The following is a 113,395-nucleotide window of genomic DNA, read 5'->3' on the forward strand; positions in this document are numbered from 1 at the left end:
GGTTGTTTCAATTGCTTCTCTTGGTGACAGCGTGAGATCCGAGAAACTTTCCGTCACACGTCCAAACGTATCCATATATCGTTCTACTGCTTCTTTATACAGCGCTTCTTTGGATTCAAAGGCTGCATAGAAGCTGGCTGCTGAAATATCCCCCATGGCTGCTCGAAGCTGAAGTAGTGAAGTGGCCTCGAAACCTTGCTCCCAAAAGAGCATCATCGCTTGTAATAGGGCTTCATCCCGATCGAAAATTCGCGGACGTCCCGTTCTTGCCATAAGAGTTCCCCCCTCTTTTTTCTTAATTATATATTAATCGATCCAAAAGTCGTTGACAAGGTGAGACAGTCTGAATAATATAAGGAATGATCGATCCATAATTCCATTACTTGTTCTACACTATCTTAAAAGGAGCTGTACAAATGTCGGATATATCTTCTCATCGTTTTCCGTGGCTGGGGTTGCTGGCCCTGGCTATGGCGGGTTTCATAGCCATTATGACCGAAACACTTCCTGCGGGGTTGCTACCGCAAATTAAAGAAGGGCTGCAAATCTCTGAGGCAGGGGCGGGGCAGCTTGTCACCTTTTATGCTGTTGGGTCGCTGGTTGCTGCCATACCTGTGGCGGTGCTGACAAAGGGTTGGCGGCGGCGTCCGCTTTTACTTCTGTCTATTATGGGTTTTCTTGTCTTCAACACCATTACTGCCCTCTCATCAAACTATGTACTGACACTATTCGCCCGTTTCTTGGCCGGTGTTGCAGCAGGTGTCTCCTGGGGCCTAATTGGTGGTTATGCATTACGCATGGTACCTGATCATCTCAAGGGAAGAGGCATGGCTGTGGCTATGATTGGAACGCCGATTGCCTTATCGTTTGGTGTTCCGGCAGGTACACTGCTTGGTTCATTTATGGGCTGGCGCTCAGTGTTCTGGCTGATGTCGTTGCTGGCGTTTGTACTGATTTTCTGGGTGCTCTGGAAAGTACCCGACTATCCTGGGCAGTCAGCGGATAAGCGTATCTCTGTCAAGCAAGTACTGTTCACACCTGGTGTAATACCCATTTTAACTGTCGTTTTGGCCTGGATGTTGGCTCATAATATTTTATACACGTATATTGCTCCTTTTCTCGCCGATGTCGGTTTGGAATCCAAGGTTGGACTCATTTTACTTGTATTTGGTCTGATGGCATTGGTGGGCATCTGGATTACAGGTATTTTCATTGATCGGTGGTTGCGTATGCTGGTTCTCATGAGTCTTGCGGGCTTTGCTTTGATTTCCCTTGTATTAGGTCTTTGGAGTGAGCACGTTGTTGTCGTCTTTGGTTCTGTTGCGCTATGGGGTCTGACATTTGGCGGTGCGGCTACCCTGTTACAGACTGCACTTGCTCAAGCTACTGGGGAACAGGGTGTGGATCTCGTAATGCCGATTAATACAACCGTTTGGAATCTGGCTATTGCCCTTGGGGGAATGGCGGGAGGTGTTCTTCTGAATCAATGGGGAGCTGCATCATTTAACTGGGCCATCTTGGCTTTAACATTGGTGGCATTGATTGTTGCATGGCGTGCCAAAGGATATGGATTTCGCCCATCTAGGAGTCACTAAACTTCTGTCAGCATTAATGATTCGGTAAGCCCGGTCGCCATGTTAATGGCGGCCTCTTTTGTTAGAGGTTAGGCTGGCTTGTTACATGGCAATATATTACCCATTGCAATGACAATCCGAATTCTGGCGGTTATGTGGTATGATTAATTCTGAGGACAGTACATCCTGATCCTGCTGTTTATATGTAAGCGCTTATACAGATGACGGAAGGTGCAGACATGTTTAAAAGGCTGATACGAACCACTAATAATCTCAAATTAAAGCATAAATTGCTCATTTCCTATGTACTGGTTGTCATGATTCCGGTCCTGATTGTTGGTCTTGCTGTGACCAGTTATTTTCGCCAGCAAGCCCTGGACAATGCAATAGGACAGACGATCATCAATGTGGACAAGATCAAGAGCCAGACGGCAACCATGTTACGTGTACCAACCGATATATCCAATCTTTTAATGTTTAATGCGGATCTCAAGGAGATCGTGAATAAGCGGTACAAGAGCATTGTGGAGTTAACCTCAGCTTATCTTGCATACAAAGACTTTCAGGAGTACAGGCGTTTGTACCGTGAGATAGCAGGCATTCGTTTTTACTCAACTAACCCAACATTGATAAACAACCTCGAATTCATCCCGGTAGACAAGCAGACTGAAGAGAGTTATTGGTACCAACAGGCACTGAAAACAACCAGCATCGGGTGGTTCTATATTCCGGACAAGGAAGATAATCCTGTACACAAGCTCAGCCTGGTGCGCAAAGTACCTTTTGCCGAGTATCGGACAGAGGGCGTGTTGATGATTGTGATCAATCAGGATGAGCTGAATGGATTGTTGCGTCAGGAACAGTTTGAGACGATGATTACGGACGAGCAGGGTTATGTGATTGCAGCCAAGAATACCGAGCTCGTAGGTAAAACGCTGGATGAGCTTGATTTTGGTGTCGATCTGCAGAATCAGGCGAAAGGCACCATAGAGGGTGATTTCCGGGGGGAACCATCTAATATTGTTATTGATGAGTTGGGCCCTGGATCGAGTATGAACAGCCTGAAGGTGATTTCTGTTTTTGCCACCAAAAATATCGTCAAAGACGCCAACACCGTCAGCATGATCGGCATGATTTTCATTATCCTTGTGCTGGTTATCGCCCTATTATTTGTATATATCATCTCGTTCCTCACTTCGAACCGATTGCTCCGGCTGAGTAAACATCTCAACAAGCTAGCATTAGGTGACCTGAACGTGACTTCGCGGATTGATGGAAACGATGAGATTGGACAACTATCACGACAGTTCAACTATATGGTGAAAAGTATCAATGAACTCATGACGCAGGTGGTAGAAGCGACAGAACAGAACAATCAATTGGAAATCGCCCAAAAAGAGATTAAACTGAAAATGATGGCGAGCCAGATCAATCCACATTTCTTGTTTAATGCACTGGAGTCCATTCGGATGAAAGCGCATATTAAGGGAGAAGCAGAGATTGCCAACATCGTCAGACTACTGGGCAAGCTGATGCGCAAGAGTCTGGAGATTGGCAGTGGAAAAACAACCTTCCGGGCTGAACTTGAAATGGTACGTTCCTATTTGGAAATTCAAAAATTCCGTTACGGCGACCGCCTTGCATTCCAGATTCATATCGATCCCGAGGTGGAGAAGATGTACATTCCGCCTCTCATTATTCAACCCTTGGTTGAGAATGCGATTGTCCATGGTCTGGAGAACAAAGAGGGTACAGTCCGTGTTCATATAAGTATTCGTTTAGTAGAGAACATTGTGCAGATTCGTGTGGATGACAATGGTGCAGGCATAACGCCAGAACGACTGGCTGAGGTGATGCAGTTTATCTGTGGACCCGAGGAACAGGAGAAGAGCCGGATCGGTATGCGTAATGTACATCAACGCTTAACATTGACGTACGGGGAGCCATATGGATTACAGATTAAGAGTGTATATGGGGAAGGAACAGAGGTTTCTTTCACTTTGCCAGCAGGAGGGGACCAACATGTATAAAGTATTTTTGGTGGATGACGAACCGAGCATACGTGAGGGACTGACAACCATTATTGATTGGGAAAAATACGGATTCCAGGTCATCGCTACAGCTGCCAGCGGGCGTGAGGCTATCTCCCGGTTTGAGGATTTGGAGCCTGATCTGACGATTATTGATATTCGCATGCCTGGTATGACCGGGCTGGATGTTATTGAAGAAGTACGCCGGAATCATCCGGATTCGCACTTTTTGATATTGAGCGGTTATGCAGATTTTGATTATGCCAAGAAAGCCATCAGTTTTGGTGTGGATGGTTATCTGCTCAAACCGGTGGATGAAGATGAGATTATTAGTGAACTGGAGCGGATTGCTACGATCCTGACCCGTGAACGGGAGACAATGGCACGTCAAGCTGGTGAAGATACTGTCTATCTGGAGCACCAGATCGAGGCTTTACTCTTTGACAGTCTGGAGGGTGCAGGCAGTATGGAAGAAGACAGCCTGGGTCTGCACTGGCCTCACTATCAGATCGTGCTGCTTGAGATGCATGCGGCCCCCGATCTGCAACGGGGAAGTGTTATGAAACGCAAACTGATTGAAGCATTTGACCAGAAAGACCGAGGCATCGTATTCTCGTTCCATTCCGGTCTGGGGTTGTTAAGCAAGGAAACAATCACATCCGAGTCATCTGCACGCATTCTTTATGATGAGCTGGAAGGACTTCTGGGAGAATGGGAGGTCCACATGTATGGTGCTGCAGGTGAACCCGTACATTCCACTTCTGAAATTGCGCGGTCATACACGCAGGCGAATCGTACACTCGGTGAACGCTTCTTGTTCACTGAGAAACGCATCATTCTGTGGACTGAAGATAGCGAAGGCAAAGGCGTTGTTAAGCCGGGAGCTGAAGCTGTGGACGGAACACATGAACCAGTTGAGGACGAACTCGCGGACAAGCTGTATTATGCGTTAGACATCCGTAGCAGTGAGTCAGTTATGCGAGTACTGGGTGAGATGGAAGAGCGATTGGTTCCATATCACCGAACAGAGCAAGCGATCAAAACTGCCTTCTCACAGGTGTTCTCCCTAGCGTTCAACAAGCTTGCAGCCACGAATCAACATATGCACTCCATTATGCAGGAACATTCGGTTTTGATTAATGAAGTCTATCATCAATTTACGATGTCTGATCTCAAAGTCATAGCAGCAGAACATTTTAATAGGCTTATTCAACGTATGGGTGGGGGGAGCAAGGATACTGTATTGAAACAGATGATTGAATTTATCCAACGTAACCCTGGCGAAAATCTCAAGCTGGAGGTACTTGCTGAGGTATTTAACTATAACAGCAGTTACTTGGGTAAGTTGTTCAAGAATCATACTGGAGAATATTTCAATGCATTTCTGGACAAGGTTCGTATGGAAAAGGCCAAGGAATTGCTGGACGAAGGACTAAAGGTCCATCAGGTTGCGGCGAGAGTGGGGTATGCAAATGTGGACTACTTCCACGGTAAGTTCAAGAAATATGTAGGGGAATCCCCTTCCGCTTACAAACAGGCTAGAACCCAATCATCAATTAAAGGAACGGCTACGGATATAAACGAGGAATAAGTTGGAGTGCTGGGCCTTGCCCTTGCCTATTGTGTAAAACGTTTTCGGTATTCCTGAGAAATTTCCAGATTCATCATATTGTCCATGCACTTCCCATGATAAGCAATGGTCACGGAATGCTTTACATTTTAGACTGGATTTACAAGAATCCAGATGAAGGGATGGCTATACGATATGAAATTGTCTGATATAGGCGCTGTACGTCATACATTGAACTTAAATGGAACATGGCAGTTTTGTTTGGATCTGGAGTCCGATAAACTCGTTGAACAAGAGATATCACCGCCTTCACAGTGTGAAAATACATCATGGGAGACCATTCAGATTCCCGGTTCATGGGAAGAGCAAGGATACGGAGATGAGCCTGAATACGAAAGGCTCGATACCTGGACCAAGGTACGCGAATATGAAGGCTCAGCCTGGTATGCTCAGGATGTTCATGTTCCATCAGACGATCCCGGATGCCACTATGTATTCAGATTGGAAGGTGTCCGATGGACAACGAATCTCTGGATCAATGGACAGTATGCCGGGCAGCAGGATAGTCTGGTGAATCAACAGAAGTGGGATGTTACCTCTCTGGTGAAGCAGGGAGAAGTGAATCGTGTGGAGTTCCGCGTGGATAATACGATGAAACTTCCGCTGGCGGGTAGCCATATTCATTCATTGCATACGGCTACAGCCTGGGGTGGAATCACGGGTGGTGTTTATCTGGACAGTCTGCCCCCATGCCGATTACAGACGTTACGTATTCAACCAGATGCTGAAAACGGAACCATTCTGGTTGATTGTACTGTAAGCGCTCCCGCAAATGAATCAGTTAGATCGATGCAATTACATGTGGATATCCAGCATCCGGACGGCACATGGCTTGATCGATATAGTTGTAATGTAAATCTGAGTGTTCTAGCACATGTGGATATAAGCTCAGCAGGTTTAACTGAAAGCAACGCTTTAATAGAACAGTGGCGATTGGAACTTGGAACAGAGAAGTCTATTGCAAGATGGTCGGATGAATCCCCTGAATTATACAAGGCTGTGATCCGTCTGCATGACGGTGAACAGGAACTGGATCGGCTGGAGCAATCATTTGGTGTACGCTCCTTTGCAGCAAATGGGAAGCAGCTTGAGTTAAATGGAACACCGGTGTATCTGCGCGGGTACGTCGATTGCTGTATTTTTCCACTGACGGGTTATCCCGTATGGGACAAGGAGCACTATCTTCAGCAGTTTCGAGTCGCCAGATCGTATGGCTTCAATCATGTCCGACTGCATGGGTGGAGCGCGCCGGAGCCTTTCTGGGATGCTGCTGATGAAGCGGGCATGCTGGTACAGGCAGAACTTCCCCATTGGTCTCGTTTCTTTGAGCAATCGGATCAGTCTGCGCCAGCTGAAGTATTGTCCTATCTGACACAAGAACTGGATGGGTTGCTTCAGTCGCTGCATAGACATCCTTCATTCGTCATGTTCTCCATGGGGAATGAACTCATTGGTCCGAATGGCCATCCTGAACTTAATGCATGGGTATCGAGGGCAAGGGATATGGACCCTACCCGGTTATATACGGACAATACAGGTTTTGGACAGCTTCCGGCGCAAGGGAGGGAAGGTGATTATTATATTCAGTCGTTGAACTGGCATCCCCCGTTGGAATCCGCGTATTCTGCTGTGCCGGATACCACGCTGGACTATGGTGCAGTCACCCGGCTTGCGGAGCTTCCCGTCATTGGGCACGAACATGCACAGTATACCATGTATGTGCGGCCCCAAGAGCGAGCCAAGTATACTGGAGTATTGCGTCCTAGCTGGTTACGACCGATCGAAGAATCGTTAACAAACAAAGGCATGATGGAGGACCTGGAGCATTTTCAACAGGTCAGTGGTACCCATCTGGTACGTTCCTTAAAAGAAGCCATGGAGCGAATTCGGCGAACACCGGACGCTGCGGGCGTACAGCTTCTGGACATTCGTGATTTTCCAGGGCAGGGACATGCTACGACGGGCATTCTGGATGTATTTTGGGATGACAAAGGCATTACAACACCAGAAGAATTCATGCGTTTCAACGCAGATGTGGTGCTGTTGTTAAGCTGCAAGGAGCGTACATTTTACGCCGGAGAACCCATTCATGTCGATGTACGCATCTCTCACTACGGTAAGGAGCCGCTTGAGGACGCGGTCATTCAGTGGAGGTTAATAAGCGATGATGTGATACTTACTGAAGGGGCATGGAAGACCGGAGATATCCAATGTGGGTCTGTCATGTCACTGGGAAGCATCGTCGCTACCGCTCCTCATGAAGGGGCAGCAGCTTTTCGGATCGAAGCGGAGCTGATATCAGGCGATTTGGACAGAACTGTAGCGAATGTATGGCATGGCTGGTCGTTTCCTTTTTATCTGTCTCATCCGGGTTCGAATCGGTTCTGGAATACCGTGGCAGAGATGAAGCCATTCCTGGGTGAAGCGCATGATGATTGCGTAGATCGAATCGATGGATTTCAGTTGTTGAAAAATCGGGAGATTGACTTGGTTATCGTTCAGTCGTTAACACCAAATGTCGTTGATTATGTGGTCAACGGGGGGAGTGTTTGGCTACAGCCAACCGCAGAAGGGTTATATGATTCAGTGGAGACCAAGTATCTGCCTGTATTCTGGAATTACCTGATGTTTGCTACACAGCCTGGTGCAACGATGGGCATGTATTTGAGAAAACAGCTAGCACTACTAGGCTCCTTCCCGCATGATGGAGCTTCGGACTGGCATTGGTATCACTTGGTGAACGGTACACCAGCGATATGTTTGGATACGTTGCCCGGGGTGGAACCGCTGATCGAAGTGGTGGACCATTTCCATCGGGCCAAACGACTGGCTTATGCCTTTGAGGCAAAAGTAGGGAAGGGCAAGATTCTGATATCCTCACTTCCGTTTGCCAATCTGGCTTTAATGAAGCGTCCGGAAGCCGCCTACTTATTTCAGGAGATACTTGCGTATCTGAATGGAGATCAATTCCGTCCAGCAACCTCCATATCAGTAGCGCAATTACTCGGGATCGTTAAACTGCAAACCATTCAGTTTACATTGTAATCAGAGGGACCCGAAAGGGTCCTTTTTGTATGCCATGTAATTGAAGAAAACGATTACTATAAAACGTTTTCGATATTTACCACTTTAGATATTATTTACCTTTATATTGCTTTTAATGCATCTAAAGGTTGAATTTATCACTGATTTTAACGAATTAATGTCTGATTATATATGCCTATATCTAATTTTTATATGATTTTCTCTAAAATCCAGATGGTATTTTGAAAACGCTCTATCGAGTATGATTATTTTATAAAACAGAGGAGGGGGAACGGAGATGGAAACGCTAACAAAAAAATCCGCTTCCGCGAACAGAAGCAGTGACCCCAAACCGCCTTTAAAGAATCGGCGGAACGGAATTTGGGACAGAATGAAACAGCAGAAATATCTCTATCTCATGTCATTGCCATTCGTAGCTTGGGTTTTCGTATTTAACTATCTGCCACTATGGGGATGGACGATGGCTTTCCAAAATTATAAACCTGCCAGATCGTTTGGTGATCAAGAGTGGGTTGGTTTTAAACACTTTGTAGAGCTGTTCAGTGATGATCGTTTCTATCTGGTACTTCGTAATACGCTTGCAATGAGCTTGATGGGACTAGTTGTCGGTTTTATCGTACCGATATTCTTCGCTATTCTCCTGAATGAAATGAGAGGCATGTTCTTCAAACGTGCCGTGCAAACGGTATCATATCTGCCTCACTTTGTATCCTGGGTTGTTGTAGCCGGGATCATTACGAAGATGCTCTCCACCGATGGAGGGATTATCAATGATCTATTGGTAGGGCTGAACATTATCGACCAGCCGATCCAATTCATGGCCAAGGGGAACTTGTTCTGGTACATTGTAACCGCTTCAGATATGTGGAAGGAAACCGGTTGGAATGCCATCATCTATCTGGCGGCGATTACAGGTATCGACAATGAGCTGTATGAAGCTTCCCGTGTAGATGGAGCCAACCGCTGGAGACAGATGTGGCATATTACGCTGCCTGGCATACGGACCACGATTTCCGTACTTTTCATCATGTCAATTGGACATCTTATCAGTATCGGTTTCGAGAAGCAGTTCTTGCTTGGCAACAGTCTGGTCACAGACTACTCGGAAGTACTTGATCTATACGCGCTCAATTATGGTTTGAATATGGGACGATTCTCGTATGGTACAGCCATAGGTATATTCAACTCCGTTGTCAGTATCATCCTTCTGTTTACTGCGAACGGCTTGTTCAAAAAATTCACTAAAGAAAGCATCATGTAGGGAGGGGACGACATTATGGCGAACAAAGCATTCAATGCTACTCGGGGCGATAAACTGTTCGATATATTCAACATCCTCGCGATGACCATGGTGCTGGTTGTAACACTTTATCCATTCCTTAACGTACTAGCCATCTCACTCAATAACTCGACAGATACAGTACGTGGCGGAATTTACTTGTGGCCTCGCGAATTCACTTTACAGAACTACAAAACGATTTTCCAATATGATGGATTGTTACAAGGTTTGCAGATCTCCATTCTGCGTACACTTGTAGGTACCGTGCTCGGATTGATCAGTTCATCCATGATCGCCTTTACACTGAGCAGACCTGATTTTGGACTTAGAAAATTTGTTTCCACAACGCTCGCGCTCACGATGTATTTCTCCGGTGGTCTGATTCCGGTGTACATTCTGATGCGTGACTTGAATCTGATCGGTACATTCTGGGTATATGTATTGCCTGGCATGATCAGTGCATTTAACGTGTTCATCATCCGTTCATTCATTGATGGCCTGCCATACTCATTGCAGGAATCCGCGAAGCTGGACGGAGCGAATGACTTTACAATCTATTACAGAATCATCTTGCCACTGTGTAAACCAGTGCTTGCTACCATCGCATTGTTCCTGGCTGTAGGTCAATGGAATGCGTGGTTCGATACGTACCTGTATAATGGTTCAAAGGCACATTTGACCACGCTCCAATATGAGCTGATGAAAGTATTGCAAAGTACACAGCAGGGCTCAGGTGCTGGACGAAATGCCAATGATATGGCGCAGCAAATGACACAGATTTCACCGGAATCGATCAAAATGGCGATTACAATCGTTGTAACGGTTCCAATCCTCATTGTATATCCATTCCTTCAGAAGTACTTTGTTGGTGGTATGACACTGGGCGCAGTAAAAGGTTAAACAATTGGGTACAGGCTGCCAAATAGAGCGGCCGTACATCTACAAATGAAGCATCAGGATACCCGAAGCGCAGCCATTTGGTCTGCGCTTCACCGTATAGGGCTGCGGTGTGGTATTCATGAAGCTATAGACAGGGACAAAAAAGTCCCGGACAAACAGACATATGAAACAGGGAGGATTACCATTATGGCAAGTTCCAAAATGAAGATTGCACTGGCACCAGTGCTTGCAATGTCTTTACTCGCAGGTTGCGGTGGAGGAAGCGGCAGTGATACGTCGTTCAAGGATACAAGCGCAGAGACAACTCCACTTACTTTTGATTTCTTCAGCGTTGACCCCAGTCCGAACTGGAATGGCATGAAGGATGAAGTAGGTAAAGTCCTTACGGAAAAAACAGGGATAACCCTTAACGGTGAATTTGCCGTTAGTGGTGGTCAAGATAAAATATCCTTAATGGCGGCGAGTGGAGACTATCCGGATATCGTCTCCCCCAAAGGAGAACTCAGCAAACTGGTGGATGCCGGAGCAATGCTCGATCTGACAGATCTGATCGACCAATATGCTCCCAATCTGAAGAAGCTGTATGGTAATTACATGGACCGGTTGAAATACAGTAATGAGGATCAGGCTATTTATGTGCTGCCAACGTATTATGCGGTAGACCAAAAATACTTTGATGCAGGTGGTGGATTTGGCATTCAGCACCGTGTACTGAAAGAACTCGGATACCCGGAAGTGCGTACACTTGAGGATTACGAGAATGTATTGAAGGCGTACAAAGAGAAACACCCAACAATTGATGGTCAGCCAACGATCCCGTTAACACTGGACGCGGATGATTGGAGAATCATGATTACCGTAACGAACCCTGCCTTCCAGGCAACAGGAGCTCCGGATGACGGTGAATACTACATCGATCCAGAGACATATGAAGCAAGTCTGCATTACAAACGTCCAGAGGAAAAAGAGTACTTCCGCTGGTTGAACCATATGTACAATGAGGGACTGCTTGATCAGGACAGCTTCATCCAGAAAACAGACCAATACAAATCCAAAATTGCAAGTGGACGTGTTCTGGGTGTCATTGACCAGGATTGGGGTTATTCCGATGCAGAAAATGCACTGAAATCTGCGGGCAAGGATGAAGCAACGTATTCACACTTCCCGGTAACCCTGTCCAAGGATATCAAGGATCATGCCTACCAAGACCCTGGTTTTGTATCCGGTTGGGGTGTAGGGATTACAACATCGAATCCTGACCCGGTTCGTACGATCAAATTCTTCGATTATCTGGCTTCTGAAGAAGGGCAAGTGCTGATGAACTGGGGAATTGAGGGCAAACAGTATGAAGTGAAGGACGGCAAACGTGTCATTCCTGCCGACATTCTGGATCAGAAAACCAATAATGCAGCCGTATTCCAGAAAGAAACGGGTATTGGACTGTACACCAATATGTCCGGTCACTATGGAGACGGTGTGAAGGATTCAACGGATAACTACTACACTACGAATTTCCCTGAACAGATCGTGGCAGCATATTCCGATGCAGAGAAAGAAACACTTAAAGCTTACGGTGCTACGACGTGGAAAGATCTGTTCCCGAGTGAAGACGAGTTCCCAATCAAACCATGGGGAGCAGCATACAATCTGCCAACACCAGGTGACTCCAACTACAACGTCATCTTCAAGAAAACACAGGATATCATTCGGAAACGTATCCCGGAAGCCATTCTGAGTACTCCTGAACAGTTTGATGCGATCTATGACGGCATGATTGCAGAAGTGAACCAAGCAGGAGCAGAGGATATGGAGAAACAGTATACAGAACTCGTTCAAAACCGTGTTCAATTGTGGAGCGGTGAAGAGGCTAAATAAATGATTAGCAATTCAAATCTAAAACGAAAAAGAACCCAGAATATCTGGGTTCTTTTTTTATCTAAAACGTTTTCTAAAAAACGTTTTCAATTTTATAAATTCACTATTGACAAGGGATATAGGAGCGATTATTATTCAAGTATGAAAGCACTTACATTTGCTTGTGTATCACGTGACAGACACCTGATTCTCAAAGTAAATACTTGCGGGAATGAAGAGGAAAAAGGTAAGAGAAGAACATTTTTTATTTTTAAGAAAACGCTTCTAATGTTATAAAAACAAGAAAATTACATTTGTTTCATCTGGTCACGGTATGTGCAGGTCAGCCTGTTATACAAATATACAGCTTCATTAATATCCATAAGGGGGATTACACATGAAGGGCAAAACACCAAAAACATTCGCAATGCTTCTGTTAGCCAGTGCACTTGCAATTACAGCAGGATGCAGCGGCAGTGGAGGAGGAACTAACGCTTCAGAGAAACCGGTTGATTCCGGAGATACAACCAGTCCAGTGACCTTTACATTCTTTGGTGCAGACGCGAGTCCGAACTGGAATAACATGAAGGATGCTGTCGGTCAAGAGATTACTAAGGCAACGGGAGTTACAATTGAAGCTGAGTATGATGTGAATAATGGTGGTGACCAAAAGATTCCTTTGATGGCTGCCAGTGGTGATTACCCTGATATTATCTATCCTAAAGGCAACTTGTCTAAGCTTGTGGATGCAGGCGCGATGCTGGACCTGACCGATCTAATTGAGGAGCATGCTCCCAATTTGAAAAAAATCTATGGTGATCAGATGAACCGTCTGAAATACAGTTTGGAAGATCAAGCCATTTACACGATCCCGACTAATATGGGTGTAGATAACGTTGCGTTTGATGCTACGGGCGGATTCGAAATTCAACAAAGAGTATTGAAAGAGCTCGGCTACCCTGAAGTAAAAACGCTTGAGGACTACGAGAACGTACTGAGAACGTATTATGAAAAACATCCAACAATTGATGGGCAACCGACTATTCCGTTAACATTGAATGCAGATGACTGGAAAATTATGATTACGGTAACGAACCCTGCATTCCAAGCTACGGGTGGACCGGATGACGGTGAGTATTATATCAACCCAGAGACGTATGAAGCCGTTCTACACTACAAACGTCCTGAAGAAAAGGAATATTTCCGTTGGTTGAACAAAATGTACAATGAGGGTCTGCTTGATAAAGATACATTTGTTCAAAAGGATGACCAATACAAATCCAAAATTGCCAGTGGCCGTGTACTTGGTCTAATTGACCAGGAGTGGAACTATGGTGAGGCGGAGAATGCTTTGAAATCATCTAACGGTGGCGACAAAACATATGCCCACTTCTCCGTATCCCTGAACAAGGATATTGTGGATCATACGTTCCAACCGACAGGATTTGACGGTTATGGTATCGGAATCACAACTTCGGCCAAAGATCCGGTACGTATTATCAAATTCATGGATTGGCTTGCTTCCGATGAAGGTCAGGTCCTGAGAAACTGGGGTGTTGAAGGCCAACATTACCAAGTCGAGAATGGGAAACGCATCATTCCGGCTGACGTACAAGATCGCAAAACCAATGATAACTCTGCTTTTACCAAAGAATCAGGCGTAGGCATGTATAACGTATTTAGCGCCAGATACGGTGATGGTGTGAAAGATGCCACAGATAACTATTACACAACGAATTTCCCTGAACAGATTCAAGCAGGTTACACTGCAGCTGAGAAGGAAACGTTGAAAGCCTATGGTATTACAACTTGGAAAGATTTCTATCCTTCCGAAGATGATCTGAAGCTGAAAGATTGGGGCGCAGCATACAACATGCCTGTACCATCTGACACGGATTACAACGTAACGTTCCAGAAAACACAGGATATCGTACGTAAACGTATTCCAGAGGCGATCCTTGCCAAACCTGAGAACTTCGACAGCGTATATGATGGTCTTCTTGCTGAACTCGATAAAGCGGGTGCAGTAGAGATGGAGAAACAATACACGGTTTGGATCAAGGAACGTGTAGCTCTCTGGACTGGAAAAGATGTGAAATAAGCTTGAAAACCAAGCAAGAATGCTATTGATTTTCATAGCGAAAAAAGCCCTTGAGAAAGGGCTTTTTTTATTGTTGACGTAAGGTGTTGGATAGCCTATAATCTATCATGTAAGCACTTTCAGTAAGCGGTTTATTCCATTTCCGAAAACGTTTTACGTCTGTTAGAAGAAGAATCTTTCTTTTTGCAGAATCGAAACGTCAGCTTTAGTAAACACGTCGGAATGAACGGTACCGAACGCGCATTCAAAAAAAGTGGTATCCTCAGGCATAAAGCCTGTTATACAGATAAAACCTTCATAAATAATAGGGGGAACTAGACAATGAGAGGCAAAATGAAAGGCAATACACCCAAGACGTTTGCAATGTTGATGCTCGCAAGTGCAATGTTGGTTACAGCTGGCTGCGGAAATTCGGGAACCAAAGAGACTTCGGAGTCCAGCGGAACCGAACCGATCACAGTCACATTCTTCGGGGCGGATGCTAGTCCAACCTGGAATAAGATGCAAGATGCTGTTGGTAAAAAGATCACGGAGCAAACAGGCGTTACAATTGAAGCAGAGTATGATGTAAACGATGGTGGTAACCAGAAGATTGCGCTAATGGCTGCCAGTGGTGACTTTCCTGATATGATCTACCCTAAAGGTAACTTATCTAAGCTTGTGGATGCAGGCGCGATGCTGGATCTCACGGATCTGATTGAGGAGCATGCTCCCAATCTGAAAAAAATCTATGGAGAACAGATGAACCGTTTGAAATACAGTTTGGAAGATCAGGCGATATATACGATTCCTACCAATATGGGTGTCGATAATGTTACGTTTGACGCTACAGGTGGATTTGAAATTCAGCAAAGAGTATTGAAAGAGCTCGGATACCCTGAAGTGAAGACACTTGAGGATTACGAGAATGTACTCAGAGCCTATTATGAAAAACATCCAACCATTGATGGTCAACCAACTATTCCATTGACATTAAATGCAGATGATTGGAAGATCATGATCACGGTAACGAATCCAGCTTTCCAGGCAACAGGTGCACCGGATGATGGTGAATATTACATTGACCCTGAAACGTATGAAGCAAAACTGCACTACAAACGTCCAGAGGAAAGAGAATATTTCCGCTGGTTGAATAAAATGTACAATGAAGGCCTACTGGACAAAGATGCATTTGTTCAAAAGGATGACCAATACAAGTCCAAAATTGCCAGTGGCCGTGTCCTCGGTCTGATTGACCAAGAGTGGAACTATCAAGAAGCGGAGAACGCGCTAAAATCATCGGGTAAGGATGATGCCACATACGCTCACTTCTCTGTATCACTTAACGATGAGATTGTGGATCACACGTTCCAACCAGCCGGATTTGACGGTTATGGCATCGGGATTACAACTTCGGCCAAAGATCCAGTACGTATCATCAAATTCATGGATTGGCTTGCTTCCGATGAAGGACAAGTTCTGAGAAACTGGGGTATCGAAGGTGAACATTACAACGTAGAAGATGGTAAACGCGTGATTCCAGATGACGTTCAGGACCGCAAAACGAATGACAACTCTAATTTCAGTAAGGAAACAGGAATTGGGATGTACAACGTATTTAGTGCAAGATACGGTGATGGTGTAAAAGATTCAACGGATAACTACTACACAACCAACTTCCCTGAACAGATTGTAGCTGGTTACACGGCTGCAGAGAAAGAAACGCTGAAAGCTTACGGTATCACGACTTGGAAAGAGTTTTATCCGGCTGAAGAAGATCTGCCAGTTAAGGATTGGGGCGCAGCGTATAACATGTCCGTACCTTCCGGTACAGATTATGAAGTAACTTTCCAGAAAACGCAGGATATCATCCGTAAACGGATTCCGGAAGCTGTTCTGACTACACCAGCAAACTTTGATGCAACCTATGATGCTTTACTGGCTGATTTGGACAAAGCGGGTGCAGTTGAAATGGAGAAACAATTTACGGTTTGGGTTAAAGAACGTGTCTCTCTGTGGACAGGAAAAGATGTAAAATAATATGGATTGTCTGTGATCCATGGTTACTCAAGGAAAGGGCCCTATATGGGGCCTTTTTTTGTGGAATGATGTGATGATTTGCATTGACGCAAATTTTGAAATCACATATAATTTTATTATTGTAAGCACTTACCGAAAACGTTTTATGTCATAAGAAATATACAGCTGATTTAGGAACAGGAGCTAATCATGTCTCAACACAATAACCAAACTAAAATCAATCGTCTATGGTATCGACAACCGGCAAAACGCTGGGAAGAAGCATTGCCCATCGGAAACGGCCGTCTTGGAGGCATGGTGTACGGTGGCGCAGCAGATGAACGAATTCAGCTCAATGAAGATACATTATGGTCAGGGTTTCCACGGGATACGATTCAATACAGCAGTCAGCGGTATTTGAAACAAACGCGAGAGTTGATCATGTCTGGGCAGTATGGTGAAGCTGAGGATTTGTTGAACCGTGAAATGCTTGGTCGTGATGTAGAGGCCTACCAGCCGATGGGTCATTTTCTATTGCAACATGAGGGTTTGGATGATCTTTCATATGATGCATTTGAACGGGAGCTTGATCTGGAATCGGGTATTGCAACCACAACCTACTCATTGGAAGGAACTCAATACGTACGTGAAGTGTATTCCAGTGCTTCGGATGATCTAATGGTCTGCACATTGACTGCTGATCAGAAGGGCGCTGTGAGTGTAAGTGTTACGCTAGACAGTCCCCATCCTTATCGCGTTGAGACTTCGGGAGATGCTCTAACCATGTTCAGTCAGTGCCCAAGTCATGTGGAGTCCAATTACTTCAGGGATCACCCGGAATCCGTCCTCTATGAAGAGGATCGGGGGACGGCATATGCTGTCCGTGTAGCGTTTACGGCATCTGGCGATCAGGTGAAGGTCTCCAATCTGGAAGGCAAGTTACATATTCAGGGTGCTGATCAGGTTGTGTTTTATCTGGCAGCAGCTACGGCCTTTGAAAGTTATGATGTTTTGCCTGTGAAGGATCATCTTGTATTGGAAGAGGAATGCAAGGAGATGATCTCCAAAGCGACCACACATGGCGCAGAAGCGCTTCGTAAACGACATATTCAGGATCATAGCGCGTTGTTTAACAGAGTCTCTATTGATCTAGGGGTATCGGCTAACGCCGAATTACCTACAGATGAGCGGTTGCAGGCTTATCAGGCAGGGCAACAAGACCCTGGACTGGAGGCACTGTATTTTCAATATGGAAGATATCTGTTAATGGCTAGTTCACGTCCGGGCAGCCAGCCTGCCAATCTGCAGGGAATATGGAACCATCAGGTAGAGCCGCCATGGCATAGTGATTACACAATCAATATCAACACGGAAATGAATTACTGGCCAGCAGAAGTCTGCAATCTCAGTGAATGTCATGAGCCGCTGTTTGATATGCTGACCGATCTCAGTGATACAGGACGCAGAACGGCGCGGATTCTGTATGGAGCCCGTGGATGGACTGCCCATCATAACGTGGATATCTGGAGAACCTCTACACCGACAGGTGGAGATGCAAGCTGGGCTTTCTGGCCGATGGGCGGCATCTGGTTGACCTCGCATCTATGGGAGCATTACCAATTTACCAGTGATCAGCGTTTTCTTGAGGAACGTGCGTATCCCATCATGAAAGAGGCTGCCTTGTTCTGTCTCGATTGGCTGGTGGAAGGGCCCGATGGTTATCTGGTTACGATTCCATCCACTTCACCAGAGAACAAGTTTCTCACAGATGCTGGGGAGGCACGCAGTATATCCATGGCTTCAACGATGGATATGACGTTAATTCGTGAACTGTTCAGCCGCTGTATTGAGGCCGCGAAGCAATTGAATCTAGATGAGTCATTGGCGAGCGAGTGGGGTGAGGCTCTGGAGAAACTCTATCCATTCCGAATTGGAAGCGAAGGACAATTGCTGGAGTGGTTTAAAGATTTTGCTGAATCTGAACCAGGGCATCGTCACGTCTCCCATCTGTATGGGCTGTATCCAGGGGAGCAGATCAATCGAGTGCACACACCGGAATTGGTAGAAGCAGCACGGGTATCGCTTGAACGTCGTATCTCACAAGGTGGCGGGCATACAGGATGGAGCTGTGCATGGTTGATCAATCTGTATGCACGACTGCTGGATAGCAGCCAGGCACATCAGTTTGTGCGCACGTTGCTGGCCCGGTCCACACATCCGAATCTGTTTGATGACCATCCACCTTTCCAGATCGATGGTAATTTTGGAGGCACGGCTGGAATCGCAGAGATGTTATTGCAGAGCCACTTGAACGAGTTACATTTACTGCCTGCACTGCCTGAACTCTGGACTCAAGGTCGTATTGAAGGGCTTCGTGCAAGAGGTGGTTACACGGTAGCAATAACGTGGACGGACAACAAGCTTGTGTCAGCGGTTATTAAGGCAGATCGAAATGAGTCGCTGACCCTTCGCAGTGCTTATCCGCTGCATTTGGAAGGAAACGAACAAGTCAAGGCAGAGCTTACGCCTCAGGGCGATTATGTAATTATTTTAACCATGACCGCAGGACAGACGATCCGCGTGTCATCATGAGACGGAGGAGCCAACCATGACCATTTTTAAATTTCCGCAAGATTTTCGCTGGGGTACAGCAACAGCTTCCTATCAAATAGAAGGAGCGGCACAGGAAGGTGGACGCGGGGTATCCATCTGGGATACGTTTGCGCGCACACCTGGCAAAGTATATAACGGAGATAATGGAGATGTCGCGTGTGATAGTTACCATCGGTATGAGGAAGACATCGAACTGATGAAGAAACTCGGGATTAATACATACCGGTTCTCCATTGCCTGGCCGCGTATTATTCCTGACGGAGATGGGGAGATCAATCGGGAAGGTCTGGACTTTTACCACCGCTTCGTGGATGCATTGATCGAGGCTGGAATTGAACCGTTCCTCACACTGTATCACTGGGATCTTCCGCAAACGCTGGAGGATGACGGAGGCTGGGGCAACCACAGAACTGTGGATGCTTTTGTGAAATATGCCGAAGTGATTTTCAAAGAATTCTCTGGCAAAATCAACTTCTGGCTGACATTCAACGAACCATGGTGCATCGCGTTCCTGTCAAACCTTCTCGGGATTCATGCGCCAGGAAACAAAGACCTGCAGACATCAATCAATGTTGCTCATGGATTGCTGGTCGCTCACGGTAAAGCCGTTCAATCCTTCCGTCGTTTGGGTACAACTGGGCAGATCGGTATTGCTCCGAACGTATGCTGGGCTGAGCCGTACAGCAAATCTCCTGAGGACCAAGCTGCGTGTGACCGATCGATTGCGCTTAATACCGATTGGTTCCTTGATCCAATCTACAAAGGTTCATATCCGCAGTTTATGGTGGATTGGTTTGCAGAAGCGGGGGCTACCGTACCAATTCAGGAAGGCGATATGGAGATTATCTCGCAACCAATCGATCTGCTCGGCATTAACTATTACACGATGGGGATTAATCGCTTCAATCCGGAGGCAGGTGCTCTGCAATCGGAAGAAGTTGATATGGGCCTCACCAAAACCGATATTGGCTGGCCCGTGGAATCACGTGGTTTGTATGAATTTATGCATTACTTGCAAAAATACGGCAATGTGGATGTATATATCACAGAGAATGGTGCTTGCATCAACGATGACCTGGAGAACGGAAAAATTAACGATGATCGCCGGATTTCATATTATGAGCAGCATTTGGCTCAAATTCACCGCATCATTAATGACGGCATTAACCTGAAAGGGTACATGGCATGGTCACTGATGGATAATTTCGAGTGGGCAGAAGGCTACCGTATGCGTTTTGGTCTTGTTCATGTGGACTATCGTTCACTCGTGAGAACACCGAAGGAGAGTTATTACTGGTATCAGAACGTCATCAAGAATAATTGGTTGGAGACACGGAACGAACATAATCCCCAATAGTTTAGGTGGCAGTTTTAAGGGAAAAGCCATTATATATGGTTCCCTTATTGAAGATGAAAAAGACGGTAACATTGGAGTATTCCAATGCGCCGTCTTTTTTTGTATTTTTACCGTTGGAAATGAGTAGTTCATAAAGGTTTCATAAGGTCAAGTGCAGTTCCTGTTATGAAGAGACGTTTTTTGGGTTATAAGAAGTAAGGAAGAAATGAATAATGTTTTGTCAACAGTTGAAATTAAAATAAAGTGTCCAAATTGCGAATAAAATTTGAACATTTGTTGACTAAAAATCATACTGATGTGGTATATTGGTATAAGGAAAGCACTTACAAAAAGGGAAAAGGAAGTGTTTACTATGGCATCGAAGACAGCAATGGTCAGCCAATTGGAGCGCAAAGACAAAAATATGCGGCGCGCCGTCTTGACGATGACAGTTCTGGCATGGATCGCACTCATTACGGGAGTGGTCATGTGTCTGATCAATCTGAACGACTTTAATGATCGTAATCTTGGCTTGATGGTTGGTATTGGATTCCTTGTAGGTAGTGTGTTTATTTACGTTATTGCCAAAGCGATTGGCCTTGTTCATACACGCCGGGAAGACGAAGGTGCCGATTGATTATAATCCTGCGTTAATTCGTTCATAATAAGACTGGATGAGTACCCGGAATCCAGTCAATAAAGCCCTTTGCGGATTCGTTGACACTGTTCAACGGGACTGCAAAGGGTTTTATTTTGTGACTTGATGTGTAAAGATTACTATGTGCAAATATCAACCATGCAAGCGATTTGTGAGAAAAAATTCACACATTTAAGGTGTAAAATCGACAAATTTGTTAACAAGAACAAAAAAGTTGTTCATTTCTGATATCTTTAGTAGGAAGAGAGTAGTATACTGATTTTTCAGTATGAGCGAATTTAAGGAGAGGGGATCAAAATGAACAAGAAACCTAGGTCGCTAATCCGGATTATCATTCCGGTTGTCCTGACGTTGGTTACAATTGCATTGATTGTCTGGCCAATGCTGGCAGGCGGACAGTACGTTGTTCTGGATCCGAAGGGGCCAATTGGCGCTTCGCAGAGAGATTTGATTGTCATCTCGACAATTTTGTGTGCTGTCATTATTGTGCCAGTACTCATTTTGTCTGCCGTAATCGTATGGCGTTACCGCGACAAGCCGGATAACAAAGCTGCTTATGAGCCTAACTGGTCTCATAGTACGAAGGCGGAGGCAATCTGGTGGACGGTTCCAATTATTATTATTGGACTGCTTGCCATTGTTACTATTCGTTACACGTATGATCTGGAGCCTTCGAAGCCGTTGGCTCACGAGAAAGCACCAATTACCATCCAAGTGTCTTCACTGGATTGGAAATGGTTGTTTATGTATCCTGAGCAAGGGATTGCAACGGTCAACACGCTGAATATTCCGGCAGACCGGCCCGTGAAATTTGAACTCACTGCGGATTCACCGATGAACTCATTCTGGATTCCGCAACTTGGAGGACAGATTTATACGATGTCGGGTATGGCGATGACCTTGTATCTGCAAGCAGATCATGAAGGCAAGTACTGGGGTTCAGGCGCTAACTTCACAGGTGAGCATTTTGGAGAAATGCGTTTTGATGTGAATGCTACATCGGACGAAGATTTTGACAAATGGGTAACTGAAGTGAAACAAAGTTCCCAGGAATTGACTGCAGAAGGTTACAAGGCACTGGCTAAACCAGGAACAAGCAATGTTGCTTATTATTCTGCCTTCCCAGAAGGATTGTTCCAAAATATTGTGACCAAGTATGTTGTAGATGGTCAAAGTGCTCACAGTAAGCATGGAAGTTCAAGTGAAGCTTCTGGAGCCATTCAGAATTCAAACGATGTGTCCAAACAAGATGAGGACAAGAGTGCTAACTAAAGATTCGAAAGGAGGCCCCCAATGTTAGAGAGACTTAAAGAGTTTGCATCGGAGTTTTTCGTAACCGGCGACCCGCTGATCTATGGAGCAGACGTGGCCATCGGTATTACGATGATAACTATCGTAACGGTGCTGACTTATTTCAAAAAATGGGGCTGGCTCTGGCGTAACTGGTTAACTACCGTCGATCATAAAAAGATCGGTATTATGTATATCATTGCTTCCATTATCATGTTGTTCCGTGGTGGTGTGGATGCATTGATGATGCGTCTGCAGCTGGCTATGCCTAACATGGATTTCTTACATCCTGAACATTATAATCAGGTCTTTACAACTCACGGCACGATCATGATCCTGTTCATGGCGATGCCATTTATGTTTGGTTTATTTAACGTTATCGTGCCATTACAGATCGGAGCAAGGGACGTTGCCTTCCCGTTTCTGAATGCATTGAGCTTCTGGTTATTCTTCCTGGGAGCAATGCTGTTTAACCTGTCCTTCGTTATCGGTGGTTCACCGGATGCGGGATGGCTGAGTTATCCACCTCTATCGGAGCTGTCACACAGTCCGGGGGTCGGACAGAACTTCTATATATGGGGTATACAGATATCGGGTATCGGTTCCCTGGCTACCGGTATCAACTTCCTGGTTACCATCATTAAAATGCGTGCGCCAGGCATGAGATGGATGAAAATGCCGATGTTCACATGGTCGGTATTCTCCACTTGTATCATTATCTTGTTTGCTTTCCCGATCTTGACCGTGACACTTGCATTGTTATTCCTCGACAGGTTTGCCGGGGCGCATTTCTTCACACTTGATCTGGGCGGTAACCCAATGATGTATATCAACTTGATCTGGATGTGGGGTCACCCTGAGGTATACATTGTCGTCTTGCCGGCATTCGGTGTGTTCTCCGAGATTGTAAGTACCTTCTCTCGGAAAAAACTGTTTGGTTACAAGTCAATGGTATTTGCAATGTTAATTATCAGCTTCCTGTCCTTCTTCACATGGGCGCATCACTTCTTCACGATGGGTTCAGGAGCGGACGTGAATGCATTCTTCGCCGTAACTACGATGTTGATTGCCATTCCAACAGGGGTTAAGATATTTAACTGGCTGTTTACCATGTATCGAGGAAGGATTCGCATGGCGACTCCGATGATGTGGACACTTGCCTTTATCCCGTGCTTTATTGTCGGGGGTATGACAGGCGTTCTGTTATCCGTTGCTCCTGCTGACTTCCAGTTCCACAACAGTTACTTCCTGATTGCCCACTTCCACCAAGTATTGATCGGTGGCGTTGTCTTCGGATACTTCGCTGGTCTGTATTACTGGTGGCCTAAAATGTTCGGTTTCCAACTCGAAGAGAAACTGGGCAAATGGGCATTCTGGACTTGGAATATTGGTTTCTATGTCTGCTTCATGCCGCAGTACGCTGTCGGTCTGATGGGTATGACACGTCGTCTGAGCACATACGGCTGGGATACTGGCTGGTGGGAACTGAACTTCGTATCCACAATCGGGGCATTCCTGATGGGTGTCGGATTCTTGTTCCAAGTTGCACAAATTGCAGACGGTATTCGCAAATACAAAACACTTAAAGCTTCCGGCGATCCATGGGATGGTCGTACGCTCGAGTGGTCGATTCCTTCACCAGCTCCTGAATATAACTTCGCTGTTACACCGCGCGGAGATGATATCGATGAGTGGTGGGAAGAGAAAGAACGTCGTGCGAAAGGCATTCATCCGCCTGAGCCTGTATATGAGCCAATTCATATGCCGAAGAATTCTTCGATTCCGTTCATCATGTCTGTCTTCTGGTTTGTAGCCGGCTTTGGGTTCGTATTCGGTTGGCTGTGGATGGCGATTCTCGGACTTGCTGGCGTAGGCATCTGTATGATCGCCCGTTCATTCTCTTACGATACGGATTATTACATTCCGGTCGACGAAATTAAGCGTACCGAAGCGTCGTTAAGGGGGTCGGTATAGATGGCTCAAGCAGCCGCTAAACACGGTGAGAATCATGCGCATGGTCATGACCATGGCCACCATGATCCACAGGAAATGAAAATTCTCGGATTCTGGTTCTTCCTGATTTCCGACGTTATCTTGTTCTCCGTATTGTTCGCAACCTTCATTGTGTTGCGTGACAATTCGGCGGGCGGACCGATTTTGTCCGAACTGATCAAAATGCCTGGCGTTATCGCCGAGACATTTATCTTGCTCACGAGTTCATTTACGAGCGGACTTGCCGTTCTGGCAATGAACCAGGGTAAAGTGAAACAATTGATTAACTGGCTGATTGTTACAGCTGTTCTGGGTGCGAGCTTTATCGCCCTGGAGGTTTACGAGTTTGTTGAGATGGTTCACGAAGGTTTTAGTTACACGACGAGTGCAGCTTCTGGTGCATTCTTCACCCTCGTGGGTACTCACGGACTTCACGTATCGCTTGGTCTGATCTGGATGATCGGACTCATGTTCCAACTGAAAAGACGTGGGATTACCGACGTTACTCGCGGTAAGATCAACGTCATCAGCTTGTACTGGCACTTCTTGGACGTCGTATGGATCTTCCTCCTGTCGATCGTCTATCTCATGGGGGTGATGTAGATGGCAGAGCACAACTCACATGATGCCCACGGCCATGAACAACATGGCTCACTGAAGTCTTATGTCATCGGCTTCATTCTGTCCGTCGTACTGACAATCATTCCACTTGTGGTGGTTTTGAATGACATGATGGGCAAAACAGGAACACTCATTGTGATTCTTGGTACAGCAGCACTTCAGTTTGTGGTTCAACTCTTCTTCTTCATGCATATCCGTGAAACAGAGAAACCACGCTGGAATGTGATGGCCCTTATTTTCGGATTGCTGATTATGATGACCATCGTAATTGGTTCGATCTGGATCATGCTTAACAATGCTGTTGCACATTAATTGATATGATGAAAGAGCTTCACGACCTTGGAATTCAAGGTTGTGGGGCTCTTTTTTTTTAGTAGAAGTTATCGCATATTTTTATGAAAAAAAAGTTGTAAATATCATAATAAGTCGTTGATGAAATAATTTACCATTGATACTATTGTCAATATATTCAATATTTTAGCTAGAGCTATTTTAGCAAAATTATTTTAGGAGATGTACCAATGAAAGCTAGGGTAATCCGTTATTATCATTTTGGCGAACCAAGTGAAGTGTTATGTATGGAAGAAAAAGATGTGATACCCCCAGGCCCCGGTGAATTAGCAGTGAGGATGTATGCTCGGCCTATTAATCCCTCCGATATTATTCCTGTTCGAGGAGCTTACCCGCATCGTACCCGATTACCAGCTGTTCCCGGGTTTGAGGGTGTGGGGATAGTAGAAGCAGTAGGGCCGGGAGTATCCAATCAAATGTTGGGGCGCCGCGTCTTGCCGCTAAAAGGTGAGAATACTTGGCAGGACGTCGTGAAGACCATGGAGCGACATACGATTATTGTGCCAAATGATATCGATGATCAATCAGCCAGTCAGCTCTATATTAATCCGGTTACGGCTTGGTTGATCTGTACAGAGGTGCTTAAGCTTACGTATGGTGATACCCTGATTGTGAATGCAGGGGGATCTGCAATCGGGCGAATCTTTGCACAGATCTCAAAAATCTATGGATTTAAATTGTTTGCGCTTACGAGAGATGATCGTCATACTGCTGAACTGTATCGTCTTGGAGCAGTTTCTGTTATCAATACAACGAAAGAGTTGCTACAGGATAGAATCGCAGAATTAACAGAGGGGTGCGGTGCTGATGCAGCCGTGGATTGTATTGGAAGGACAGACGGGGAACAGTTGGTCAGTTGCCTTAAGCCAAATGGTACGGTCATCAGCGTAGGATTGCTTTCGGGGATCACACCGTTATGGCATGAAGTAACCCAGGGAACACAAGTTCATGTGAAACTTTTCTGGTTAAAGCATTGGGTGGAACGCTGTTCGCAAGAACGCTGGGAACAGGTATTTCATGAGGTGATGGAGCTGGTCAGAGCAGGGAAGCTTGTCATGGCAAACATTGGGGCGACGTATGAACTAACGAATGTACAACAGGCTATTGCAGCGGCTGAATCTGGTATCGAGGGGAAGGTTCTCTTATTACAGTAGTACATAAGACTTGGAAAAAGTCTTAATCTCATTATCACATAAATCACTTTTTCGAAAATAAAGGTACACAAAAGATACATAATGAACTAAAATGAACTTATATGAACATTATCAAACTCAATCCCAACTAATTTAAATGACGAAAGGAATGGATTAATAATGGAAAATCGTTATGCTGCACATCCCAATGAAGTGAAAACGTATGATACATCTCGCCTGCGTGAGGAATTTTTGATGGAGCAACTGTTTGCAACCGATGAATTGGTAACGGTATATTCTCATGTGGATCGTTATATTGTGGGAACGGCTGTACCTGAGAGCAAGGACATTACCCTTGAAGTGAACCTGAAGGATATCGGAACGAACTTTTTCCTGGAGCGTCGTGAAATCGGTATCATTAATGTAGGTGGACACGGAACAGTGACAGCGGACGGACAAGGTTATGAGATTGGAGCAAAGGAATGTCTCTACATCGGTAGAGGTGTGAAGGAAGTTGTGTTCACGAGCAGTGACAAGGCTCAACCTGCCCAATTCTATTTTGTATCCACACCGGCTCACCACACCTATCCAACAGTAAAAGCAACACAAGAACAAGCTCAGCCGAATCATCTGGGCAGCATCGAAACTTCCAATGAGCGTACGATCTATCGTTACATTCACCAAGGAGAAGGTGGAATTCAAAGTTGTCAGTTGGTGATGGGTATTACCGAACTCGACAAGGGTAACATGTGGAACACGATGCCTGCACATACCCATAACCGCCGTTCCGAAGTATACTTGTACTGGAACTTGCCTGAAGACGGTGTAGTATTCCATATGATGGGTGAGCCAAACGAAACACGCCATCTGGTTGTACGTGATCGCCAGGCGATCATTTCCCCAAGCTGGTCCATTCACAGTGGTGTGGGTACAAGCAATTATACGTTCTGTTGGGCGATGGCTGGTGAGAATCAGACGTTCGAAGATATGGACGGCGTAGCCATGAAAGACCTGAAATAATAAATTACAGATGTCTGAGTTAAATTGACAGGGTAGACGCTAAAACTCATTCATTTGACTCAGATGGTATAGGAAGTTGATTGTGATGAATCCATTGAAAAGACATGAAAAAATTATGGAGGCTCTGCTGGAGCGCCAGGAAGTAACCGTCAGTGATCTGAGTGAGTTGCTGCAGGTGACTGGGAAAACAGTGCGAGAGGATCTCGACAAGTTGGAGAGTATGGGACTGCTCGTACGTGTCCATGGTGGTGCTATGCTGGCTCAGAATGACCAGTATGGCATCTTGAATAGCCGCGGAGTTACCGAGAAACATCATCCGGAGAAGACGGAGATTGCTGAACGTGCCCTTGCTTACATTCGACCTGGAGATATCGTTGCCCTCGATGGTGGCAGCACCACGCTGGAGATGGCCAAACGTCTCGATAATCAACCGCTGACGGTGGTGACCAATGACCTGTTCATTATTGCGGAGTTGACCAAAAAGGAGCAAGTGCGACTGGTTGTGCCTGGCGGGGCTCGTGTACGGAATATGTTGGTTGGGGATGATACGGCTGCATTTATATCCAGTCTTAACATTCATAAAGCCTTTATATCCACGACAGCCCTTCATCCTGAATTTGGATTATCCATATACACGGGAGATCTGGTTCCTTTGAAAAAAGCAATGATATCTGCCTCGCAGCAAGTATATGGCGTTGTGGATCATTATAAATTCGGACAATTTGCACTGCGAACTTTTGCCCAGTGTTCGGAACTGGACTACATTATCAGCGATAATCGTTTGGATGAAGAGACGGCTGCCTTATACGAGCAGAGTGGTGTCACAGTGGATTATCAAAGTTAACTTCATTCATTATTCATGGGATTAAAGAACGGACGGCTCTAAGAATTGCATATCAAAACCATGCGGAGGAATCATTCATGAACCCATTTGATTTAAGCGGACAAGTTGCACTGGTGACAGGTACCTCGGGAGGACTTGGACAAGGGATGGCCATTGGTTTGGCAGAAGCAGGTGCTGATGTGGTGCTGGTCTCGTATTCCAAGCCTGCGGAAACGGCAAGTGCCATTGAAGCACTCGGACGTAAAGCTTATGTGATTGAAGCGGATTTGAGTCGTGAAGATGAGTTGTCAGCTGTGTTCGAACAGGCGCTTGGATTCCAGGGGAGAATTGACATTCTTGTCAACAATGCCGGAATCATTCGTCGCACTCCTGCGGCTGATCATGCAGGGCAGGACTGGCATGATGTCATTGGTCTGAATCTGAACACTGTATTTTTCCTAAGCCAATTGGCAGGCAGACATATGATTGAACGCGGAAGTGGCAAAATCATTAATATTGCATCCATGTTGTCCTATCAAGGTGGGATCAATGTGCCAGGATATACAGCCAGTAAACATGGCGTTGCCGGTTTAACCAAAGCACTCGCCAATGAATGGGCAGGGAAGGGAATCCAGATTAACGGTATCGCACCTGGTTATATGGAAACCGATAATACTACCCAGATCCGTGCGGACGAGAATCGGTACCGGGATATTACAGCCCGTATTCCTGCTGGGCGTTGGGGAACACCTGAAGATCTGAAAGGGCCGGTTGTCTTTCTGGCATCTGCCGCTTCGGATTATCTGAATGGTCATGTGCTGAATGTCGATGGCGGCTGGATGGCACGTTAATCGTTTGATAATCGGATTAGCATAAGGAGGCAGTGAGATGAAACTTGGTATTCTGGCGCATACATTTGGCAAACAGCCTACAGCACAGCTTGCGCAGACGATTGCGGATAACGGATTTAATTCCGTACAGCTGGCGCTGGCCAAAGCATTATCAGATGTGGACTCATCGAATGGCAAGCTCAGCCCTGGACTGGCAAATGAGATCGGAGATCAATTTGCACAGCGCGGGGTGAAGATTGCGGTATTGGGCTGTTATATTAATCCGATTGACCCTGATCTGGTAAGACGACGTGCGGACATTGATCGATTCAAGGAGCATCTTCGTTATGCCCGGGATTTTGGTTGCAGCATGGTAGCAACGGAGACCGGCGGCTTGGATACCTATCAGGATACGCATCCGGATGGATATGAAGAGAAGGCGTGGAGTGTGCTGAAAGAAACGGTTGAGGAGTTGGCTGAGGAAGCGGAGAAATGGGGCGTGCATGCGGCGATTGAACCTGTGTCGACACATACTCTTCATACCCATGAACATATGACACGTTTGTTTGAAGAGATTCCTTCATCGAATCTGGGGATGCTGTTCGACCCGTGTAATCTGATCAAGCAACCACATGCTGCAGATCAAGGGGCTTTCTTGCGCAAGGTGATGGAATCGCTGTATCAGCGCATGATTGTGATCCATGCCAAAGATGTAGCCTTTGATGCACAGGGAGAGAAGTTTAATCCGGTACCTGGGGCAGGGATACTGGATTACCCATTATTTTTTGAATTGCTAAAAACGTATAAGCCACATATCGATATTTCACTTGAAGGCGTAACTGCGGAGGAAGCTGTACCTGCGGCCAAACATTTGCGTGAAGTATGGAGTGCAGTTCGGGTCTAACAAAACCCTGGCTTCGGTATTGCATACCTAAGCCAAAGTAGCTGAAAAACCTTTGCGAGGGCAAAGGTTTTTTTAGTACAGAAATAAATAGTGTACATATTTAATTTTTCTTATCGGAACAATCGGAAATAAGTCTTTTCAAATGCGACATCTTGTGAGAGAATATGGAAAACATACGCCACCATGCGAAGACACCATGAACTTAAAGAACGTATATATCGAGGGAGGATTCAGATTTATGTCAAACGAACGTGAGCTTTCATTTGAAACATTGGCAATTCATGCAGGCCAGGAGATTGATCCAACCACCAACGCACGAGCTGTACCCTTGTATCAGACAACATCCTATGGATTCAAGGACACCGAGCATGCAGCTAACTTGTTTGGTTTGAAAGAGTTTGGCAACATCTATACCCGTCTGATGAATCCAACAACCGACGTGTTTGAGCAACGGATTGCGGCGTTGGAAGGCGGAGCTGGAGCGTTGGCTACAGCTTCTGGTCAGGCAGCCATTACGTTTTCACTTCTGAATATTGCTGGTGCAGGCGATGAGATCGTGTCTTCGGCGAGTTTGTATGGAGGTACATACAATCTGTTCTCGACAACTTTGCCGAAACTGGGTCTGGACGTGAAATTTGTGGATTCCAGTGATCCTGAGAATTTCCGGGCAGCGATTACGGAGAAAACGAAAGCATTGTATGCCGAAACGATCGGTAATCCAAAGGGGAATGTACTGGATATTGAAGCGGTGGCAGCCATCGCTCATGAACATGGGATTCCTTTGATCGTGGATAATACGTTCCCAAGTCCGTACCTGCTTCGTCCAATCGAACATGGCGCAGATATTGTCGTTCACTCTGCAACGAAATTTATTGGGGGTCATGGTACATCCATTGGTGGCGTTATCGTGGATAGCGGAAAATTTGACTGGAAAGCAAGTGGCAAGTTCCCTGGATTGACGGAGCCGGACTCCAGTTATAACGGTGTTGTATATACGGAAGCGGTTGGACCTATTGCTTATATTATTAAAGCTCGTGTACAACTTCTACGTGACTTGGGTGCAACGATCTCTCCATTTAACTCATGGTTGTTGCTGCAGGGACTGGAGACATTGCATCTGCGCGTAGAGCGTCATAGTAGCAACGCCCTTGCGGTTGCGGAATTCCTTGAGAAACATGAGGATGTGTCTTGGGTAAGTTATGCAGGTCTGCCGAGCCACGGTTCTTACGAGCTTGCACAGAAGTATCTGCCAAGAGGGCAGGGCGCCATTCTGACCTTTGGAATCAAAGGTGGTGCGGACGCCGGTCGTAAATTGATTGAAAATGTTAAACTGTTCTCTCACCTTGCAAACGTGGGCGATTCCAAGTCACTGATCATTCACCCGGCAAGTACGACTCACGCGCAATTGACCGAAGATGAACAAACTGCAGCAGGGGTCAACCCGGAGTTGATTCGTCTGTCTGTTGGCACCGAGAACATTCAAGACATTATCTATGATCTGGAGCAAGCCATCAAAGCAAGTCAGGGAGCAAGTGTAGGCGCATAGATGGCATTGGGTGGATGTGTAAACAATCTCTTAAGCGATATGTCATAAACAGGTCATATGAATATCAATAGATGGTTAAAGCCGTTGTCCTCCGGGACAGCGGCTTTTGTCTTTTTGAACACGCATTTATGAGTAACCATTGAAAAAAGGCCATTTACAAATGAGGATCACAGGCATATACTGATTAAAAGTTGTATTGGGTAAAAATAATTGTATAAGCACAAAAATGATTATCATTCTCATTCGAGATTATTGTAAAATCATTCACAAAACCATGCTGCTGCGGGATTCCCGCAGCAGCATGTGTCATTTTTAGGGCATTAACAATGGCTCTCATTCTCAATACAACTTCATTTCTGGGAGCGGAAAGGGGCAGCCTCTCATCCGCAAATCTAACATTCGAAAGGATCGTGATTCATATGCAAGTGATACATCAACCTCTACACAGACAGAAACAAGCAGAACAACGCTCGTCCCAAACACCTGGCCCCAATCGGGGCAAGAAGCCTGATTTTCGAGCCATGGTGCAGAATAAAGAGATGCAATCAGCATTGGGCAGCGGGCTGTTGATGCTGATTGCCTGGGGAACTGCACCGTATTTTGGTACCTTATCCATCATGCTCTACATTGTGGCCTATGCCGTTGGAGGCTGGACCAAAGCGAAGGAAGGCATCGGGACACTGGTCAAGGACCGTGATCTGGATGTAAACCTGCTGATGATTGCCGCATCCCTTGGGGCAGCAGCCATCGGTTACTGGAATGAAGGCGCGATGCTGATCTTTATTTTTGCACTCAGTGGTGCGTTGGAAAGTTATGCGACAGAGCGCAGTCATAAGGATATATCATCGCTGCTCGCGCTGAAGCCGGAGACAGCACTGCGTATTGAGGATGGACAGATGAACCTTGTGGCTATTGATGATCTCCAGCAGGGTGATCTGCTGTTGGTGAAACCGGGAGAACTCATCCCAGCAGATGGTGTCGTGTACCGGGGGAGTTCTTTTATCAATCAGTCGTCCATCACCGGAGAATCCCTGCCTGTGGACAAAGTTGCGGGGGATGAAGTCTATGCAGGTACGGTAAACGGGGAGGGTGCCTTATACGTAGAGGTTACAAAATCGGCTGAAGGGTCACTGTTTGGCAAAATCATTAAAATGGTGGAAGAAGCGCAGGCAGAAGTGCCGGATTCCCAGCGTTTTATGGAGCGGTTTGAAGGGATTTACGCGCGCATTGTTGTAGGGGTGACCTTACTTGTGATTGCAGGAACTCCACTGCTGCTTGGCTGGACATGGAATGAGGCATTTTATAAAGCGATGGTATTTCTGGTTGTTGCTTCACCCTGTGCGTTGGTGTCTTCCATCATGCCTGTTATGTTGTCCGCGATGTCCAGCAGTGCGCGCCGTGGCATTCTCTTCAAGGGTGGTGCCCATATGGAGAATATGGCTCGCACGCGGGTTGTGGCTTTTGACAAAACAGGTACATTAACCATGGGCACCCCACAAGTCACCGATATTATTACATCTGAAAATGTAGATCGCGCCCAGCTCTTAGCTGCGGTAGCGGCAATTGAGAACCTCTCCATGCATCCTTTGGCTCGTGCCATCGTAGATCAGGCGAACATGGAGAACATTACACTTCAGGAAGCGGAGCACGTCCAGGCTCTAACAGGCTGGGGTATCGAAGGAACTATAAATGGTGTGGTCTGGAGCATTGGCAAAACAGATGTACTGGGATCAATGCAGTCAGAGGAGATGAAGGACGGTAACAATGATGGTTCAGATAAACAGGGTGTTAACCCTGTAAAGGTATCTTTGGAGTGGAACGATATATGCTCCCGACTTGAGGGGGAGGGGAAAACCGTATCCGTTGTTATGACTGATGGTGAATTAGTTGGGCTGATCGCCATGCGGGACACCGTACGGCCACAGGCAGCAGCTGCAGTGAAAAAGCTGGAAGCCATGGGTGTAAAAGTTGCGATGTTAACAGGAGATCGGGCCAGATCAGCTTCTGTGATTGCGCATGAAACTGGGGTAAGCATGGTCTATGCAGACTTGCTGCCAGAAGATAAAGTGAAGAAGATCCAAGTGCTCCGCAAACAGTATGGTCCTGTGCTGATGGTAGGGGATGGCGTAAATGATGCACCAGCACTTGCAGCAGCTACTGTGGGTATGGGGATGGGATTGTCCGGCAGCGGAACTGCACTGGAGGTCGCTGATGCGGTACTGATGAACGATAACATTGAAGAGATCGCTTGGGTCATTGGGCAGGCTCGTCGAGCTCAGCGTACGGTGAAACAGAATATGTTTTTTGCCATCACCGTTATTCTGGCCTTAATTGCAGGTAACTTTCTCCAAGACGTCGCATTGCCTTTGGGTGTGGTAGGTCATGAAGGCAGTACAATTCTGGTTATTCTGAATGGGCTCAGGCTGCTACGGTAATCAGATTTGGAGAGGAAGATGGTTAATTGGTTTCGCTGGTAGTATGCTGCTGGTTGAACGGCTGGCCTGTTAATTATAAAATGTTTGAATATCAGTTGAATGTACTGCCGAACCATGGCATTCGTGCCATTGCGATAGATTTTAGAGGATATGGCTTATCGGATAAGCCTTCCACAGGATATGATTATGATCGCATGGCAGATGATGTTCGTGCCGTTATTGATGATCTGGACCTGAAAGACGCCGTACTCGCAGGATTCTCCATGGGTGGAGCGATCGCAGTACATTACATGGCTCGCCATAAGGGACATGGTGTCTCCAAGCTGGCCTTGTTATCTGCGGCAGCACCTGTATTCACACAGCGTGAAGGTTATCCGTATGGATTGACTCCAGAGCAGCTGAACGAGCAGATCATTGAGCCGATCTTTGCAGATCGTCCGAAGTTGCTGGAGACGTTTGGCGGCATGTTCTTCGCGAAGAAACACAGCCAGCCATTCATGGATTGGTTCCACGCTCTCGGCATGGAAGCTTCATCTTATGGTACCTTTCGCAGTGCAATTGCGTTGCGGGATGAGGACTTGCGAGGTGACCTGAGTTCGATTCAGGTGCCAACAGCCATTTTGCACGGGAAAAAAGATGAGATCTGTCCGTTTGAGTTCGCCGAGCAGATGCACCAAGGCATCGCTTCGTCTCAACTGATTGCTTTTGAAGAGAGCGGTCATGGTGCATTCTATGATGAATTGGAAAAATTCAATTCGGAACTGATTCGTTTCATCCAATCCTGATCAGGAGAGGGCATAATGCCTCTGACAGACGGTCCCAGTAATTTCATGGAATCTTCATTTGTGGCAAAACAAAGAACCCGGTCGACAGTCTTGGACTGTTCGCTCGGGTTCTTTAGTCTTCAATTAAAACAATTCGGTCAGACCGATCATCGTGATGAGCCCGAGCAAAAAGGACATCGTCGCCACACGTGCATTGCCATCGCCGTGACTCTCGGGAATAAGTTCCTTATAAACAATGAACATCATCGCACCAGCTGCAAAGGCCAGACCATAAGGCACAAGACCAGCTACGAGACTGCTCAAGGTGTAACCAATCATAGCTGTAATAATCTCTACCGCTCCGGTCAATGTAGCAATACCCAGCGCTTTGAAGCGGCCAATGTTCTGGTTCACGAGAAAGAGGGCCACCAAGAAGCCTTCCGGTGCATTCTGCAATCCGATGGAAAAGGCAATGAGATTGCCCAGGTTCTCATCCGAGCTTGCATAGCTAACTCCTACGGATAACCCTTCTGGCAGGTTATGCATGGTGATGGCTGCAATAATCATGAAGGCTTTGGTTTCAATTTTAAAAGGCATTTTCTCGGGATTCTCCAGATCGACGTGTGGAATCTTCATCTCCAGCACCAGTAGAACCAGGCTACCAAGCATAATACCAAATGCAAGTACAAAGAGATTCGATTGGCCAAGCGCTTCCGGAATGAGATTATACACCGAGGCCGAGGTCATAATGCCTGCGGCGTATGCCAGCAAGATATCACGAAGACGGTGCGATATTTTGCGCATAAATAGAATCGGTACGGCCCCTAGGCCGGTAGACATGGCTGATATAAAACTGCCAATGAGTGCATCGTTCATGCTTCCATTTTCCCTCCTGATGAAGACTTCTTCATAATCGCTGCCGAGCATTGACACCGTACATAAAAGAGATCATAATGAACAACAGATTAGAATGATTATAAATTAGAATTCCGTTTCTGCATAGGGCCATTGTCATTTCACAGGCAGGTCTTGTGGACATGATGTGGGCTTTTCGTTCTAGTGTATGCAAAAGCCTAAGCTTTTGATGCCGGAGGGTCTAACCTTTTTGCAGAACCCGGGGGAGGAACTATACATGTATAAATCAATTATTATTGGAACAGGCCCTGCAGGGCTGACAGCAGCAATCTATCTGGCACGTGCCAACTTGAACCCACTTGTTATTGAAGGACCACAACCTGGTGGCCAACTAACAACAACGACTGAAGTGGAGAACTTCCCAGGTTTCCCTGATGGTATTATGGGTCCTGAACTAATGGACAACATGCGTAAACAAGCTGAGCGCTTCGGTGCTGAATTCCGCACAGGCTGGGTGAACAACATCGATATGAGCGAGCGTCCATTCAAGATTCAAGTTGAAGGTATGGGTGAACTCGTATCTGAAACATTGATCCTGTCTACAGGTGCATCTGCTAAATACCTCGGTATTCCTGGCGAAGAAACAAATGTAGGCCGCGGTGTCAGCACATGTGCAACATGTGATGGATTCTTCTTCCGTAACAAAGAAATCATTGTCATCGGCGGTGGCGACTCTGCTCTTGAGGAAGCAAGCTTCCTGTCCCGTTTCGGTTCCAAAGTAACGCTGGTACACCGTCGTGAAGAACTGCGTGGCTCTAAAATCATGCAGGATCGTGCACGCAGCAACGAAAAAGTAGAGATGGCTTTGAACCGTACACCACTCGAAGTACTTGCTGGCGACAACGGCGTAACCGGACTGAAAGTGTTGAACAACGAAACAGGTGAAGAAGAAGTGATTCCGGCAAGCGGCGTATTCGTAGCGATCGGTCATACACCAAACACTGGTTTCCTTGGTGGACAGATCACTACGGACGAACATGGATATATCCTGACTACACCAGGTACATCCGAGACAAACATCCCAGGCGTATTTGCATGTGGTGACGTTCAGGATACACGTTACAAACAAGCGATTACAGCTGCAGGTAGCGGATGTATGGCTGCCATGGACACAGAGAAATACATTGAAAGTTTGGAGCACAGCGCAGTTGTTCTGTAATAGAATGAGCTGATTCCAAACAAACTATAGATTAATATAAAACCATATGAGGTGAATTAAACATGGAAAACGTAATTGTATATACATCAACGAACTGCCCTAACTGCAAATCCGTAAAAACGTTCCTGGCTGACAAAGGTATTTCTTATGAAGAGCGCAACATCGAAACTAGCGATGAATTTGCACAACAAGTATGGGACATGGGCGTACGTGCCGTGCCATTGACTGTAATTGGGGAACACCGCATTCTGGGTATGAACAAAACTCAATTTGCTAAAGCATTGGACGCTTAAATCAGGCTTATTATCTGAATTATTATGTGTTGAAGAACGTTTCGATTCATATGCAATTCCGGTTTTCGCGAGCCGTTAGGATATAGAAAGAACCGTACCCGGAAGGGGACGGTTTTTTGTGCAAATGCAGATATGATCTAGAAAAAAATACTCATGAAAGTCTGAAATACAACATACACCAGCACTCCTGACAGCATGTACATGAAACCAGCCTTCTTTTTGCTCTGGAACAATCGGAGTATGCCAAGGCTGAACAGGGGCGCAAGCACAATCAGGAACAGGAGTACGGTGACAAACATTTGCGCCGAGATATCTGAAGTATCCACGTAGGTCACGCTTTTTTTCACTCCGTTTCATTATCGGAATTAACACAGCTTGATTAACACAGCCATGATAAAAATCACATAACCCCATTATACATCTGGATTTCTTTAACAAAAAGGGAGGAAATGGGGCGAAATGATGTCAATTTTCATCTGTTATTAGACAGACACCCTGATTTTTCCTAAAAACTGGGATATCGCAGAGTAAGCGGCACCAACGCGGGTGGAACGGCTGCCCAGAGCTGCCCATTCAATCTGCAAACTTCGGCGGTGATAAGGTAATGTACGTTCCTCGACAACTTGTTTTAACGCTGTTTCAATCCAGGGACCTGCTTCAGAGAGCGGACCACCAATGATAATACGTTCCGGGTTGAAACTGTTAACGATATTGGTAATGCCAATCCCCAGTTTGCGTCCAATCGTATTGTATAATTCTTGAACAGCATCGTGGCCTTGCTCCGCATGATGAATAAGCTCGCGTGTGGTATGAGCAGGTAATTTTAGCTGATGATCCGGGTGCTCGTAGGCTTTTTCCGATGCGTATAACTCCCAGCAACCACGATTACCACAGGAACAGGGAAGACCTTCTGCTTCAATGGACATATGGCCTGTTTCCCCTGCGTAACCCCACGCACCTTTGTATAATTCACCATCCACCATGATGCCTGAACCAATCCCCACGCCTGCACTGATGTAGATCATGTGACGGACACCGATACCTGCCCCAAAATTCAGCTCTCCATGGGCACCAGCATTGGCTTCATTATCGATCGTTACAGGCAGTTCAAATTCTTCTTCAAGCATCGAGCGCAGAGCTACTTTCTCCCACCCCAAGTTGGGTGCAAACAGGACCGTTCCTGCCTCATCCACCATGCCCGGCACCCCGATGCCAATACCAATTACACCATGAGGGGAAGCAGGAGCTGCTTCAATGAGCTGTTTTGCTGCCAATTTCAATTGCTCCAGTACAGAGGAGACGTCATGATGTTCCAAGGTCACTGCGTACTCTGTAATGATGTGTCCTTCGAGATCTGTAAGCACGCCTTTCAAATGGGTCACACTGAGTTCCAGACCGACTGCATAGCCTGACGTCCCTCGAAACAGCAGCATGAGTGGTTTACGTCCGCCGCTGGATTCACCAGGGCCAATCTCCTGTACCAGGTCATCACTGATCAGATCAGCAACTAGGTTGGATACCGTTGCTTTGTTCAGCCCCGTAACCTCGGACACTCGTGCGCGAGAAAGAGGGGCATGGCGCCGGATCGTATCCAGAACGATCGACTTGTTTATTTTTTTGACCAGCATCTGGTCTCCGGTAATTTTCATATGGTTAAGGCACTCCTATTCTTCTGATAAAAGGGTTCTGACCCACATCCGAAACAAGTTATTCGACTATTATAGCGTAAACAAACCTGTAAAAAACAATTTTATTTTACTTTGTTTAACCAATAGACAAAGTAAATTCGATGTGATAGGATAACGGTGTAAACGATTTCTTAAAACTATTGAGGAGGCATTTTACACATGGCCTATTTTGAATCCGTTAATAAAATTGCATTTGAAGGTAAAGATTCCAAGAATCCTTTTGCTTTTAAACATTATAATCCGGAAGAAGTGGTAGCCGGCAAATCGATGGAAGAACATTTCCGTTTCGGTATGGCTTACTGGCATACATTAACTGCAGGCGGCAGTGATCCGTTCGGTGCGGAGACAGCTGTTCGTTCGTGGGATAAATACTCGGGTCTGGACCTCGCGAAAGTACGCGTGGAAGCGGCATTTGAATTTTTGGAAAAAATGAATCTCCCGTTCTTCTGTTTCCACGATGTGGACATTGCACCAGAAGGCAACAACCTGCGCGAGTTTTACAGCAACATTGATACCGTTGTTGATCTGATTGAAGATCATATGAAATCCAGCGGCAAAAAACTGCTCTGGAACACAGCAAACATGTTCTCGAACCCACGCTTCATGTTTGGTGCAGCATCCACTTGCAACGCAGACGTGTATGCTCACGCTGCAGCACAGATCAAAAAAGGTCTGGAAGTTGGTAAACGTCTAGGAGCTGAAAACTATGTCTTCTGGGGCGGTCGTGAAGGTTACGACACATTGCTGAACACAGACATGCAACTGGAGCAAGACAACATTGCTCGTATGTTCCACATGGCTGTAGACTACGCGAAGGAAATTGGTTTTGATGCACAATTCCTGATCGAGCCTAAACCAAAAGAGCCAACAAAACACCAATATGATTATGATGCAGCAACTTCCATTGCTTTCTTGCAAAAATACGGTTTGGACAAACACTTCAAACTTAACCTGGAAGCAAACCATGCTACACTGGCTGGTCATACATTTGATCACGAAATCCGTGTTGCTCGTACAAACGGCATGCTCGGTTCCCTCGATGCGAACCAAGGCGATATGTTGATCGGTTGGGATACGGATGAGTTCCCGGTTGATATGTACGATGCTACGTTGACCATGTATGAAGTATTGAAAAACGGCGGTATCGGCCGTGGCGGTGTGAACTTTGACGCGAAAGTACGTCGTGGTTCCTTCGAAGCTGACGATCTGTTCCTGGCACACATCGCAGGTATGGACACGTATGCAAAAGGTCTGAAAGTAGCAGCGAAGTTGATTGAAGATCGCGTGTTCGATGACTTCATCGAAAAACGTTACAGCAGCTTCAGCGAAGGTATTGGCGCAGATGTGGTTGCAGGTAAAGCAACACTTGCTTCCCTTGCTGAGTACGCACTGAACAACGAAAGCCCACGCAAAAACCAATCCGGACGTCAGGAATTGCTGAGAGCACAACTCAACCAGTATATCTTGGCTGACTAATAGCGCATTAGGCAGGGTTGGTGCACGTCGACCACCGATGGTTACTCAACTCATATGTGTTGGATATTAGTGTCCAAACTAGCCTATGCACAAGATTAGCTTGTACCATGGAACGCCTGAACAAGCATGACATTCGGACCGTCCCCGACTTTCCCTTGGGAAGACGGGGGCGGTTTTTTGATTAAACAAACAACGCGGTTTTTAAATTTTTGATATAAATGAATAATTGCATGCTAAACGAAGAGATCAGAAAGGACCCGAGGAAGCAAAGCGGTCGCATTTATCCCCGGATTTCACCCTTGCTAAAGGGTATAAAGGAAATCCGGGGGTAACGGCGATCCAAGGGTTTTCTGATCAAGGAGTGACTACATGAGCATCAAGGTTTCATTTATACAATCCTGTTACAAACGAGAGGAGTTAACCTATGAGTTACGTAATTGGTGTCGATCTGGGAACCAGCGCGGTCAAAACCGTGTTGGTCAATCGTGAAGGAAAAGTGGCATTTGAAGCATCCGAGGCATACCCGTTGTACCAGCCCAAGGCCGGATACAGCGAACAAAATCCCGAAGATTGGGTAGAGCAGACGATCGTTTCCTTGCGCAAGTTGCTGGAAGTGTCTGGCGTGCAGCCTTCGGAAATCGAGGGATTGAGCTTCTCCGGTCAGATGCACGGACTGGTCTTGGTGGATGCAGAAGGTAAACCGCTGCGTAACGCAATCCTGTGGAACGATACACGTACAACGGCTCAGTGTCGCCGGATCGAAAAAGTGCTGGACAGCAAGCTGTTAAGTATTGCCCGGAACCGTGCACTGGAAGGCTTTACCTTGCCGAAAATTCTGTGGGTTCAGGAGAACGAGCCTGAATTGTTGCAGCAAGCATCCTTATTCCTGTTGCCAAAAGACTATGTGCGTTATCGCCTGACCGGGGATTACGCTATGGATTATTCCGATGCAGCGGGAACTTTGCTGCTGGACGTTGCAGGCAAGCAGTGGAGCAACGAGATTGCAGAAGCATTCGAGCTGCCGATCTCCCTTTGTCCACGTCTTGTGGAATCGTTTGAGGAAGTGGGCACGTTGCTGCCTGAGATTGCGGATCAAACGGGTCTGGCGGCTGCGACGAAAGTATATGCAGGTGGTGCGGATAATGCGTGTGGTGCCATTGGCGCAGGCATTCTGAGTGAAGGACAGACGATGTGCAGCATCGGAACGTCCGGGGTTGTGCTTTCCTACGAAGAGCGTAAAGATCTCGACTTCGAAGGAAAAGTACACTTTTTCAATCACGGGGAGAAAGATGCCTTCTATATTATGGGGGTAACGCTTGCCGCAGGATATAGCTTGTCCTGGTTCAAGGATACGTTTGCAGCGGACAAATCGTTTGATGTGCTCTTGCAGGGCATCGATCAGGTTCCGGCGGGCAGCAACGGATTGTTGTTCACACCATATATCGTTGGGGAGCGTACACCTCATCCGGATGCGAATATCCGTGGCAGCTTCATCGGTATGGATGCAGGACACAAGCTGGAGCACTTTGGACGTGCGGTGATGGAGGGCATTACCTTCTCGCTGCGCGAGTCCATTGATATTCTGCGTGGTGCAGGCAAAACAGTCAATGAAGTCATCTCCATTGGTGGCGGTGCCAAGAACGAAGCTTGGTTGCAAATGCAGGCGGATGTCTTTAACGCCACGATTGTGAAGCTGGAGAGCGAACAGGGTCCTGCGATGGGGGCAGCGATGCTGGCTGCCTATGGCTGTGGCTGGTTCCCATCACTGCAGGAATGTGCAACAGCGTTTATTCGTCCAGCGAAGTCCTATGAGCCGAACCCGGAAACGGTTGCCGTCTATGATGGACTGTTTGCACTGTACCAGGAAGTCTATGGACAGACACGTAGTCTCAATGATCGTTTGGCTGAATACCGTTAATTCATTTATTTCACTACATTAATCTTGTGATTACATTTAAAAGCATCCGCGAAGGCGGGTGCTTTTTTGTCGTTCATCAAGATTAACCCCATGAAAGGTTTACTTGGCCTGCATATCCGCATTCCGGCTCTGCATAGATTGGGAATAGAGGATTGTGATTCGTCCAGGCATCGTGTGTCCGACATTTTAATAGGTAGAAGCTTGAGCATGGGGGTGAAGCTTTGGATGGACATGAGGAACATGGAAGACCACATATTACCTTATCGATGATCGTTCGTAATGAAGAGAATCGTTATCTCAGGCAGGCACTGGAGAGACATCGTCCTTGGATTGATCGCGCAGTAATCATTGATGACGGAAGTACAGATGGAACGGTCGCGCTGTGCAGGGAACTTCTGGACGGTATTCCACTCGTATTAGTGGAGAACGCTGCTTCACGTTTTGCAGACGAGGTAAGCCTGAGAAAACAACAATGGAAAGAGACCGTGGCGACCGATCCGGAGTGGATCTTGAATCTGGATGCGGATGAGATTCTAACCAATGACTTTGGGTTGGTACGGGATCTGCTGCTCAGTGGCAATGAAGATGCGATCTATTTCAGATTGTTTGATATGTGGAGTGAGACGCATTACCGGGAAGATGAGTTCTGGCAGGCGCATGCCTATTATCGGCCATTTCTGATTCGTTATCACCCGGGGATGAGCTATGAATGGAAGGAGACACCCCAGCATTGTGGTCGTTTTCCGTTAACGATCCAGCATTGGTCCTATGGATGTCATGCTCCCCGGGTGAAGCACTATGGTTGGGCGCGGGAAGAAGACCGCATCCGCAAATATGAGCGCTATCAAGCACTGGACCCTGAAGCAAGATACGGTTGGAAAGAACAGTACGAATCGATATTGGATCAAGAGCCACGACTGTTGGCATGGTTCGAATAAGGAGAGGGGGTGAGCACGTTGAAGAAAGACCCGTTACGCAAATCGCAAGAAGAATCCCAACCTCAAATAGAGCTGAATTCACATGAGAAAGAGAATCAAAAAGAGGAAAGAATACTGATCGCCAGCCCGGTTCGCCAGACAACTCCGGTGCTCCGTGAATTTCTGGATTCTTTGCATGCACTGGAACGAACAACGGTGAAGACGGATTATCTGTTTGTTGACGATAACGTGGAAGAAGCCGCATCGAATATATTGGGTGAATTTGTGCTTCAGCATGAAGGGAAGGTTATTCAAGCAGATGAACGTGGCAGCGGTAGTTCTGACAACAAAGGGGTGTACACCAAGGATGAGGGAGGACACTATTGGCAGGATGAGCAGATTTGGCGTGTAGCTGGTTTGAAAAATCGCATATTGCAATATGCACGCGACAATCACTACGATGCGGTTTTCCTGATTGATTCTGACTTGGTGCTGCATCCGCGGACGCTGGAGCAACTTGTATCGAGTGGCAAAGACATTGTATCCAATATCTTTTGGACCCGCTGGCAGCCGGATGCCAGGGAAATGCCACAGGTATGGCTGCAAGATGAGTATGCCTTGTATCGCCGCGGTGGCAAAACAGTAGACGGAACCGAGGCGGAGGACGAGGGCACACAAACGATTGCTTTTCTGAATCAGCTACGGATTCCGGGTTGTTATGAAGTTGGAGGGCTAGGGGCGTGTACCCTTATTCGCAAAAATGTTCTGGCAGCAGGAGTTTCATATGACCAGATTCCGAATGTATCCTTCTGGGGCGAAGACCGTCATTTCTGCATCCGTGCTCAAGCACTGGGTTTTCGTTTGTTCGTCGATACTCATCTCCCCGCGTACCACATTTATCGATTGTCCGAACTGCCGGGGGTATCCGCCTTTAACCGCAGGGCTAGACGAGGCGAAGAGACAATCAGTATTACCCTGTGTATGATTGTGAAAAATGAAGAAGCTTCGCTCGCCAGATGTCTGGACTCGGTCAACGGCATTGCCGATGAGATTGTAATCGTGGATACCGGTTCAACGGATCGTACCCGTCAGATTGCTTCCAGATATACGGATCGTATCGTTGATTTTGAATGGGTGGATGACTTTGCAGCAGCACGCAACTTTGCCTTCGATCAGGCGAAGAACGAATATATTCTGTGGCTGGATGCCGACGATGTATTTGAAGCGGAAGATCGGGCGAAGCTTATTGCCCTGAAACGTTCGCTGGACCCGGATGTTGATAGTGTCACGATGGATTACAATCTGTCATTCACAGCAGATGGCAAGGTAGCCTACAGCCTGCGCCGGAATCGTCTGGTGCGTCGGGATCGGCAATTTCGCTGGATTGGCGCGGTGCATGAATATCTGGCTGTAGCGGGCAATCTGCTGCATAGTGATATAGCGGTTACCCATAAGAAAGATAAGGAGTATACCGATCGGAATCTGCGGATCTATCGCAAAAGGGAACAGGCCGGAGAGGAATTCGGGCCGCGTGACTTGTACTATTTCGGTAATGAGCTGAAGGACCATGGACAGCATGAGGATGCGGTGAAGTACTATGAGAAGTTTCTGGATACCGGGCTGGGCTGGGTGGAAGATCAGATTGCTGCTTGCCAGAAAATTGCGGATTGTGAAGCTGCACTTGAACGTCCGGAACAGGAAGTCACGGCGTTGTTCCGATCATTTGCCTATGATTTGCCAAGAGCCGAGATTTGCTGTCGATTGGGTGGTTATTTTGCCGACCGTGAAGATTATCGCAAGGCCCTGTTCTGGTATGAACAGGCGACTCGTGCTGTACGTCCTGATGATCCTATGGTAGTGCTGAATGAAGCAGCCTGGACCTGGATGCCGCATCTGCAACTATGTGTGTGTTATGACCGGATGGGTAACCGTGCTAAGGCCCGGGAACATAATGATATCGCACTCGCCTATCATCCAACACATCCGAGCATGTTATATAACGATCGTTACTTTAAAGATTTGGAGAAGGATAACGTGTTGGAAAATGCTTAGTATTTTCAGTCGAAATACTACCTCTTTCGTGGAATTAAGTGGGTGAATCAGCCCTTTCCATGGAGAGGTTTTTTGCATTGTGATAAAAGTACATCATAGAGTTGGTGACAGACGCATTCACTTCGGAAATGGATTAATGTATTTCATCCAGGGGAGGATATGCTTTACAATAATAGTAACGGAAAAGCGGTGACCATGATTGCCTGTCTTCGGCTGCCGAATTGATGAAGCAAGGGGAACTGGATATGAATTTGACGGAAGTTCTATTGGAGTCGAGGCTGGTCGCAATTGTGCGTGGTATAAGCCGCGAAGCGGCAGTAACAGCTGGACAAGGTATGACAGGTGGTGGCATCCGACTGATGGAAGTCACACTGAACACACCTGGAGCACATGATATTATTGCAGACTGGCGTGAGCGACATGAAGGAAAGGCTTATATTGGAGCGGGTACGGTACTGAATGTGCAGATGGCGAAGGAAGCGGTCGCTGCAGGAGCACAGTTTCTGGTGTCCCCCAATGTCGATCTGTCTGTCATTGAATATGCTGTAGAACATGGTGTCGAGATCTGGCCTGGAGCCATGACACCTACGGAGATTGTCGCAGCCCATGAAGCAGGAGCACGTGTTGTGAAGCTGTTTCCGATGGCGAGCCTGGGCATACCGTATCTGCGGGAGATTAAAGCTCCGCTGAACCATATCCCGTTGTTGGCAACAGGCGGCGCCACACTGGAGAATATTGCTGACTACTATGCAGCAGGTGCTGCTGCCGTAGGTCTGGGAAGTGCACTTTTACCACGAGAAGCCCTTGTAGCAGGAGACCATGAGCAGATTGCAGCATGTGCACGGAGATTTATGGAAGCAGCCGAAGCCTAAGATTCCAGCGTCAGATGAGGGATATGTATATTTGGGTATATATATGATGGTTCCTTTAAATTAGTTGTTGGATCAATCGTTATCATAAAAACCCATGTCGTTTAACGTGCCGTTCACTCTATTGTTTTATGATGGATGTATGCCAGAATTCGGAGAGGAGAGGTGCCCTGTGAAAGCTAAAACAATGATAGGCGGCATGCTCGCCGTGGCCGCAGTAACGGCAGGTGGATTATGGAAGGCAGCGGTGAAGAGCCAGACGCCCAAAAAGATTCCAATCACACTCACACCCCCAATGCCATTTGAGGATGTGACCTTTGACAGTGGGGGAGGTCGGGTGCATGGCTGGTTCATCCCGGCCAGAGCCGACATTCCGAAGCCATGGCCGCTCGTTATTATTGCACATGGCTGGGGCTCCAATCGCTCCCGTGTTCTTCGTTACGCACGTCCGATCTGGGAAGCTGGATATGCCTTATTTATGTATGATGTGCGTAGTCATGGGGCCAGTGATCCGGTTCGTGCTGCATCTGCCTACCTGTTCCGGGATGATCTGCTCGCGGCGTTGCAGTATACGACTGCACGACCAGAGATTGATGCGGATGCCATCGGAGTACTTGGACATTCTTTGGGGGGACTGGGTACGATTCTTGCAGTGACGGAGGGGATTCCTGTATCAGCAGTGATTACGGACTCGATGCCTTCGCAATTTGAGGTAATCGTCAGTTCAGAGCTGAGACGCCGGCGTCTGCCCTTGTTTCCACTGGCCCAGTTAATTCCGAGAATCTGGTTCTGGCGACTGGGTGAATCTCTGAAATCCTATCGTCAGCGTGATCCGGTGATGATGCTGAATGAACGGCGCAGGGGGATGCAACTGCCGATGCTGATGGTGCACTCCAAGGGAGATAATTTCATTCCCCCGAGTGAGCTTGAATATTTTATGTCCAAAGCCGATCCGCCTGTTGAACACCTATGGGTCAACAGCGGAGGACACAGTTGTTCCGAGGAAGATCCCGCCTTCTGGGATACCGTTATTCCCTTTTTGAAAACCCATGTTCAAGGTCAGGCGAAGCCGAACGATTCGTCTATAGCGAGTAGTTAAAAAGGTAGAATCAGCCTACATAAGAGTGCAGGCTAACAGAGAAAACGCCAACGTGGTTGGCGTTTTTTTTGCTGTTATTAGCAATATGCAGAAATTCACATTTGTTAAATTGCCCGGAAAACGACGATTAAAAAGGAAGCTTATGGTATCATAGAATAGACTGGCAATATTCATGCGAGGTTATTTGTTATGCTTCTTTGTATGAAATTGAAGGGAGAGGTCGAGATTTGAGTTTGAATTGGAAGTTTAATTTACGTTTGAAAATGTTCGCAACCAAAGCAACAACCGCAGCGATGGCAACACTGCTGCTTGCTTCGCAAACACCAGGTTTTGCAGGCAGTGCATCAGCCGCGCAAGCAGAACAGTTGACCGAAGCGACAACGGGGGAAAATGAACAACTAGACGCAACGAGCAATGACGTGCCTGAGGGAGCAAAAATCTCATCCAGGCAAGCCAGTGAAAATATACTGAAATTATTTCCATTATTAAAAAAAGCAACGATCTCATCTGCACGATTCGATTCACCTAATTCCTATCCACCGCCAGACTACAAGGCGTGGGAGATCGGATTTCAGATTACACAAGGCAATCATACGTCGGGATTCAGTGGAACTGTACATGCAGGCACAGGGGAAGTGTTAAGTGTACATTTGCCGTCGGATATCCTGGACAAACATGTCTCGGAATCGGATGTGAAGCTAACCAAAGCTGAAGCTGAAGAAAAGGCCGTGGCACTGTTGTACCAAGCGATTCCAGGTCTTAAGGACAATGAATATGCTCCGCTTGGAGATCTGTATTCTTCCATCGAACAAGAGTCATTGTTTGGCAGAACAGAGTATCGATACGGGTACCAGTTAAAACATGATGGATTGTTATCTGACGCAGAGACAGTCTACATTAATGTGGATGAAAGTGGTTTGGTGACAGGTTACTCACGAGGTACTATCGAAGCCAAGTATCCCTCATCGAAACCGGCAGCTTCAGAAGAGAAGGCCAGACAGCAGTTTGAAGAACAGTTCGATGTGGAACTGGCTTATATCGCCAAAGATCGTTTATCTTCCAAACAGGGTCAGCAGTATTACCTTGCATATACACCGAAAAATATCAGTATCGTTCCGATTGAAGCCAATACGTTGGAACGGATTAATACATTAACAGGTAAAGCTGTGGATGAAGATTCTTTGCAGCAGGATACGAAGTTGAAAGGTGATGTAACTCCTTTTGTGCCGGCCAATGGTACGAGGTTAAATGTTCAGCAGGCCGCCAATCGGGTCGCAACGAACTTTGACATTCCCAAGGGTTATAAGCTGGAACATAGCCAGTTAGGCAAGGGATATTACTCAAGTCCGAACAGTCAGGTATGGAGTCTGAGCTGGAGCGATCGAAGTGCGAATATGTCCTATATGTTCATGCGGGATATCTCAGCACAGGTAGATGCAGTTACCGGGCAGATCTACAGTTATACGATGATGCAACGAATGGGACCGGAGATAGAACAGGAGAAGCCAGCTGAGGTGGAGGCAGGCAAATTGTTAACCCGGAAGCAGGCTGAGAAACTGGCGATGGACACGGTAATTGCGCTAGTTCCAGACGCAACGGAGCAGTTCCGACTGGCTAATGTGATTGAGGTGGATGATGCTCGCACATTTTTGTTCCAGCGTTATCTGAACGGAATTCCGGTTAAGGAAGATACGGCACAAGTACAGGTGTTGAACAACGGGACGATTAACGAGTTCTATACGCGTATTGCGGCAACGCTTGAACAACTGCCGGCAGATGTTAAGCCAGCCATCAGTTATGAAGAGGCTAAGGCACTCTATCTGGAGGAGTTCAAGCTGATCCTAGCATATTCCCGTTATGGCGGATATGGTACGAACGGTGGTCAAGTCATCCCAGCGGGGGTGAACCTTGCTTATATGCCTACACGTGATGAGAATTCGATCTATGGCAACTATGAAGCGCTGGATGCGAACACAGGAGAGTGGAAGCTTTTATACGGGGACACAAGCTCTGCAACCAAGGCTGAACCTACGGACATCTTGGGTCATGTGGCCGAAGCAGCTCTACGCAATATGACACAGCATAGCGTATTGCTTGCTGATGAGCAGGGACGCGTATTCCCGGATCGTGTGATCACCCGAGGAGATTGGTTTAACTATCTGGCAAGAGCGATTAATCCAAATATGGATCTGTACTACAGTGGGGACGGAGATGACAAGTTATACGCTGATGTGACACCTGACAGCCCGTATTATAAGGCAGTTCGGGCATTAATCGATCAGCGCTGGCTTGCCGGAGCGGACCCAGAACAGAATCTGAACCCGCAAGAAGAGATGACCCGTGAAGAATTGGCAGTGCTGCTCGTACGTATTTTACGTTATGAGAAGCTGGCCGGATTCTATACGTTGCCATCGGATCTTCCCAACATTGCGGATGCCAGTGCCATTACAAGTAAGGGAGCGGTTTCCCTGAGTCTGAAGCTGGGATTGCTTCCTTCGATTGAAGGACGGTTCATGCCTGCACGCAAAGTGACGGTAGCTGAAGCGTCACAGGTATTGGAACGGCTGGCGAAGCTTCAAGGTAAGACAGATACGTTTATGAGTGGTAATCGCCTGTATTAGACGAGGAATCACTCATATCATGCCCAAGCGAATCATAGGATGAAGATAACGGGTAATCGTGATTGATTGAACTGAAGATCAAAGGGACCTTCCATAGAAGGTCTCTTTTGATTTGATTTTTACAAAAATTATATAATTTCAACTAACATTTACACAGCGATCGGAAAGTTGTTCTGACATCGGAGTGTTAGTGTAAATATTCTTTAGTTGAAATGATATAGAAGAATGACGACAGAGCCTTTTGTGATACAATAGGGCGTGAGAACTTTGCAAAGAAGGGTGGGTTCCTTTCATGGGTAAGAACGGGAAACGAATTATCACCATACTGCTGGCAGGCTGTCTGATTGCTGTAGCGTTACCACGTACGGTTGATCTGGATCAACTATACGCTGCATCAGGGACATCAGATATATCCACGGCAACAGATTTGCGCCAGACCTTGCTTACCGCAATGTCACAGCGAACGGAGGAACTTGTTTTTACATACAAAGGCAATGTGAAAGGCCTCAAAAAACAATTACAAACCTCCATCGATGAGGCAATGAAGAGTGACCCCTATATCCAATATACCGTTAAAAGTTATGCATTTAATTATAAAGGCTCCAATGTGTCCGCCGAAGTACACGTGACTCTCTCCTATCGGGAGACCAAGGAACAGACCGATTATGTGAATCGTAAAGTCACAAACGTGTTGAAAGAAATCATCAAACCAGGCATGACGGATCATGAGAAGGTCAAGGTCATCCATGACTGGATTGTGCTTAACCTTTCCTACGATACTTCGCTCAAGAAATATACGGCCTACGACGGGCTTGTTACAGGCAGTACCGTATGTCAGGGATATTCACTGTTGGCCTATCGGATGCTGGAGCGAGTAGGTATCGATAACCGGATTGTGGAAGGTACAGCGGGCGGGCAGCTTCATGCCTGGAATATCGTGAACCTGGACGGCAAGTGGTATCACATGGACACCACCTGGGATGATCCTACCCCTGACCGCAAAGGTAAGGTTAGCCACAGCTATTATTTGCTGAGTGATGATGAGATGGCACGTGACCATATCTGGACAGGCAAAAGCAAGTACCCCGCTGCGCCAGCCCCATATCGAGAAGCTTTATTAAAGCTGGTGAAGGCCGGAGATAGCAAAAAAGCCGCATATCAGAAGCTGTACCACGCTCTGGACTATTCCCTGTATGATGAACAGGATGCCGTCAAAGGCCATGCTGCGCTGAAGACCAAGGTTCAAAGTACACTGAAGGAAGGCGGAACCTCGCTCACGTTCAGGTACAAGGGTACGGAGGCTGGACTGATTGAAGATTTGCAGGATTTGTACCAGCTTGGCATGAAATCGATATCTTATTATGTGTCCAAAATGGAAGGTACTACGGATCTGCGCGTCAAAATTAACTGGACACTATAACAACCGTTTGAACAGGATGCTCCGCTTGAGGAGTATCCTTTTTTGCGTTCAATTATGTGTTCAAAAACGAGGATTTTAGTGTTGTCTATTTTTTGTATATGTCGCTTTGCTATTCTAATCTTCGGCGTATGCCAACACTACGTACGAGGAGGATATGCAAAAAATGAGGAAAAAGGTGAGCATAGTGATCATTGCTCTGTTACTGGTCACGCAAATGATGCAGGGTTGGATATTTACACCAACAATGCATGCTCAGGATGAATTAACTAATTTGCCAGCCAGTGCAATCAGCGATACAGCGTCAGAAGAAGGTTTGGCAAGTTCGGAAGAGGTGAACAACATTGACGTTGCTGCCACTCCGGAAGAAGAGGGGGAGGGAAACCTCAACCAGAGCAGTTTAGCAATGGCAGTTGCAGGTCCGGTAATTACAGATCAATTGATTACCAGTGTGCAGATGTACAATCAGGCACCAGAAGACAACGGGAATGGCACGATTGAAGTCAAAGGAGATAAAATCGGGGATATTCGACCACGCATTCAGGATGAGGTGGCTGTAGTCTTTACATGGGGACTTGCAGATGATAAGCACAACTACAGCGATGGCTCTACCTTCACCTTTAACTTGCCCGATAAATTCATCATCGGATCGCAACTTAAGGGTAATCTGGATGGTGGTGTTGGGGAGTATGTGGTGAATCCAGATGGGACAATCATCTTTACCTTTAATGAACTGATCGAGCATGCGAAGCTGGAAGGTAACTTCTACGTGTGGATTAAGTTCGATGAGAGCAAGATGGAAGATGGTTTGAAACAACAGATAGACTTTAGTTCCGTAGGGCAGGGCATCATTGATGTGCATTTTGCCAACACAGCCATAGATAAGTTGAAGAAATCGGGAAGTGCGAACAAAAATAACTTCAACTCGGATGAAATTATATGGACCGTAGATTTTAACCAAGGCGAGAAGGCTATGAAAAATGCAGTTCTTGCAGACACGTTCCCAGCAGAGCTGGAGCTCAAGGGCGATATCGAAATTCGCGAATTGGAAGTGCAATTGAATGGATCTGTAAAAGAAGGCCCAGTAATCAAAACGGAACCACAGTTTCCAATTCAATTGGGAGATACAGATAAGGCCTATCGTGTGACTTACACGACGAGTGTTAAAGCACCAACCACTGCTCCGTTCACCAACGTAGAGTATCAAAACGAGGTTGCGCTTACAACGGATCAGAGTGAGCACAACGAAACCGATATTGGCCGAGTTCGTGTGAGTTTTAATGAGCCTTTGAACAAGTCAGGGCAAGATAGTGCGTATGATCCGGTGACACAGACGATCACATGGAAAGTGCAATATAACTACAATCAGCAAGAAATCATGCAAACGAATGCATGGATTGAAGACCGCTTTGATACGGCAAAACAGCAACTGATCAACAATTCCGTCAAAGTGTATCAAGTGGACATTAATGCAAGTGGAGCGGCTTCGAACAGAACACTGATCAATCCGAATGAATACACACTCGAAGCGATGGGTACAGGGTTCGATGATGGCTTCAGATTACATTTTAAGAACGATATTACAAAGGCCTATGAGATCGAATATGATACACAATCCATTCATCGTGTTTATACAAACGACACCATTACGAACACAGTGAACATGTATGATGGTACTTCCAAAACAGGCCGAAGAGACATTCAGGAAGTCATTTTTGCCAAGAGTGTAAAAAGTGAAAACTTCAACACAAAAGAAATCGAATGGCAGATTGTTTTGAACCGTGATTTGCAGGACATGACGGATATCGTCATCACCGACAATTACGAAGGCAGACATATGAAACTGATTCCGGGTAGTCTTCAAGTGAGTGGTGTTAACAAAGGCGACTTTGAACTGACTCCAGACCCGGCTGATCCAACGCATGAAAAAGGATTCTCACTTCGCTTGAAGGACGGCGTAACGCTCAGTACGGAGCATGTTATTACTTATAAGACAAGCTTCGATCCCACAGTGGGTATGCCAACGAATGATGAATATCGCAACTCAGCCAAGATCGATTGGGAAGAGTCTGATGTAAAACAGACTGCGATTACAAAATCTGCTGCGGTCAAACCGCAAGACTACACGATTCAAAATGGTAACAAAAAGGGTGAATATAGCGCCAAAGATAAAAAGATCACCTGGACAATCGATGTAAACTACAATTTGTTTGATATTCAGGATGCAATCCTTAAGGATGCTTACACTGGAGACCAATCTTTTGTAGACGGCTCATTGAAGGTTCATGAGTTAGAGTTACAGGGAGCCAATAATGTTACTGCTGTAGGTAGCGAGGTTCCGCTCACACCTGGTCAATTCCAGCTGAACCTGGACGGTAAAGGTTTTGTGTTGGATCTGGGTAACATGGGCAAAATGGCTTATCGCATTCAGTACCAAACAAGTCTGGATGGACCATATTCTGTCGTAGGCGCTTATGCCAACCAGGCTGTTCTGACGGATGGTGAGGGTGGTGCAATACGATTTAATAGATCAGCCAGCGTTACACCTGCCAACGGTGGTGTATACGTCCGCAAAACAGGGAAGCAAGAAGGTACAACGGATAAAGCATCATGGACGGTAAATATCAATCCAAGTCAATCTTATATTCCTGCAGGTAATCAATTAACAGATACCTTGTCAGAGAACCAGATTTTATTGGCTGATTCATTGAAATTATATGCAACCAATTTACCTGTCAACAATTCAGGCAATGTATCCACCAAAGCTGGACTTGTTGATCCAGCTGATTATGAATTGGAGGTGGAGGGCAATACATTTACCTTAACCTTCAAGAAAGATATCCATACCGCATTCATTTTGGAATATCAGTCTTATATTAATGCCGATCATGGCGCCCGAATTGAGAATAAGGTTGAATTTGCAGGCCAATCTTCCTCGGTAATCGGAGAAGGTAATCAGTCGGGAATCAAAGTTTCCTTGGCTGGAGCAGGTGGAGGAGCCTCTACAGGTCTGGGCAAAATCAGAATTCATAAAGTCAGTGATACAGGAGTTCCGCTGGAGGGTGCAATATTTGCAATCTATAATGCGTCTGGAACTACGCTTCTTGAAACATTGAAACCAACGGACGAGAATGGTGTGGTTGAAAGCTCCAGAAACTATCGATTAAACAATCTAACCAACGGTATACCTTATAAGTTAAAAGAATTATCTGCACCGGCAGGATACTTGGTTGATCCTGAATATGGCTCTGCCTCAGGTAAAACGATTGAATTTAAGGATGCGGATATTGCTTTTGAAATTGAAAATAAAAAGATTCGTCAAGGCTTTGAATTAACCAAGGTAGATGCGGTTGACTCCTCCAAGACACTTAAGGGTGCAACTTTCGAATTGTACTCCAAGGACGGCGCAACGCGAGAGAAAATCGATGAGTTAACGACAGGGGAAGATGGGAAGATCGCCAAAGGTGGACTGTTGCCAGGGGATTATGAGCTGGTAGAAGTCGTGGCACCTGAGTTTTATCAATTGGATGCTACACCAATTCCGTTTACGATTGTAGAGAATCAGACTCAGATTATTACACTGACGAAGTCGAATGCAATGGGTGCAGGCGGTAAACTTGTCGTTACCAAAGTAAATGCCAAGGATAAGTCCGTATTAAGCGGAATTGAATTCGAATTACGTGATCGTTCCAACAGTGTCATCGATACAAAAGTAACCGACCTAAATGGGATCATAGAATTCGATGGTTTGGACTATGGTTCATATACATTGGTAGAGACCAAGGCAGAAGGCTTTGTTATTGAACAGCCGGAGACCCTTGTATCTATTATCAAACCGGAAACTCAATTGACCATTGAAAATAAAAAAAATGATCGTTCTGTGAAATTGATTAAAACCAATGCGGGTCGAACTCAGCACCTTCAAGGAGCTGTGTTTGAATTACGGGCCCAAACTGCATTGATGGATGCAAATGGGAATTGGGAGTTCCACAAGGTAACAGGTCTAGATGAAGCTTCACTGACAACCAATCAACAAGGTGAAATTGTACTTGAAGGCTTGGATATCAATAAATATCAGTTGGTTGAAATAAAAGCACCTAACGGATACATGTTGGAAACAACACCAGTTCCATTTGAAATTACGAACATACAAACCGAAGCCGTAGTTGTGGAAAAAACGAATCAGGCTATCCCGGTATCGGGTGGTGGGTCTAGTGGACCTTATAATCCGGGAACACCTACTACGGGTGTAACACCAGATCCGGAGAAACCAGTAACACCAGGTCCGGAAACACCAGGAACGTCTATCCCAGGCACAGTGGTTACTGGACCTACTGAACCTGAAGACGGAACCGAAATTCCAACAGATGAAGATAACGGAGTAACTCCTCCTTCGCCTGGCGATTCCAACGGTGACGACACTGCAGCTCCAGTTGGGGATACAGATACAACGGATGGGGATAGCGCACTGGCACCTTCTGCGGGAACGGATACAGATGGATCGCAGGGGACTGGGAATTCTGCATCACAGCAGACCGGAAACTCTGCATCACAGGGAATGCTGCCGAAGACAGGCGAAGAGAGCACATGGACTTTCACTGTGGCAGGCATGATGCTGATGGCACTAGGTAGTGTGGGATACGTTTACTTCCGACGTAGACAACTTCTTCAGCGTTAGATTGCACGAGCACGTAATGCAGGAACAGATCATATTCAGATAAAAACACCCTCTAGCTTCACAAGTGACCCAGAGTCACCGTGTGAATATACTAGAGGGTGTTTTATTTTGTTTCAGCAGAACCTTAGGGAAGATCAGTATCCGGCATCGTCCGGATTTACTACTTCAATAGCTCTTACAATTAGGCGATGTGTTGGATTGACGAGTGGATCACAGGTAATCAAGGTAAGGACCTGTCCAAGCCCGGGATCTTCCAGCACAGATAAGTCAGTTGGCTCCACAACGGATATCTGATCTACCTTGTATTGGATAATCGTTCGATCTGCCAGAGTGACTTCCATTGAATCACCAATCTGGAGTTCTCCCAGACGATTGAACAGCCGTCCTTTTTTGTGGGCGCGATGAGCGGCTATGGCAGCATTACCTTTGTTCCCGATACGGGTGGTTTCGACAAGATGGGTTGCAGCTACCTTCATATTGTCCTCCGTTGCACCCTCCAGAATCGGTAAGCGGACATCAATCTTGCCAATCGATAGTACCCCCAACGTATCCGAGGAGGCCTCTTGTACTGAACCTGTATTGTCAGTAGTCGGCTCGGCAGAAGCTGCATCCTGTATGCCTTGTTCGAAGGAGTGATTAAGCTTAGACAAGCCGTTTTGCAATTGCTCCAGATCGTTCATGACACGGGTTTGCTGCCAGTCATAATACGTTTCCCGCAGGAAAGGAAAGCTGATGATCAGGATGCCCAATAGAACGAGCAGAATAGAGAATTTTTTCATTATACATCAACTCCGTTGTCCAAGAAAAATAGTATACCTTTCTCTATTCTACTTACGGATCTATACAAAATATGGACAGGGATGAGAGGAGGTACAGGAATTGATCAGGGGGGAAGCCGACCCAAAACAAAACCTCCCCGTTTCACTACAGTAGGAAGACTGCAACGCCACGGGGAGGTTTTATTATATGGAGTAAATTGTATCAGCTGTATAAGTTAAACTAACCATTTACATGAGCACGTAGAGGACAGAAATAGCGTGAAGAAGCGAAGCGTTCGCCTTTATCCCCAGATTTTCACCTTTGTAAAAGTGAGTCAAAAAATCTGGGGATAACAGCGATCGGAAGGTTATTCTGTCATCGAAGTGTCAAGTGTAAAAATTACCTCGTTAGTGCTTATCACTTGGTGAATCGGTAGGTGTGAAATCACATTCCTGCAGCGGCACCACTTTGGTCTTTTTGATCCATTTGTAACCAAGCCACAATACCAGGAACAGGGGAACGCTCAAGTAGGCAACGATGGCTCCACTCCAGTCGATCTGATCACCCGTGAATGCCTGGTAGTTCTGTCCGATGATCACGATGATACACAGGACAAAAGCAAAGATCGGCCCAAACGGGAACCAGCGTGCACGGTAAGGCAGATCGCTCAGATCCCTGCCTTGTGCAACGTATGCACGACGGAAGCGATAATGACTGATAGCGATACCCAGCCAAGTGATAAAACCACACATACCGGATGCATTCAACAACCAGGTGTACACAATCCCATCGCCGAACAGGGAGGCAAGGAATGCCAACATACCAACGGCTGTTGTAAGCAAAAGTGCATTCATTGGAATGCCCTTTTTATTCAGCTTGCCCAGGAAACGAGGGGCTTTACCATCACGGGCAAGGGCATAGAGAACCCGGCTCGAAGCGTACATGCCTGAGTTACCGGCTGAGAGTACAGAGGTTAAAATAACGGCATTCATCACGGAAGCTGCAATGGCGAGGCCAGCTTTCTCAAACACCAGTGTAAACGGGCTGACACCGATATTCTCCAGGTCACCTTTGAGCAGGTTCGGATGCGTATACGGGATGATCAGACTGATTACGGTAATCGCCAAAATGTAAAAAATCAGAATGCGCCAAAATACCTGACGAATTGCACGAGGTACATTTTCGCGCGGGTTTTCACTTTCACCGGCGGCTACTCCGATAAGCTCGGTACCTTGGAATGAAAATCCCGCAGCCATGAATACGCCTAACACGGCGAAGAATCCGCCATGGATGGGCGCATCACCGATGGTGAAGTTACTGAAACCAACCGCTTCTCCGCCCATAATACCAAAGATCATGAGCACACCAACGGCCAAGAAGATGATAACAGTAGCGACTTTGATAATGGCGAACCAGTACTCGGACTCTCCATAGCCTTTAACAGACAACACGTTCAAGGAAAAGATCAGCACGAGAAACAATAAGCTCCATAACATGGACGAACTGTCGGGGAACCAATATTTAATGAGTACTGTAGCGGCAGCAAGCTCTGCTGCAATGGTTACCGCCCAGTTGTACCAGAAGTTCCAGCCCATGGCGAACCCGAGAGCAGGATCAACAAAACGTGCGGCATACGTATTAAATGAACCGGAGTCCGGCATAAAAGTAGCAAGCTCACCAAGGCTGGTCATTAGGAAATAAACCATGATGCCAACGGCCACATAGGCAATTAATGCTCCACCAGGGCCTGCGGTTGAGATGGCGGTACCACTTGCGAGAAACAGCCCGGTACCAATCGAGCCACCGAGGGCGATCATCGTCATATGGCGTGCGCGTAATCCTTTTTTCAGGGAAGGTCCGGTTGTTGTTTGGTTACTGCGGTCTTGCATGGAAACACTCCTTCATTCGATATACTGATGTTTGCGATCTTGAACTCATAAAAACAAAAAGACCACAGGCATCAGCCTGCGGTCTTTAATATTTCAATGTCCGCACCATGTCCCAGATGATTAAGATAGCTCAACACAGAAGAATTCATACCTTTATATAAAGGAAATGTACTTCCGTGACAGTTCTGCGCCTTTCGACAGCAGCCCCAGCTCACCGGACCGTATAAGGAACGTCCAGCGAGCTTCGGCGGGTACACCTTTCGGCTGATCTCATAAGCGGCTCCTTAGCGCCTCCATCAGCGTACTGATCGCACCCGCGACCTCTACCTCACCATCAATGGATGAGGTGTATCTATTGTCTATGAAATTATGAACAACACAACTTAACACCGTGTGTCCTGTTTAGTAAACAGACAATCAGTATAACGCGCATGGTTTTACAGTGCAATAACAATTGTTGGAATGTGAGGTCTGAGAGACGACTATTCCTCTTTTTTGTTACGGCCAGCCATCTGCTGCCATACCGTTCCAGCAGCCTGTTCCCCCGATTCGATCCGCTCCAGAGCCATCTTGGCCTGCAGGCTGACTTCAAATTCGGGATCATCGGCTGCAACTCGCAACGCTTGTTCTGCTTCTTCAGTTCCGACCTCATAGAGAAAACGTGCTGCACGCCAGCGTACAAGTTTACTTTTATCGGATAATGTTGCTGTCATGGCTGGAGTAGCGGCAGGATCGCCGATATCCGACAAGGTATCCCCGGCAGTCCGGCGTACCGCAGGAGAACTGTCCTGGAGGGCTTCATACAGCAATTCCATCGCTTCCGGTGTACGAATGTCACCCAGGTATACGACAGCCAAGCGGCGAATCTGCATTTTGTTGTCATGCAAGGCATGGGCTACGAGAGGCAGTCTTTCTGCCGTAGGCTCCATGCCGTCAAATGCCGCATAGCGAACGTTCCAGTCCTCGTTTCGCAGAGCCTCTTCAAGTTCGGCTCCATCCAATTCACGGCGGCGCTCGACGAACTCTTCTGATTTGGTACCATGTTCAATGGCCTGTTTGATGACCTGCTCCAGCCGTTCCGGGGGGTAAGCGGCTTCCAATTCCTGCTCAACTTCACGTGCAATATCAGGCAATTCACCATATCGAACACCGTAATCACTCAGTTTGCGTTCTTTGATCATTGTTGCACTGGCGACTTCTGTCACGGCTTTGACAAAGCGATCGGACAACGAGATTCGTTCTTCCTTGACCCCGGCCTTGACCCTAATTTGCATCGGTACGCCTCGGAAGAATTGGACAAATACCTGTGCTTCTCCGAAGTGCTCGCCTGAACCATCTTCGGATTCAATCCAGTCCAGATCAATGCCTTGCTGTCCAAGGCGATTTTGGACTTCACCCAAGATAACGGACCAGTCGGCATTCCCTTTACGATCAAGTGCCACAAAGTCTGTTGTGTGGAACACACTCTTTACACCGGGAATATGAAGCATCTGGCGAATGAACGCCGGAGCAGATCGTTCGTTGTCCAGTGTATATGTTTTGCGAATTCCGTCCTCCAGACGTTCATCGAGATGTAGCATCATCGTATTTGGACTCGGTGTTGGTTCAATGTAAACAATATTCATCAATGTAACCTCCTATAGTACCAGATTCATCTTTAACTTCCCGTAAATTAAATCACAACGGGTATTTCTCTATTTTACATCAATGTGTGGAATCTGCGAAATCATCCAGAAGTGAAGTGGACGTTTCTAACACTTAATGTGAAGAAGTACGAAATTTGTTAACACTTCTTTCATGTTCACGCACAAACATTTTTAAACGAAAATTGGCACAATAAAGATAAGAATCAACTGGAGGTTATACCTATGGAACCCATTACCGTGCTCTCGGATGGAAAACGTCGTATTGCATATGAGAATATTATTCAATTGTTCAGGAACTGGATTGAGGACTCAGCATTTGGTTCTGCGATAGAAACACATCGGGGAAGTTGGGAAAATGCCCGTTATTGTATTGTTGATTATCAGGTTGCTGAAGAAGCGGTGTCAGCAGCAAATGCCATTCGGGCTTTTATGCCACAACTTCCGTTACTGGTCATTACGGATTTCAAATCCCTTATTCGGAAGCGTCACCTGCAACAGATTACAGGTACAGGTGAGATGAAGATGATTCTTTGGAATGAGCAAGACCCGAATCAACTAATCAAGGATATGGAAAATTGGTTTCATTCTTCGTCTGTCCATAAATCAGAAATAGCCATACCACCCATCTTATCCATGAGATAAAAGAGAGATATGGCCAAAGATGTTTAACTTTTTAATCGTTACGATCGTATTAGATCACATATTTATAGCCTGTTCCCCAAACCGTCTTAATATAACGTGGGTTCTTGGGGTCAGGCTCAATTTTTTTACGCAGACTTGAGATATGAACATCAATGGTACGATCCAGATAGGCGCGTTCGGAGCCTTTGATGCGATCCATCAGTTCATTGCGTGTGAACACTTTACCCGGATTGCGGTACAATTCCTTCATAATCTCAAACTCAATATGAGTGACCTCGATTTCAACACCATCCACAAAGAGAGTTCTTCTGTACTCATTCACATTCACATGTCCAGTAACCTCTGCCTGCTTATCTTCTTTTACCGGTTTATCCTTATAGGAAATGATTGATCTTCGCAGCAGTGCTTTAATCCGGGCATCCAACTCTTTCAAACTAAATGGTTTGCACAGAAAGTCATCCGCACCATTATGCAATGCACGAAGTCGATCATTCAGCATGGTGCTTGCCGAGATCATCAGAATGGGCACAGTGGAGTGCTGGCGAAAGGCTTCTACGAGATCATTTCCATCCATTTCAGGAAGCATGAGATCCGTTACAACAATATCCGGCTGGAATTGTGGAAACAGTTGAAGTGCCTCGCGGGCATGATGAACCCGTTCAGTGATGTATCCTTCCTCCTCAAGAAAGAAAGCAATCATGTCGGCCAGATTTTTCTCATCTTCTATAAGAAGTACTTTGATAGTCATAGGGTCACACTCCTGGTGAAAATAATATGTTAAGAAAATGCTAAAAAAACAAGGTGAATTGCGAATAAATGCCGCAAATTTTTTAATGTTTCTATCCCAAAATATAGGATGTATATGTAGAGAAAGAATACGCTTTTTGAATGAACTTCAATATTCTAGCATGAATGCAGTTTGGTTGCCGATCAATCAGAATTTCCCAAAGCTACACCAAGTATTAATTACAGTATAATGGATCAGAACGAGTTAAGGGGAAAAAAAGTAATATTGTATCCGCTTAAGTTTATAGGGGGAACCAACGTTGTTGTTGAAAACAGAAGAAAAAATGATCCATGAGGGCAATTGCTTATGGATCGTATAAAGGCAAGACATATGCTAGATTGGGTCGTGTTGAAGCTGAGAATACCCTGGATTGGGACCAGCATTCTGATCATTCTGGGCTCACTAAGCACTATTTTTCCGTTTACTTTATTCTATGGTGTACAGTTTATGATTGGTAGCGCGGCAGCACTCGTTGCTCTTCGTTTGCATGGGGCCATCTATGGATTTGTCACCCTTACAGTCATCTATCTGCTGAATACTGTCTTTGTCGGCTTTGTGCCGCACAATCTAACTGTAATGCTTGCCCACTTCTTGGAATTGATCTGGATGCTCGTTTGGCAGATCCGTTGGAAGAATGGCAGCCTAATCAAGGCTAATGCTGTCTTTTGGGTAGTGATGTTACTTCCTGTTATCTATGCCGGGCATTTTATGTTGGGTTTAGATATAGACGATTTGAAGTATGAGTATATGTATATTGCTGTGATTGGTATGGTGAATGCGCTGATTGCGGGAATTGTAGTTGATTTTTGGATCACCACGGGTGAACACAAATCAAAGCGGACGGGAACCATTCCACTAACAAGAATTGCGTTTAAATACGTAGTCGCCTTTGTGGTATTTGTTTCTCTCGTACTGTTATCCGCAGATAGCCGCAGACAATTGGGTCAAATGAATGATGCCATATTACGTGATATGAAATATGCAGCAACTGCGGTTGTTCAGGATATTGATGAAGAGTATGTTACCTCCGAGAATATGGATCAGAATATGGCGCGTTATCATCATCTACTGGGTGTGAATGTGATTCTGCTGGATCGGAATGATACGGTCGTCGCTTCTGGATTGAATACACTTCAGGCGGGCGATTACCTGGACATGGACAGATTCCGCCTTCTGAAATCAAGGGATAATCTCTTTCTGTTAAGTTCGGCAAATATCCATTACAGCGATGTATTGAATCACTGGAAACAAGCCTCTTTTATCTATGAAGCAGAAATGACAAGGTTAACACCTTATCGGGTATTCATTGTGACCGACTCGTCCGAGTATTACCCCCGAATCGAATCCATTTATCTGACCACGCTGCAATCCCTGTTCATCATCATTGTGGCTTCCATGATTGTAGCGGCTCCTCTCAGCAGTAAGGTTGTTAGCCCGCTGTTAAGACTGACCAGGATGACAGGCTCTCTTCCGAGACTTCTGTTTCGAAATGGGAAGATGGAGTGGCCAACCAGCCATGTAACCGAAGTACAGATCCTGATTGGTAATTTGCGCAAAATGGCCGATGTGCTGCTGGAACAATTCGAACAGATTCGTCACGACAAGTTAACGCTTGAGGACAGGGTTATTGAGCGTACCAAGGAACTCAAGAATAGTGAAGAGGTCAAACGTGCCATTATTGAATCTTCTATTGATGCGATTATCGCTGTGGACTCCAATGGGCTAATCGTTGAGTTTAATCCGGAGGCTGAAAGAATGTTTGGATTGCGTCGGGAAGAAGTGATCCTGCACAAGGAAGCACCATCTCTTTTTCAAGGGGCCAGCTGCAAGGAGATCAAGAATTTGCTGGAGCGATTTGAATATGTTGAAGGTAAAAGATACACCATCGTTGAAGAAATTTCAGGTATCCGACGGGATGGTTCCGTATTTCCGATCGAGTACAAAATTGTTGAGATCCAGTTGGGCAAAAATGAGACATTATATAACCTGTTTATTAAGGATATTACAGAGCGGACCAGAGCAGAAGAAGATCGTGTACGTCATGCCCTTGCGCTGGAGAAGCTGAACTCAGAGTTGTTCAATGAGAAGATTGCCATTCAGGAACAGCGAGATATCAGTGAGCAATTTATTGAATCTGTACGAGAAGGGCTCGTGATGTCTGATCGATCAGGGACCATAACCATCGTCAACCGAAGGATAGAAGAGATGTTTGGTTTGGGTGATTTTATGGGCAGATCCATTGAAGATTTGGCGCAGGCGATTGATACGATGGTATTAACGGACAACTTCAATCTGATGGAACAGACGAGAGCATTCCTGAATGGAGAAACGGCGTTTATCGAGACCGAATTTATATTCAATAATGTGGATAAAAGTGTATTTTCCTTGTACATGAAGCAGATGGATGTCCCGGGTAAAAACCATGGGTTTCTGCTGGTGTTCCGTGACCGGACAGGAGAAGAACGGCTGGATCGGATGAAAAATGAGCTGATCAGTGTGGTATCTCATGAACTTCGAACGCCTGTAGCCACCATTATGGGATATGTGGAATTAATGATGATGTATGACCTTCCGGCAGCTCAACAGCGGGAATTCATGCAGACCATCTCTTCGGAGGGCAAGCGGCTGAGCAGTTTGCTCGATGATGTACTTGATATTCAGCGGCTCGACAACGAAGGTATGACTTACCACATGACATATGTACCGCTGGTTGAGTTGGTAGAAGGGGTTGCCGAACAGTGGAATATGAAGTCTGCCCAACGTATCTACGTGCATACGTTTAATGGAGACTTTTTTGCTTATGCTGACCAGAACAGGATGGTTCAGGTTCTGCATAATCTGGTGGGCAATGCAGTTAAGTATTCGCCGGGAGCCGATCGTATTGATGTTACGTTATGGGAAGAAGAGGAATGGTTATGTCTTGATGTGCGTGATTACGGAATAGGTATTGCGGAGCAAGAGAAGGACATGTTGTTCAACAAATTCTATCGGGTCGATAATTCGGATCATCGGCAGATTGGTGGAACAGGAATTGGGTTGTACATTTCCCGTAAAATTGTAGAGGATCACAAGGGTACGCTGACCTTTATATCTGCACCGGACAAAGGAAGTACGTTCAAGGTTCGACTGCCCAAGCAGGACGTATTGGTGTGAGCTTAATGAAGAATGAAGAAATGTATTTCACTTTTTCATGAATAATGTTTATGTACGAGACCTACGGATAAAGCCTTTGCCCTTCAGCGCGTGAGCATGATAAGGAGAAAGGCTTTTTTTGTTTTTCAATTTTCCCGGATAAAAAAACAACTTCTTTTGCAAACTGTCTATAGAGCCATAATTTGCATCCCATGCAAAAGGAGGACGGCAGGTATATGTTCCGTAAACAAGAGAAAACACTCATCATCGTCTGTCTGGTTGCAGCTGTGGTTGTGCTGTATGCCGTTGTGAAAAGCATCATCCGAATTATGAGTTATTGAGATACACGTTCAAGAAGAGTAACTGCTGTCGTACATAACGATTATGTGAAAGAGGAGTGTAACCATGTCATCCCTGGACCCTGTTTTGCTCAGCCGGATACTAACCGGCCTTACCTTGTTTGTGCACATTATTTTTGCCTCTATCGGTGTAGGTGTTCCACTTATGATTGCCTTGGCCGAGTGGCGAGGACTCCGAACCAATGATATGCATTACACCTTGCTGGCACGCCGGTGGGCGCGAGGTTTTGTGATCACCGTTGCCGTAGGCGTCGTTACAGGCACCTCGATCGGATTACAGCTCAGTCTGCTGTGGCCGATGTTTATGCGGGTAGCGGGTCAGGCTATCGCCCTGCCGCTGTTCATGGAGACGTTTGCCTTTTTTATCGAGGCGATCTTTCTTGGAATTTACCTCTATACGTGGGATCGTTTCAAAAAGAAATATACGCATATGCTGCTGTTGATTCCGGTAGCTCTCGGCTCATCCGCATCTGCGATTTTTATTACAACAGTGAACTCCTTCATGAACCAGCCTCAGGGATTCACCCTGATTAATGGCATCATGAAGGACATTCATCCGATTGCTGCCATGTTGAATCCGGCAACGCCAACCAAAGTGTCCCATGTACTCGCTTCATCCTACACCTTGAGTGCAGGTATTCTGGCGGGGATAGCCGCCTTCAGTTTGCTTCGGGGACGGGATCATGTGTATTACAAAAAAGCACTGAAACTCACGACGGTATCTGCACTCGTATTTGCGATTAGCACCGTCATGATCGGAGATTCCTCCGGTAAATTTCTCGCGAAATATCAGCCGGAGAAGCTGGCTGCCGCAGAATGGCATTTCAAGACGATGAAAGAGGCACCACTCGTCTATGGGGGGATTTTGGATGAGAACAATGAGGTGAAATATGCGATTGAGATTCCATATGCCCTTAGCATTTTGGCGGGAAATCGTCCAGATACGGAAGTGAAAGGTCTCGAAGAGTATCCTGCGGATCTGAGGCCACCATTGTCTATTCACTATATGTTTGACCTGAAGGTCACAACCGGAGTGATCATCCTGATGATTCCTGTGTTATATGTACTGCGGCGGTGGTTACCAGGGCACAAGCCATATCCCAAATGGCTGTTACTCGGCATTGTTTTGCTGGGGCCTCTGGCCATGATTGCCATCGAGCTGGGGTGGATGTTCGCTGAAGTTGGCAGGCAGCCTTGGATCTTACGCGGGTATATGAAGGTGGCGGAAGCGGCTACGACGTCAACTTCGGTAGGATGGATGCTGGTGTTGTTCATCTTGCTATATCTGATCCTGTGCTTCTCGTGTATTCGGGTACTCAGCAAGCTGTTCCGCAACAAGGAAGCAGAGAAGGAACTGGAGTCTCTGGGGCTTGAAGGAGGGATCGTGCATTGAGTTTCGAAATTGCAGGCATCGCAATATTGTGGACGTTTTTGTTCGGTTACCTGATCGTCGCTTCGATTGATTTTGGCGCCGGGTTCTTCAGCTTTTACAGCATTTTGACCGGGCACGAGAACAAAATTCATAACATCATTCAGCGCTACCTGTCTCCCGTGTGGGAAGTAACGAATGTGTTCCTGATCTTTTTTGTGGTCGGACTAGTTGGATTTTATCCGGACAGCGCCTTTTATTACGGGACAGCTTTGTTGGTGCCGGGTTCCCTTGCCATTGTACTGCTTGCGATCCGGGGCGTGTATTACGCCTACAATACCTATGGCAACCATGGGCAGAACAGCCGGATCTATATGGCATTGTACGGGGCGACGGGATTGCTGATTCCAGCTGTATTCTCCACCATTTTGGCGATATCCGAAGGCGGGATCATTGAGCAGGTGGGTGATCAGGTGTTTTTTCGCTGGCGTGAATTTTTGACGAATCCCTATACCTGGTCGGTTGTTTTGCTTGCATTGGTTAGTGTGCTCTACATCTCGGCGATGTTTCTATCTTATTATGCAAAAAGGGCGGGGGATGAGCCGGCTTATGAGGTGCTTCGAGAGTACGCGCTGCTCTGGAGTTTGCCTACCATTTTTGCGAGCTTTCTGGCTTTTCTGCAGATTAACAAACAGAATCCCGCACACTTTGAGCAGATGGTGAATATTTCGTGGATGTTCATTGCCTCGTTTATTTGTTTTGTCATTGCCGTGTCGCTGGTGTGGAAAAGTAAATATCTAGGTTGGTGTTTTGTCGCTGTCATGCTTCAGTTTGCCTTTGCCTGGTATGGTTATGGGCGATCCCACCTTCCGTACATTCTGTATCCTTACATTAATATTTACGACAGCTTTACGAATCGTACGATGGGGATTGCGCTCATTACAGCGTTTAGTCTGGGGCTACTCGTGCTCATTCCTTCGCTTGTGCTGATTATGAAGCTGTTCCTGTTTGATGCCAATTATGTGCGCGGTAATTCTGGTAAAAAGAAAGGATGAGTCTGTTCATGCACCCAAACATGTTCTTACTCATGACTTCCTTGCTGGATCCACTATCTACTGAGGGAGTCACGGGGATACCCGGTATAACCGGATTGAGCTTTTTTGAGACATTTACCATTATGTACGCCCCTCCACTGATCATTGCGGCTGCTATTGTCTTTCTGTTTGTATATCTGGCCGTATGTAAGAACCCAAAGGATTGATTGGTTGGTACGTCCATTCCCGTTTGGGGTAATCTCTTGTTAAGAAATGAGGAAGGGAGGAGGGCCCTTTCATGCCGAAAATCCGTTATAACAATATCGATAATGTAAGTACGGACAAAACGCTGAAGGAATTCAAGCAATGGAGGGAGCAACGGCGCAATAAAGTGAAGGACTACTCCTACACCGTGCCCAAACACCCGCCTGAACTGGATTATCTGCATGCCAACCGGGATGACACAAGTATTACCTGGATTGGTCACTCCACGTTTTTCATTCAATATTATGGATTGAACATCGTGACTGACCCGGTGTGGGCCGAAAAAATGGGATTTCAACGAAGGCTCGGTGCCCCCGGCATTCCGATTCAGGATATTCCACCGTTGGATGTCATTCTGATATCCCATTCCCACTATGATCATCTGCATCTGGCTTCCTTGCGTAAGCTGATTACAGCCAAGACGTTGCTGATCGTACCCGATGGTCTCAAGCGCAAGATGATTCGCAAAGGATTCCATCGATGCCAGGAGATGAAATGGTGGGATCATATGACACTTGGCGGAGTCAAAATAACTTTTGTGCCTGCACAGCACTGGACGCGCCGAACGCTGTTTGATACCAATACGTCCCACTGGGGCGGTTATGTGTTGGAACAGAACCATGCGGCGACGACTTCAGCAGCGGAAAGTGCTGCAACAACGAACAATCAGGATGAATCATCCACGGAATCAGGGAAGAGCGAAACAGCCAAAGCATCTGGTGGCCCGCCTGTGTTGTATTTTGTGGGTGATACAGGTTACTTCCAGGGTTTCAAAACGATTGGAGAGCGCTTTGACATTGGTGTTACCCTGATGCCCATCGGTGCCTACGATCCGGAGTGGTTCATGACTTCTCAGCATGTGACACCTGAAGAAGCGCTGCAGGGGTTTGTTGAATCCGGTTCACAGCTCATGGTGCCAATGCATTACGGCACATTCAAGCTGGCGGATGATACGCCCAAGGAAGCACTGGATCGGCTGGAAGTTGAACGTGAACGCCTAGGCATTGGTAAAGAGCGGATTCGGGTGCTTGGTCATGGCGAGACGCTCCGCATTCACCACGAGGAAGGTAAACGGGACTAACAAAAGTGAGCCAAATATGTTAATGTAGGGGTATGCCTGCATGAACAGTATTTTTACCAAATCTTTAATAAGTAAAAAGCGGCCAATTTTCGAATTTGCCGCTTTTTTGTGTTATAATATGGTGCCAGAATAGGCATCGGGATATTGAATCCATGATTTACGCAACTTGCTATTCATGCAGTATGCAGATTAACCAATAAAGGATGGTATGCTTAATGATCAGTACAAGCGGCATCACGCTCCGCTACGGAAAACGTGCACTTTTTGAAGATGTAAATATCAAATTCACACCAGGAAACTGTTACGGCCTCATCGGCGCCAATGGAGCCGGTAAATCAACATTCTTGAAAATTTTGTCCGGTGAAATTGAATCAAACTCGGGAGAGGTGCACATCACCCCGGGCGAACGTATGGCCGTTTTGAAGCAAAACCACTTTGAATATGATGAGTATCCGGTTCTAGAAACGGTAATTATGGGTCATAGTCGTCTCTATGCCATTATGAAAGAAAAAGATACGCTGTATGCCAAAGCGGACTTCACAGAAGAAGACGGCCTGCGTGCAGGTGAGCTTGAAGGTGAATTTGCCGAGTTGAATGGCTGGGATGCTGAGCCGGATGCAGCGGCACTCCTGATCGGTCTGGGTATTGACCGTGACATGCACGATAAGAAAATGAATGAACTAAGTGGTAACGAAAAAGTTCGTGTCTTGCTTGCACAAGCATTGTTTGGTCGTCCAAACAACCTGTTGCTCGATGAGCCTACCAACCACTTGGATCTCGAATCCATTCAATGGCTTGAGAACTTCTTGATGGACTATGAAGGTACTGTTATTGTGGTATCCCATGACCGTCACTTCCTGAACAAAGTATGTACGCACATTGCGGATATCGACTTTGGTAAAATCCAGTTGTACGTAGGTAACTATGACTTCTGGTATGAATCCAGCCAATTGGCACTTGCGTTGCAACGTGATGCCAACAAGAAAAAAGAAGAGAAGATTAAAGAGCTTCAAGCCTTTATTCAACGTTTCTCTGCGAACGCCTCGAAATCGAAACAGGCAACTTCCCGGAAGAAACAACTCGACAAAATCACGCTGGATGACCTTCGTCCATCGAACCGTAAATATCCGTTTATCAACTTCAAACCTGAGCGTGAAGCCGGTAAACAATTGTTGACCGTAGATCGTATCAGCAAATCCATTGATGGTGTAAAAATGCTGAATGATATCAGCTTTGTCGTGAACAAAGGGGATAAAATTGCATTTGTTGGCCCGAACGGAAATGCAAAGTCACTCTTGTTTGATATTCTTATGGGTGAAACGGAATTGGATAGCGGCGAATATACTTGGGGTGTAACTACAACTCAAGCTTATTTCCCGAAAGACAACTCCAAATATTTTGACGGTGTAGACATGACTCTTGTGGATTGGCTCCGTCAATATTCCAAAGATCAGGATGAAACGTATCTGCGTGGATTCTTGGGACGTATGTTGTTCTCAGGTGAGGAATCCTTGAAAAAGGCAAGTGTACTCTCCGGGGGCGAGAAAGTTCGCTGTATGCTGGCGAAAATGATGCAGACTGGTGCTAACGCATTGATTCTGGATGAGCCTACGAACCACTTGGATCTCGAATCCATTACAGCGCTGAACAATGGTATGATTGATTTTGACGGCACCATGCTGTTCACATCCCATGACCATCAGTTCATTCAAACCATTGCTAACCGGATTATCGAAATTACGCCGAATGGCATCATTGATCGCCAAATGAGCTATGACGAATATCTGGAAAGTGATGAAATCAAAGAACTGCGCAATAAAATGTATCCGGTAGAAGCTTAAACCAAGCATCATCTGCGGCACATTATTATAGGAACACCAAAGAACCGCAAGCCTCTGTGAAGAGGGCTTGCGGTTCTTTTTGTAATTCAATGGGTTTCTCTGCGGCTTTAAGACCTAAGATCCACCAGTACGGCGACGCTGGTTGTTAGGCTTCTTGTTGTTTTGACTCTTCATCGCTTTAGGTCCGCCTTCAAAGTAGGCGCTGGATTGGTTACCGGAATTTGCTTGTTCTTTCTTTTGCGCCAGCTTTTGGCGTATAGCATCCTGCAAACTGACCTTTTTCGGTTCGTTATTTTCGCTCATCGTTATTTCCCTCCCGGTCTTACAGTGAGCCGTCCAGATTGGACGGGATGTACCTATTTTATACGTTTTACAAAAGCCCTACAAGGGCAACCTGATAAAATGCTCAAAACCTTTGGTTTTACCCAGGCCAACATTTTTTCTCATTAACTACAGCCCTGCCGTCTGGCAACTTTGTTTCGGCTTGCCTACAGCAATGCAGCCTGGCAACACTGTTTCTGTAGACCCACACGCTCCGCATTTGTTAACATGGAAAAACCGTAATACGAAACGTTAAAGGGGTGTCGCCCGGTTTGAACGCTTATGAAGAAATTCGAAAAGGGGAGCGAGGGGCTTGGGTTAGTATCGCAGCCTATCTCGTCTTATCCGCCTTTAAGCTGATCTGTGGATATTTATTTGCTTCCAGCGCCTTGCTGGCCGATGGTTTTAATAACCTTACGGATATTGTGGCATCCGTTGCTGTATTGATCGGGCTTCGAATCTCCCAGAAACCACCTGATTCGGATCATGCTTATGGTCATTTTAGAGCGGAGACGGTTGCTGCCTTGGTGGCTTCATTTATTATGGCTATGGTTGGGCTGCAAGTATTGGTTGAAGCCGTTCGCTCCTGGTATGAAGGAGCCTTTGTTGCTCCAAACCTGTGGGCGGCAGGGGTGGCTGTAGTCTGTGCTGTGGTGATGTTAGGCGTGTATCGTTACAATCACCGTCTGGCTAAACAAATTAATAGTCAGGCTCTGATGGCTGCGGCGAAAGATAATCGTTCGGATGCCTGGGTCAGCATAGGCGCTGCAATTGGAATTATAGGTGCGCAGTTTGGACTTCCATGGCTGGATAAAGTAGCTGCCATTGCTGTAGGTCTGTTGATCTGCAAAACGGCTTGGGAGATTTTCCGGGATTCTACACATCGTCTTACCGATGGATTTGACCAGAAGGAACTGACGGATCTCAGATCCTCAGTAGCACGCGTTCCCGGTGTTGAGATGATCAAGGATGTGAAGGCACGTGTGCATGGCAGTCATGTACTTGTGGATGTAGTCATTGAAGTGGACGGAGGCCTAAGCCTGATTGAAGGCCATCAGATCTGTGACCGTGTTGAAGAGCGGTTGAAGCGATCGCATAACATCATGCATGTACATGTACATGTTGAACCAAAGACGGAAGAAGTCACAAGGAACCCTTGAACAGGGAGTGAACATCTTGGAAAATCAAAAGAGGACAGCCGCGATTGTGCGTGCTGTCCTCTTTACTTATCATTAGAACGATTATACGATGTTACTTAATGGCAACGTGGATCCACGCTTTGCCTTTCCAAGTGTACACTTGCACCCACTCGCCGCCGTCGAATCCGTCAACCACTTCACCTGTTGTATCGATGACTTGGGAGCTCAATGCACCGATTGGTTTACCGTTAGGTGCATCATAGAACCAAGTGCGCTCCAGAAGGTTCAGCAACATTGTAGGTACCAGTACTTCATCGCCTGGTTTTACGAGTGGCTCTTCAAACATTTTGTCATCAGTGCCGTAGGTTGCCCCGGTTACCGTCTCAGCTTTACCTTCTACTGTATTCACAGCAGGTTTGTTCACTTCAATAGCCGGAGCAGTTGTAGTTGTTGCGTTAGTTCCCGTTTCTGGAGTGACCGTTCCAGTAACCGCTTCCTCAGCACCCGCAGCGGCAGCCATCGAACCCATCAAAGTTAAAGCAGCGGCAAAACTTACGATTTTTTTCATTTTGTTTTTCCTCCTCGGTAGGTATGTAAAATGTTGTCCTGATTACAAGTAACCAAGCAAGCACCCTTATGAATCACAAATTATAACAATATTTTCTTGCATTCTCCAGTGTCAACTGGCTCATATGTGGGTATACAGCAAGTCTGTAAATATCATACTTCAGTGGGATAAAACCGGGTTGGCTATCTCAAAAAGGTCCTGTTTTTTTGGGATTCATACGAGAGCGGATTGGAATAAAGCAGAAGGGAGTGCAATACATAGTATAGAAAAGTTGAACTATGCCTGAACGCACAAAAGCCAATCGGCTTGGTAGCACGATCGGCTTTTGTATGTATTCGTTTAGTAACACTCAGTCATATCAGAGCCTGAGGTTATCGCATTCGGCTGCGTCCCGTAATCAGGGAGATTACGAACAGTACAACAAAGATGAAGAAGAGTACTTTCGCGATTGAAGCAGCTGCTTCAACAATACCGAAGAATCCAAAAATACCTGCTACCAGTGCAATAATTAGAAATAATACAGACCATTTCAACATAAGTATTCATCCTTTCGTATAATTGATTGTGCAGTGAGTTGTGTTCACCTCACCGCCTTGTGTAGTCTAACTTTAACCGAGTGCTAACCGCTTGAAACATTGGTTTTTTTTCCAAGCGAAGGCATATATGAAGGGATATATAATATTGTTTCGTCCGGGAAATCGCCGGGTAACTATAGCAATAACAAACTGATGCACATATGGAAAGAGAGGTTCTTCTATGATTTATCAAATTAGCGTGGCCCTGATTGCAGTGGCATTTGCAGTACTGGTTTTCTTTTTAATTCGTACCTTGAAATCCGCTCAGGGTTCTTTGGACAATGTCTCACAGACATTGCAGGAGGTACAGAAAACCATTGATGAACTTAGTTATGAAGTGAAGCAGACGGTAAGACATGCCAATGATATTACGGTGGATGTACAGCACAAAATGAAAAAAATTGATCCTGTTATGGAATCTGTTGAGAATCTGGGTGAAGTGTTGAATGAAGTGACGGCAGCAGCCAAACAAGTCTCCACAACGCTGATGGCGAAATTTCAGACCAAACGTAACAACGCTGAACAGACCAAGCATACTGAATCGGTTCATGTAACTGCACCGCCTGCTACATCAACGGATCGTACCCTGCAATCCTATGAAGCTACATATAATGGTGAAGCTAAGGGCGGGAAAAACTGGATGAAGTATATTGATGTTGCAGCGAATGTATGGCAACGGATGCGCAAGTAACATGACCGCTTTGTAACCATGAAGAAGCCTTCAGAGCGGTGATGAACCTGATGAAAGGGTGAGAATCATGATGAAACTACTGCTTGTGATGTTTAGCGTAATTTCTCCCTTTTCCGTTCAACCGGCAGCGGTACCCGCTGCTCACGATATGCAATGGACGGCAATGGAAGAGAAGGCGTCAGAGGTAACTCTGGCTGTTGATCGATCCGAGACTTTCCAGCATTTTCGGACTCTGAATGGCATTTCTCTGGATGACACCATGGATGATTTGTTGGCCAAGAAGGGCCAGCCGGGGCATAAGCAGGAAGATCCTTATCTGGGGTGTCCTGAATATCACTTTCATGATGTAAAGGTTGGTTTGTGTGAAGATACGGATGTCATTCAATATGTGCATATCGATGCATCTGAGAATCACATCATGTTAAACGGAAAGAGAATTGAGATGAATATTGAAGCGATCCACCATGCTCTAGGGAAACCTTATTATGTGGCAGAGGACGGAGAAGTGTTTCTCCGTGGAGACCAGGCTCTGAAGGTATATATGAAGTCAGGTTATCAGCAGATTGAAGGCATTGATCTTTTTGATGACACAGTTTCCTAGGATTGGTTATTACCGAATCGTTTCAACCCCATATAGTATGGTTATATGTTAAGTAGCTGGATAAAGAAGATTAAATCAGAGGAGAGTGGAAACGATGAATTCAACCAATGAGCAAGCTTATGCAAAAGTGGTAGAAAACGGAGTCCAGGCGGTAGAAGCGGTGAAAGAATTGCAGATTACCGGATACCTTGCTGATCAAATCTTTGTTCTCGCCCATGAGAAGGATCGTACAGATCGAATTGCCGATACAGCAGATGCCAAAGAAATTGGCATAAAAGAAGAAGGCGTATTTGATTCCTTGGCGAATCTGTTCCGCTCACGTGGTGATGAACTCCGGGCCAAAATTGTTTCGATGGGTTTTACCGAAGCCGAAGCGGACTTCTACGAGAGTGAACTCGACAAAGGTAAAGTGCTCGTTATTGCCAAAAAGAAAGATTAACCCGATATACTTGCAAGTTGAAGTTTGCTGAACATGGACAAGCTTCTGAATCATTTTATGTAAAATGCTTAATCAAAAACATAGATAAGGAATGGGGCTTTCCCCATTCCTTATCTATGTTTTTGCAAGTTTGGAAGCGGGATCAGGACGCTGCAAAAACAGGGTAACAAGCGGGCTATTTCTCCTGCGATGGTGCCATTTACTGATAGAATTTTTTTGTTTTTACGATTATAGTTATACTAGGAATTATTATGTCTACTGCCGTTTTGTATGCAAAATTTGTATAATCAACGTTCGTTTTTACCTAATAAGAATCGACAAACCCGGACGCCACAGATAAGGAGATATCAATGAGAATACTTATTGTTGACGACAATCCGACGAATGTCATTATCATTCGAGAAATTCTGAAAAAAGAAAACTATCGTGACATTGTAACGGCGAGTTCCGCCATGGAAATGTTTGAAGTGTTGGGAATTGGGGAGGAAAGCAACGAACTTCGTCCAAGACTGTCGGATATTGACCTGATTTTGCTAGATATGATGATGCCCGAGATGGACGGTATCGAAGCCTGCAGTATTGTGCAGAAATTTGAGAATCTGAAGGATATACCGATTATTATGGTGACTGCCATCGGAGATTCCAAGAAACTTGCCGAAGCATTGGATGCAGGTGCATCTGACTATGTGACCAAACCGATTAATAAAGTCGAACTGATGGCCAGAATTCGACTTGCACTTCGTTTGAAACAAGAGAAGGATTGGCATAAAGAGCGTGATCAACGTATTCAGGATGAGCTCAAGTTGGCAGCGATGGTCCAAAATGCTGTTTTAAGTCCGGCAATTAGGGACCCGCTGTTCCAAGTGCATGCCATCTATAAACCATCCTTTGAGCTTGCGGGTGATCTCTATTCTTGGTACCCCCTTGGGGAAGGCCGTTACGGAGTACTGCTGCTCGACATGATGGGACACGGGATATCTTCATCCCTGTTTACCATGTTTATCGCTTCTGTGTTGAAAGATACGGTTACCACTTATGTGGATCCAGAGAAGGTCATTCAGGAGTTGAACCGTCGTTTTAACCAGCTCCATCTGGAAAAACAATTGGTGCAGTATTATTTCACGGCAATTTATCTGGTCGTTGATACACGGATGAAGCGCATTGATTATGTTAATGCAGGGCATCCACCTGCTTTATTTTTCCGAAACGATGGCAGTGTCACCACATTTGACAGCGTCTGCTGTCCTGTTGGTTTATTTGACAAGATGGATATTGAACCACAAACGATCCATTACGAGGGTGACGGGCATATTGCACTTTATACGGATGGATTATTGGAAGCTGTTCAGGGCGGGCAGGAGGAACAACATGAATTCTTGATCGAAAAACTGACAGGCTCACATCAGTGGAATGAAGCTGCCATGCAGGCGATGTTTTTTGACGACGAAATTCCCCAGGAGCGGGATGATGATAAATGTCTGGTCTGGATTACTTTGGATAAAGGGGCGGGGGATGAATGAAGATCAGGAATAAACTGCTGATTGGTTTTACCGCTCTGATGGCTATTTTAATCGTACTCACATTTGTGAGTTATGAACGCCTGAACAGTAGCAATAAGCAGATTGATCAGATGTATCAAGAACGTTATCTCAAAGTAAGGTTCACCTCAGCTGCCCGCGGAGAGGTCAATGACATTGCCAAAGTGCTGGCTAACTTGTTATTAAACCCAACCAACTCCATTGGGGCAGCAGATGGGGATTTGAAAGCGATGAAAGAGCGTGGCGATCGTAACCTCGAGGAAGTGAGAAAAAGGGCAGACAGTGCACCTGAACATCAGCTGGTGGATCGTGTCAACACGGCATGGGAGGCTTATAACAACTATGCCACTAGGCAGGTTAGCCTGATGTCCCAAAACCGGGTAGAAGATGCGAATAACTACCGCAATTCAACAGGACTCGCGGTGCAAAAAGAAGCTGTGGATAGTTTGAATGCTCTTTCCCGTTATCAGGACCAAGAGATTGATGCCGAGATCAAGAACGCTAATGCAGCGTATACGAGAGCCGTACAGATCACGATAAGTATCATGATTGCGGGGTTGTTGCTTGCATTGGGTGTCATTATGTGGGTGCTGCCGAGTATTACGCGGGGGCTGAACACGGTATCTATGATGATTACCAGCTTTGGTAAAGGGCGTTACCGAACCATTCGGCGCATACAGGTCAAATCAACCGATGAGATTGGTCAGATTGCCAGTGTGTTCAAAGATGTATCCAGTGATCTGGAAGAAAAACTGGAAATCGAGAGGGCTTATGTACAGGCCCAGCAGGATCAAAACTGGATGAGTTCGAACATCGCAAGAGTTCCGGAGCTGCTTCGGGGGATTGGCTCCATTCGCCAAATTTCACAGATGTTTATCAGTGAGTTCACACCTGTGCTTGGCGCTCAGTTGGGTGTTGTCTATCTGATCGATGAGGAGAAACATCCCGACGAACTGAGACGTTACGGTGCATACGCATTTGAAGAGAACGAAGACGTTGGTAAAGAAATGTATCGCATCGGTGAAGGCCTGATTGGTCAAGCCGCGCTGGATATGACACCGATTATTCTGGAAAATACGCCTGAAGATTATGTGCATATTGGTTCAGCATCAGGCTCAACACGTGCTGCGGGTATCATGATCTATCCTGTCGTGTTTGAAGATGAATTGATTGGTGTAGTTGAAGTGGCTTCCTTTGAAGGTTTCAATGAACTTCACAAGCAGTTGTTCACACAACTGATTATGAACCTGGGCGTTATTTTGAACAACGTTCGACGTCGTTTGCGTGTGGAGGAGCTGCTGCGCGAATCCCAGGCACTGACTGAGGAACTGCAGGTTCAATCGGAAGAATTGCAGACACAGCAAGAAGAACTTCGCCGTTCCAATGAGAATCTGGAGGAGCAGACAGAGGCGCTTAAACGATCTGAGGAATTGCTGCAGCGTCAGCAGGAAGAACTGGAACATTTTAATACGGAGCTCATTGCCAAGACGCGGGCGCTTGAAGAGCAGGTGCGTGAAGTTGAAGAGAAAAATGACGAAATTGAGAAAACGAAGACACAGTTGGAACAGCAAGCTACACAGCTGTCGATGACGAGCAAGTACAAGTCCGAATTTTTAGCGAATATGTCACATGAACTCCGTACACCATTGAACAGTCTGCTCATTTTGTCCCAGTTATTGTCGGAGAACAAAGGTGGAAATCTGACTGACAAACAGCAGGAATATGCGCAAACCATCTACATGTCAGGCGCGGATCTGCTGAAGATGATTGATGAGATTCTGGATCTGTCCAAGGTGGACGCAGGTAAGATGGATATCAATTATGAGACAGTTCGAATGGAAGAGCTGACCAGCTTTGTTCAGCAGAACTTTGGACCGATGGCGAATAAAAAGGAACTGAACTTGAATATCGATTTCGACAGCGATCTACCGGAATGGGTATACACCGACAGTCATCGCGTCAAACAAATTTTACGGAATTTGTTGTCGAACGCATTTAAGTTTACCAATCGAGGTTCGGTTAGTCTGATTGGACGTCGGATGAAACCGGAAGAGCTGCCGGGTTATATGAACACCAATCAGGAATATCTCGGATTCAGTGTGAAAGATACTGGCATTGGCATTCCATCGGACAAAACGGATCTGATCTTTGAAGCGTTCCAGCAAGTAGACGGGACCACAAGTCGGAAATACGGCGGAACTGGTCTGGGATTGTCCATTAGCAGGGAATTGGCACGTTTGCTTGGTGGCGCAATACAGGTGGAATCATCCGAAGGGGAAGGTAGCTGCTTTACCTTATACCTGCCGGATAATCATGAAGAGGAAGCCTTGGCAGAGGAAGGTGCTTCAAGAGAAGCGGCTGTATCCTCAGAGGATCTTTATGAACAGTCCATCGAAGCACGGACCATGCTTTCAAGTCATCAGTCCATTCTCTCTCCTGATCCGGAGCGTAGCGTGGGTACAGATCTGTCTCCTTCCCATACTCCAGATGTCACGCAGATCGAAGATGATCGGGAGAATATCATGGAAGGTGACAAAATCCTCCTCATCATCGAGGATGACGTGAACTTTGCACATATTTTGATGGATATGGCGAGGGGAAGAGGATTCAAAGCACTTGTTGCCCTTCAAGGTGATAAAGGACTTGAAATGGCACGTCAATATCTGCCGGATGCCATTATCCTGGATATTCAATTGCCTGTGATGGATGGTTGGACCATTCTTGGTGAGCTGAAGAGCAGTTCGGCAACACGCCACATTCCGGTTCATGTGATTTCAGTCATTGATGATATGAAGCAAGGTCTGATGATGGGCGCCATTGCGTATCTGAAAAAACCTTCGAGCAAGGATTCACTGGATAAAGCATTCTCGCATATCAAATCATATACTGAGAATCAATTAAAACGACTGTTGATCGTTGAAGATGATGAAATTCAGCGTAAAGCCATTATTGAATTGATTGGTCATGATGATGTTGCAATCACCGCTGTATCGACAGGTAGTGAGGCTTTGAATGAATTACACAGCCAGCGTTATGACTGCATGGTACTGGATCTGATGTTAACGGATATGACCGGGTTCGAGTTGCTCGACCAGATTCGCGATGATGAATATCTGAACGATCTGCCGATTATAATTTATACAGGCAAAGAACTGGATTCCAAGGAAGAAATGAAGCTGCGCAAATATGCGGAATCCATCATTATCAAAGATGTGAAGTCACCGGAACGTCTATTGGATGAGACCACTTTGTTCCTGCATCGGGTAGAAGCCAATTTGCCGGAAGACAAGCGTCGGATTTTACAGAAACTACACAACAAAGAAACGTTGTTTGAAGGCAAGAAAATATTGCTTGTAGATGACGATATTCGTAATGTATTTGCCCTTTCAAGTGTCCTTGAAGGTTATCGTATGGATGTAACGTTTGCGGAGAACGGCCGAGAGGCTTTGGAGATTTTGGACAAAAATCCGGAAATTGATTTGGTACTGATGGATATGATGATGCCAGAGATGGACGGTTATGAAGCAATGACACGAATCAGACAGATCCCACAGTTTGAAAAGTTGCCGATTATTGCGCTCACGGCCAAAGCGATGAAAGAGGATCGCGGCAAATGTATTGAGGCCGGAGCATCTGATTATGTGAAAAAACCAATTCAGACAGATCAATTGTTATCCTTAATGCGCGTATGGCTGTATTCGTAAGTTCATTATTCGTATGTTCATTGTTTGGGTAATGAAAGACAATACGACGAATACGCAAGTAACAAATGAAGAAGTGGAGAGAACTTATGACACCGTGGGAACCTACCGAGACGGGGGCAGATTTGGTCCGTATGCCGCAAGATGAAGAACGCGAGCTGATCGAGATTGAGTTGCTGTTGGAAGGCATGCACCGTTTATATGGATATGATTTTAGAAACTATGCACTGCCATCCCTAAAACGAAGAATCTGGCATCATGCACATGCTGAAGGTGTTAAGAGCATATCCGGCTTGCAGGAGCGTGTTCTTCATGACCGTTCCGCGTTTGACCGTTTTGTACAGAACTTATCCATCCCTGTAACGGAAATGTTTCGAGATCCTTCGCTTTTCCGAATGTTTCGGGAAAAGATTATTCCTATCCTGAGAACTTACCCGTATATCCGAATATGGCATGCGGGATGTTCCACGGGAGAGGAAGTTTATTCCATGGCCATCATGTTGTATGAGGAAGGACTGTATGACAAGGCAAGGATCTACGCAACGGATATGAATGATCGCTCTTTGCAACAGGCCAAAGAAGGCGTATATGGTATTGAGAAAATGAAACTATTTACTACAAATTATTTGGAGGCAGGGGGTACCAGAGCCTTCTCCGAGTACTATACAGCGAAATATAATTCGGTGATATTTCATCCTTTTCTAAGGAAGAACATCATTTTCGCCGAGCACAACCTGGCAACAGATCGGTCATTTAACGAATTTAATGTTATCTTTTGCCGTAATGTCATGATTTATTTTAATGATGAACTGCGGAACCATGTGCATGGGCTGTTTCATGAGAGCTTGAGCCACTTTGGTATTCTGGTTCTGGGGTCGAAAGAATCGATACATTTTACAGAGTTCAGTGATACCTATGAGCCGTTAGACCGGACCGAAAAAATATACCGGAAGATCAAATAGGGGGTTAGGGTTAGCCATGGGGCTCAATGAACCAATCCACATATTATTGGTAGATGACCGCCCTGAGAACTTGCTTGCTCTTGAAGCAGTTCTGGAATCGGAACAATATAAACTCGTTAAGGCAACTTCCGGAGAAGAGGCACTCCGTTGTCTGCTAAAAGACGAATTTGCGGTTATCGTTCTCGATGTGCAGATGCCTGGAATGGACGGAATTGAGACAGCAAAGTTAATTAAGGCACGGGACAAGTCCAAGGATGTGCCGATTATATTCATCTCTGCGAACAGTAGAGAAGCGGAGCACTTGTTTGCCGGATATTCAGCCGGGGCCATTGATTACATGGTTAAACCATTTATTCCTCAGATTTTGAAATCCAAAATCGAGGGCTTTGTGGAGATGTTTATCACCAACAAACGACTGAAAACACAGACGATGCTGCTTCACCAGAAGACACAGGAACTGGAGAAGATGAACCAACAACTCATTCAGGCCAAGGAAGAAGCAGAAATTGCAGCCAATGCAAAGACCGAGTTTCTGGCGATGATGAGTCATGAGATTCGTACACCGATGAATGGAGTTATCGGCATGGTGGATCTGCTAATGGAGACGGAACTGAAGGAAGATCAGAAGGAATATGCAGACATCGTTCGTCGCAGCGCGGATGCACTTGTCACGGTCATCAACGACATTCTTGACTTCACCAAGATGGAATCAGGCAAAATGGAACTTGAAGAGCATCCTTTTGAGATTGTGTCCTGTATTCGGGAAGTGTTGGGATTGTTTGCTGCAGAAGCGGGGAAAAAGAACCTGGAACTGGATTATTTCCTGGAAGATTCTGTCCCTGATTTAATTTATGGAGATATGGCAAGGTTACGTCAGGTTCTCTTGAATCTTATTGCAAATGCGATCAAATTTACCGATCAAGGTGGAGTATATCTGATCGTGTCAGTTAAGGAAGAACAGGACGGACAAATGGCATTGGAGTTTGCTGTTAAAGACACCGGGATAGGTATCGCTTCAGACAAAGTTGATCGCCTGTTTCAGCCGTTTTCCCAGCTGGATACATCAATGACACGTAAATACGGTGGAACTGGCTTAGGACTGGCAATATGCAAGACTCTGGTTGAAATGATGGGTGGACAGATCTACCTGGATACAACAGAGCAACGGGGAGCGACGTTTGTATTTACAATTCAGGCAAAACGTTATGTAGAAACTGAACTGGTCCAGATGAATGGGGAAGAGAAGCTGACAGATGTGAAGAATGAGAATAAACACCCGACAGTATTAATTGTGGATGATCATCCGATTAACCAGAAGTTGATGGCGATTATGCTCGGTAAACTTGGGTTGCTCTCAGATATTGCTGAGGATGGGCAGAGCGCACTCGATATGGTAAATAATAGCCGTTATCCCTATGACTATGTGTTCATGGATCTGCAGATGCCTGTGATGGACGGTTTGGAATGTACACGGCGGATTCGGGAGAGCCTGTCCCAGTCCGATCAGCCGGTCATTATAGCTATGACTGCTAACGTGATGGAAGGTATTCAGCAACGCTGTACTGCTGCAGGCATGGATGATTATATTAGTAAACCGGTGAAAATGGGCAATGTGAAACAGAAAATAGCCCAGTTTCAAAAACAAAGACAAATGTTAGACCCAGGCCCTTCAGCCATGAATCAGGCCAATTGAAACATTTTCCAAACTTCTTTCTGTTTCACTCGTGCTGAAGTTGGGTTATTAGGTAAGGAAACCATTGATCAGGAGAGAGATGTCTAATGAATACAAACAAAAACGAAAAATTCAATGCAAGAACTGAAACACAGGACGGTGTATGCACGGTGTATCTGACTGGCGAACTGGATTTGTCGGTTGCTCCTGACTTCCGCTTGGTGATGGAGCCGCTCGTGGATAACAAGGAACAGGATCTTGTGATCAACATGAAAGAATTGAAGTATATCGATAGTACAGGGATTGGTATCCTGTTATCTGTTCTGAAGGCAAGACATGGAATGGAAGCTCGCTTTGAAGTACAGGAAGTTCCTGCGCAGATTCAGAAACTTTTTGACATGACGGGCATCGCCAAATTCTTTGTCACACAGAAGAATTCCCAATAGGAAAGGATCGAAAAAGGAATGAATGCAGAAGTTCAAAGAGTCACCCTTAATTTACCTGCGACAGCTGATTACGTTGATATTGTAAGACTCAATCTCTATGGAGTAGCATCCAAAATGGGGTTTTCTTATGAAGACATTGAGGATATGAAAGTTGCTGTATCCGAGGCCTGTAACAACTCTGTATTGTATGCCTACTCACACGAAGGCGGCATGGTTGAAGTTGTATTCGAAGTGGATGGCGAAACATTGTCCATTATTGTCAAGGACGAAGGTGCCAGCTTCGAGAACATGAACCCTGCTGTGTCACGTGCCGGTCTACACGACAAAGAACTGACAGAAGCACAGGTTGGCGGACTTGGGTTCTACCTGATGCAAGCCTTGATGGACGATGTCAGTGTGGAAAGTGAGACGGGCAAAGGTACGAAAGTAGTACTCGTAAAACGTCTTGCAAGAAGTGAGGAGAAAGTATGAATGAAAAAGTGACTCCCCCAGAGTCCATGTCTGAAGCTATAGGTTTGATCTGGGAATACCAGCAGACCCAAGATAATGAAATTGCAACAGTTCTCATCCGTAAGTATGAACCAATGGTCAAGATGGCAGCAGGTAAAATCGCTCGGAATCGCCCCGATCTATACGAAGACTTGTATCAGACCGGGCAGATGGCTTTGATTCGTTTGCTTAAGCAATACGATATCAACCTAGGTATTCCGTTTGAACCTTATGCCATGAAGAGCATGATCGGTCATATGAAGAACTACTTGCGCGACAAATCCTGGTATATTCAGGTGCCCCGGAGGATTAAGGAAAAGGGAGCCCTTGTGCAACATGCCATTGATGAGTTAACCGTTAAGCTGGAGCGCTCACCCGGTGTGAACGAAATTGCTGAATACCTTGATTTGACTGCAGAAGAGACGATTGAAGTTCTGGCTGGTCGGGAATGTTACCACTATGTATCACTGGATTCTCCTTTATCTCAGGATGACAGTGCAGCAACATTGGGTGAACTGATCAGTGCAGATGTTAATGACTATGATTCGGTCGAAAAACGGATGGACTTGCAACAGGCATTGGGACAATTGAAGGAACAAGAGCAGCAGGTACTTATTCTAGCATTCCAGGATGGCCAATCTCAGCGGGCAATTGCCCAGAAGCTTGGTGTTTCACAGATGAGTGTATCTCGTATTCAGAAGCGAGCTACAGAGAAATTGAAACAGATCATGTCTAATGCTTCAATGTTATGAAAAATGGAACTCTAATGTTGCTGAGTACGGCATAAAGAAGGACACGTCATTGCGCTGAAATGCATACGTGTCCTTTTTGGGATCAAAAAGATGGGTATGTAATGAAGAACATGAGTGCAGGAGTGGATAAAGTGATTGTGAACCAAATCAAATTGGAAGCTCGCCGTGACAAGTTATCTTGCTCGGACCATTGGCAATGGTGGGATTGGGTTGCACCTGACACCGATAGCATGAACGATGCTTTGGAGGAGCTGACAGAGGCGTTTCCGGATATGCGGTATTGGCTTTATAAAATTCCGGAAGTAGAATCGAATTATTTGTCCGTCCGTTTCGTGAATGGTAAAGAACCAGTCATATTTGGTTCATTGTTATATGCGATCAAGAATGAGAGAGATGACAAAAGAAAAGATAATCAGATGTTCTTTTACGTCGATCGTAATAACCTGGTTACCTTAAATATGGATGACAATACACGAGGTATTATGAAGACGGATGAACGTGCCCATATGTTACAGCAATGTAGTGAGGCCAGGGACGGGATGTTTGTACTCTTTCGAGCTATACTGCATTACTACCATGTGGGAATGGATCATTTTGAGAAGGACCTGCGTGATCTGGAACGGAAGATGGAATCTCGCAATGCACGCACCTTGATGGACCAGATTCTCGCCGCTCGATTTGAATTATTGTATTGGAGTAATCTGTTCATCCCTTACTCGGAACTGATGGCTGCTTCACATGAGGCTTACCTTGATGAAATAAATGAAAATCGATATTTCCAGCAGCTCCAACATCGAGTAGAGCGAATGGAACGTTTGTTTAGTCACTACGAGAAAGAGATCGATACGTTAATCTCCATTGATAATGCGATCTCCGGTGTACGTGGCAATGAGATCATGAAGACGTTGACCATTGTCACTGCTGTGTTCATACCTGCCACGGCAGCTGGTGCGATATGGGGGATGAACTTTGAGAACCTGCCCTTTATCGACAAATCATGGGGAGTTGTACTGGTACTTGTTGTCATTATCTTAAGCATGATCAGCATGTATGTATGGCTGATGATGAAAGGCTGGACAGGAGATCTGCTCAAAGTGAAATCCACACAGCCTTCAGCTGAAGAGACAGAGAAAAAAGGAGCTACGGAAAAAGGTAAGGGATAGCCTACTATTGGTTAGTCCTCTTAGTTTTTGTAATCTTCAATATAACCGAGCAAGTCAGCGATATACTGGCCCACAATCGGCATATTCACAAATTGGCTGAGAATGAATGCCAGCAAACCGAGAACAACAAAGGTACCCACAGTCAGACCGAGGCCTCGTGCCATGCCCGCTGTAAAATTGGTAATAATCCGCTTTTTGGGACTGCTGTAATTCTCAATAATATCCTTGATCTGTGCTCTCTCCAGACTGTCCGCAATCTGGTCCAAACGGGTGTTCAATCGCTTTACCTCATGACGCAATTCAAAAGGATGCTCGCTTGTATCATACTGCTGTGCCGGTGTTGCTCCCGTAATTGGAGTATTACCGTTGATTGTAAATTTACTCATATTATTCGTCCTCCTCAACTCGCATTGGATAAAAAATAGCCAGCTGGAGTGCAGCTGGCTATTGGTCACTCGATCTGTATCGCCTTACAGGCTAGTCGAGTTAAGTTCTTTACGTGCATCTTCCTTCGCTTCAACGGAAGCGGCAGCCACTTCATCAGATGCACGGGATGCTTCATTAGCTACATCAGCGGATGCTTTTCTCACAGAATCCATTACATCATTGCGGCCTTGGTTTACCGTTTTTGCAATGTCGGAAGTTTTGGAAGAGACCGTTTTAGCCAGTTCAGTGGCTTTGTCACTTACAACAGATGCCACTTCTTTGGTGCGGTCAGTAACGATGCCCACTTTTTCGGAAAGGTCACCACGCAATTCACGTCCCGGTTTAGGCGCAAAGAGTAGTGCTGCTGCAGCTCCCAGCAAACCCCCGATGAAAATACCTTTTGCGAAAGTTGAACCCGTCTGTACAGGATATTGCTCTTCTGCTTTATTCATGTCTAATCACTCCTTCTTCAATTTAAGAAACAAATACGAAACAACGAACACCTTGTTGCCCGAATCAGGCAGCCTGTCTTAGCAGTCTGGACACAAGCCCCAGCAAGAAAACAAAGAGCGCTGTACCAATGATGGCAGGGATGATGGCAAAGTTGCCGATAACTGGTCCCCAGTTACCAAGCAAAAGTGCTCCCAGCCAGGCTCCGGCAAATCCGGCAATCATTGCACCGATTATGCCTCCAGGCATGTTGTGACCGGCAAGTGCATCTCCGATCAAACCGATGATGACAGCCATCACAATGCTGATAATGATGCCCCACATAACAACCGCCTCCTTTAAACTTGATGTAGGATGTTGTCTGTTCGCGTTTGCTTACTTCGTATATAAACCCCGTGCAACCCTGTGAAACAATAAAGATGAGGATGAATGAACTGGAAATCAGAGGAATTCATTCTTTAGCGGCTTTGTTTAATGCCCTTAACCATGCAGAAGATCCATGCCAATCCAGCAGTAAATCCAGTAAATACATCCGAAGGATAATGGACGCCCAACATGATTCGGCTGAGGCCAATCAAGAAAATAAAACTGATACCACATAGAACAGGAAGCCACACACCGGAAGAGTTATGTCGCTGTCGTTCAATGGCCCAGATTACAAAGAGCATGCCGTAGAAGCCCATGGAGATCATGGCATGTCCGCTGGGAAAGCTGTACCCGTGAACGACCAACAGATGATCCAGTTCAGGTCTGCTTCGTCTGAAAAATTCCTTCAATAACGTGTTCAGAATCCACATCATGGCAAAACTTCCGGTGAGCGCATATCCATATATAACAAACCTTGGACTGCGTTGAATGAAGAAAAGAAGAGCAAAACCTCCTGCAGCCACAGCAGAGATTTTGAAAGAACCCAGTGCGGTTATGAATGCAGTGTAAGGGAATAGATGAAGACGTGAATCTGAATTCAGATAAAATAATTGCTGAATTTGATCATCCAGACGAATAATAACATCAGCACCCAACCAGGCACCCAGACCTGCCAGGATGAATACAACCGATGCGCTGAGGGCCAGACCAGCCAAACTCCAGTTGAGGAGTGGACGTAATAACGTACCGGAATTTGAACTGAATGAGGCTGGTGAATACGTTTTGCGCGGCATAATGAGTTTCTCCTTCAGTTATTGTAGTAGATGAACATAGATGATAAAGCTATACCCGAAACGCCTGTCAAAAAAACTGTAAAAACGTCGCTTTTGTACTATACTATTTAAGATATCCCATGCGGCGTCGTGACGCAAAGCAGAGATGAAATCGGGAGCACAAAGGAGAGAACTCGCATGGAGAGTGCCTTGTTAATTAAAGAATACCGTGCAGGCGTTATGGAATGCGCCCATTACGGACACATAAGTATTACGGATGAGTATGGCCGAATCGTATACTCGGCTGGTGACCCTCATTTTAGAGCGTTCACTCGCTCAGCTGCCAAACCTTTTCAAGCCATTCCAGGTATTCGGGCAGGAATTGCCAGACACTATGGCCTATCAGCACAGGAGATTGCCATTATGTCCTCTTCGCATCGTTCGGAACCGGAACACATTCGGGTGCTGGAGCAGTTATCCGGTAAAATTGGATTGGGAGAAGAATGCCTGATCTGTGCACCAAGCTATCCGCTTAATGAAGAAAGCCGTAATCAATGGTTACGTGGACAAGGAGAGAAACGGCGTATCTTGCACAACTGCTCCGGAAAACATCTGGGAATTCTGGGGTACAGTCAGATGAAGCAGGTTGATCTGGGCAGTTACGCTGAACCGGATCATCCGGTGCAACGAGAAATTCTTGAAACGTTTGCCGACCTGGCAGGTATTGAAGAAAAAGAGATTGAGCTTGGGACGGATGGCTGCGGCTTTCCGGTATTTTCTTTGCCGTTGTCGGCATTGTCGAACGCTTATCTGAAGCTTGCTTGTCCAGATCTTATCGCTGATCCTTCCACAAGAACAGCTGTAGAGACAATTTCATCAGCTATGAATGAACATCCGTTGATGGTAGGTGGCACGGAGCGTGTAGATTCAGTGCTGCTGGAAGACGATAACATTGTAGCGAAGGGTGGATTCAAGGGGGTATTCGGTTTTGGTCTGAAAAAAGAAAGACTGGGAATCACCTTCAAGGTGCTTGATGGTTCCGAGGAAGAGTGGGCTTTCATCACCCAATCCATCCTAAGACAGATTGGTTATTCCAATGAGAGAACCATTGCACGATTGGCTGAAGTGTTCCCTTCGGACATCCGAAATGATGCGGGTACCCTTGTAGGTCATGCAGATAGTGAGTTCATTCTCCACTCACTTGAAGATAGCGTATAACCTTAAGAAGGGGCGTGATTAGAGTTGCCGGACCCCGGGTAAAGATGACATACCAACTGGTATTCATCTATACAATTCATATACACGCATGGACTGCCGCGGTAATGTGGCAGCTCTAAACTCTTGGAGGTGGATGAACATGATTAAAGTGGTGACATCGGAAGAAAGGCACACGTCGGATCGAGGTTGGATACACAGTGAATTCAGCTTTTCCTTTGCGGATTATGATGATCCAAGCAACGCCCATTTTGGCTGTCTGTTGGCTCATAATGAAAACACGCTGATGCCGCAAGAAGGCTTTAAGAAACATCCACATCATGATCTTGAACTTGTCAGTTATGTCATATCAGGTACACTCAAACATACGGATAGTATGGGAACAGAACAATTGCTTGAACCGGGTACGGTCCAGGTGATGAGTGCGGGGACGGGAGTGGAACACTCCGAGACCAATCCGTCAGCGGATGAACCGGTACGTTTCCTCCAGATGTGGTTTTTGCCATCGGAGCGTATGCTGAAACCTTCCTATACGAATCGGAGAATAGAGCCGCAGGAGCACTTGAATCGTCTATGTCCGATTGTATCCGGGCAAGGGGGAGAGGGAAGCGAAGGCGCATTGCCTATTTCCCAGGATGTAACCTGTTACCTCTCCCATTTGGAGTCCGGGAAAAAGTTGATGTACCCGCAACACGAAGATCGACGGACACATCTTTTCCTGATCAGTGGGCATGTAGAGATTCATTGTTCGGATGGTAACTTCAACCTCAAGCCGGGCGATGCCGCACGAATTCGCAAAAGCTGTGATCTGCAAATCACGAGCACAGACAGTGAACCTGCCGAATTTGTTTTGGTTGACCTGCCTTAAGGATGGGATGTATTCCTTAAAAGATAGTCTGGAAATATAAATATGTGAAAAAGGACCTGTTCCCACGGTGATGTGGAAACAGGTCCTTTTTAGGCTTGCTTTTGAATAGGACTTCATAGAAGAAGTCGCAAATGATCAAAAGCAACACTTTGCTAAGATTTACGAAGATTACCCAGTTCCGAAGCGACAGCTTCCACTTCAGAGATACTGAGATGTTCCTTGCTCAAAATCATTTCATACAGGTCAAACAGATCTTCATATTTCTCAAGTGGGAATGAAGAAGCTTGCATGGCGGCACCGCTTGCCATACGAAGTTTGGTTTTGATCGCTTCAATCATATATTCCATATTGGCTGCTGTTGCTTGTGTTAAATCCATCGTTAAGTTCATCCCTTCCGTATCGGAAACTCTTGTTATTGTATCATGATTGGAAGCGCTCAGGCTAATGCTTTTGCGAGGAAACCAAGCATCGGTTACAATGATGGATACAACAACAGGATTTAAACGGAAACCTGATTGTACTGGAGGGAATACAGCTTGGCAGCCTATAAGCGAGAAATGGTTCGTCATCAAGGAAGGGAAGTCCGCAAAGGCGTGCCTGCAGAGAATCTGGTCTTATTTTTCAAAAACATCGTTCAACTTCATTCTCCAGCTGAGATCACGTTTGTCTGCATCGGTACGGATCGTTCCACCGGGGATGCTCTGGGTCCACTGACAGGAAGTTTACTGCAAGAGAGCGGAATGGAGAACGTGATTGGCACACTGTCTTCCCCTTGTGATGCAGATACGCTGGAAAAGAAATTGGCACTTATTCCTGCGCACCATGCCATCATAGCGATTGATGCATGTCTGGGTCCAAAGCATGCGGTAGGTACATACTATCTCTCGAATAACCCACTCATTCCGGCCCAATCGGTCGGAGGCAAGCTACCCCCTGTTGGACAATACAGTGTAGCGGCTGTGGTTAATGCCAATGGACCAAGGCCCTATTCCATTTTGCAGATGACCTCGCTTCACTTCGTCATGGGGATGTCCCGAACGATTGCAGACGCCGCAATTGAAGCATGGAAATGGAGACAAACGTTTCATTCATGATATGTAGGCTTAATAATATACAACCTGAATTATTTAATTCGCGCAGAGAGAGGGATTTATATGGAAAAAGTGATGTGTGATGGAACGACGATTTGTTATGCCGAACAAGGTAAGGGAGAAGCACTCATTTTGCTCCACGGATACTGTGGCAGTTCATCGTATTGGGATGAGGTCGTACCTGAACTGGCACGCAGCTATCGCTGTATCGTACCTGATCTGCGTGGACACGGAAAAACAGATGCACCTGTAGGAAGTTATACCATCGAACAGATGGGCAACGATGTATTACAGTTGATGGATGAGTTGAATGTGGAAAAAGCGGTCCTTTTGGGACACTCGATGGGTGGATACATTGCGCTTTCGATTGCGCAACGTCACCCTGAGCGTTTGAATGCATTTGGTCTGATTCATTCGACAGCCTATCCGGACAGTGAAGAAGCCAAGGAAAAACGCCTTCGTGCTGTATCCACCATTCAGACCGAAGGTATCGTGAATTTTGTAGATGGACTGGTTCCCGGACTGTTTGCACCAGAACATGTGGAATCGCTATCTAAGCATGTAACACGTGTGAAGGAAATTGGTTACCAGACTGCTCCTCAAGGTGCTGTTGGTGCTGCACTTGCTATGCGAGAACGTCCGGATCGCCGCGATGTGTTATCGGCTACACCTTTACCTGTATTGCTGGTTGCGGGAGAAAAGGATGCTGTTATCCCGCCAGAACGTACATTTACAAGTGACAAGCCACATATCGTGCAAGCCGTAATTGCGGGTGCAGGTCATATGAGCATGTATGAAGCTCCTGAAGAGTTAATTCAGGTCATTAAACAATTTATGGCTGGATTATCGAAGTAATTGATGAAGTGATTTATGTTGATTTTATTAAAATATAGTTTGGTTTCTGGATGATTCAACCTCTCGTGGAGGAGGGGTATCCAGTTCCATTTCAACCGAACCCCTGCCACGTCCCTTTGGGATAGGCAGGGGTTTATTGTGTTCATGGCCAGAGCAAAGACACGCGTGTCTTGTTTTTGGCTTTTTGTCATGGCATGAATTAAAATAAATATAAAGGAACGATATTAGGGCGATTGAATGTATAGGGTCGAATGATGAGGGGGCATACAGCATGTTCAGAAAAGATTATCTGCTCCGCATGATGGAGGAAATGACTGAAGCAATTGGCAAAGTGTTCACGCTCAAACAGCAACGTAAGCACACCGAGGCATTGTCTGAACTGGATGAGCTGATGCGCAGGCAGTTTGGGTTGAACTTATCGCTACTGAACTCATTGCCAGCAGAGGATGTTATTGAAATGTTCCGTTTTCGCGGAATGATTGAGGTAGACAATCTGCAGCAAGCCGCGAGGCTGATTGAAGAAGAGGCTTACATTTATCAAGAGAAGGCCAAAGTGGAAGGCATCGATGATCAGGAGAGAATGGACGCAGAGGATGAGGCTGTCATTCGATTGATGAGGTCACTTCATTTTTACCTGTATGCATTGAATCATGGCGCTAATCCCAAGTTATTAGACGCACCGGAACGGGTTGAGGGTGTGTTGGGGCTTACGAAAGAATATGAACTCCCTGCTCGAACCGAAAGACAGCTTGCCCTGTATCGTGAACAACAAGGGCGTTATGACCAGGCAGAGAACAGTTGGTACAGACTGCTCCAGCTTGGTGATGAATTCCCGGTGAGCTACCGAGATGATGTACAGGCGTTCTACGAAAGGTTGAGCCAACTCACGGATGAACAGCTGGAGCAGGGCGGTTTGCCACGTAACGAAGTTGAAGAGGGGTTAGCTGAACTAAGTCGTCAAGAGATGAGCTCCTAAATATGGATTGGATCAAGGCCTGTTACATGCCTTTACTTGGAGAGGGAACGGAATTGTGGTATGGTAACGGTTGACCAAACCAAACCGAAAGTGAGATGTACCCCGTGGATTCATTGCGAAAGCTTATACAAGACATCTTTGAACAGAATTCGCTGATTACAGCGACCTGGAGCCAGCTGCGCAGACGGGACAATGTCTCGTATACCAAAGTGCAAGTCAAGCCGGTGACACTGAAGAATCAGCTGCATTATCAATTTGCATTCCATTATAACAACAAAGTGCTGCACGAGAATTTGACTCCGGCTGAAGCGGCAGAGCGCATGACTTTGTTATGCGAAGAGACGTTTCGTCAAGGGCTGCTCTGTACGACCGAGGCAGACTATCAAATTTTGATCAGCAAAAAATATAAAGTATCCATCCTGACCAAATCTGCTTCCAAAACTGCGGTGGATCTGTCGCATAATCGCAAGAAGCAATATGTATTGGAAGAGGGAGTACCCGTATCGTTCCTCGTTGAACTTGGTATTATGAACGAAGAAGGTCGTGTGCTGGCCCGCAAATATGACAAGTTCAGACAGATCAACCGTTTCCTCGAAATGGTGCAGGATGTCATTCCACATCTGCCGGAAGGACGTCCACTGACCATCGTTGACTTTGGTTGCGGGAAGTCTTATCTGACATTTGCGTTATATCATTATCTGTCTGTACAACAACGGCGTTCACTCAAGATTATTGGGTTGGACTTGAAGGCAGATGTAATTGAACACTGTAATGATCTGGCTAATCGATTGCATTATGGCGATCTGAAGTTTCTGGTTGGAGACATCGCGGACTACGATGAATTGAATGAAGTGGATATGGTTGTCACGCTTCATGCCTGTGACACAGCTACCGATGCTGCTTTGGAGAAAGCAGTTCGTTGGGGGGCTTCTGTGATTCTGTCTGTTCCTTGCTGTCAGCATGAACTGTTTGATCAAGTAGAGGCTTCCGTGATGAATCCGTTGTTGTCCCATGGCATCCTCAAGGAACGTTTTTCCGCACTGGCTACGGATGGGATTCGTGCCAAGTTGCTTGATCTGATGGGATACAAGACACAATTGCTTGAATTCATCGATATGGAGAATACGCCTAAAAACATATTGATTCGTGCTGTTCGCGGTCAGGCCGGCGAAGTGACGGAGATGTGGAATGAATACACAGCTTTCCGAGATTTCATTCATGCCGATCCATATTTGGAGCGGGCTTGTGCCGATTTGCTCCCTGGCGATGGCAAGCAGGCCGGCGGGAGATCAAAATCGAGCAAAGAAACCGTTCAAGATTCCGCAAATTGCGACCTTTGCTGAGTGTGCCAATGACAACCAAGGGACATACTGCAATTAGGGTCCCTGGATGTAAAATGATATTCAATGCACATACTTCGTAGCAAGCAACATCATAACTGTCAGATGTATATCAGGCAGAAGGACCCGTTATCGGGATCTTCTGTCTTTTTGTTATGCATATGGAGCGGTGGAAGGAGGGTGGATAAGGATGAAGAATAGGACAATGGATAAGGGAGCTGTAAGGGATAGACGAGGGTATGCGGTGAATGTGATGGAACAGGCGTTTGACGGGTCTCGCCATGCAGAGGGTACAGATTATGTAGATAACAGGGACTTATGTAATGTGGGCAGTAAGGGTAGTAAAGTCAGTACATATAATAGGGAAGATACATACAACAAAGATGATACGTATAAAAAAGATGATAAAAATAATCCAAATGGAGCTATTCAGACCGATGCGTCAGGGAGTTTTTCTCAAAGTTTGAGGTGTAAACGTTATTCAGGATCTGGGTGGACTGTTGGGGTGGGCATACTCTCCATTGTCTTGCTGCTTGCAGGATGTCTGAGTCGGGGACTGTACTATTCGGCTGATCTGTATCCGGTCATTCTGATTGCAGCAGGAAGTATATTGATCCTGTTTTTTCTTTTTTTTGTCGGTATTCGTCCACAGAAGGCGAGTGAACGAATACCCGTGTCATGGGTACAGGGTCAGAGGAACATCGAACGAATCGTTGAGAAAATATTTCGATTTCCGGGGATGTGGCGGGTATTGTGGCCGCTGGGGATGATGACATGTTTTGGGCTACATGCATGGGCAGGCTCGGTGAGTAAACAGGGCAGCATGGATGAAATGCTGCGGTGGTGCCTGCTTGGGATGTTTACTCTGCTCACCGCAATACTGGCTGCGCGCACGAATGCTGCACGTTGGTTAGCCTGCGGTTGGCAGATGGCAGGCGGCTTGCTTGTGCTAAGCGGCATCCTTGCCGTGTGCGGGATATTGCCGCTGCCCTTCGGGGTGATGCGGACTGCTGACCCCGAGATCAGTTCCGCCGGAGCAAGGCTCGGCGGATTATTGCAGTACCCTAATGCGTACGGTGCCGTTGTTGGCATGTACGCATTGGAGCGGCTGACAGCCGCCGCGCGAGTCATAGCCCGGCCTGTGCCGGCCGGGCGACTCATCGCGGCAGTGCTGCCGCTCATGCCCGCGCAAGCCGCGTTCCTGCTGAGCGAGTCGCGCGGCGCTTGGCTGGCGACCGGCTGCGCCGCGGTCGCCGCCTTTGCTTTGCAGCGGCGCGGTGCCCGCCTGCCGCTGCTGCTGGCCACTGCCGCGCCACTGGCGTGCGCGGCCTGGCTGTACCGCCAGCTGGCTGCTGCCCAGCTGGCGCCTGCACCCGTGCCCGGCCTGCTGGCACTGGCCGGGGCATGGGCAGCTGCGCTGCTCGGCACGCTGCTGCTGTGCCGTCTATGGCACAGCGGCGCCGCCAAGGCTCCGCGCGCCGCTGCCCTGACGGCCATCGTGCTGGCGGGAGCCGCCGCCGCACTGATGGCCGTGGCCTCCACCGCCGATCGCCTCGCGGCGGGTGTCGGCACTGGGGTGTCCCGCCTACAGATGTGGCGGGACGCCCTCCAGCTGTGGACCGAGGCCGCATGGCTCGGCCACGGGGGAGATACATGGCGCAACATGTTTCGCGCCATTCAATCCTCGCCTTATGTCGGAGGCGAGGTCCACAACGGCTTGCTCGATCTCGCCCTGGACACGGGCATGATCGGCATCCTGGTTGTCGCAGGGTGGTTTCTCCTCACCCTGCGAAGCATCTTTCATTTTGCACCGCAGCTCTTTCCATCCGTGCTTGTTTTTGGTCTGCATGGGGCGATGGACTTTGACTGGAGCTTTACATTATTTTGGATGCTTTTCATCTGGCTTGGTGCTTGGGCAACTGCATTGAAGACGGAAACAGAGGGGGTCCAGCGATCCGGCGTAACATTGAAATACACTCCCATCAGATCCAAATCGGGATCTAAATTGGGATCTAAATCCAGATCCAGATTTCTTTTCTTGCGATCTCTATCAATCCACACCCGTTTATTATATGTCCCGATGTGGCGTTCCTTCTTTCATATTCTTCAGCGAGTAACTGCTTGGCTAATAAGGGTATCGACAGTGATGATCATCCTTTTCTGGATTGGTGGAACAGTCTGGCTGACCTCCCGATATGTAGTAGCAGAAGTGCAGTACCGTCAGGCGATGTCTGAACCGGATGGCACTCCAGCACAGAAGGTGCATCTTATGGCTGCTTTTCAATCGAATCCGAATCGACCCGATATCGTGATATCCCTTGCACGATCCCTCCCGGGACGAGAAGCAGAATCACTCCTTTTGAACAGCTTGTCCCATTCCCCGATGCATCCTCAGATTTACATCGAACTGGGACGATTGGCAGCCCAATTCGGCGAAGGACAGCAGGCTGGAGAATATTTTGAACAAGCGATCGCATTGAATCGGTATGATGGCATTGGCCAATCCACGGCTTTGTATTGGATGGAGCAGGCAGCGCGGCGGGAATGGAAGGCAGGATATAGAGATCGAGCCCGACAGACTGCCGCCGCTGGTGTACAGATGTATGAACGGTATCAACTGCTGGCTGAGGAAGTGGAAGCAGGAAACGTTCGCAATGATCGTCGTTTTGTACTGGAAGAACATGCTCCAGGCTATGGAGAGAACTTGCGCAGGATTGCTACAGCTTTTTCTCCTCCGTTTACTCCAGAGTTGACCAAGCGGAGCCCTTGAATGACTGATGGATCTTGACGTTTACCCAAGCTATATGATGATGTATGTCAGCGTCTAAAAAGTCTGAGAGTCCAAGCTGGTGCTCCTTGCGGATGGGTATACGATTTTTTAAGGAACACAGGACGTCTTATTTGGCCTTTAGCTCCTCTTTTCAAATTCTAAGGAACATCAGACACGTTATTTCCCGAAATTTCCTAACAAAAACCCTATAAAAGTCAAAAAATTCCGATATAACGTGTCTCAGATTCCTTAGATTTCTAAGAGTGCTTCAAATCCTTGAATAAGACGCCTCAGATTCGTTACCACTCGTGGGCTTGAGCATGAAAAATTACTCGGTGTTTATGTTCATAATCCCAGTTTATGTTCATGCTCCCCATGGTGGTCGGCTCCATGCTCTGCTCCAACCGCAAGCCAGAGGTGCCCCCGAATTCCACCCAGAGCGAAGCTTTTCATTCCTCCATTCCTACAGACGATACCCGCCAAATGCATGCTGAAACGCATCTTTTAGTGGTTCAACATCTACTTCCCACATCGCGGCGATCTCTGCACTGACATCCGTGTTCCACCACTCACATAATTTCTTGCGGTTGTCGCGATTCTCCCCAATCCAGAGCAGATTAGCAATCACCTTACCGTAATAATATTCTTCCGCCTGCTTCATCCGTTCGGGAGAGACATATACTTTTAGCCTTTTGGCTGTCCGGTACAATTCTTTGCTGCATGCCCGGCGAATTCCTCTGGCGGAAGGAAGGTTTTGACCAGATTGCGTATGTTTGACCGGCGGAGAACCGGGTGTTGACTTGTGTGACATCTTCTCACGCTCCTCTCCCCATACCATATGCGGACTGCTGCGAACGGGACACTATCCCAACCTCGTGAAGTAGCAACGTCCACAGCCCTGTGATAAAATAGGGACGAACATCCATGGTGCGGAGGGGCACCGCCAATCAGGATGGAGAAAGAGGGTTGAGATGGACTTTATTCATAACCTTGTTGGCCAATTGTTCGATTGGATTCAAAGTCTTGGATACTTTGGAATCATGCTTGGATTAATGTTGGAAGTTATCCCAAGCGAAATTGTGCTGGCGTATGGAGGTTTTCTCGTTTCACAAGGTAATATCAACTTCTTCGGTGCTATGATTTTTGGAACGGTGGGCGGTGTGATTGCCCAGTTATTTATTTACTGGATTGGCCGTTATGGGGGCAGACCTGTACTTGAACGCTACGGTAAATACATACTCATCCAGAAAAAACACATCGACCATTCCGAGGAGTGGTTCCGCAAGTATGGTACAGGTGTCATTTTTACAGCGCGTTTTGTTCCGGTGGTAAGACATGCAATCTCCATCCCGGCTGGCATCACGAAAATGCACACAGGCAAATTCATCTTGCTTACTACACTCGCTGTTATACCTTGGACTGCATTGTTTATATATTTAGGGATGATTCTTGGAGATCAATGGAAGCATATTGATGAGAAAGCGGCACCATATGTTATGCCTATTTTGCTTGTCGCTCTCGCCCTTATGATCGTTTATGTACTTATTAAATGGATGAATGTTCGTAAAAAGAAAGGAAGTGTCTAGTCATGGGTAAACCCAACTTGTCTCACAAATTCGGTAAAGGTCTGCCACCGAAGGATTTTATCGAGAGTATGACCAAGAACCAAAGTGAATTCCAAGCCAATTATGATAGCTTTACTTGGTCGAACGAAGAGGATCGTGAGTTTTTTGAGAGTCTGAACCATCGCGATGATCTGCGTGTGTTAATTCTGGCTGCTGACTGGTGCGGGGATGTTGTCCGAAATATTCCGGTTGTGTTCCAGGCGCTTGAAATTTCAGGAATCCCAACAGAAGTTCTGATCATGGAGAACCATCCGGAAGTGATGGATGAGTTCCTGACGATGGGTGGCCGTTCCGTGCCAGTCGTTATTTTTGCAGATACAGGTGGTCATGTGTTAGGTCAGTGGGGACCTCGTCCGCAGCATGTACAGGAAGTCATGATTGAATTCAAACGCCTTAATCCGGATCGTGAAGCAGCAGATTATCAAGAAAATTTGGCTGTAGCGCGTCAAGAGATTGGTAAACGTTATGGGGAAGGAACGGAGTCACATGCGGCCATTATCCGTGAGCTGCGTGAACTGATTTCGGGTTACTAAGCCGATATGCTTAACATTCGTACGTTTACACTAGGCCCGCTTCAGACCAATGCGTATCTCCTACAAGGAGATGATCCGGGCAAAGCTGTCATTATCGATCCAGGCATGAATCCAGGGCCGCTGCTTAAGGCGATCCAAGACTTGGAGATTGAAGCCATTCTCCTCACTCATGCTCACTTTGATCATATGGGCGGGGTAGATGAGATCCGTAAATTGAAGGGATGTCCCGTTTATCTTCATGACTTGGAGAGTGACTGGCTCACCACCCCGAAATTAAATGGATCTTTGAATTGGCCGCAGGCGACACCACCGCTTTCGACAGATCCTGCTGAATATGCCATGGACGAAGGGCAGAAGCTGAATCTGATTGGTCATATGTTTAAAGTGTTCCATACACCTGGACATTCACCAGGCAGTGTGAGTTTGCTTTGTGATAACGACCTGTTTGCCGGTGATGTGCTGTTCCGCATGGGTGTGGGCAGAACGGACCTGACAGGAGGGCGTGAACGGGATCTGATTGATTCAATCCAGAACAAGCTTTACACCTTTGCTGATGAGGTTAAAGTATATCCAGGTCATGGTCCCAAAACGACCATTGGTTATGAGAAACAGAACAATCCTTACGTGTCCGCAAGATAATCCGACATGATATGTGAAGAAAGTCTGGACAAGTGACAACTTTTTCATTAGAATAGCAATTAGTTGTTACAAGCGTTAAGGCATCATCTAACTGAAGCTTTACCAAGAAACACCCAACCTCGCGAAGCACGCAGACTGTGGTCTATACCCGGTTTGCGTTCTTTTTTTGTTTTCAGCCCCTTTTTAACACAGAATTAGCCTTTTTTATGCTACATAGAGATGCAAGATGCGCTTTATCACAAGCCAGTTTGATACCAATAGCAAGTTAGCAGCAAGTACAGATTGTTTAGAACGATGAATTTAAGAAATAGTAGATCATGAGAGAGTGGGGAATATCAAAGTGGAGAAACCAAGAGTTATTCCGTTGGGACAGCGTGTCGATTATTCGATCATTGAAGAAAACCGTCGCATATTGGAAAGTGGGAAAAGAGAAACGGGTACTGAGCAAGCTTTAATACATAACCCTAGCGTGGCCAATGAAATGATGAAGTCTCAGCAGAATATATGGACAAGCCGTGTTTTAAGAAACGGAGCCCGTAACCAACCGTGGTTCGACAAGCTGCAAGATTACCGGAATCAAGTCTGATTGCCCGGGAAATTGTCGGGTTTTAATTTAATTTCATTGAACGTTTTTGCAGAGTCAGTCGTATTAACTCCAGATTGAACGGAAAGCAGGTGATTTTCATGATAAAGGCAGCTGAACTCGAAGAAGTACGCAGAGCAGTATCGGGAGACGATAGCGCACTCGCAGCGTTGTTGCAACGTCACTACACGTTTGTGTATAAGTATCTTGTCAAAGTGACAATGGACGCTAACCTCGCAGAAGAGACGGTGCAGGATACGATGATTCGTTGTATGGAAAATATCCATCGATATGACGGCACGTCTGCCTTTTCATCATGGATGATCACCATTGCGACCCGGATCTATATCGATAAGACAAGACGTAAGAAGAGAGAACAGAACTGGCTTGCTCTCATCCGGGATCAGGCTGTACGTCGATTCCGCTGGCAGCTTGAGACTCGGAATGAAGAATGGACAGATGTCATGGATGCGATGACAAGACTGACACCTGAACATCGTGTTGCAGTGCTACTGAAGCATTATTATGGATACGGGTATGAAGAGATCGGGGAAATGCTGGGTATTCCTGCGGGAACGGTGAAGTCACGCACAGCTTATGGTCTCCGTCAGTTAAGAAAGGAGCTGGAATAAGGATGAGCAGATCAGATGATGCACAGGAACAAGAAGTTGTAGAACGTTTGCAGCAACACATGAAAGTGCTGGATGATGCATTTGAGCCGACAAGTATTCCTTCTTTGGGTGCACTTGAAGCCCAAGTCAGGGAACGGAGACAGATTAGACGTCGAGCCAATTGGATCGAGATGATATGTTTCTGGTTGGTTGGATTGCTTGCCATTGTGTTCGGTACATTATTGTTCGTATCTGCTCCAGCTCTATATTTAGGTATCCAGGCTCTTGGTACAGCTGTTGCGGTGATTTTGGCTGTGATCTGGGCCGGACGGCGCCGGAAGGAGGTTCGTCATGAATAAAATGCATTATTCATTGGATGAAATTTCTCCACTATGGCTTATATTGCTTGGCATTTTTCTCCTGGTTCAGGGCACATGGATCTTTCAGGACGCACGCAGACGTGGACGTTTCCCTTGGTTATGGGGATTATGGGGTATCACGGGATTTCCCACGCCGCTGATAATATATTGGTTTGTCGTAATTCGATCACAGCGCAAGCCAGGTGCACGAAATCCGAAATAACATCATTTTAAAAATGGAAAAAAAGATTTTGCACAAATATGTTGTTTAATTCTAGTATTCCTAGACATCGTTATTCTTTTCTAGTAGACTATACAAATAAATATTAATGATAGACTACCAGGAGGTTAGACGATGCTGCGATTAGGAGAGAAGGTTGTCATCGTCGCGGATGCGTTTGAGCAGAATCTTCCTGTGGGGGAATATGGTTTCATCATCGCTTATGACCGGAATCCGGACAATGCGTTCGATTACGTGCTTCGAGTGCCGCAGGTGAACCGGAACTTTTTTGTTCCATCCGGCGACGTCGATCTGGAAGAGGTTCTGCTGAAGCAGGAAGCTGAGCGGGTCGAGCGAGAAGCGTTGATAGATTACGCCCTTGCGACACACAATGAGAAGCTGTTTCATCATCTGATGAACGGAGATTTTCAAGCTGTGGAAGAGGAAGAGGAAACCGCGAACGATGTTATGTCACAGGCGGATTTTATAAAGCAGGTTAATCTGCGTGCATGGATCTAGAATTTTAAGAGTCGGCTGATGCCGGCTCTTTTTTATTTTATAAGTTTGATTTTAGCTTCCCGGAAGCCCGTCAGGTCATTTGCATTGAATTGTCGAACTATCTCACCTATAATGAAAAAAGTTATCTTGAGACTTTAGCCCGTTAAACGAGCGATTCGTTTCAGGTCGTTTCGGGAATCAGAACGAATGAAGGAGGCATCCGCTAGTGAGTATTTCGAATAATGACGTTCAGCATGTGGCCAAGCTGGCCCGGCTCAACTTGACTGCTGAAGAAGAACAGACCCTGACAGGTCAGCTGAACGCGATTTTAAAATATGCAGAAAAGCTGAATGAGCTGGATACGGAAGACATCGAACCCACCACTCACGTTCTGCACGTAAGCAATGTTATGCGTGAAGATGAGACCAAAGAAAGCCTGTCGATTGAACAGGTGATGCGCAATGCACCGGAAGAAGAAGACGGGCAGTTTAAAGTGCCTGCTGTAATGGAATAACGGATAACCGGAAGGAGGACAAAAACTGTGAGTTTATTTGAACAATCGTTGCCTGAGTTACATAACAAGCTGCATGCCAAAGAGCTGTCGGTCAGCGATCTGGTGGATCAGGCGTATCAGAACATTGGCGCGCATGATGATAAAGTTAAAGCATATTTGGCACTGGATGAAGAACAAGCACGCGCTCGTGCACGTCAACTGGATGACCGTCTGGTTAGCGGCGAGGAGAAAGGTTTGCTTTTTGGTCTGCCTGTAGGTATTAAGGATAACATCGTTACGAACGGACTGCGCACGACGTGTGGTAGCCAATTTCTTCGTAATTTCGACCCGGTGTATGACGCGACAGTTGTTGAGAAATTGAAAGCTGCGGACACCGTAACTATTGGTAAACTTAACATGGACGAATTCGCCATGGGCGGCTCCAATGAAAATTCAAGTTTCTCCCCTGTACGTAATCCATGGGCACTTGATCGTGTTCCAGGAGGTTCCAGCGGTGGTTCTGCAGCAGCTGTGGCTGCGGGAGAAGCGTACTTCACGCTTGGATCAGATACAGGTGGCTCCATCAGACAACCTGCTTCGTATTGCGGTGTTGTTGGATTGAAGCCAACGTACGGACTTGTTTCCCGCTTTGGATTGGTTGCATTTGCATCATCCCTGGATCAGATTGGTCCTTTGACGAAAAATGTTGAAGATTCTGCTTATGTATTGCAAGCTATTGCTGGTTATGACGCCAAAGATTCGACATCTGCAAAAGTAGAAATCCCGGATTATTTGAGCGGACTGACAGGTGATGTCAAAGGGCTTCGCATTGCTGTTCCGAAGGAATATATCGGTGAAGGCGTCGATCCACAAGTGAAAGAAACGGTTTTGTCTGCATTGAAAGTTCTTGAAGGACTCGGGGCAACATGGGAAGAAGTATCCCTTCCGCATACCGAATATGCGGTGGCTACGTATTACCTGCTGGCATCTTCAGAGGCTTCTTCCAACTTGGCTAGATTTGATGGCGTGCGTTATGGCGTACGTGCTGACAATCCGGATAACTTGCTGGATCTGTATCATCAGTCCCGCAGTCAAGGCTTTGGTCCGGAAGTGAAACGACGTATCATGCTCGGAACGTATGCACTCAGCTCGGGTTACTATGATGCCTATTATCTGAAAGCACAGAAGGTACGTACTTTGATCAAACAGGATTTCGACAATGTATTTGCCAAATACGATGTGATTATCGGACCAACTGCGCCAACTACGGCGTTCAAACTGGGTTCACAGGTGGATGATCCACTTACAATGTACTTGAACGATATTCTAACGATTCCAGTCAATCTGGCTGGTGTACCTGCTGTTAGTATTCCATGTGGATTCTCGGATGGATTGCCTGTTGGCCTGCAGATTATCGGAAAAGCCTTTGATGAAACAACCGTATTGCGTGTAGCGCATGCGTTTGAACAAAATACAGAATTCCACAAGCAGCGTCCGCAGCTGTAGACTGCCCGGAACGGAGGAATATAGAAATGTCCGCATCTAAATATGAAACGGTCGTTGGACTTGAAGTCCACGTGGAGTTGCATACCAACTCCAAAATCTTCTGCGGCTGCTCCACAGCTTTTGGAGCTCCGCCGAATACGCATACCTGCCCGGTCTGTCTCGGACATCCGGGCGTACTGCCTGTTCTGAATCGTCAGGCGGTAGACTACGCCATGAAGGCCGCGATGGCCCTGAATTGTACGATTGCTGATGTCAGCAAGTTTGACCGTAAAAACTACTTTTACCCCGACTCACCAAAAGCCTATCAGATCTCGCAATTTGATCAACCGATCGGTGAGAACGGCTGGATTGATATCGAAGTGAATGGTGAAACGAAACGAATTGGCATCACACGTCTTCACTTGGAAGAAGATGCAGGGAAGCTTACACATATCGATGGCGGATACGCGTCTTTGGTGGATTTCAACCGTGTGGGTACTCCACTGGTGGAGATTGTATCTGAACCTGAGATTTCCTCTCCGGAAGAAGCACGTGCGTATCTTGAAAAATTGCGTGCAATCATGCAGTACTGTGATGTATCGGACGTGAAGATGGAAGAAGGTTCACTGCGTTGTGACGCCAACATCAGTTTGCGTCCACATGGACAGGAGAAGCTGGGAACAAGAGCTGAGCTGAAAAACATGAACTCCTTCCGTGGTGTGCAGCGTGGTCTCGAATATGAACAATATCGTCAGGCTGAAATTCTGGATGATGGCGGTGAAGTGGTTCAGGAGACGCGTCGCTGGGACGAAGCTCAAGGAAAAACACTGTCGATGCGTGGTAAGGAACAGGCGCATGACTACCGTTATTTCCCGGACCCGGATCTCGTGAAGCTGCATATTGATGCAGCCTGGAAAGAGCGCATCAAGGCTACGATACCTGAGCTCCCAGACGAACGTAAAGCTCGTTACACGGCTGATTACGGATTACCTAGTTATGATGCAGAGGTTATTACTTCATCCAAGGCTATAGCTGATCTTTTCGAAGATAGCTTGAAATTCACTCAGGATGCCAAATCCGTATCCAACTGGATCATGGGCGACTTGCTGGGTTACCTGAATACGAGCAATCTTGAGGTGACTCAGGTCCCACTGACAGGTCAAGGTTTGGGTGAGATGATCGGACTGCTGGAGAAGGGCACCATTAACAGCAAAATCGCCAAAACGGTATTCAAGGAAATGCTGGAGAGCGGCAAGCTTCCACAGCAGATCGTTGAAGAGAAGGGTCTTGTGCAGATTAGTGATGAAGGCGCCATTCTTGCCATCGTTGAGCAGGTTGTAGCAAATAACCCTCAATCCGTGGAAGACTATAAAGCTGGTAAACAAAAAGCCATTGGCTTCCTTGTTGGTCAGGTTATGAAAGAAAGTAAAGGCAAGGCGAATCCCGCTCTAGCCAACCAACTGCTTGCAGATGTACTGAACCGCTAATCCTTCCGGTGAGGCCGGACAGAAAGAGGCTCGTCCCTGTGACAGCCTCTTTTTGGTATTGATAGATACAAATGTATTTTGGACGGGGGAACAGATATGAACATTCAACCATTGTCACTGAGTGATCTGGAGACGTTGGGACAGTTATGGAGACTACAACATGTAGCTTATCGATTGGAAGCCGAAATCATCGGATTTCAGGAGATTCCTCCTTTGATGGATACGATGGAGACACTTCGGGATTGTGGAGAGAGTTTTTATGGTTGTATCCATGATGACGGAGAGCTTATCGGGGCTGTCGCTGTAGCAGAGGAAGAGGAGAATACACTGACCATTACACGAATGATGGTGCACCCGGATCACTTTCGCAAGGGAATTGCGGCATCTTTGATGACCTATGTGTTGGAACAGCATGCGGATCTTCCGCGTTATATCGTCTCCACAGGAACGCTGAATCAACCCGCAGTGAATCTGTACACCAAATTTGGTTTTAATCCCGTGGAAGTCACACAGATTGCACCTGGAGTGGAATTAACGACTTTTCACAAGAATAAACTTTAATAATATTAACAACTTGAGGAGGAATACCGACTTTGGGCGATCCCTGGTTCATTGATGAGTGGCACATTTTATTACGATTATTGCTGGCTATGCTGCTTGGAGGGCTCGTAGGCCTGGAGCGGGAACGGTCCAATCATGCTGCCGGTTTGCGTACCCATATCCTGGTGTGTCTTGGTTCCGCACTGATTATGATGTTGTCTGTTTATGGCTTTAAAGATTTTGCTAATGAATTAAATGTAAGGATCGATCCAGCACGTCTGGCTACTGCTGTAATTACTGGTGTCGGATTCCTGGGAGCAGGGACAATTCTCTTCACGGGAAAATCCATTACCGGACTGACTACAGCAGCTTCAATCTGGGTTGTTGCAGCCATTGGGCTCGCAGCAGGTGCGGGATTCTTTTTTGCCTCTATCGTATCCACCGTTCTGGTATTACTTAATCTCTGGGTATTTAACAAATTAGAGCTAAGGTATTTACGAGGGAACAAACTGCATGTTGTTACACTTCATACCTTGTCAGAACCCGGTTTTCTCGAACAACTGTCTTCATGTATGGAGCAGGAAAAGATCAAAATTCGTAAAATTACCGTGAATGAACAAGACTTGGCTTATGCAGAGATGGTCTCGGTTGAACGTAAAATTGAGATTGTGTTACATGTTCAGGTACCGCATGATTTCCAAACGGTAGGCTTGGTATCCAAGTTAAGACAATGGGAACACGTTACCAAGGTGTCGATCGAATAAATGAATTACAACCCTCCCCAGGCCAGTAGTGCCGGAGGGTTTTTGGTCATATCCATATTTCTTCCAGTTACTCTCCTTGCTCTTTAGGGTACTATCTAACCAAATGCATGAAGAGCGGAAGGTCAGATCAGAAGAGAGGAGTATGTTATGAAACGGAGACGTCAATTGAACAAAAAGACCCGTTCAGTCCAGGCCAAACCGGTCAGAAATCGGACTCACAAGTTTATCGCGGGATTACTGAGTGCCATTATTCCTGGCCTGGGTCATATTTATCTGAGATTGTACATGAGAGGTTTGACCTTTATGCTGCTTGTTTTGCTTGATCTGTCAGCAGTATTGTACTTCTCATCTATTGGTATACAGATCAATGTGCCATTGCTCATCTTACTGGCTTTGTGTATCCCGGTTATTTACTTTTACAATGTATATGATGTGTTGCAATCTGCAGATTGGGTCATGATGCGCAGACGTAGAGCAGTGACGCAGGCAACTTCGGACAAGCCGATAACTAATGAACGTTCTACACGAGATGCAATGATGGTTTGGGAGAGAGGCATATCGTTTGGATTACTTCTGATTGTGGGAGGGTCTTTGATGGTGCTGTTTTTCCGCAAACCACGTTGGTTTCAAGAGCTTCTCGCCATGTACGGCGGATATTCATTTGCGGTTCTCATGATCGTAGGCGGTTTGCTTCTGTTTGGTCGTGAATTCTGGGTGATGTTGAACAAGAAAAAAATGTAGTGGAAACGATACAAGGAGGGAACGTGATGAACCGTAAAGTCCGGGTTGGCCGCTATACGGCTGCCGCCTTAATCATAGCGGTCGGTGTGCTGTTGATTTTGGATAAACGGTGGGGAACTGACTACGTATATGAGATGGTGGACTGGTGGCCATTTTTGCTCGTTGTTTTAGGTGTTGAATATATTGTGCTGTTCCTGTGGACACGCAGAAGAAACAAGGTGCAATCGGATAACCCGAGCAATCCTGATGAGCAAATCAAAGTACGTTTCAGACCCGATGCCAAAGGCATTCTGACCTCATTGATTTTGGCGGCATCCGTATTTATCGTCACCGAGCAGGATCACTACATGCACTTATGGAATAGAGTGAGTCTAAATCTCGGAGCGGCATCCATGGACTACAGTCAAGCGGCAGGATATATGGAGGATAAGGGCACGATTCGTGTACCTGTTCGCATGGATACGTCTGATCTTGTGGTCGAAGGTGTCAACGGAGATATCTCGGTACAACGCGGAGATACGGATGAGATTGAAGTACGGACGGTTATCTGGGTAGATCAGACGACGGAAGTACAGGCAAAGGCCGTTGCAGCAGCCTCTTTTGTAGAGACCGATGGTACAAAAGTAATTTATATCAAAGCTACAGGCAAGACGTATGGAGACAATGAAAAAACACAGCCACGTATGAATCTTACCATTACGATCCCGGATGATCGTCGTTTTAATCTGGATATTCGAACTTCCAATGGAGCCATATTATTAAACCGTCCGGAAGCCATTAGTACCATACTGGCAGAAACGGGTAACGGACGTATCCGGATTACCAATGCTGTTGGAGATATCTCAGGGAAAACATTGAACGGGGATGTCATTGTAGCCAATGCCATTGGTAATGTGGATCTGGACAGTAACCGTGGCGACATGAAGGCTCGCGGTATTTCCGGCGATGTAGATCTTGCTACACAAGTGGGAAGTATCAGTATTGTGGACTCCGTTGGTGAATTCACCGCAGAGACACGCAACGGCAATATTACGCTGGATGGAGCCAATCTGGGAATCAAAGCCCAATCGCTTAATGGCAGTATTAACATCGTATCTACCAAAGTCGGAGGGGACTGGGATGTGTACAGTGCGGTGGGAGCCATTAACGTATTACTTCCTGATCGTGGAGACTACAGTCTTGCCGGTTCCAGCAGTTATGGAGATCTAAGTACGGATCTGCCGTTCAAAGTACAGAATAAAACCATAGAAGGCCAGCTCGGTGAGGGCGAATACAGGGTGAAAATTGAAGGCAACAGTGATCTCACCATTCAGAGTAACCCGGCTGTATCTACACCTGAAACAGTTAAACCTGATTCTGAAGATACGGCTGAGAATCTGGAACAGACTACCGAGGACGGACCAAATTCCCAGGAGGATTCTACAGAGGTTCCTTGACTGCCGCGTTGACAATAAACTTGTAATCGCCGTACAATAAATGTACACTGGCAAGATTACACGGCATGAAAGATGGATTGTCGTTTTTAATGGCCGGGAATCAACTCTGAGCTAAGAGACAGTAACTTACTCTTCACCAGAGAATGAAAGGTAAGGCGGTGGGTTTTATGGCAACACGTGTCCAACATGCGTTGGAGCATCTGAAAACGACCGGTGTCCGTATTACACCCCAGCGTCATGCCATATTGAACTATCTGATGGAATCCATGGGGCATCCGACAGCCGATGAAATTTACCGAGCCCTTGAACCCCAATTTCCCAGTATGAGCGTGGCAACGGTATATAATAATTTGAAGATGTTTCTGGAAGCTGGCATGGTCCGGGAATTGACATACGGAGATAATTCAAGTCGCTTCGATGCCAATGTGACGGATCATTATCATGTTATCTGTGATCAATGCGGCAAGATTGAAGACTTCAGCTATCCTTCACTCAAAAGTGTAGAGCTTCAAGCGGAGTCTAGTACAGGATTCGAAGTACACGGTCACCGATTGGAAGTATATGGCGTTTGCAAAAGTTGCAGGGATTAAGAGAGTTGAATTACAATATTAACGTGCAGAATTCAGTATGGATTCTTCACGTTTTTTTTTTAGCATTTATGCAAAATGCTCATCTTTATAACAACTTATGCGCACATCCTTATGATCAGCATAATTAACGGAGGTAGACGTTTGGGTAGAAAAAGCAGATATACACGTCAGAAGCGACGTTCATTTTGGCCCGGTTTTCTCGGGGTTTGTCTGATCGCCGGGGGGGCTTACTGGCTTATAACAAATGTATGGTTGAACCAGACCCATGAAGACCCCGATTGGGTAGGAAGAAGCCAGCCTATTTTTGTAGATGGGCAACTGATGGATGGAGACGCTCTGGGTACAGGAGATCAACTCAAGTTGCCTGTAAAGGTGCTCCAAGAAGCAGTTGATGCGGGCATACGTTATGAACCAGAGTCAGGAGATATCATTATTGCCTCTCCTCAGCGAGTCCTTCATATGAAAGAGGATAGCACACAGGCGGAACTTAACCATAAGGATTATCCTATGACGGTTAAGCCGGATGTTAAGGACGGAGAAGCCTATATTCCGCTCAAACCTTTGAAAGAAGTATATGGTATAACCGTACAGGAAGATTCAGTAACAGGTGCTGTGCTGCTGATGCGTGGAGGAGACATGATTCAGTATGCAGAGATTGATACATTATCATCCAAAGCGGACAAAACGGTGCCGTTGTATAAACGTGGGGGAGAATCCTCACCAATCATTGCCGATATGGAAAAGGACGCACGGGTACGTGTATGGCAGACGGGGGATGAACAGAGTTTTGTTCAACTCGATAATGGGTATGCCGGATATGTAGATAATGATTATATTGTCCTCACCGAGAAAAAGAAGGTGGACTTGCCTAAATATACGCTGACTGCAGCAGAGAAGAAGTGGCAGAATAAACCGGTAAATCTGGTTTGGGAAGCCGTGTACAATCGTCAGCCTGATGTGGGCTCTATCGGTAAAATGCCTGGTGTGAATGTGGTCAGCCCTACATGGTTTCATATTACGGATGGACAGGGCACTGTGAAAAGCAAGGGAAACCAAGCTTATGTGAACTGGGCTCACCGTTCGGGTATGGAAGTATGGGGACTCATGGATAACAGCTTTGATCCGGACGTTACAAAAGAAGCTGTAGCTTCTTACGAGACACGCACTCATATTATTGAGCAGATGTTGGAGTATGCACAGACGTATCAACTGGATGGTATCAACATCGACTTTGAGAACGTGTATACAGATGACGGGCCGAATATTACGCAGTTTGTGCGCGAGATCAAGGCGATGGCTCGTATACATGGATTGATGTTATCAATCGATGTAACACCAAAATCGAACAGTGAGATGTGGTCTGCCTTTCTGGATCGCCGTGCATTAGGTTCTTTTGCAGACTATGTTATTGTGATGGCTTATGATGAACATTGGGCGGCCAGTCCCAAGGCAGGTTCGGTAGCATCTCTGCCTTGGACCGAGGCTTCCATGAGACGTATACTTGAGGAGGATGAAGTCCCTTCAAACAAGTTGATCATGGCGGTTCCACTCTATACCCGGATATGGACGGAAGAGACGAATGATCAGGGTGAGGTTAAAGTGTCTTCCAAAGCGGTGGGCATGAATGCCATTGTGGAGCTGATCCAAGAGAAGAAACTCAAACCTGAACTGGATCAGGCAAGTGGACAGAACTATGTGGAATATAAGGAAGACGGAGCTACCAAGAAAATATGGATCGAAGATGCCGTGTCCCTTCAGGCGCGGGTGGATTTGATTTCTTCGTTGAAGCTGGGCGGAGTAGCAGCATGGAATCGAAGTTTTGCTAATGCTTCTGCATGGGAGGTATTAAAGCAGGTTGGTTACCAGAAATAATTTACTCGAACTCAGAGTGTCTGCTTGCTCCAATTTATTTTCACTAAGTTCAAAGTTTCTCCTTGGATACCATCATACGTGCAGTCTACCGTTTTATTGATCGTAGAACTTATAACTTAACTTCATATTTTAGCTATTGATAACAGCAATAAGGGCTCACTTATAAGCCAAGTCCAAAAAAGGTCCGGTAAACATACCAGGCCTTTTTTTGTTCTTCAATGAAATTAAGGTAAAAGACATTTAGCGGTTGGAGATCATATCGTGCTAACCATCGGTGGGGGGAACTGTTGTAGAAGGCGCTTTCAGTTGTTGACTGGTCATGTTGGCCTTAGTAGGGTCCAGGGTGAGGATGGTATGACAGAACATACACCGATCCGTTTTGCCAAGCATTTTGGTTAACTTCCCGCATTCCGGACAGTCGACTTGTACTGCGCTGGTGGAGAGCATACCCGCCCAGAAATAAATTCCTAGACTGGCCATCATGGCAATCAGTCCGATGACGAGCCCAACAGCTGCGAATACCTTGCCTGCATGTCCCCAGAAAACAATCCCGGCTGTTCCCAGTATCATTAGGCCCATACCTAGCATGGTCAGTAGTAATCCCCAAGTGCGAAAAGCATTAATTTTTGCTGATTTAAAAATCATGAAAAATGCTCCTATCGTATGAGTAGTATTGGATCTGGAAAAGAAGGAAACTTCAGTCTGGATGTAGAATTACATTATAACTGACTTGGCGCTTATCTGCCATGAAATGTATGGAGGGAATCGTGGAATTAAAGAACCTTGCTTTTTTGTCCGAACAGTCGGAAGAGACAGGGGCAGTTGGGGCTATCGCTTATTCCCACCCGGGAGAGCGATTCCACGGCTCCCTAATTCAAGATTTCGAATTATTAGTACTTGTTGTTCATAATGATGATCAATTGAAGTCGGCAGTGGGACATTACAGATATGGTGATCTTCGTTATCAGATGATCTATACAAGCCGTCATGAATTAAAGAGTAGTGTAGTTACCGGAAATCATAATAATCTCACCCAGTGTCTGATTGAAGGTGAGATTATCTGGGAAGCGGACAGCGCCTTAAGTGATTTGCGAGAAGAACTGTCTACCTTTGGGGCAGAATTGCGTGAGCAGAAGCTGCTACATGAATTCACCAGTTTCTTGAGAATGTATGTGGAGGCCAAACGTCATATTCAGGAAGGTCATGTTGTAGACGCCTACTACAATGTATTAGAGGCTCTGGGGAACTGGGCAAGAATTGTATTGATTGAACAGGGGATATACCCGGATCATGCCGTCTGGACACATGTGCAGAATCTGGATCGCGCTTTATGGAAACTATATCAAGAGCTTACCGTAAGCTCGGAGACGCTAGAGCAGCGAGTAGAGCTTGTCCTGCTTGCCTGTGAGTTTTCCGTAATGTCCAAAATGAGTGAATGCTCAGAACTGCTGCTGCGTGTGTTAAGAAGTCGCAAGGAGCCGTGGAGCATGAATGAACTTGTTCATCATCCGCAGTTAAGATTTGTTCGAGAAGATCTGCCTTTGGTTATACGTAAGCTGGTCTTTCGTTCTATTGTAAAAGAATCGGCAGGATGGCCATCGATCGGAGGAGAGGGCCGGGAGATTCGGTATTGGATAGAGGCATAACCTCCTCCCGAAGCCCGACGCTATATTGATCACATAAGGGAGGGGAAACCTTCCTTTTTTGTTTGTTTAATAATTTATAAAAAGATGTTGACTCTCATTCACGATATATGATACATTATATTTCGTTCCTCAAACGAGATTATCGTCAACAAACGATAAATTCTTCAGAGGAAAAGTGAAGAACTAAAGCTTCCAAAAAAGAAATCAAAAAAAAGTTCTTGACGAAAACAAACGAAATGTGTTACATTATTTAAGTCGCCGCCGAAACTTGGTTGAGACGAAAAAGAAGTGAAACAAATCGTGTTTGATCTTTGAAAACTGAACAACGAGTGAGTGAACATTCTGCTTGCAGAATGAACGCAAAAGTTCGAGACAAGCCTTGGCTTGAATCGACTGGAGCACAAATGAGATTTTTAATCTCGTCAGATTCAAAATGAGCTTATCGCTCTTTTCA

The 113,395-nt window shown here is 46.2% G+C and carries 98 protein-coding genes and 1 riboswitch (1 of these 99 running past the window's edge); of the genes, 79 read left to right on the forward strand and 19 right to left on the reverse strand.

From position 1 onward, the window contains the following. A protein-coding gene (locus J2X75_RS25770) for a TetR/AcrR family transcriptional regulator (RefSeq protein ID WP_310341613.1) crosses the window boundary here: on the reverse strand, nt 1-273 show its start. Its footprint begins 339 nt before the window's first position; only the first 273 of its 612 coding nucleotides appear in the window; the start codon lies at nt 271-273; its stop codon lies off the left edge, out of view. 143 nt (nt 274-416) lie between these two features. Here J2X75_RS25770 and J2X75_RS25775 point away from each other — a divergent pair, with 143 nt between their 5' ends. The 24 genes from J2X75_RS25775 to J2X75_RS25890 all read left to right on the forward strand — a co-directional run bounded on the left by J2X75_RS25775 (nt 417) and on the right by J2X75_RS25890 (nt 34,748). Next, a complete protein-coding gene (locus J2X75_RS25775; RefSeq protein ID WP_310341616.1) occupies nt 417-1,595 on the forward strand; it encodes an MFS transporter in 1,179 nt (392 codons plus the stop codon). 218 nt (nt 1,596-1,813) lie between these two features. After that, a complete protein-coding gene (locus J2X75_RS25780) occupies nt 1,814-3,604 on the forward strand; it encodes a sensor histidine kinase (RefSeq protein WP_310341617.1) in 1,791 nt (596 codons plus the stop codon). Continuing rightward, complete coding sequence (locus J2X75_RS25785) at nt 3,597-5,195, forward strand: response regulator transcription factor (protein WP_307542076.1); 1,599 nt, start codon at nt 3,597-3,599, stop codon at nt 5,193-5,195. Before J2X75_RS25780 ends, J2X75_RS25785 begins: the two co-directional genes overlap by 8 nt. A 174-nt stretch (nt 5,196-5,369) precedes the next feature. Beyond that, nucleotides 5,370-8,279, forward strand: coding sequence for a glycoside hydrolase family 2 protein (locus J2X75_RS25790; RefSeq protein WP_310341623.1), 2,910 nt, complete (start codon nt 5,370-5,372; stop codon nt 8,277-8,279). Between the two features lie 277 nt (nt 8,280-8,556). After that, nucleotides 8,557-9,540 (forward strand): ABC transporter permease, encoded by a 984-nt coding sequence (locus tag J2X75_RS25795; RefSeq protein WP_036606891.1) that lies wholly within the window; start codon nt 8,557-8,559, stop codon nt 9,538-9,540. A 15-nt stretch (nt 9,541-9,555) separates the two neighbouring features. Next, nucleotides 9,556-10,458, forward strand: a complete 903-nt coding sequence (locus J2X75_RS25800; RefSeq protein ID WP_036606894.1) for a carbohydrate ABC transporter permease — start codon at nt 9,556-9,558, stop codon at nt 10,456-10,458. Nucleotides 10,459-10,644: 186 nt separating this feature from the next. Continuing rightward, nucleotides 10,645-12,333 carry an ABC transporter substrate-binding protein gene (locus J2X75_RS25805; protein WP_310341627.1) on the forward strand — a complete coding sequence of 563 codons (1,689 nt, stop codon included), beginning with the start codon at nt 10,645-10,647 and terminating at the stop codon, nt 12,331-12,333. Nucleotides 12,334-12,709: 376 nt separating this feature from the next. Further along, the gene (locus tag J2X75_RS25810) at nt 12,710-14,413 is read left to right on the forward strand and encodes an ABC transporter substrate-binding protein (protein WP_124118142.1); all 1,704 of its coding nucleotides are present in this window, start codon (nt 12,710-12,712) and stop codon (nt 14,411-14,413) included. 321 nt (nt 14,414-14,734) lie between these two features. Continuing rightward, a complete protein-coding gene (locus J2X75_RS25815; protein WP_017692217.1) occupies nt 14,735-16,432 on the forward strand; it encodes an ABC transporter substrate-binding protein in 1,698 nt (565 codons plus the stop codon). Nucleotides 16,433-16,621: 189 nt separating this feature from the next. Next, on the forward strand, nt 16,622-19,003 hold the full coding sequence (locus J2X75_RS25820; RefSeq protein ID WP_310341630.1) for a glycoside hydrolase family 95 protein: 2,382 nt from the start codon (nt 16,622-16,624) through the stop codon (nt 19,001-19,003). A 16-nt stretch (nt 19,004-19,019) separates the two neighbouring features. Beyond that, complete coding sequence (locus J2X75_RS25825; RefSeq protein ID WP_310341632.1) at nt 19,020-20,381, forward strand: GH1 family beta-glucosidase; 1,362 nt, start codon at nt 19,020-19,022, stop codon at nt 20,379-20,381. 352 nt (nt 20,382-20,733) lie between these two features. Further along, entirely contained in the window at nt 20,734-20,997 is a 264-nt protein-coding gene (locus J2X75_RS25830; RefSeq protein WP_124118139.1) for a hypothetical protein, read from the forward strand. A 318-nt stretch (nt 20,998-21,315) separates the two neighbouring features. Continuing rightward, on the forward strand, nt 21,316-22,290 hold the full coding sequence (cyoA, locus tag J2X75_RS25835; protein WP_310341635.1) for a ubiquinol oxidase subunit II: 975 nt from the start codon (nt 21,316-21,318) through the stop codon (nt 22,288-22,290). 21 nt (nt 22,291-22,311) lie between these two features. After that, a complete protein-coding gene (locus J2X75_RS25840) occupies nt 22,312-24,282 on the forward strand; it encodes a cbb3-type cytochrome c oxidase subunit I (RefSeq protein ID WP_124118137.1) in 1,971 nt (656 codons plus the stop codon). Beyond that, on the forward strand, nt 24,283-24,903 hold the full coding sequence (cyoC, locus tag J2X75_RS25845; protein WP_310341640.1) for a cytochrome o ubiquinol oxidase subunit III: 621 nt from the start codon (nt 24,283-24,285) through the stop codon (nt 24,901-24,903). Then, the gene (gene cyoD, locus J2X75_RS25850) at nt 24,904-25,233 is read left to right on the forward strand and encodes a cytochrome o ubiquinol oxidase subunit IV (RefSeq protein WP_307542090.1); all 330 of its coding nucleotides are present in this window, start codon (nt 24,904-24,906) and stop codon (nt 25,231-25,233) included. Between the two features lie 209 nt (nt 25,234-25,442). Then, entirely contained in the window at nt 25,443-26,426 is a 984-nt protein-coding gene (locus J2X75_RS25855; protein ID WP_310341646.1) for a zinc-dependent alcohol dehydrogenase family protein, read from the forward strand. A 159-nt stretch (nt 26,427-26,585) separates the two neighbouring features. Continuing rightward, entirely contained in the window at nt 26,586-27,425 is an 840-nt protein-coding gene (gene kduI, locus J2X75_RS25860) for a 5-dehydro-4-deoxy-D-glucuronate isomerase (RefSeq protein ID WP_036606918.1), read from the forward strand. Nucleotides 27,426-27,510: 85 nt separating this feature from the next. After that, nucleotides 27,511-28,269, forward strand: coding sequence for a DeoR/GlpR family DNA-binding transcription regulator (locus J2X75_RS25865; RefSeq protein ID WP_310341654.1), 759 nt, complete (start codon nt 27,511-27,513; stop codon nt 28,267-28,269). Nucleotides 28,270-28,346: 77 nt separating this feature from the next. Beyond that, the gene (kduD, locus tag J2X75_RS25870) at nt 28,347-29,099 is read left to right on the forward strand and encodes a 2-dehydro-3-deoxy-D-gluconate 5-dehydrogenase KduD (RefSeq protein WP_310341657.1); all 753 of its coding nucleotides are present in this window, start codon (nt 28,347-28,349) and stop codon (nt 29,097-29,099) included. A gap of 37 nt (nt 29,100-29,136) precedes the next feature. Further along, nucleotides 29,137-29,982, forward strand: coding sequence for a sugar phosphate isomerase/epimerase family protein (locus tag J2X75_RS25875; RefSeq protein ID WP_310341660.1), 846 nt, complete (start codon nt 29,137-29,139; stop codon nt 29,980-29,982). Between the two features lie 238 nt (nt 29,983-30,220). Further along, nucleotides 30,221-31,528 (forward strand): homocysteine synthase, encoded by a 1,308-nt coding sequence (locus J2X75_RS25880; protein WP_310341663.1) that lies wholly within the window; start codon nt 30,221-30,223, stop codon nt 31,526-31,528. A 419-nt stretch (nt 31,529-31,947) separates the two neighbouring features. Beyond that, nucleotides 31,948-33,963 carry a heavy metal translocating P-type ATPase gene (locus J2X75_RS25885; protein ID WP_310341667.1) on the forward strand — a complete coding sequence of 672 codons (2,016 nt, stop codon included), beginning with the start codon at nt 31,948-31,950 and terminating at the stop codon, nt 33,961-33,963. Between the two features lie 26 nt (nt 33,964-33,989). Next, nucleotides 33,990-34,748 carry an alpha/beta fold hydrolase gene (locus J2X75_RS25890; protein ID WP_310341671.1) on the forward strand — a complete coding sequence of 253 codons (759 nt, stop codon included), beginning with the start codon at nt 33,990-33,992 and terminating at the stop codon, nt 34,746-34,748. Between the two features lie 123 nt (nt 34,749-34,871). Here J2X75_RS25890 and J2X75_RS25895 read toward each other — a convergent pair whose 3' ends face one another. Then, complete coding sequence (locus J2X75_RS25895; RefSeq protein ID WP_036606933.1) at nt 34,872-35,603, reverse strand: ZIP family metal transporter; 732 nt, start codon at nt 35,601-35,603, stop codon at nt 34,872-34,874. A 256-nt stretch (nt 35,604-35,859) separates the two neighbouring features. On the opposite strand from J2X75_RS25895, the gene trxB reads away from it, so the two are divergent. Together trxB and J2X75_RS25905 are read left to right on the forward strand one after the other, a co-directional pair. After that, entirely contained in the window at nt 35,860-36,801 is a 942-nt protein-coding gene (trxB, locus tag J2X75_RS25900; RefSeq protein WP_036668032.1) for a thioredoxin-disulfide reductase, read from the forward strand. A gap of 62 nt (nt 36,802-36,863) precedes the next feature. Next, nucleotides 36,864-37,094 (forward strand): glutaredoxin family protein, encoded by a 231-nt coding sequence (locus J2X75_RS25905; RefSeq protein WP_036668031.1) that lies wholly within the window; start codon nt 36,864-36,866, stop codon nt 37,092-37,094. A 137-nt stretch (nt 37,095-37,231) separates the two neighbouring features. Here the strand turns inward: J2X75_RS25905 and J2X75_RS25910 are convergent, their stop codons facing one another. Beyond that, on the reverse strand, nt 37,232-37,429 hold the full coding sequence (locus J2X75_RS25910) for a hypothetical protein (RefSeq protein WP_053779005.1): 198 nt from the start codon (nt 37,427-37,429) through the stop codon (nt 37,232-37,234). Nucleotides 37,430-37,576: 147 nt separating this feature from the next. Beyond that, a complete protein-coding gene (locus J2X75_RS25915; RefSeq protein WP_150364785.1) occupies nt 37,577-38,743 on the reverse strand; it encodes an ROK family transcriptional regulator in 1,167 nt (388 codons plus the stop codon). A gap of 198 nt (nt 38,744-38,941) precedes the next feature. On the opposite strand from J2X75_RS25915, the gene xylA reads away from it, so the two are divergent. The 9 genes from xylA to J2X75_RS25960 all read left to right on the forward strand — a co-directional run bounded on the left by xylA (nt 38,942) and on the right by J2X75_RS25960 (nt 55,829). Next, nucleotides 38,942-40,258 (forward strand): xylose isomerase, encoded by a 1,317-nt coding sequence (gene xylA, locus J2X75_RS25920; RefSeq protein ID WP_310341693.1) that lies wholly within the window; start codon nt 38,942-38,944, stop codon nt 40,256-40,258. A gap of 424 nt (nt 40,259-40,682) precedes the next feature. Continuing rightward, nucleotides 40,683-42,176, forward strand: a complete 1,494-nt coding sequence (gene xylB, locus J2X75_RS25925; RefSeq protein ID WP_310341695.1) for a xylulokinase — start codon at nt 40,683-40,685, stop codon at nt 42,174-42,176. Between the two features lie 221 nt (nt 42,177-42,397). Then, nucleotides 42,398-43,114 (forward strand): glycosyltransferase family 2 protein, encoded by a 717-nt coding sequence (locus J2X75_RS25930; protein WP_310341698.1) that lies wholly within the window; start codon nt 42,398-42,400, stop codon nt 43,112-43,114. A 960-nt stretch (nt 43,115-44,074) separates the two neighbouring features. Further along, nucleotides 44,075-45,145, forward strand: coding sequence for a glycosyltransferase (locus tag J2X75_RS30405; RefSeq protein WP_397384321.1), 1,071 nt, complete (start codon nt 44,075-44,077; stop codon nt 45,143-45,145). Between the two features lie 245 nt (nt 45,146-45,390). Then, on the forward strand, nt 45,391-46,017 hold the full coding sequence (locus tag J2X75_RS25940; RefSeq protein WP_310341702.1) for a bifunctional 4-hydroxy-2-oxoglutarate aldolase/2-dehydro-3-deoxy-phosphogluconate aldolase: 627 nt from the start codon (nt 45,391-45,393) through the stop codon (nt 46,015-46,017). Nucleotides 46,018-46,186: 169 nt separating this feature from the next. Then, nucleotides 46,187-47,113: an alpha/beta hydrolase gene (locus tag J2X75_RS25945; protein ID WP_307542116.1), complete on the forward strand. Its 927-nt coding sequence runs from the start codon at nt 46,187-46,189 to the stop codon at nt 47,111-47,113. A 227-nt stretch (nt 47,114-47,340) separates the two neighbouring features. Continuing rightward, the gene (locus tag J2X75_RS25950) at nt 47,341-49,734 is read left to right on the forward strand and encodes an S-layer homology domain-containing protein (RefSeq protein ID WP_310341705.1); all 2,394 of its coding nucleotides are present in this window, start codon (nt 47,341-47,343) and stop codon (nt 49,732-49,734) included. A 292-nt stretch (nt 49,735-50,026) separates the two neighbouring features. Next, nucleotides 50,027-51,154 (forward strand): transglutaminase domain-containing protein, encoded by a 1,128-nt coding sequence (locus tag J2X75_RS25955; RefSeq protein ID WP_062836448.1) that lies wholly within the window; start codon nt 50,027-50,029, stop codon nt 51,152-51,154. 163 nt (nt 51,155-51,317) lie between these two features. After that, entirely contained in the window at nt 51,318-55,829 is a 4,512-nt protein-coding gene (locus J2X75_RS25960) for a collagen binding domain-containing protein (RefSeq protein ID WP_310341708.1), read from the forward strand. A gap of 134 nt (nt 55,830-55,963) precedes the next feature. Here the strand turns inward: J2X75_RS25960 and J2X75_RS25965 are convergent, their stop codons facing one another. The 3 genes from J2X75_RS25965 to J2X75_RS25975 form a co-directional block, all read right to left on the reverse strand. After that, the gene (locus tag J2X75_RS25965; RefSeq protein ID WP_310341710.1) at nt 55,964-56,608 is read right to left on the reverse strand and encodes a class D sortase; all 645 of its coding nucleotides are present in this window, start codon (nt 56,606-56,608) and stop codon (nt 55,964-55,966) included. A 387-nt stretch (nt 56,609-56,995) separates the two neighbouring features. Next, nucleotides 56,996-58,477, reverse strand: coding sequence for an amino acid permease (locus tag J2X75_RS25970; protein WP_150364212.1), 1,482 nt, complete (start codon nt 58,475-58,477; stop codon nt 56,996-56,998). 118 nt (nt 58,478-58,595) lie between these two features. Then, nucleotides 58,596-58,811: riboswitch (Lysine riboswitch) on the reverse strand. A 148-nt stretch (nt 58,812-58,959) separates the two neighbouring features. After that, complete coding sequence (locus tag J2X75_RS25975) at nt 58,960-60,102, reverse strand: virulence factor (RefSeq protein ID WP_310341713.1); 1,143 nt, start codon at nt 60,100-60,102, stop codon at nt 58,960-58,962. Between the two features lie 243 nt (nt 60,103-60,345). On the opposite strand from J2X75_RS25975, the gene J2X75_RS25980 reads away from it, so the two are divergent. After that, nucleotides 60,346-60,765, forward strand: a complete 420-nt coding sequence (locus J2X75_RS25980) for a hypothetical protein (protein WP_310341716.1) — start codon at nt 60,346-60,348, stop codon at nt 60,763-60,765. 49 nt (nt 60,766-60,814) lie between these two features. Here the strand turns inward: J2X75_RS25980 and J2X75_RS25985 are convergent, their stop codons facing one another. Then, a complete protein-coding gene (locus J2X75_RS25985; RefSeq protein ID WP_036668013.1) occupies nt 60,815-61,513 on the reverse strand; it encodes a response regulator transcription factor in 699 nt (232 codons plus the stop codon). 345 nt (nt 61,514-61,858) lie between these two features. Between J2X75_RS25985 and J2X75_RS25990 the strand changes: the two genes are divergently transcribed. The 6 genes from J2X75_RS25990 (at nt 61,859) to J2X75_RS26015 (ending at nt 70,632) form a co-directional block, all read left to right on the forward strand. After that, nucleotides 61,859-64,705: a PAS domain-containing sensor histidine kinase gene (locus J2X75_RS25990; RefSeq protein WP_150364213.1), complete on the forward strand. Its 2,847-nt coding sequence runs from the start codon at nt 61,859-61,861 to the stop codon at nt 64,703-64,705. Between the two features lie 384 nt (nt 64,706-65,089). After that, nucleotides 65,090-66,436, forward strand: coding sequence for a cytochrome ubiquinol oxidase subunit I (locus J2X75_RS25995; protein WP_310341718.1), 1,347 nt, complete (start codon nt 65,090-65,092; stop codon nt 66,434-66,436). Beyond that, complete coding sequence (locus tag J2X75_RS26000) at nt 66,433-67,467, forward strand: cytochrome d ubiquinol oxidase subunit II (protein ID WP_076212671.1); 1,035 nt, start codon at nt 66,433-66,435, stop codon at nt 67,465-67,467. Before J2X75_RS25995 ends, J2X75_RS26000 begins: the two co-directional genes overlap by 4 nt. A gap of 8 nt (nt 67,468-67,475) precedes the next feature. Beyond that, nucleotides 67,476-67,673 carry a cytochrome bd oxidase small subunit CydS family protein gene (gene cydS, locus J2X75_RS26005; RefSeq protein ID WP_148089755.1) on the forward strand — a complete coding sequence of 66 codons (198 nt, stop codon included), beginning with the start codon at nt 67,476-67,478 and terminating at the stop codon, nt 67,671-67,673. A 71-nt stretch (nt 67,674-67,744) separates the two neighbouring features. Next, on the forward strand, nt 67,745-68,791 hold the full coding sequence (locus J2X75_RS26010) for an MBL fold metallo-hydrolase (RefSeq protein ID WP_310341730.1): 1,047 nt from the start codon (nt 67,745-67,747) through the stop codon (nt 68,789-68,791). A gap of 215 nt (nt 68,792-69,006) precedes the next feature. Beyond that, the gene (locus J2X75_RS26015) at nt 69,007-70,632 is read left to right on the forward strand and encodes an ABC-F family ATP-binding cassette domain-containing protein (protein WP_091038559.1); all 1,626 of its coding nucleotides are present in this window, start codon (nt 69,007-69,009) and stop codon (nt 70,630-70,632) included. Between the two features lie 114 nt (nt 70,633-70,746). Here the strand turns inward: J2X75_RS26015 and J2X75_RS26020 are convergent, their stop codons facing one another. Beyond that, nucleotides 70,747-70,935 carry a hypothetical protein gene (locus J2X75_RS26020; protein ID WP_017692261.1) on the reverse strand — a complete coding sequence of 63 codons (189 nt, stop codon included), beginning with the start codon at nt 70,933-70,935 and terminating at the stop codon, nt 70,747-70,749. 290 nt (nt 70,936-71,225) lie between these two features. On the opposite strand from J2X75_RS26020, the gene J2X75_RS26025 reads away from it, so the two are divergent. Further along, the gene (locus tag J2X75_RS26025) at nt 71,226-72,113 is read left to right on the forward strand and encodes a cation diffusion facilitator family transporter (protein WP_310341731.1); all 888 of its coding nucleotides are present in this window, start codon (nt 71,226-71,228) and stop codon (nt 72,111-72,113) included. Between the two features lie 91 nt (nt 72,114-72,204). On the opposite strand, the gene J2X75_RS26030 is transcribed toward J2X75_RS26025, so the two are convergent. Then, complete coding sequence (locus tag J2X75_RS26030) at nt 72,205-72,660, reverse strand: hypothetical protein (RefSeq protein ID WP_307542144.1); 456 nt, start codon at nt 72,658-72,660, stop codon at nt 72,205-72,207. A gap of 371 nt (nt 72,661-73,031) precedes the next feature. Beyond that, nucleotides 73,032-73,196 carry a DUF1328 domain-containing protein gene (locus J2X75_RS26035; protein ID WP_017692264.1) on the reverse strand — a complete coding sequence of 55 codons (165 nt, stop codon included), beginning with the start codon at nt 73,194-73,196 and terminating at the stop codon, nt 73,032-73,034. Between the two features lie 220 nt (nt 73,197-73,416). Here J2X75_RS26035 and J2X75_RS26040 point away from each other — a divergent pair, with 220 nt between their 5' ends. From J2X75_RS26040 to J2X75_RS26090, 11 genes are all read left to right on the forward strand, one after another. Beyond that, nucleotides 73,417-73,926: a DUF948 domain-containing protein gene (locus J2X75_RS26040; protein ID WP_124118116.1), complete on the forward strand. Its 510-nt coding sequence runs from the start codon at nt 73,417-73,419 to the stop codon at nt 73,924-73,926. A gap of 67 nt (nt 73,927-73,993) precedes the next feature. Continuing rightward, nucleotides 73,994-74,527: a hypothetical protein gene (locus J2X75_RS26045; RefSeq protein ID WP_310341738.1), complete on the forward strand. Its 534-nt coding sequence runs from the start codon at nt 73,994-73,996 to the stop codon at nt 74,525-74,527. Nucleotides 74,528-74,621: 94 nt separating this feature from the next. Further along, nucleotides 74,622-74,966, forward strand: a complete 345-nt coding sequence (locus J2X75_RS26050) for a YflT domain-containing protein (protein WP_017692267.1) — start codon at nt 74,622-74,624, stop codon at nt 74,964-74,966. A 350-nt stretch (nt 74,967-75,316) separates the two neighbouring features. Next, nucleotides 75,317-76,486 (forward strand): PP2C family protein-serine/threonine phosphatase, encoded by a 1,170-nt coding sequence (locus tag J2X75_RS26055; protein ID WP_310341741.1) that lies wholly within the window; start codon nt 75,317-75,319, stop codon nt 76,484-76,486. Beyond that, on the forward strand, nt 76,483-80,208 hold the full coding sequence (locus J2X75_RS26060; RefSeq protein WP_310341743.1) for a response regulator: 3,726 nt from the start codon (nt 76,483-76,485) through the stop codon (nt 80,206-80,208). Before J2X75_RS26055 ends, J2X75_RS26060 begins: the two co-directional genes overlap by 4 nt. Nucleotides 80,209-80,294: 86 nt before the next feature. Beyond that, on the forward strand, nt 80,295-81,167 hold the full coding sequence (locus tag J2X75_RS26065; protein ID WP_124118112.1) for a CheR family methyltransferase: 873 nt from the start codon (nt 80,295-80,297) through the stop codon (nt 81,165-81,167). 16 nt (nt 81,168-81,183) lie between these two features. Next, entirely contained in the window at nt 81,184-82,860 is a 1,677-nt protein-coding gene (locus J2X75_RS26070) for a response regulator (RefSeq protein ID WP_310341747.1), read from the forward strand. 86 nt (nt 82,861-82,946) lie between these two features. Further along, a complete protein-coding gene (locus tag J2X75_RS26075; RefSeq protein WP_036606989.1) occupies nt 82,947-83,285 on the forward strand; it encodes an STAS domain-containing protein in 339 nt (112 codons plus the stop codon). A gap of 18 nt (nt 83,286-83,303) precedes the next feature. Next, a complete protein-coding gene (gene rsbW / locus J2X75_RS26080) occupies nt 83,304-83,756 on the forward strand; it encodes an anti-sigma B factor RsbW (protein WP_310341751.1) in 453 nt (150 codons plus the stop codon). Beyond that, nucleotides 83,753-84,526, forward strand: coding sequence for a sigma-70 family RNA polymerase sigma factor (locus tag J2X75_RS26085; protein ID WP_047841571.1), 774 nt, complete (start codon nt 83,753-83,755; stop codon nt 84,524-84,526). Before rsbW ends, J2X75_RS26085 begins: the two co-directional genes overlap by 4 nt. Nucleotides 84,527-84,627: 101 nt before the next feature. Continuing rightward, a complete protein-coding gene (locus J2X75_RS26090; RefSeq protein WP_310341759.1) occupies nt 84,628-85,689 on the forward strand; it encodes a magnesium transporter CorA family protein in 1,062 nt (353 codons plus the stop codon). Nucleotides 85,690-85,709: 20 nt separating this feature from the next. Here the strand turns inward: J2X75_RS26090 and J2X75_RS26095 are convergent, their stop codons facing one another. The 4 genes from J2X75_RS26095 to J2X75_RS26110 form a co-directional block, all read right to left on the reverse strand. Then, on the reverse strand, nt 85,710-86,075 hold the full coding sequence (locus J2X75_RS26095) for a DUF5665 domain-containing protein (RefSeq protein WP_310341762.1): 366 nt from the start codon (nt 86,073-86,075) through the stop codon (nt 85,710-85,712). A gap of 84 nt (nt 86,076-86,159) precedes the next feature. Beyond that, nucleotides 86,160-86,567 (reverse strand): YtxH domain-containing protein, encoded by a 408-nt coding sequence (locus J2X75_RS26100; RefSeq protein WP_310341764.1) that lies wholly within the window; start codon nt 86,565-86,567, stop codon nt 86,160-86,162. Nucleotides 86,568-86,631: 64 nt separating this feature from the next. Beyond that, nucleotides 86,632-86,889, reverse strand: a complete 258-nt coding sequence (locus J2X75_RS26105; RefSeq protein WP_017692278.1) for a GlsB/YeaQ/YmgE family stress response membrane protein — start codon at nt 86,887-86,889, stop codon at nt 86,632-86,634. A 134-nt stretch (nt 86,890-87,023) separates the two neighbouring features. Next, nucleotides 87,024-87,725, reverse strand: a complete 702-nt coding sequence (locus tag J2X75_RS26110) for a phosphatase PAP2 family protein (protein ID WP_310341767.1) — start codon at nt 87,723-87,725, stop codon at nt 87,024-87,026. A gap of 177 nt (nt 87,726-87,902) precedes the next feature. Between J2X75_RS26110 and J2X75_RS26115 the strand changes: the two genes are divergently transcribed. Together J2X75_RS26115 and J2X75_RS26120 are read left to right on the forward strand one after the other, a co-directional pair. Beyond that, entirely contained in the window at nt 87,903-88,922 is a 1,020-nt protein-coding gene (locus J2X75_RS26115; RefSeq protein WP_310341770.1) for an asparaginase, read from the forward strand. Between the two features lie 139 nt (nt 88,923-89,061). After that, nucleotides 89,062-89,787, forward strand: a complete 726-nt coding sequence (locus J2X75_RS26120; RefSeq protein WP_036607001.1) for a pirin family protein — start codon at nt 89,062-89,064, stop codon at nt 89,785-89,787. 152 nt (nt 89,788-89,939) lie between these two features. Here J2X75_RS26120 and J2X75_RS26125 read toward each other — a convergent pair whose 3' ends face one another. Next, on the reverse strand, nt 89,940-90,164 hold the full coding sequence (locus tag J2X75_RS26125) for a DUF1128 domain-containing protein (RefSeq protein ID WP_017692283.1): 225 nt from the start codon (nt 90,162-90,164) through the stop codon (nt 89,940-89,942). 159 nt (nt 90,165-90,323) lie between these two features. Here J2X75_RS26125 and yyaC point away from each other — a divergent pair, with 159 nt between their 5' ends. From yyaC to J2X75_RS26150, 5 genes are all read left to right on the forward strand, one after another. Next, nucleotides 90,324-90,881, forward strand: coding sequence for a spore protease YyaC (gene yyaC, locus J2X75_RS26130; RefSeq protein WP_307542165.1), 558 nt, complete (start codon nt 90,324-90,326; stop codon nt 90,879-90,881). A 60-nt stretch (nt 90,882-90,941) separates the two neighbouring features. Next, nucleotides 90,942-91,733 (forward strand): alpha/beta fold hydrolase, encoded by a 792-nt coding sequence (locus J2X75_RS26135; protein WP_036607004.1) that lies wholly within the window; start codon nt 90,942-90,944, stop codon nt 91,731-91,733. A 271-nt stretch (nt 91,734-92,004) separates the two neighbouring features. Continuing rightward, nucleotides 92,005-92,709 carry a DUF6483 family protein gene (locus J2X75_RS26140; RefSeq protein WP_310341778.1) on the forward strand — a complete coding sequence of 235 codons (705 nt, stop codon included), beginning with the start codon at nt 92,005-92,007 and terminating at the stop codon, nt 92,707-92,709. 95 nt (nt 92,710-92,804) lie between these two features. Continuing rightward, the gene (locus J2X75_RS26145) at nt 92,805-94,052 is read left to right on the forward strand and encodes a class I SAM-dependent methyltransferase (RefSeq protein ID WP_307542169.1); all 1,248 of its coding nucleotides are present in this window, start codon (nt 92,805-92,807) and stop codon (nt 94,050-94,052) included. A gap of 187 nt (nt 94,053-94,239) precedes the next feature. Next, the gene (locus J2X75_RS26150) at nt 94,240-96,819 is read left to right on the forward strand and encodes an O-antigen ligase family protein (protein ID WP_310341781.1); all 2,580 of its coding nucleotides are present in this window, start codon (nt 94,240-94,242) and stop codon (nt 96,817-96,819) included. Between the two features lie 463 nt (nt 96,820-97,282). Here J2X75_RS26150 and J2X75_RS26155 read toward each other — a convergent pair whose 3' ends face one another. Further along, nucleotides 97,283-97,630, reverse strand: a complete 348-nt coding sequence (locus tag J2X75_RS26155) for a dehydrogenase (RefSeq protein ID WP_310341784.1) — start codon at nt 97,628-97,630, stop codon at nt 97,283-97,285. Between the two features lie 160 nt (nt 97,631-97,790). On the opposite strand from J2X75_RS26155, the gene uptA reads away from it, so the two are divergent. From uptA to J2X75_RS26240, 17 genes are all read left to right on the forward strand, one after another. After that, nucleotides 97,791-98,405: an undecaprenyl phosphate transporter UptA gene (gene uptA / locus J2X75_RS26160; protein ID WP_036607012.1), complete on the forward strand. Its 615-nt coding sequence runs from the start codon at nt 97,791-97,793 to the stop codon at nt 98,403-98,405. A gap of 2 nt (nt 98,406-98,407) precedes the next feature. Further along, complete coding sequence (locus J2X75_RS26165; protein WP_017692292.1) at nt 98,408-98,977, forward strand: thioredoxin family protein; 570 nt, start codon at nt 98,408-98,410, stop codon at nt 98,975-98,977. 6 nt (nt 98,978-98,983) lie between these two features. Continuing rightward, nucleotides 98,984-99,616: an MBL fold metallo-hydrolase gene (locus tag J2X75_RS26170; protein WP_124118100.1), complete on the forward strand. Its 633-nt coding sequence runs from the start codon at nt 98,984-98,986 to the stop codon at nt 99,614-99,616. A gap of 340 nt (nt 99,617-99,956) precedes the next feature. After that, on the forward strand, nt 99,957-100,202 hold the full coding sequence (locus tag J2X75_RS26175; protein ID WP_307542173.1) for a hypothetical protein: 246 nt from the start codon (nt 99,957-99,959) through the stop codon (nt 100,200-100,202). 98 nt (nt 100,203-100,300) lie between these two features. Further along, a complete protein-coding gene (sigY, locus tag J2X75_RS26180; RefSeq protein WP_149846803.1) occupies nt 100,301-100,831 on the forward strand; it encodes an RNA polymerase sigma factor SigY in 531 nt (176 codons plus the stop codon). A gap of 2 nt (nt 100,832-100,833) precedes the next feature. Continuing rightward, nucleotides 100,834-101,169 carry a YxlC family protein gene (locus J2X75_RS26185; protein ID WP_124118098.1) on the forward strand — a complete coding sequence of 112 codons (336 nt, stop codon included), beginning with the start codon at nt 100,834-100,836 and terminating at the stop codon, nt 101,167-101,169. Continuing rightward, nucleotides 101,162-101,392, forward strand: coding sequence for a hypothetical protein (locus J2X75_RS26190; RefSeq protein WP_179198630.1), 231 nt, complete (start codon nt 101,162-101,164; stop codon nt 101,390-101,392). Before J2X75_RS26185 ends, J2X75_RS26190 begins: the two co-directional genes overlap by 8 nt. A 132-nt stretch (nt 101,393-101,524) precedes the next feature. Beyond that, entirely contained in the window at nt 101,525-101,908 is a 384-nt protein-coding gene (locus tag J2X75_RS26195; protein ID WP_024631336.1) for a hypothetical protein, read from the forward strand. A 205-nt stretch (nt 101,909-102,113) separates the two neighbouring features. Continuing rightward, complete coding sequence (gene gatC, locus J2X75_RS26200) at nt 102,114-102,401, forward strand: Asp-tRNA(Asn)/Glu-tRNA(Gln) amidotransferase subunit GatC (protein ID WP_036607033.1); 288 nt, start codon at nt 102,114-102,116, stop codon at nt 102,399-102,401. A 27-nt stretch (nt 102,402-102,428) separates the two neighbouring features. Beyond that, nucleotides 102,429-103,886 carry an Asp-tRNA(Asn)/Glu-tRNA(Gln) amidotransferase subunit GatA gene (gatA, locus tag J2X75_RS26205; RefSeq protein ID WP_036667997.1) on the forward strand — a complete coding sequence of 486 codons (1,458 nt, stop codon included), beginning with the start codon at nt 102,429-102,431 and terminating at the stop codon, nt 103,884-103,886. Between the two features lie 26 nt (nt 103,887-103,912). Continuing rightward, on the forward strand, nt 103,913-105,352 hold the full coding sequence (gene gatB / locus J2X75_RS26210; RefSeq protein ID WP_062836483.1) for an Asp-tRNA(Asn)/Glu-tRNA(Gln) amidotransferase subunit GatB: 1,440 nt from the start codon (nt 103,913-103,915) through the stop codon (nt 105,350-105,352). A gap of 96 nt (nt 105,353-105,448) precedes the next feature. After that, a complete protein-coding gene (locus tag J2X75_RS26215; protein ID WP_036607041.1) occupies nt 105,449-105,913 on the forward strand; it encodes a GNAT family N-acetyltransferase in 465 nt (154 codons plus the stop codon). A 32-nt stretch (nt 105,914-105,945) separates the two neighbouring features. Further along, nucleotides 105,946-106,656 (forward strand): MgtC/SapB family protein, encoded by a 711-nt coding sequence (locus J2X75_RS26220; RefSeq protein ID WP_017692302.1) that lies wholly within the window; start codon nt 105,946-105,948, stop codon nt 106,654-106,656. A gap of 147 nt (nt 106,657-106,803) precedes the next feature. Then, nucleotides 106,804-107,397 (forward strand): hypothetical protein, encoded by a 594-nt coding sequence (locus J2X75_RS26225; RefSeq protein ID WP_074096431.1) that lies wholly within the window; start codon nt 106,804-106,806, stop codon nt 107,395-107,397. Nucleotides 107,398-107,423: 26 nt separating this feature from the next. Beyond that, entirely contained in the window at nt 107,424-108,833 is a 1,410-nt protein-coding gene (locus tag J2X75_RS26230) for a DUF4097 family beta strand repeat-containing protein (RefSeq protein ID WP_310341804.1), read from the forward strand. Between the two features lie 167 nt (nt 108,834-109,000). Then, nucleotides 109,001-109,423: a peroxide-responsive transcriptional repressor PerR gene (gene perR, locus J2X75_RS26235; RefSeq protein ID WP_026081471.1), complete on the forward strand. Its 423-nt coding sequence runs from the start codon at nt 109,001-109,003 to the stop codon at nt 109,421-109,423. A 141-nt stretch (nt 109,424-109,564) separates the two neighbouring features. Next, nucleotides 109,565-111,295: a glycosyl hydrolase family 18 protein gene (locus J2X75_RS26240; protein ID WP_310341809.1), complete on the forward strand. Its 1,731-nt coding sequence runs from the start codon at nt 109,565-109,567 to the stop codon at nt 111,293-111,295. Nucleotides 111,296-111,559: 264 nt separating this feature from the next. Here the strand turns inward: J2X75_RS26240 and J2X75_RS26245 are convergent, their stop codons facing one another. After that, nucleotides 111,560-111,940: a DUF2614 family zinc ribbon-containing protein gene (locus tag J2X75_RS26245; protein WP_310341812.1), complete on the reverse strand. Its 381-nt coding sequence runs from the start codon at nt 111,938-111,940 to the stop codon at nt 111,560-111,562. A gap of 122 nt (nt 111,941-112,062) precedes the next feature. Between J2X75_RS26245 and J2X75_RS26250 the strand changes: the two genes are divergently transcribed. Next, nucleotides 112,063-112,941 (forward strand): nucleotidyltransferase-like protein, encoded by an 879-nt coding sequence (locus tag J2X75_RS26250; RefSeq protein ID WP_307542196.1) that lies wholly within the window; start codon nt 112,063-112,065, stop codon nt 112,939-112,941. Between the two features lie 246 nt (nt 112,942-113,187). Here the strand turns inward: J2X75_RS26250 and J2X75_RS26255 are convergent. Then, a partial coding sequence (locus J2X75_RS26255; protein WP_310341816.1) for a hypothetical protein occupies nt 113,188-113,395 on the reverse strand: 208 nt, incomplete at its 5' end.

Origin of the sequence: Paenibacillus sp. 2003 (assembly GCF_031455635.1) — a bacterium.
Lineage (GTDB): Bacteria > Bacillota > Bacilli > Paenibacillales > Paenibacillaceae > Paenibacillus > Paenibacillus amylolyticus_B.

Excerpts from the sequence above, each read along its gene's own strand:
- perR (WP_026081471.1), top strand. The coding sequence starts at position 109,001 with ATGGCAACACGTGTCCAACATGCGTTGGAGCATCTGAAAACGACCGGT.
- J2X75_RS25905 (WP_036668031.1), top strand. The coding sequence starts at position 36,864 with ATGGAAAACGTAATTGTATATACATCAACGAACTGCCCTAACTGCAAA.
- J2X75_RS25995 (WP_310341718.1), top strand. The coding sequence starts at position 65,090 with ATGTCATCCCTGGACCCTGTTTTGCTCAGCCGGATACTAACCGGCCTT.
- J2X75_RS25795 (WP_036606891.1), top strand. The coding sequence starts at position 8,557 with ATGGAAACGCTAACAAAAAAATCCGCTTCCGCGAACAGAAGCAGTGAC.
- J2X75_RS26075 (WP_036606989.1), top strand. The coding sequence starts at position 82,947 with ATGAATACAAACAAAAACGAAAAATTCAATGCAAGAACTGAAACACAG.
- J2X75_RS26145 (WP_307542169.1), top strand. The coding sequence starts at position 92,805 with ATGTACCCCGTGGATTCATTGCGAAAGCTTATACAAGACATCTTTGAA.
- J2X75_RS25790 (WP_310341623.1), top strand. The coding sequence starts at position 5,370 with ATGAAATTGTCTGATATAGGCGCTGTACGTCATACATTGAACTTAAAT.
- trxB (WP_036668032.1), top strand. The coding sequence starts at position 35,860 with ATGTATAAATCAATTATTATTGGAACAGGCCCTGCAGGGCTGACAGCA.
- kduI (WP_036606918.1), top strand. The coding sequence starts at position 26,586 with ATGGAAAATCGTTATGCTGCACATCCCAATGAAGTGAAAACGTATGAT.
- J2X75_RS25830 (WP_124118139.1), top strand. The coding sequence starts at position 20,734 with ATGGCATCGAAGACAGCAATGGTCAGCCAATTGGAGCGCAAAGACAAA.
- cyoC (WP_310341640.1), top strand. The coding sequence starts at position 24,283 with ATGGCTCAAGCAGCCGCTAAACACGGTGAGAATCATGCGCATGGTCAT.
- xylB (WP_310341695.1), top strand. The coding sequence starts at position 40,683 with ATGAGTTACGTAATTGGTGTCGATCTGGGAACCAGCGCGGTCAAAACC.
- J2X75_RS26045 (WP_310341738.1), top strand. The coding sequence starts at position 73,994 with ATGATGAAACTACTGCTTGTGATGTTTAGCGTAATTTCTCCCTTTTCC.
- J2X75_RS26120 (WP_036607001.1), top strand. The coding sequence starts at position 89,062 with ATGATTAAAGTGGTGACATCGGAAGAAAGGCACACGTCGGATCGAGGT.
- J2X75_RS26070 (WP_310341747.1), top strand. The coding sequence starts at position 81,184 with ATGGGGCTCAATGAACCAATCCACATATTATTGGTAGATGACCGCCCT.
- J2X75_RS25820 (WP_310341630.1), top strand. The coding sequence starts at position 16,622 with ATGTCTCAACACAATAACCAAACTAAAATCAATCGTCTATGGTATCGA.
- J2X75_RS26010 (WP_310341730.1), top strand. The coding sequence starts at position 67,745 with ATGCCGAAAATCCGTTATAACAATATCGATAATGTAAGTACGGACAAA.
- kduD (WP_310341657.1), top strand. The coding sequence starts at position 28,347 with ATGAACCCATTTGATTTAAGCGGACAAGTTGCACTGGTGACAGGTACC.
- J2X75_RS25885 (WP_310341667.1), top strand. The coding sequence starts at position 31,948 with ATGCAAGTGATACATCAACCTCTACACAGACAGAAACAAGCAGAACAA.
- J2X75_RS25970 (WP_150364212.1), bottom strand. The coding sequence starts at position 58,477 with ATGCAAGACCGCAGTAACCAAACAACAACCGGACCTTCCCTGAAAAAA.
- J2X75_RS25895 (WP_036606933.1), bottom strand. The coding sequence starts at position 35,603 with ATGAACGATGCACTCATTGGCAGTTTTATATCAGCCATGTCTACCGGC.
- cyoA (WP_310341635.1), top strand. The coding sequence starts at position 21,316 with ATGAACAAGAAACCTAGGTCGCTAATCCGGATTATCATTCCGGTTGTC.
- J2X75_RS25975 (WP_310341713.1), bottom strand. The coding sequence starts at position 60,102 with ATGAATATTGTTTACATTGAACCAACACCGAGTCCAAATACGATGATG.
- J2X75_RS26090 (WP_310341759.1), top strand. The coding sequence starts at position 84,628 with ATGAAGAACATGAGTGCAGGAGTGGATAAAGTGATTGTGAACCAAATC.
- J2X75_RS26190 (WP_179198630.1), top strand. The coding sequence starts at position 101,162 with ATGAATAAAATGCATTATTCATTGGATGAAATTTCTCCACTATGGCTT.
- J2X75_RS26140 (WP_310341778.1), top strand. The coding sequence starts at position 92,005 with ATGTTCAGAAAAGATTATCTGCTCCGCATGATGGAGGAAATGACTGAA.
- J2X75_RS25875 (WP_310341660.1), top strand. The coding sequence starts at position 29,137 with ATGAAACTTGGTATTCTGGCGCATACATTTGGCAAACAGCCTACAGCA.
- cyoD (WP_307542090.1), top strand. The coding sequence starts at position 24,904 with ATGGCAGAGCACAACTCACATGATGCCCACGGCCATGAACAACATGGC.
- J2X75_RS26055 (WP_310341741.1), top strand. The coding sequence starts at position 75,317 with ATGAGAATACTTATTGTTGACGACAATCCGACGAATGTCATTATCATT.
- J2X75_RS26050 (WP_017692267.1), top strand. The coding sequence starts at position 74,622 with ATGAATTCAACCAATGAGCAAGCTTATGCAAAAGTGGTAGAAAACGGA.
- J2X75_RS26105 (WP_017692278.1), bottom strand. The coding sequence starts at position 86,889 with ATGTGGGGCATCATTATCAGCATTGTGATGGCTGTCATCATCGGTTTG.
- J2X75_RS25840 (WP_124118137.1), top strand. The coding sequence starts at position 22,312 with ATGTTAGAGAGACTTAAAGAGTTTGCATCGGAGTTTTTCGTAACCGGC.
- J2X75_RS25815 (WP_017692217.1), top strand. The coding sequence starts at position 14,735 with ATGAGAGGCAAAATGAAAGGCAATACACCCAAGACGTTTGCAATGTTG.
- J2X75_RS26150 (WP_310341781.1), top strand. The coding sequence starts at position 94,240 with ATGAAGAATAGGACAATGGATAAGGGAGCTGTAAGGGATAGACGAGGG.
- J2X75_RS26115 (WP_310341770.1), top strand. The coding sequence starts at position 87,903 with ATGGAGAGTGCCTTGTTAATTAAAGAATACCGTGCAGGCGTTATGGAA.
- J2X75_RS25775 (WP_310341616.1), top strand. The coding sequence starts at position 417 with ATGTCGGATATATCTTCTCATCGTTTTCCGTGGCTGGGGTTGCTGGCC.
- J2X75_RS26085 (WP_047841571.1), top strand. The coding sequence starts at position 83,753 with ATGAATGAAAAAGTGACTCCCCCAGAGTCCATGTCTGAAGCTATAGGT.
- J2X75_RS25940 (WP_310341702.1), top strand. The coding sequence starts at position 45,391 with ATGAATTTGACGGAAGTTCTATTGGAGTCGAGGCTGGTCGCAATTGTG.
- J2X75_RS25780 (WP_310341617.1), top strand. The coding sequence starts at position 1,814 with ATGTTTAAAAGGCTGATACGAACCACTAATAATCTCAAATTAAAGCAT.
- J2X75_RS25785 (WP_307542076.1), top strand. The coding sequence starts at position 3,597 with ATGTATAAAGTATTTTTGGTGGATGACGAACCGAGCATACGTGAGGGA.
- J2X75_RS26170 (WP_124118100.1), top strand. The coding sequence starts at position 98,984 with ATGCTTAACATTCGTACGTTTACACTAGGCCCGCTTCAGACCAATGCG.
- J2X75_RS26225 (WP_074096431.1), top strand. The coding sequence starts at position 106,804 with ATGAAACGGAGACGTCAATTGAACAAAAAGACCCGTTCAGTCCAGGCC.
- J2X75_RS26100 (WP_310341764.1), bottom strand. The coding sequence starts at position 86,567 with ATGAATAAAGCAGAAGAGCAATATCCTGTACAGACGGGTTCAACTTTC.
- J2X75_RS26165 (WP_017692292.1), top strand. The coding sequence starts at position 98,408 with ATGGGTAAACCCAACTTGTCTCACAAATTCGGTAAAGGTCTGCCACCG.
- cydS (WP_148089755.1), top strand. The coding sequence starts at position 67,476 with ATGCACCCAAACATGTTCTTACTCATGACTTCCTTGCTGGATCCACTA.
- J2X75_RS26245 (WP_310341812.1), bottom strand. The coding sequence starts at position 111,940 with ATGATTTTTAAATCAGCAAAAATTAATGCTTTTCGCACTTGGGGATTA.
- J2X75_RS25965 (WP_310341710.1), bottom strand. The coding sequence starts at position 56,608 with ATGAAAAAATTCTCTATTCTGCTCGTTCTATTGGGCATCCTGATCATC.
- J2X75_RS26125 (WP_017692283.1), bottom strand. The coding sequence starts at position 90,164 with ATGGATTTAACACAAGCAACAGCAGCCAATATGGAATATATGATTGAA.
- J2X75_RS25990 (WP_150364213.1), top strand. The coding sequence starts at position 61,859 with ATGGATCGTATAAAGGCAAGACATATGCTAGATTGGGTCGTGTTGAAG.
- J2X75_RS25855 (WP_310341646.1), top strand. The coding sequence starts at position 25,443 with ATGAAAGCTAGGGTAATCCGTTATTATCATTTTGGCGAACCAAGTGAA.
- J2X75_RS26185 (WP_124118098.1), top strand. The coding sequence starts at position 100,834 with ATGAGCAGATCAGATGATGCACAGGAACAAGAAGTTGTAGAACGTTTG.
- J2X75_RS25880 (WP_310341663.1), top strand. The coding sequence starts at position 30,221 with ATGTCAAACGAACGTGAGCTTTCATTTGAAACATTGGCAATTCATGCA.
- J2X75_RS26155 (WP_310341784.1), bottom strand. The coding sequence starts at position 97,630 with ATGTCACACAAGTCAACACCCGGTTCTCCGCCGGTCAAACATACGCAA.
- sigY (WP_149846803.1), top strand. The coding sequence starts at position 100,301 with ATGATAAAGGCAGCTGAACTCGAAGAAGTACGCAGAGCAGTATCGGGA.
- J2X75_RS25825 (WP_310341632.1), top strand. The coding sequence starts at position 19,020 with ATGACCATTTTTAAATTTCCGCAAGATTTTCGCTGGGGTACAGCAACA.
- J2X75_RS26030 (WP_307542144.1), bottom strand. The coding sequence starts at position 72,660 with ATGAAAAAAATCGTAAGTTTTGCCGCTGCTTTAACTTTGATGGGTTCG.
- J2X75_RS25985 (WP_036668013.1), bottom strand. The coding sequence starts at position 61,513 with ATGACTATCAAAGTACTTCTTATAGAAGATGAGAAAAATCTGGCCGAC.
- J2X75_RS25865 (WP_310341654.1), top strand. The coding sequence starts at position 27,511 with ATGAATCCATTGAAAAGACATGAAAAAATTATGGAGGCTCTGCTGGAG.
- J2X75_RS26040 (WP_124118116.1), top strand. The coding sequence starts at position 73,417 with ATGATTTATCAAATTAGCGTGGCCCTGATTGCAGTGGCATTTGCAGTA.
- J2X75_RS26060 (WP_310341743.1), top strand. The coding sequence starts at position 76,483 with ATGAAGATCAGGAATAAACTGCTGATTGGTTTTACCGCTCTGATGGCT.
- J2X75_RS25960 (WP_310341708.1), top strand. The coding sequence starts at position 51,318 with ATGAGGAAAAAGGTGAGCATAGTGATCATTGCTCTGTTACTGGTCACG.
- uptA (WP_036607012.1), top strand. The coding sequence starts at position 97,791 with ATGGACTTTATTCATAACCTTGTTGGCCAATTGTTCGATTGGATTCAA.
- J2X75_RS25915 (WP_150364785.1), bottom strand. The coding sequence starts at position 38,743 with ATGAAAATTACCGGAGACCAGATGCTGGTCAAAAAAATAAACAAGTCG.
- J2X75_RS26065 (WP_124118112.1), top strand. The coding sequence starts at position 80,295 with ATGACACCGTGGGAACCTACCGAGACGGGGGCAGATTTGGTCCGTATG.
- J2X75_RS30405 (WP_397384321.1), top strand. The coding sequence starts at position 44,075 with ATGATTGTGAAAAATGAAGAAGCTTCGCTCGCCAGATGTCTGGACTCG.
- J2X75_RS26215 (WP_036607041.1), top strand. The coding sequence starts at position 105,449 with ATGAACATTCAACCATTGTCACTGAGTGATCTGGAGACGTTGGGACAG.
- J2X75_RS26195 (WP_024631336.1), top strand. The coding sequence starts at position 101,525 with ATGCTGCGATTAGGAGAGAAGGTTGTCATCGTCGCGGATGCGTTTGAG.
- J2X75_RS26095 (WP_310341762.1), bottom strand. The coding sequence starts at position 86,075 with ATGAGTAAATTTACAATCAACGGTAATACTCCAATTACGGGAGCAACA.
- J2X75_RS26230 (WP_310341804.1), top strand. The coding sequence starts at position 107,424 with ATGAACCGTAAAGTCCGGGTTGGCCGCTATACGGCTGCCGCCTTAATC.
- J2X75_RS26110 (WP_310341767.1), bottom strand. The coding sequence starts at position 87,725 with ATGCCGCGCAAAACGTATTCACCAGCCTCATTCAGTTCAAATTCCGGT.
- J2X75_RS25810 (WP_124118142.1), top strand. The coding sequence starts at position 12,710 with ATGAAGGGCAAAACACCAAAAACATTCGCAATGCTTCTGTTAGCCAGT.
- J2X75_RS26015 (WP_091038559.1), top strand. The coding sequence starts at position 69,007 with ATGATCAGTACAAGCGGCATCACGCTCCGCTACGGAAAACGTGCACTT.
- rsbW (WP_310341751.1), top strand. The coding sequence starts at position 83,304 with ATGAATGCAGAAGTTCAAAGAGTCACCCTTAATTTACCTGCGACAGCT.
- J2X75_RS25955 (WP_062836448.1), top strand. The coding sequence starts at position 50,027 with ATGGGTAAGAACGGGAAACGAATTATCACCATACTGCTGGCAGGCTGT.
- J2X75_RS25800 (WP_036606894.1), top strand. The coding sequence starts at position 9,556 with ATGGCGAACAAAGCATTCAATGCTACTCGGGGCGATAAACTGTTCGAT.
- gatB (WP_062836483.1), top strand. The coding sequence starts at position 103,913 with ATGTCCGCATCTAAATATGAAACGGTCGTTGGACTTGAAGTCCACGTG.
- J2X75_RS26035 (WP_017692264.1), bottom strand. The coding sequence starts at position 73,196 with ATGTTGAAATGGTCTGTATTATTTCTAATTATTGCACTGGTAGCAGGT.
- J2X75_RS25980 (WP_310341716.1), top strand. The coding sequence starts at position 60,346 with ATGGAACCCATTACCGTGCTCTCGGATGGAAAACGTCGTATTGCATAT.
- xylA (WP_310341693.1), top strand. The coding sequence starts at position 38,942 with ATGGCCTATTTTGAATCCGTTAATAAAATTGCATTTGAAGGTAAAGAT.
- J2X75_RS26135 (WP_036607004.1), top strand. The coding sequence starts at position 90,942 with ATGGAAAAAGTGATGTGTGATGGAACGACGATTTGTTATGCCGAACAA.
- J2X75_RS26020 (WP_017692261.1), bottom strand. The coding sequence starts at position 70,935 with ATGAGCGAAAATAACGAACCGAAAAAGGTCAGTTTGCAGGATGCTATA.
- J2X75_RS25805 (WP_310341627.1), top strand. The coding sequence starts at position 10,645 with ATGGCAAGTTCCAAAATGAAGATTGCACTGGCACCAGTGCTTGCAATG.